This window comes from Streptomyces sp. ISL-98 (genome assembly GCF_018614055.1).
In the GTDB taxonomy this organism is placed as follows: Bacteria; Actinomycetota; Actinomycetes; order Streptomycetales; family Streptomycetaceae; genus Streptomyces; species Streptomyces spiramyceticus.
Genome location: NZ_JAGGPB010000006.1, coordinates 113,654 through 203,274, shown reverse-complemented (window position 1 = coordinate 203,274; position 89,621 = coordinate 113,654). Strand labels below are relative to the sequence as shown.

At 70.3% G+C, this 89,621-nt stretch carries 86 protein-coding genes, 3 pseudogenes and 1 riboswitch (1 of these 90 cut by a window edge); of the genes and pseudogenes, 51 read left to right on the top strand and 38 right to left on the bottom strand.

Annotated features, from left to right (window positions below):
- Positions 1-110: 110 nt before the first annotated feature.
- From J7I98_RS07870 to J7I98_RS07825, 10 genes are all read left to right on the top strand, one after another.
- Complete coding sequence (locus J7I98_RS07870) at positions 111-719, top strand: CDP-alcohol phosphatidyltransferase family protein (RefSeq protein WP_214919866.1); 609 nt, start codon at positions 111-113, stop codon at positions 717-719.
- A 115-nt stretch (positions 720-834) separates the two neighbouring features.
- Positions 835-3,330, top strand: a complete 2,496-nt coding sequence (locus J7I98_RS07865; protein WP_214919865.1) for a mannose-1-phosphate guanyltransferase — start codon at positions 835-837, stop codon at positions 3,328-3,330.
- Positions 3,331-3,427: 97 nt separating this feature from the next.
- Positions 3,428-4,348 carry a DUF881 domain-containing protein gene (locus J7I98_RS07860; RefSeq protein ID WP_214919864.1) on the top strand — a complete coding sequence of 307 codons (921 nt, stop codon included), beginning with the start codon at positions 3,428-3,430 and terminating at the stop codon, positions 4,346-4,348.
- Positions 4,345-4,677 carry a small basic family protein gene (locus tag J7I98_RS07855; protein ID WP_023543062.1) on the top strand — a complete coding sequence of 111 codons (333 nt, stop codon included), beginning with the start codon at positions 4,345-4,347 and terminating at the stop codon, positions 4,675-4,677. The genes J7I98_RS07860 and J7I98_RS07855 overlap by 4 nt, the downstream gene beginning before the upstream one ends.
- Before the next feature lie 47 nt (positions 4,678-4,724).
- On the top strand, positions 4,725-5,480 hold the full coding sequence (locus J7I98_RS07850) for a DUF881 domain-containing protein (protein ID WP_251020307.1): 756 nt from the start codon (positions 4,725-4,727) through the stop codon (positions 5,478-5,480).
- Between the two features lie 85 nt (positions 5,481-5,565).
- Positions 5,566-6,459 (top strand): FHA domain-containing protein, encoded by an 894-nt coding sequence (locus J7I98_RS07845; RefSeq protein ID WP_214919884.1) that lies wholly within the window; start codon positions 5,566-5,568, stop codon positions 6,457-6,459.
- Positions 6,460-6,476: 17 nt separating this feature from the next.
- On the top strand, positions 6,477-7,199 hold the full coding sequence (locus tag J7I98_RS07840; RefSeq protein WP_214919862.1) for a MerR family transcriptional regulator: 723 nt from the start codon (positions 6,477-6,479) through the stop codon (positions 7,197-7,199).
- Positions 7,200-7,252: 53 nt separating this feature from the next.
- The gene (locus tag J7I98_RS07835; RefSeq protein WP_006123076.1) at positions 7,253-7,726 is read left to right on the top strand and encodes a bifunctional nuclease family protein; all 474 of its coding nucleotides are present in this window, start codon (positions 7,253-7,255) and stop codon (positions 7,724-7,726) included.
- A gap of 167 nt (positions 7,727-7,893) precedes the next feature.
- Positions 7,894-8,514 (top strand): MerR family transcriptional regulator, encoded by a 621-nt coding sequence (locus J7I98_RS07830; RefSeq protein ID WP_214919861.1) that lies wholly within the window; start codon positions 7,894-7,896, stop codon positions 8,512-8,514.
- A 60-nt stretch (positions 8,515-8,574) separates the two neighbouring features.
- The gene (locus tag J7I98_RS07825; protein WP_214919860.1) at positions 8,575-10,074 is read left to right on the top strand and encodes a DNA polymerase IV; all 1,500 of its coding nucleotides are present in this window, start codon (positions 8,575-8,577) and stop codon (positions 10,072-10,074) included.
- Here the strand turns inward: J7I98_RS07825 and J7I98_RS07820 are convergent.
- Positions 9,984-10,367, bottom strand: a complete 384-nt coding sequence (locus tag J7I98_RS07820; RefSeq protein ID WP_214919859.1) for a PRC-barrel domain-containing protein — start codon at positions 10,365-10,367, stop codon at positions 9,984-9,986. The two genes, J7I98_RS07825 and J7I98_RS07820, sit on opposite strands and share 91 nt — an antisense overlap.
- 116 nt (positions 10,368-10,483) lie before the next feature.
- A riboswitch (glycine riboswitch) is annotated at positions 10,484-10,581 on the top strand.
- A 217-nt stretch (positions 10,582-10,798) separates the two neighbouring features.
- On the opposite strand from J7I98_RS07820, the gene gcvP reads away from it, so the two are divergent.
- Complete coding sequence (gcvP, locus tag J7I98_RS07815; protein WP_214919858.1) at positions 10,799-13,684, top strand: aminomethyl-transferring glycine dehydrogenase; 2,886 nt, start codon at positions 10,799-10,801, stop codon at positions 13,682-13,684.
- 94 nt (positions 13,685-13,778) lie between these two features.
- Here the strand turns inward: gcvP and J7I98_RS07810 are convergent, their stop codons facing one another.
- Positions 13,779-13,976 (bottom strand): DUF5999 family protein, encoded by a 198-nt coding sequence (locus J7I98_RS07810; protein ID WP_285437999.1) that lies wholly within the window; start codon positions 13,974-13,976, stop codon positions 13,779-13,781.
- Positions 13,977-14,307: 331 nt separating this feature from the next.
- The gene (locus J7I98_RS07805) at positions 14,308-14,931 is read right to left on the bottom strand and encodes a hypothetical protein (protein ID WP_214919856.1); all 624 of its coding nucleotides are present in this window, start codon (positions 14,929-14,931) and stop codon (positions 14,308-14,310) included.
- 483 nt (positions 14,932-15,414) lie between these two features.
- Here J7I98_RS07805 and J7I98_RS07800 point away from each other — a divergent pair, with 483 nt between their 5' ends.
- Positions 15,415-16,923: a glutamate-cysteine ligase family protein gene (locus tag J7I98_RS07800; protein ID WP_214919855.1), complete on the top strand. Its 1,509-nt coding sequence runs from the start codon at positions 15,415-15,417 to the stop codon at positions 16,921-16,923.
- A 51-nt stretch (positions 16,924-16,974) separates the two neighbouring features.
- On the opposite strand, the gene J7I98_RS07795 is transcribed toward J7I98_RS07800, so the two are convergent.
- A complete protein-coding gene (locus tag J7I98_RS07795; protein WP_214919854.1) occupies positions 16,975-18,747 on the bottom strand; it encodes a substrate-binding and VWA domain-containing protein in 1,773 nt (590 codons plus the stop codon).
- 162 nt (positions 18,748-18,909) lie between these two features.
- On the opposite strand from J7I98_RS07795, the gene J7I98_RS07790 reads away from it, so the two are divergent.
- Entirely contained in the window at positions 18,910-19,710 is an 801-nt protein-coding gene (locus J7I98_RS07790) for a CPBP family intramembrane glutamic endopeptidase (protein WP_214919853.1), read from the top strand.
- Positions 19,711-19,772: 62 nt separating this feature from the next.
- Here the strand turns inward: J7I98_RS07790 and J7I98_RS07785 are convergent, their stop codons facing one another.
- The gene (locus J7I98_RS07785) at positions 19,773-20,594 is read right to left on the bottom strand and encodes a PhzF family phenazine biosynthesis protein (RefSeq protein ID WP_214919852.1); all 822 of its coding nucleotides are present in this window, start codon (positions 20,592-20,594) and stop codon (positions 19,773-19,775) included.
- A 150-nt stretch (positions 20,595-20,744) separates the two neighbouring features.
- On the opposite strand from J7I98_RS07785, the gene J7I98_RS07780 reads away from it, so the two are divergent.
- Positions 20,745-21,332 carry a PadR family transcriptional regulator gene (locus J7I98_RS07780; protein WP_214919851.1) on the top strand — a complete coding sequence of 196 codons (588 nt, stop codon included), beginning with the start codon at positions 20,745-20,747 and terminating at the stop codon, positions 21,330-21,332.
- A gap of 61 nt (positions 21,333-21,393) precedes the next feature.
- Here the strand turns inward: J7I98_RS07780 and J7I98_RS07775 are convergent, their stop codons facing one another.
- Positions 21,394-21,822 (bottom strand): SRPBCC family protein, encoded by a 429-nt coding sequence (locus J7I98_RS07775; RefSeq protein WP_214919850.1) that lies wholly within the window; start codon positions 21,820-21,822, stop codon positions 21,394-21,396.
- 323 nt (positions 21,823-22,145) lie between these two features.
- On the opposite strand from J7I98_RS07775, the gene J7I98_RS07770 reads away from it, so the two are divergent.
- The 3 genes from J7I98_RS07770 (at position 22,146) to J7I98_RS07760 (ending at position 24,955) form a co-directional block, all read left to right on the top strand.
- Positions 22,146-22,736 carry a Clp protease N-terminal domain-containing protein gene (locus tag J7I98_RS07770; RefSeq protein WP_214919849.1) on the top strand — a complete coding sequence of 197 codons (591 nt, stop codon included), beginning with the start codon at positions 22,146-22,148 and terminating at the stop codon, positions 22,734-22,736.
- A 40-nt stretch (positions 22,737-22,776) separates the two neighbouring features.
- Entirely contained in the window at positions 22,777-23,811 is a 1,035-nt protein-coding gene (locus J7I98_RS07765; RefSeq protein ID WP_214919848.1) for a DMT family transporter, read from the top strand.
- A gap of 160 nt (positions 23,812-23,971) precedes the next feature.
- Positions 23,972-24,955, top strand: coding sequence for an EamA family transporter (locus tag J7I98_RS07760; protein ID WP_308377700.1), 984 nt, complete (start codon positions 23,972-23,974; stop codon positions 24,953-24,955).
- 70 nt (positions 24,956-25,025) lie between these two features.
- Here the strand turns inward: J7I98_RS07760 and J7I98_RS07755 are convergent, their stop codons facing one another.
- Together J7I98_RS07755 and J7I98_RS07750 are read right to left on the bottom strand one after the other, a co-directional pair.
- Positions 25,026-25,664 (bottom strand): FMN-binding negative transcriptional regulator, encoded by a 639-nt coding sequence (locus J7I98_RS07755; RefSeq protein WP_214919847.1) that lies wholly within the window; start codon positions 25,662-25,664, stop codon positions 25,026-25,028.
- 9 nt (positions 25,665-25,673) lie between these two features.
- Positions 25,674-26,354, bottom strand: coding sequence for a pyridoxamine 5'-phosphate oxidase family protein (locus J7I98_RS07750; RefSeq protein WP_214919846.1), 681 nt, complete (start codon positions 26,352-26,354; stop codon positions 25,674-25,676).
- A gap of 35 nt (positions 26,355-26,389) precedes the next feature.
- On the opposite strand from J7I98_RS07750, the gene J7I98_RS07745 reads away from it, so the two are divergent.
- Positions 26,390-27,724, top strand: coding sequence for an aminotransferase class I/II-fold pyridoxal phosphate-dependent enzyme (locus tag J7I98_RS07745; protein ID WP_214919845.1), 1,335 nt, complete (start codon positions 26,390-26,392; stop codon positions 27,722-27,724).
- Here J7I98_RS07745 and J7I98_RS07740 read toward each other — a convergent pair.
- On the bottom strand, positions 27,715-28,725 hold the full coding sequence (locus J7I98_RS07740) for a DMT family transporter (protein ID WP_214919844.1): 1,011 nt from the start codon (positions 28,723-28,725) through the stop codon (positions 27,715-27,717). The genes J7I98_RS07745 and J7I98_RS07740 overlap by 10 nt on opposite strands.
- A 74-nt stretch (positions 28,726-28,799) precedes the next feature.
- On the opposite strand from J7I98_RS07740, the gene J7I98_RS07735 reads away from it, so the two are divergent.
- A complete protein-coding gene (locus J7I98_RS07735; RefSeq protein ID WP_214919843.1) occupies positions 28,800-29,705 on the top strand; it encodes a LysR family transcriptional regulator in 906 nt (301 codons plus the stop codon).
- A 127-nt stretch (positions 29,706-29,832) separates the two neighbouring features.
- Here J7I98_RS07735 and J7I98_RS07730 read toward each other — a convergent pair whose 3' ends face one another.
- Complete coding sequence (locus tag J7I98_RS07730; RefSeq protein ID WP_214919842.1) at positions 29,833-30,306, bottom strand: pyridoxamine 5'-phosphate oxidase family protein; 474 nt, start codon at positions 30,304-30,306, stop codon at positions 29,833-29,835.
- A gap of 134 nt (positions 30,307-30,440) precedes the next feature.
- On the opposite strand from J7I98_RS07730, the gene J7I98_RS07725 reads away from it, so the two are divergent.
- Positions 30,441-31,094 (top strand): cysteine hydrolase, encoded by a 654-nt coding sequence (locus J7I98_RS07725; protein WP_214919841.1) that lies wholly within the window; start codon positions 30,441-30,443, stop codon positions 31,092-31,094.
- Here J7I98_RS07725 and J7I98_RS07720 read toward each other — a convergent pair.
- Both J7I98_RS07720 and J7I98_RS07715 read right to left on the bottom strand, forming a co-directional pair.
- A complete protein-coding gene (locus J7I98_RS07720; RefSeq protein ID WP_214919840.1) occupies positions 31,081-31,557 on the bottom strand; it encodes a Rieske (2Fe-2S) protein in 477 nt (158 codons plus the stop codon). The two genes, J7I98_RS07725 and J7I98_RS07720, sit on opposite strands and share 14 nt — an antisense overlap.
- 61 nt (positions 31,558-31,618) lie before the next feature.
- The gene (locus J7I98_RS07715; protein ID WP_214919839.1) at positions 31,619-33,733 is read right to left on the bottom strand and encodes a prolyl oligopeptidase family serine peptidase; all 2,115 of its coding nucleotides are present in this window, start codon (positions 33,731-33,733) and stop codon (positions 31,619-31,621) included.
- Positions 33,734-33,798: 65 nt separating this feature from the next.
- Here J7I98_RS07715 and J7I98_RS07710 point away from each other — a divergent pair, with 65 nt between their 5' ends.
- The 7 genes from J7I98_RS07710 (at position 33,799) to J7I98_RS07680 (ending at position 40,014) form a co-directional block, all read left to right on the top strand.
- Complete coding sequence (locus J7I98_RS07710; RefSeq protein WP_214919838.1) at positions 33,799-34,680, top strand: HipA family kinase; 882 nt, start codon at positions 33,799-33,801, stop codon at positions 34,678-34,680.
- On the top strand, positions 34,677-35,063 hold the full coding sequence (locus tag J7I98_RS07705) for a DUF3037 domain-containing protein (protein ID WP_214919837.1): 387 nt from the start codon (positions 34,677-34,679) through the stop codon (positions 35,061-35,063). The genes J7I98_RS07710 and J7I98_RS07705 overlap by 4 nt, the downstream gene beginning before the upstream one ends.
- Before the next feature lie 159 nt (positions 35,064-35,222).
- Positions 35,223-35,984 (top strand): 3-oxoacyl-ACP reductase FabG, encoded by a 762-nt coding sequence (gene fabG, locus J7I98_RS07700; RefSeq protein ID WP_214919836.1) that lies wholly within the window; start codon positions 35,223-35,225, stop codon positions 35,982-35,984.
- A gap of 15 nt (positions 35,985-35,999) precedes the next feature.
- Positions 36,000-36,779, top strand: a complete 780-nt coding sequence (locus J7I98_RS07695) for an SDR family oxidoreductase (protein ID WP_214919835.1) — start codon at positions 36,000-36,002, stop codon at positions 36,777-36,779.
- 119 nt (positions 36,780-36,898) lie between these two features.
- Entirely contained in the window at positions 36,899-38,479 is a 1,581-nt protein-coding gene (locus J7I98_RS07690) for an ABC transporter substrate-binding protein (RefSeq protein ID WP_214919834.1), read from the top strand.
- 68 nt (positions 38,480-38,547) lie between these two features.
- On the top strand, positions 38,548-39,231 hold the full coding sequence (gene ung, locus J7I98_RS07685; protein WP_214919833.1) for a uracil-DNA glycosylase: 684 nt from the start codon (positions 38,548-38,550) through the stop codon (positions 39,229-39,231).
- Between the two features lie 309 nt (positions 39,232-39,540).
- Positions 39,541-40,014 carry a hypothetical protein gene (locus tag J7I98_RS07680; protein WP_214919832.1) on the top strand — a complete coding sequence of 158 codons (474 nt, stop codon included), beginning with the start codon at positions 39,541-39,543 and terminating at the stop codon, positions 40,012-40,014.
- Positions 40,015-40,048: 34 nt separating this feature from the next.
- Here the strand turns inward: J7I98_RS07680 and J7I98_RS07675 are convergent, their stop codons facing one another.
- The 3 genes from J7I98_RS07675 to J7I98_RS07665 form a co-directional block, all read right to left on the bottom strand.
- Positions 40,049-40,528, bottom strand: a complete 480-nt coding sequence (locus J7I98_RS07675; protein WP_214919831.1) for a hypothetical protein — start codon at positions 40,526-40,528, stop codon at positions 40,049-40,051.
- Positions 40,529-40,763: 235 nt separating this feature from the next.
- On the bottom strand, positions 40,764-41,276 hold the full coding sequence (locus J7I98_RS07670; protein WP_214919830.1) for a DinB family protein: 513 nt from the start codon (positions 41,274-41,276) through the stop codon (positions 40,764-40,766).
- Positions 41,277-41,316: 40 nt separating this feature from the next.
- On the bottom strand, positions 41,317-41,928 hold the full coding sequence (locus J7I98_RS07665; RefSeq protein ID WP_214919829.1) for a TetR/AcrR family transcriptional regulator: 612 nt from the start codon (positions 41,926-41,928) through the stop codon (positions 41,317-41,319).
- Positions 41,929-42,006: 78 nt separating this feature from the next.
- On the opposite strand from J7I98_RS07665, the gene J7I98_RS07660 reads away from it, so the two are divergent.
- Entirely contained in the window at positions 42,007-43,242 is a 1,236-nt protein-coding gene (locus tag J7I98_RS07660) for an FAD-dependent monooxygenase (RefSeq protein ID WP_214919828.1), read from the top strand.
- Positions 43,243-43,265: 23 nt separating this feature from the next.
- Positions 43,266-44,171, top strand: a complete 906-nt coding sequence (locus J7I98_RS07655; protein WP_214919827.1) for a Gfo/Idh/MocA family protein — start codon at positions 43,266-43,268, stop codon at positions 44,169-44,171.
- On the opposite strand, the gene lnt is transcribed toward J7I98_RS07655, so the two are convergent.
- From lnt to J7I98_RS07640, 3 genes are all read right to left on the bottom strand, one after another.
- Positions 44,095-45,693 carry an apolipoprotein N-acyltransferase gene (gene lnt, locus J7I98_RS07650; protein ID WP_214919826.1) on the bottom strand — a complete coding sequence of 533 codons (1,599 nt, stop codon included), beginning with the start codon at positions 45,691-45,693 and terminating at the stop codon, positions 44,095-44,097. The two genes, J7I98_RS07655 and lnt, sit on opposite strands and share 77 nt — an antisense overlap.
- Positions 45,694-45,771: 78 nt before the next feature.
- Positions 45,772-46,248, bottom strand: coding sequence for a nuclear transport factor 2 family protein (locus J7I98_RS07645; protein WP_214919825.1), 477 nt, complete (start codon positions 46,246-46,248; stop codon positions 45,772-45,774).
- A gap of 169 nt (positions 46,249-46,417) precedes the next feature.
- On the bottom strand, positions 46,418-46,591 hold the full coding sequence (locus J7I98_RS07640) for a hypothetical protein (protein WP_214919824.1): 174 nt from the start codon (positions 46,589-46,591) through the stop codon (positions 46,418-46,420).
- Between the two features lie 133 nt (positions 46,592-46,724).
- Between J7I98_RS07640 and J7I98_RS07635 the strand changes: the two genes are divergently transcribed.
- A complete protein-coding gene (locus J7I98_RS07635; protein WP_214919823.1) occupies positions 46,725-47,585 on the top strand; it encodes a pentapeptide repeat-containing protein in 861 nt (286 codons plus the stop codon).
- A gap of 39 nt (positions 47,586-47,624) precedes the next feature.
- Here J7I98_RS07635 and J7I98_RS07630 read toward each other — a convergent pair whose 3' ends face one another.
- Positions 47,625-48,500 carry an undecaprenyl-diphosphate phosphatase gene (locus J7I98_RS07630; RefSeq protein WP_214919822.1) on the bottom strand — a complete coding sequence of 292 codons (876 nt, stop codon included), beginning with the start codon at positions 48,498-48,500 and terminating at the stop codon, positions 47,625-47,627.
- Positions 48,501-48,621: 121 nt separating this feature from the next.
- On the bottom strand, positions 48,622-49,077 hold the full coding sequence (locus J7I98_RS07625; protein WP_214919821.1) for a helix-turn-helix domain-containing protein: 456 nt from the start codon (positions 49,075-49,077) through the stop codon (positions 48,622-48,624).
- A 99-nt stretch (positions 49,078-49,176) separates the two neighbouring features.
- Here J7I98_RS07625 and J7I98_RS07620 point away from each other — a divergent pair, with 99 nt between their 5' ends.
- A complete protein-coding gene (locus J7I98_RS07620) occupies positions 49,177-50,346 on the top strand; it encodes a thiolase family protein (protein WP_214919820.1) in 1,170 nt (389 codons plus the stop codon).
- Between the two features lie 55 nt (positions 50,347-50,401).
- Here J7I98_RS07620 and J7I98_RS07615 read toward each other — a convergent pair whose 3' ends face one another.
- Positions 50,402-51,142, bottom strand: a complete 741-nt coding sequence (locus J7I98_RS07615) for a TVP38/TMEM64 family protein (protein ID WP_214919819.1) — start codon at positions 51,140-51,142, stop codon at positions 50,402-50,404.
- Between the two features lie 49 nt (positions 51,143-51,191).
- Between J7I98_RS07615 and J7I98_RS07610 the strand changes: the two genes are divergently transcribed.
- From J7I98_RS07610 to J7I98_RS07590, 5 genes are all read left to right on the top strand, one after another.
- The gene (locus J7I98_RS07610) at positions 51,192-51,890 is read left to right on the top strand and encodes a DNA alkylation repair protein (protein WP_214919818.1); all 699 of its coding nucleotides are present in this window, start codon (positions 51,192-51,194) and stop codon (positions 51,888-51,890) included.
- A gap of 76 nt (positions 51,891-51,966) precedes the next feature.
- A complete protein-coding gene (locus tag J7I98_RS07605; protein WP_214919817.1) occupies positions 51,967-52,134 on the top strand; it encodes a hypothetical protein in 168 nt (55 codons plus the stop codon).
- A 92-nt stretch (positions 52,135-52,226) separates the two neighbouring features.
- On the top strand, positions 52,227-53,414 hold the full coding sequence (gene tuf, locus J7I98_RS07600; protein ID WP_214919816.1) for an elongation factor Tu: 1,188 nt from the start codon (positions 52,227-52,229) through the stop codon (positions 53,412-53,414).
- 379 nt (positions 53,415-53,793) lie between these two features.
- Positions 53,794-54,654, top strand: a complete 861-nt coding sequence (locus J7I98_RS07595) for a patatin-like phospholipase family protein (protein ID WP_214919815.1) — start codon at positions 53,794-53,796, stop codon at positions 54,652-54,654.
- A 22-nt stretch (positions 54,655-54,676) separates the two neighbouring features.
- Positions 54,677-55,525 carry a spermidine synthase gene (locus J7I98_RS07590; protein ID WP_214919814.1) on the top strand — a complete coding sequence of 283 codons (849 nt, stop codon included), beginning with the start codon at positions 54,677-54,679 and terminating at the stop codon, positions 55,523-55,525.
- Here J7I98_RS07590 and J7I98_RS07585 read toward each other — a convergent pair.
- A complete protein-coding gene (locus tag J7I98_RS07585; RefSeq protein WP_308377699.1) occupies positions 55,487-56,812 on the bottom strand; it encodes an MFS transporter in 1,326 nt (441 codons plus the stop codon). The two genes, J7I98_RS07590 and J7I98_RS07585, sit on opposite strands and share 39 nt — an antisense overlap.
- A 116-nt stretch (positions 56,813-56,928) precedes the next feature.
- The gene (locus J7I98_RS07580) at positions 56,929-57,951 is read right to left on the bottom strand and encodes a hypothetical protein (protein WP_214919812.1); all 1,023 of its coding nucleotides are present in this window, start codon (positions 57,949-57,951) and stop codon (positions 56,929-56,931) included.
- A 109-nt stretch (positions 57,952-58,060) separates the two neighbouring features.
- Here J7I98_RS07580 and J7I98_RS07575 point away from each other — a divergent pair, with 109 nt between their 5' ends.
- From J7I98_RS07575 to J7I98_RS07565, 3 genes are all read left to right on the top strand, one after another.
- Complete coding sequence (locus tag J7I98_RS07575; protein ID WP_214919882.1) at positions 58,061-58,498, top strand: DUF4442 domain-containing protein; 438 nt, start codon at positions 58,061-58,063, stop codon at positions 58,496-58,498.
- A 182-nt stretch (positions 58,499-58,680) separates the two neighbouring features.
- Positions 58,681-60,294: a carboxylesterase/lipase family protein gene (locus J7I98_RS07570; RefSeq protein ID WP_251020276.1), complete on the top strand. Its 1,614-nt coding sequence runs from the start codon at positions 58,681-58,683 to the stop codon at positions 60,292-60,294.
- Between the two features lie 80 nt (positions 60,295-60,374).
- Complete coding sequence (locus tag J7I98_RS07565; protein WP_214919811.1) at positions 60,375-61,091, top strand: DedA family protein; 717 nt, start codon at positions 60,375-60,377, stop codon at positions 61,089-61,091.
- A gap of 28 nt (positions 61,092-61,119) precedes the next feature.
- Here the strand turns inward: J7I98_RS07565 and J7I98_RS07560 are convergent, their stop codons facing one another.
- A complete protein-coding gene (locus J7I98_RS07560; protein ID WP_214919810.1) occupies positions 61,120-61,650 on the bottom strand; it encodes a gamma carbonic anhydrase family protein in 531 nt (176 codons plus the stop codon).
- 110 nt (positions 61,651-61,760) lie between these two features.
- On the opposite strand from J7I98_RS07560, the gene J7I98_RS07555 reads away from it, so the two are divergent.
- Positions 61,761-62,522 (top strand): acyltransferase, encoded by a 762-nt coding sequence (locus J7I98_RS07555; protein WP_214919809.1) that lies wholly within the window; start codon positions 61,761-61,763, stop codon positions 62,520-62,522.
- 10 nt (positions 62,523-62,532) lie between these two features.
- Here the strand turns inward: J7I98_RS07555 and J7I98_RS07550 are convergent, their stop codons facing one another.
- Positions 62,533-63,399, bottom strand: a complete 867-nt coding sequence (locus J7I98_RS07550) for a DMT family transporter (protein ID WP_214919808.1) — start codon at positions 63,397-63,399, stop codon at positions 62,533-62,535.
- A gap of 94 nt (positions 63,400-63,493) precedes the next feature.
- On the opposite strand from J7I98_RS07550, the gene J7I98_RS07545 reads away from it, so the two are divergent.
- Together J7I98_RS07545 and J7I98_RS07540 are read left to right on the top strand one after the other, a co-directional pair.
- Positions 63,494-64,066, top strand: a complete 573-nt coding sequence (locus J7I98_RS07545; protein WP_214919807.1) for a helix-turn-helix domain-containing protein — start codon at positions 63,494-63,496, stop codon at positions 64,064-64,066.
- Between the two features lie 43 nt (positions 64,067-64,109).
- Complete coding sequence (locus J7I98_RS07540; protein WP_214919806.1) at positions 64,110-64,664, top strand: YbaK/EbsC family protein; 555 nt, start codon at positions 64,110-64,112, stop codon at positions 64,662-64,664.
- Between the two features lie 39 nt (positions 64,665-64,703).
- Here J7I98_RS07540 and J7I98_RS07535 read toward each other — a convergent pair whose 3' ends face one another.
- The 4 genes and pseudogenes from J7I98_RS07535 to J7I98_RS07520 form a co-directional block, all read right to left on the bottom strand.
- The gene (locus J7I98_RS07535) at positions 64,704-65,111 is read right to left on the bottom strand and encodes a CoA-binding protein (protein WP_214919805.1); all 408 of its coding nucleotides are present in this window, start codon (positions 65,109-65,111) and stop codon (positions 64,704-64,706) included.
- Positions 65,112-65,320: 209 nt separating this feature from the next.
- Positions 65,321-65,708 (bottom strand): annotated as a pseudogene (rbsD, locus tag J7I98_RS07530) (D-ribose pyranase).
- Positions 65,705-66,610, bottom strand: coding sequence for a ribokinase (locus J7I98_RS07525; RefSeq protein WP_214919804.1), 906 nt, complete (start codon positions 66,608-66,610; stop codon positions 65,705-65,707). The pseudogene rbsD and the gene J7I98_RS07525 overlap by 4 nt, the downstream one beginning before the upstream one ends.
- 42 nt (positions 66,611-66,652) lie before the next feature.
- Positions 66,653-66,945, bottom strand: a pseudogene (locus J7I98_RS07520) (substrate-binding domain-containing protein); the annotation flags it as partial.
- Positions 66,946-67,133: 188 nt separating this feature from the next.
- Between J7I98_RS07520 and J7I98_RS07515 the strand changes: the two are divergent.
- Together J7I98_RS07515 and J7I98_RS07510 are read left to right on the top strand one after the other, a co-directional pair.
- Entirely contained in the window at positions 67,134-67,685 is a 552-nt protein-coding gene (locus J7I98_RS07515) for a DoxX family protein (RefSeq protein WP_214919803.1), read from the top strand.
- Between the two features lie 111 nt (positions 67,686-67,796).
- A complete protein-coding gene (locus tag J7I98_RS07510) occupies positions 67,797-68,423 on the top strand; it encodes a YigZ family protein (protein WP_214919802.1) in 627 nt (208 codons plus the stop codon).
- Between the two features lie 40 nt (positions 68,424-68,463).
- Here J7I98_RS07510 and J7I98_RS07505 read toward each other — a convergent pair whose 3' ends face one another.
- Genes J7I98_RS07505 through J7I98_RS07495 form a run of 3 tightly spaced genes read right to left on the bottom strand, consistent with a single transcriptional unit; the run spans position 68,464 to position 72,173 of the window.
- Positions 68,464-69,510 (bottom strand): ABC transporter ATP-binding protein, encoded by a 1,047-nt coding sequence (locus J7I98_RS07505; RefSeq protein WP_214919801.1) that lies wholly within the window; start codon positions 69,508-69,510, stop codon positions 68,464-68,466.
- The gene (locus J7I98_RS07500; RefSeq protein WP_214919800.1) at positions 69,507-71,147 is read right to left on the bottom strand and encodes an iron ABC transporter permease; all 1,641 of its coding nucleotides are present in this window, start codon (positions 71,145-71,147) and stop codon (positions 69,507-69,509) included. Before J7I98_RS07500 ends, J7I98_RS07505 begins: the two co-directional genes overlap by 4 nt.
- A gap of 6 nt (positions 71,148-71,153) precedes the next feature.
- A complete protein-coding gene (locus J7I98_RS07495) occupies positions 71,154-72,173 on the bottom strand; it encodes an iron ABC transporter substrate-binding protein (protein WP_214919799.1) in 1,020 nt (339 codons plus the stop codon).
- Between the two features lie 270 nt (positions 72,174-72,443).
- Here J7I98_RS07495 and J7I98_RS07490 point away from each other — a divergent pair, with 270 nt between their 5' ends.
- The 3 genes from J7I98_RS07490 (at position 72,444) to J7I98_RS07480 (ending at position 79,614) form a co-directional block, all read left to right on the top strand.
- Entirely contained in the window at positions 72,444-75,020 is a 2,577-nt protein-coding gene (locus J7I98_RS07490) for an AMP-binding protein (protein WP_214919798.1), read from the top strand.
- Positions 75,021-75,145: 125 nt separating this feature from the next.
- Positions 75,146-76,312, top strand: a complete 1,167-nt coding sequence (locus J7I98_RS07485; protein WP_214919797.1) for an exonuclease SbcCD subunit D — start codon at positions 75,146-75,148, stop codon at positions 76,310-76,312.
- A complete protein-coding gene (locus J7I98_RS07480; RefSeq protein WP_214919796.1) occupies positions 76,309-79,614 on the top strand; it encodes an AAA family ATPase in 3,306 nt (1,101 codons plus the stop codon). Before J7I98_RS07485 ends, J7I98_RS07480 begins: the two co-directional genes overlap by 4 nt.
- On the opposite strand, the gene J7I98_RS07475 is transcribed toward J7I98_RS07480, so the two are convergent.
- Positions 79,604-80,050: an Lrp/AsnC family transcriptional regulator gene (locus tag J7I98_RS07475; RefSeq protein ID WP_214919795.1), complete on the bottom strand. Its 447-nt coding sequence runs from the start codon at positions 80,048-80,050 to the stop codon at positions 79,604-79,606. The genes J7I98_RS07480 and J7I98_RS07475 overlap by 11 nt on opposite strands.
- A gap of 93 nt (positions 80,051-80,143) precedes the next feature.
- Between J7I98_RS07475 and J7I98_RS07470 the strand changes: the two genes are divergently transcribed.
- Positions 80,144-80,665: a rhodanese-like domain-containing protein gene (locus tag J7I98_RS07470; protein ID WP_214919794.1), complete on the top strand. Its 522-nt coding sequence runs from the start codon at positions 80,144-80,146 to the stop codon at positions 80,663-80,665.
- 96 nt (positions 80,666-80,761) lie between these two features.
- Here J7I98_RS07470 and J7I98_RS07465 read toward each other — a convergent pair whose 3' ends face one another.
- Both J7I98_RS07465 and J7I98_RS07460 read right to left on the bottom strand, forming a co-directional pair.
- A complete protein-coding gene (locus tag J7I98_RS07465) occupies positions 80,762-82,447 on the bottom strand; it encodes a DUF885 domain-containing protein (RefSeq protein WP_214919793.1) in 1,686 nt (561 codons plus the stop codon).
- Between the two features lie 84 nt (positions 82,448-82,531).
- Positions 82,532-83,005 (bottom strand): Lrp/AsnC family transcriptional regulator, encoded by a 474-nt coding sequence (locus J7I98_RS07460; protein WP_214919792.1) that lies wholly within the window; start codon positions 83,003-83,005, stop codon positions 82,532-82,534.
- Between the two features lie 59 nt (positions 83,006-83,064).
- Between J7I98_RS07460 and J7I98_RS07455 the strand changes: the two genes are divergently transcribed.
- A complete protein-coding gene (locus J7I98_RS07455) occupies positions 83,065-84,288 on the top strand; it encodes a PLP-dependent aspartate aminotransferase family protein (RefSeq protein WP_214919791.1) in 1,224 nt (407 codons plus the stop codon).
- Here the strand turns inward: J7I98_RS07455 and J7I98_RS07450 are convergent.
- Entirely contained in the window at positions 84,194-85,633 is a 1,440-nt protein-coding gene (locus J7I98_RS07450; RefSeq protein ID WP_251020274.1) for a GNAT family N-acetyltransferase, read from the bottom strand. The genes J7I98_RS07455 and J7I98_RS07450 overlap by 95 nt on opposite strands.
- 124 nt (positions 85,634-85,757) lie before the next feature.
- Entirely contained in the window at positions 85,758-87,353 is a 1,596-nt protein-coding gene (locus J7I98_RS07445; protein WP_214919790.1) for an alkaline phosphatase, read from the bottom strand.
- A gap of 46 nt (positions 87,354-87,399) precedes the next feature.
- On the opposite strand from J7I98_RS07445, the pseudogene J7I98_RS07440 reads away from it, so the two are divergent.
- A pseudogene (locus J7I98_RS07440) lies at positions 87,400-88,449 on the top strand (DMT family transporter); the annotation flags it as partial.
- Positions 88,450-88,530: 81 nt separating this feature from the next.
- On the opposite strand, the gene J7I98_RS07435 reads toward J7I98_RS07440, so the two are convergent.
- On the bottom strand, positions 88,531-89,361 hold the full coding sequence (locus J7I98_RS07435) for an alpha/beta fold hydrolase (protein WP_214919789.1): 831 nt from the start codon (positions 89,359-89,361) through the stop codon (positions 88,531-88,533).
- A 163-nt stretch (positions 89,362-89,524) separates the two neighbouring features.
- Here J7I98_RS07435 and sigJ point away from each other — a divergent pair, with 163 nt between their 5' ends.
- On the top strand, positions 89,525-89,621 hold the beginning of the coding sequence (gene sigJ, locus J7I98_RS07430) for an RNA polymerase sigma-70 factor (protein WP_214919788.1). The gene runs 785 nt beyond the window's last position; only the first 97 of its 882 coding nucleotides appear in the window; the start codon lies at positions 89,525-89,527; its stop codon lies off the right edge, out of view.

Sequence of the window (89,621 nt, the reverse complement as noted above, 5' to 3'; positions counted from 1 at the left end):
GGGGCTTTTCTGCGTTCCAGGGAGGTAGCGGAACCCCTGTGCTCCTGCCGGCCGTCGCTGAGGGTAGGGTCAGGGAGCATCATTGGCACGTTCCCACAGGAGGCCCCCGGGTGGAGGTCCAGGAGACTCGCGTTCAGACGGACCGGGTCCTCACCATCCCGAACATCCTCAGCATGGCTCGCCTCCTCGGCGTACCCCTGTTTCTGTGGTTGATTCTGCTGCCCGAGTTCGGTGGGCCCAAGGCCGACGGCTGGGCACTACTGGTGTTGATGCTCAGCGGCATCAGCGACTATCTCGATGGAAAGCTCGCCCGGCGCTGGAACCAGATCAGCCGTCTTGGGCGCCTGCTCGACCCTGCCGCGGACAGGCTCTACATCCTTTCCACGCTGGTCGGGCTCACCTGGCGGGAGATCCTGCCTCTCTGGTTGACCGCTGCACTTTTGGCGCGCGAACTGATGCTTCTGGTGATGGTGGGCATCCTTCGGAAGCATGGCTATCCGCCGCCGCAGGTGAACTTCCTGGGGAAGGCAGCCACCTTCAACTTGATGTATGCCTTCCCGCTACTGCTTCTCAGTGACGGCAGCGGGTGGCTGGCGTCGCTGGCTGCTATTTTCGGATGGGCGTTCGCCGGATGGGGTACAACTCTCTACTGGTGGGCAGGAATCCTCTACGTGGTTCAGGTCCGTCGGCTGGTGAAGGCGGACGCCGCGGCCGATTGAGTCTGCCGATGCGGCGCAATGCAGCGCCTGGTTGTCCGCGCATGATGCCTGCGGGCCAGTCCCGGACAGGCGAAGTCGGCTAGACCGTCGTCTCTTCAAGGAGGACGTTTCCGACATGAAGGCCGTCGTGATGGCCGGTGGCGAAGGTACGCGACTTCGCCCTATGACCTCGAGCATGCCCAAGCCGCTCCTGCCGGTGGCCAATCGGCCGATCATGGAGCACGTGCTGAGGCTGCTCAAGCGGCATGGGCTCAATGAGACCGTCGTAACCGTGCAGTTTCTGGCTTCGCTCGTCAAGAACTACTTCGGTGACGGCGAAGAGCTCGGAATGGAGCTCACCTATGCCAATGAGGAGAAGCCACTCGGCACTGCAGGCAGCGTGAAGAATGCCGAGGAAGCATTGAAGGACGATGCTTTCCTCGTCATCTCGGGCGATGCCCTCACCGACTTCGACCTCACTGACCTGATCAGGTTCCACAAGGAGAAGGGCGCACTGGTCACAGTGTGTCTGACTCGCGTGCCGAATCCACTGGAATTCGGAATCACGATCGTGGACGAACAGGGGAAGGTCGAGCGGTTCCTGGAGAAGCCGACCTGGGGGCAGGTCTTCTCTGACACCGTGAATACGGGCATCTATGTCATGGAGCCCGAGGTCTTCGATTACGTGGAAGCGGACGTCTCCGTCGACTGGTCCGGTGATGTCTTCCCTCAGCTCATGAAGGAAGGCAAGCCGATCTACGGCTACATCGCCGAGGGATATTGGGAAGACGTCGGTACGCACGAGAGCTACGTCAAGGCACAGGCCGATGTCCTCGAGGGCAAGGTCAATGTGGATCTCGACGGGTTCGAGATCTCTCCGGGTGTGTGGGTCGCGGAAGGCGCCGAGGTGCACCCGGACGCGGTGCTGCGCGGGCCTCTCTACATCGGGGACTACGCCAAGGTCGAAGCCGGCGTGGAGATCCGTGAGCACACGGTCGTGGGGTCCAATGTCGTCGTCAAAAGCGGGGCCTTCCTCCACAGAGCCGTCGTGCACGACAACGTGTATATCGGCCAGCACAGCAACCTTCGCGGATGCGTGATCGGCAAGAACACCGACATCATGCGGGCGGCGCGTATCGAGGACGGTGCCGTCATCGGCGACGAGTGCCTCGTGGGCGAAGAATCGATTGTCCAGGGCAATGTGCGGGTGTACCCGTTCAAGACCATCGAGGCCGGCGCCTTCGTCAACACCTCGGTGATCTGGGAGTCGCGGGGGCAGGCGCATCTCTTCGGTGCCCGCGGGGTCTCCGGCATCCTGAACGTCGAGATCACTCCGGAGCTGGCGGTACGGCTTGCGGGCGCGTATGCCACCACCCTCAAGAAGGGCGCCACAGTCACCACCGCGCGCGACCACTCGCGTGGTGCGCGAGCACTGAAGCGGGCGGTGATTTCCGCGCTCCAGACGAGTGCCATCGACGTACGCGACCTGGAGAACGTGCCGCTGCCTGTCGCACGTCAGCAGACGGCGCGGGGCAGTGCCGGCGGCATCATGATCCGTACGACCCCGGGCGTGCCCGACTCCGTCGACATCATGTTCTTCGACGAGCGTGGCGCGGACCTGTCGCAGGCGGGACAGCGCAAGCTCGACCGGGTGTTCGCTCGGCAGGAGTACCGGCGGGCCTTCCCGGGCGAGATCGGGGACCTGCACTTCCCGGCCAGTGTCTTCGATTCGTACACCGGGTCGCTGCTGCGGAACCTCGATGTCACGGGCATCGCCGAGTCGGGGCTCAAGGTCGTCGTCGACGCGTCGAACGGAAGCGCCGGTCTGGTGCTGCCCAGCCTGCTCGGGCGGCTCGGAGTCGACGCGCTGACCATCAACCCGGGTCTCGACGAGTCCAGGCCGACCGAGACAAGCGACACGCGTCGCTCGGGCCTTGTCCGGCTGGGCGAAATCGTCGCATCGGCGCGGGCTGCCTTCGGCGTGCGGTTCGACCCTGTAGGCGAGCGGTTGTCGCTCGTCGACGAGCGCGGGCGGATCATCGAGGACGACCGGGCGCTTCTGGTGATGCTCGACCTTGTCGCGGCCGAACGGCGGAGCGGCCGGGTGGCACTGCCCGTGACCACCACCAGAATCGCCGAACAGGTCGCGGCGTATCACGGAACGCAGGTGGAGTGGACCACCACGTCGCCGGACGATCTGACGCGAGTGGGCCGCGAGGAGTCCACGATCTTCGGTGGTGACGGACTCGGCGGGTTCATCGTGCCCGAGTTCAGCAGCGTCTTCGACGGCGCGGCCGCCTTTGTGCGGCTGATCGGGCTGGTGGCCAGAACACAGCTCACGCTGAGCCAGATCGACGCACGTATACCGCGAGCCCATGTGCTGCGACGTGACCTGGCCACGCCTTGGGCCGTGAAGGGTCTCGTCATGCGACGTGTGGTCGAGGCCGCGGGGGATCGGTTCGTGGACACGACCGACGGTGTACGCGTGGTCGAGGCGGACGGTCGATGGGTGATGGTCCTGCCCGATCCCGCGGAAGCCGTCACTCATTTGTGGGCAGAGGGGCCCGATGACGAATCGGCCCAGGCATTGCTCGACGAGTGGTCGGCCGTCGTGGACAGCGCAGGTCACTGAGGTGTCGCCGGTGTGTCCGAGGTGCGTCGATCACGCCCTCGGGCACACCGGTGGGGCCATTCGGTGGTAGCAGCCCCGACGTGCGACGATGTGCGGCATGTCGCAGCAGCCCCCCGTTCGGAGCACCTCTCCTCCAGCTCGGCGCCCCGACGCGTCCATGTCGCTGCTGACGAATGTCATGGACCACAGCCTCGACGACGGATACGCCGAGGCAACGGCCCGTAGACAGGCGGACGGCAGCGCCGGCATGCCGCGCAGCTTGCGGGCGAAGCTCGGGCTGGCCGCAGGGCTTGTGCTGGCTGCCCTGGTGGTGACCCTTGGTGCGGCGCAGGCGCGGATAGCGGCTCCCGTTGTGGCCAAGGAGCGTGAGGAGCTCATCGACCGGATCGAGGCGGAGACCTCGGCGGCCGACAAGCTCGAACAGGACGTGGAGACCCTCAGGCAGGACGTGGGGGAGCGTCAGCGCAAGGCACTGGAAAAGCACGGCGGTGACCAGGGCGGACTGGTGGCCCTGCTGTCCGGTGCGACCCCGGTCCGGGGCGAGGGTGTGAAGCTCGTCGTCGACGACGCCGAGAACACCGACCCGGGCGGCGGCGGGCCGAGGGAGAACACCACTTTCTCCGATACGGGCCGACTGCGGGACCGCGACATGCAGCAGATCGTCAATGGCCTGTGGTCCTCGGGTGCCACGGCCGTCGCCATCAACGGGCAGCGGCTGACGTCGCTGTCGGCGATCCGTCACGCGGGCGAAGCAATACTGGTCGACAACAAGCCGCTGGTGCCGCCGTACACATTGCTGGCTGTGGGGCGCGAGCCTCATCTGCGGATTGCGTTCCGGGACAGTGCAGACGGGCAGTACCTCCAGGTGCTGGAGGACGACTACGGCATCAGGTGGAGCATTTCCCATCAGGACGACGTGCGGCTTCCCGCGGCGTCGAGCCTGATCGTACATACAGCAGAGCCGCTGGCCACGGACGCCGGGAAGAGCGTGGCCAACACAGGGAAGGGCAGATCGTGATCGCCGTACTGGGCCTCGTCGTGGGAGTCGTGGTCGGACTGTTGGTCCGACCCGAGGTACCGGCGGTGGTCGAGCCCTATCTGCCGATTGCCGTCGTCGCCGCGCTCGATGCGGTCTTCGGCGGTCTGCGGGCCATGCTGGATGGCATCTTCGTCGACAAGGTATTCGTCGTTTCGTTCCTGTCGAATGTCGTCGTGGCTGCTCTGATCGTGTTCCTGGGCGACAAGTTGGGCGTCGGCGCGCAGTTGTCCACGGGTGTCGTGGTGGTGTTCGGCATCCGGATCTTCTCCAACGCGGCGGCGATTCGCCGTCACGTGTTCCGGGCGTGAGGCCGATGAGTACGGATGAGAACCCCGAGCCGCAGCGGGACGAAGAGATGACCTCGAAGAGCGGGCAGTCGGCAGAACTGCCGCCGCCGACGGGACGTCAGCGGCTGATCGCCGGGCTCTGGCCGCCGCGTGTCACGCGGGCCCAGCTGATCGTGGCGTTGCTGCTGTTCGTTCTCGGGCTCGGGCTTGCCATCCAGGTCAGGTCGAACAGCGACGACAGCGCGCTGCGGGGAGCGCGCCAGGAAGACCTGGTGCGAATCCTCGACGAGTTGGACGACCGTACGCAGCGCCTCGAAGACGAGAAGCAGCGCCTCGACGATCAGAAGACAGAGCTGGAGAACAGCTCGGACCAGGCCGAAGAGGCCCGCAAGCAGACCCTGGAAAAGGAACGGCAACTCGGCGTACTGGCCGGTACCGTGGCGGCACAGGGGCCCGGCATCAACCTGACGATCACGGACCCGCACTCCACCGTCGAGGCCGGCATGCTGCTGGACACGATCCAGGAACTGCGGGCGGCGGGCGCGGAAGCGATCCAGATCAATGACGTCAGGGTGGTGGCGAACACGTACTTCCTGGACGAGGACGGCGGCATCGAGGTGGACGGCCGGAAGGTTTCCGCGCCGTACCGCTTCAAGGTGATCGGCAAGCCGCAGGATCTGGAACCCGCGCTCAACATCCCTGGCGGCATTGTGCAGACCTTGGAGAAGGAGCAGGCCACGGCCACAGTGACCCGGTCCGAGAAGATCGTTGTGGACGCCTTGCGACCGGCGAAGCAGCCTGACTACGCTCAGTCGTCACCGTAGTGAGGCGGGGGCGCATGGTGGCAGCGGGACTAGGGCATGAGGTTGCGGGGGGTCGGCGCACCGAAGGCGTGGTGCGTGGTGGAAACTGTCTGGTGGATACGGACGTTGTAGAGATGTCCGGTTCGGCAGGTGTGTTCATTCAGGGTTCGTCCTGCCCCACGGGCGGGTCTGTTTCAGTCAAGGGGAATCGCCCGTGAAGTTGTTTTCGAAGTTGTTCGGCAAGAGTGCACGCGAGGACGGTGCGAACAGCACCGCCCGGCATCGTGCCCCGCGTGGTGGAGAAGCCGAGGAGCAGGGCGCGGAGCGTCCGCTTTTCCGGGACGAGGTCGCTGGTCCCGGCGGCGACATTTCGGGTGGCCAGGGCGCGTCGTCTGTTGACCCTGCGGGTCCCGGCCGCATAGGTTTCGGGGAATCAGATCCGCGGCAGGAGGATCCGTCCATGTCGGCCTTGCCGGTTTGTACGAGGTGCGGGCACCGCAATGCCGAAGCCAGTCGTTTCTGCTCCAACTGCGGCGCTCCGCTGAGGGCGGGCGCGTCCGGCGAGCGTCCTTCGGAGACGACGTCGACCATCTCCATCTCCGGACTCGAGGCGTACGAGGCGGAGGCAACGGGACAGACCGCGGCCCCGTCGCTGTCGCCCGAGGCCCAGGCGGCCGTTGATGCTCTTCCGCTCGGTGCGGCGCTTCTGGTGGTGCGACGCGGCCCGAATTCGGGCAGCCGCTTCCTGCTGGACGGCGAGCTGACCACGGCCGGCAGGCACCCGCAGAGTGACATCTTCCTCGACGACGTGACGGTCTCGCGACGGCACGTGGAGTTCCGCCGTGGTGCAGACGGCGGGTTCACCGTCGCTGATGTCGGCAGTCTCAATGGCACCTACGTCAACCGTGAGCGGATCGACTCTGTCGCGCTGTCGAACGGCGACGAGGTGCAGATCGGTAAGTACCGGCTGGTCTTCTACGCGAGCCAGCGGGGCATCTGACCCTTACGGGAAGGTCCATGCTGCGAACACCGATGGGCGGTGCCGGACACGGCACCGCCACCGCGGACGATCGGCTGGTGAGTATCGGCACCGTGCTGAGCCTGCTGCGTGACGAGTTTCCCGAGGTCACCATCTCCAAGATCCGTTTTCTGGAGACCGAGGGGCTGGTCGAGCCGCAGCGGACGCCGTCCGGCTACCGCAAATTCAGTCCCGAGGACGTCGAGCGGCTGGCCCAGGTGCTGCGTATGCAGCGGGACCACTATCTTCCGCTCAAGGTCATCCGGGAGCATCTCGATGCGCTGGAGCGAGGCGAGCAGGTCCAGCTGCCTGTTTCCGACGGCACGCCGGAAACAGAGACCGATCGTCCTACCGCCGCCAGGATCGGCCGGTCGGAGCTGCTCGCGGCCTCCGAGGTCGGCGAGGAGGAGCTCGACGAGTGGGAGTCGTACGGGCTCATCTCGTCCCTGCCGGGTGGCGGTTACGACGCCGAGGTCGTCACGGTTGCGAAGTTGGTGGCGGACCTGGGGCGGTTCGGTCTGGAGCCGCGGCATTTGCGTGCGGTGAAAGCCGCGGCGGACCGCGAGGCCGGACTGGTCGAACAGATTGTCGCGCCGCTGCGCCGTCACCGGAATCCGCAGACCAGGGCACATGCCGAGGCGACAGCCAAGGAGCTCGCCGAGCTGTCCGTACGGCTTCATGCGGCGCTCGTCCAGAGTGCGCTCGGTGTGCGGCTGCACTGAGCGTGGAGGAGCCCGACTACCCAAACCTGCCGGGCACGTCCTAGGGTTGCTGTGTGAACGAGCTCGACGTCGTAGGTGTCCGGGTGGAAATGCCCTCCAACCAGCCGATCGTGCTCCTGCGTGAAGTAGGAGGCGATCGGTACCTCCCCATCTGGATTGGGCCGGGAGAGGCGACCGCGATCGCCTTTGCCCAGCAGGGGATGGCCCCTGCCAGGCCGCTGACGCACGACCTTTTCAAGGACGTGCTCGAGGCGGTTGGCCAGGAGCTCACCGAAGTACGCATCACCGACCTGCGGGAAGGGGTGTTCTACGCCGAGCTGGTCTTTGCCAGTGGTGTCGAAGTGAGCGCGAGGCCTTCGGATGCCATAGCGCTGGCCCTGCGCACCGGAACGCCGATCTACGGCAGTGACGGGGTGCTGGACGATGCCGGGATCGCCATCCCGGACGAGCAGGAGGACGAGGTGGAGAAGTTCCGCGAGTTCCTCGATCAGATCTCTCCCGAGGACTTCGGGACCAACAGCCAGTGAGCTTCACGCCACGGACCGTCGGCACATTCGAGTAGCCTTTCCCCGGAGAGGGGCACGGGAAACCACTCTCAGGGTGATTATCACTCGGCGTGCCGAGTGTGGCGATCGTTGACGCACCCCGGGTGACTGCCTACCGTCGACAAGGCAGGTCAAGGACGGAGGTCGGCGTGAGAAGCAGCGGCGACGGTACGGTGGCGGGCGGGCCGTATCCGCTTCACGGCGGTTCAGTCGACCCCAGGGTGGGGCGGCAGGGCGCGGCCTCGGCCAGGGGTGAAACGGCCGCGGCCGAAAGCACTGAGAGCATCGGTTACCGGGGGCCCACTGCCTGTGCGGCGGCCGGGATCACCTACCGGCAGCTCGACTACTGGGCGCGCACCGGGCTGGTCGAGCCGAGCGTCCGGGCCGCGTACGGTTCGGGCACGCAGCGTCTCTACAGCTTCAGGGACGTCGTCGTCCTCAAGATCGTCAAGCGCTTCCTGGACACCGGTGTCGCGCTGCAGAACATCCGCACCGCCGTCCAGCATCTACGGGCCCGCGGCTTCCAGGATCTTGACCGGATGACGCTCATGAGCGACGGGGCGACCGTCTACGAGTGCTCCTCGCCGGACGAGGTCGTCGAACTCCTGCAGGGCGGACAGGGCATTTTCGGGATCGCCGTGGGCGTGGTGTGGCGGGATGTGGAGAGCGCTCTGTCCCAGCTGCACGGCGAGCGCGTCGACACGGGCGAGACCCTGATCAGGCACAATCCCACCGACGAACTCGCACGACGCCGTAACAAGGCCGTCTGAGACGCTCCCTTCCGTGCTGCCGCCGGTCGATTGTCAGTGCCGTGCGGCAGCATCGATGGTGTGAGAGCCGCGCCGACCATCCTGCATCTGGACATGGATGCCTTCTACGCCGCCGCAGAGCAGGCGGCGAAGCCCAGCCTGCGCGGAAAGCCGGTGGTGGTCGGCGGGATCGGGACGCGCGGCGTCGTGGCCACCGCCTCGTACGAGGCCAGGCGCTTCGGGGTGCATTCGGCGATGCCGGTGGCGCAGGCCCGACGGCTGTGTCCGAACGCCGCCTATCTCATGCCGCGTTTCTCGCTCTACAGATCCGTCAGTGAACAGGTCATGGAGCTGCTCGGCCGGCTTTCCCCGCTGGTCGAACCGCTGAGCCTGGACGAGGCCTTCGTGGATCTGGAGGCGGGTGGGGTGGCCGACGACTCGGTGTCGGCCCGGAAGGCCGGGGAGCGGCTGCGGGCGGACATCAGAGCGGTCACGGGGCTCACCGGGTCCGTGGGGCTCGCGGGCTCCAAAATGCTTGCCAAGATCGCGTCGGAGCAGGCCAAGCCCGACGGTCTTGTGCTCATCGAGCCGGGAACCGAGCGGGAGCTGCTGGGACCGCTGCCGGTCCGGACGCTGCCCGGGGTCGGTCCGGCGACCGGGGAGCACCTGCGGCGGGCCGGGATGACGACCGTCGCCCATCTGGCGGAGGCGGGCGAGGACGAGCTTGTAAGGCTGCTGGGGAAGTCGCACGGGGCGTCGCTGTACCAGATGGCTGTCGGGCACGACGACCGGCCCGTGGTCGCCGAGCGGGACGCGAAATCGGTGTCGGTCGAGGACACCTTCGAGGTGGACCTGCACGACCGGGTGAGGATCAGGATCGAAGTGGGCCGACTGGCCGACCGGTGTGTCCAGCGGTTGCGGGCGTCCGGGCATTCCGGCAGGACAGTCGTGCTGAAGGTGCGGCGGTACGACTTCTCGACGCTGACGCGCTCGGAGACCCTGCGCGGGCCGACCGACGATCCGAGCGTGGTCCGCGAGGCGGCGGGGCGGCTGCTGGAGGCGGTGGACACGACGGGCGGGGTGCGGCTCCTCGGGGTGGGCGTCACGGGGCTCGCGGACTACACCCAGGAGGATCTCTTCGCCCAGGCAGCGGGTGAGCAGGCGAAAGCGGAGGCCGGGGCTGGGGACGTGGCTGTGGGTCAGGCTGGGGATACCGAGCCGCTCGGGGGCGGTGACGGGGTGGCGTACGTGTCCGAGCCGCCGCCGGAGCGCCGGTGGCTGGCCGGACAGGATGTGCGGCACGCCGAGTACGGCGCGGGGTGGGTGCAGGGCAGCGGCGTGGGGCGGGTGACGGTGCGGTTCGAGGAGCCGACGTCGGCGCCGGGGCGGGTGCGGACCTTCAAGGTCGACGATCCGGACCTCGTTCCGTCGGATCCGCTCCCGCTGGTGCCCGTCGCAGAGGACCAGGAGGACCAGGAGGACCAGGAGGATCAGGAGGTGTCGTCGCCGGCGATCTTGCCGAAGTCCTTGTCAGGGGCCTCAGGGGTGTCGGGAGCGGGGAATGAGATATCGAGCCCGTAGTGGTGGTAGAGCTGCAGCTCTTGTGCCGGGGAGAGGTGGCGGCCGACGCCGAAGTCGGGGGCGTCCTTGATCAGCGAGCGCTCGTAGGGGACGCGGAGTGAGTCGTTCACGACCTCGCTGGGCTCCAGGGGGACGAAGGCGTCCCGGCTGAACAGGCCGGTGCGTACAGCTGCCCATTCGGGGACCCCGGTGGCGTCGTCGAGGTACACCTCGTCCACTGTTCCGATCTTGTTGCCGTTGCGGTCGAACGCCTTCCGGCCGATCAGGCTGCGTGGATCGATGTCGGTCTGCACGGTCCCTCCAACTGATCGCAGCTGCTCCCCGTACACACTACGAAAGTGCACATCGGGGGCCCCGGCCACTCGAGGGATGGGTGACGGGCCTCGCTGGTACGCTGGCCAATGGCTGCTGACCCCGTGCGGGAGAGTCCTTCGGTGAACGTATCGGAGGCGCCGAAGGAGCAAATCCTCCCCGGAATCTCTCAGGCCCCCGTACCGCACGGTTGAGGTCACTCTGGAAAGCAGGGTGGGAGCCGGTCCGGCTTGTGTTCGTAGAGAGCACAGTCCGGTACGGAACCCTCCCTCACCGACGGTGAAAGCCGGAGCGTGCCTTCAATGGCCCTCCGGTGAAGCTCTCAGGTTGAGATGACAGAGGGGGAGGCCGTCCGGGCACCCGTGTCGTGGTGCCCCTCGCAGGTCGTGTCAGACCAGGAGGCCTTCCGCAGATGACCGCAAACCGCATTCCGCTCTCGCAGCTTGAGCGTGGCATCCCCTTCGAGCAGCGCCACATAGGGCCCGACGCCGAGGCGCAGGCCAAGATGCTTGCCCAGGTCGGTTACGGCTCGCTCGACGAGCTGACCGCGGCCGCGGTGCCGGACGTCATCAAGAGCGCCGGGGCGCTCGGGCTGCCGGACGCGCGCACCGAGGCCGAGGTGCTGGCCGAGCTGCGCACGCTCGCGGACCAGAACCAGGTACTGGCCCCGATGATCGGGCTCGGCTACTACGGCACCTTCACGCCGCCGGTGATCCTGCGCAACGTCATGGAGAACCCGGCCTGGTATACGGCGTACACCCCCTACCAGCCGGAGATCTCGCAGGGCCGCCTGGAGGCGCTGCTCAACTTCCAGACGATGGTGGCCGACCTGACCGGCCTGCCGACCTCGGGCGCCTCGCTGCTCGACGAGGGCACCGCCGCCGCCGAGGCCATGGCGCTCGCGCGTCGCGTCGGCAAGGTCAAGAACGGTGTCTTCCTGATCGACTCCGACACGCTGCCGCAGACCGTCGCCGTCATCCAGACGCGCGCGGAGCCGACCGGTGTCGAGGTCGTCGTCGCCGACCTCTCCGACGGGATTCCTGCCGAGGTCGCCGAGCGCGGCGTCTTCGGTGTGCTGCTCCAGTACCCCGGCGCCTCCGGCGTCGTACGGGACATCAAGCCCGTCATCGAGCAGGCGCACGAGCTCGGGGCGATTGTCACCGTCGCCGCCGATCTGCTGGCCCTGACGCTGCTGACCTCGCCCGGCGCGCTCGGTGCCGACATCGCCGTCGGCACCACCCAGCGCTTCGGTGTGCCGATGGGCTTCGGCGGTCCGCACGCGGGCTTCATGGCCGTACGCGAGAAGTTCGCGCGCAGCCTGCCGGGGCGGCTCGTCGGTGTCTCCGTCGACGCCGACGGAAACAAGGCCTACCGGCTGGCGCTGCAGACCCGTGAGCAGCACATCCGCCGGGAGAAGGCCACCAGCAACATCTGCACCGCGCAGGTGCTGCTCGCGGTCATGGCCGGGATGTACGCCGTCTACCACGGCCCCGACGGCGTGCGCGGCATCGCGCGCCGCACGCATCGGTACGCGACGCTGCTCGCCGAGGGCCTGCGCGCCGGCGGTGTCGAGGTCGTGCACGGCTCGTACTTCGACACCCTGACCGTGCGCGTTCCCGGCAAGGCGGCCGATGTCGTCGCCGCGGCCCGGCAGGGCGGGGTCAACCTGCACCTCGTCGACGCCGACTCGGTCTCCGTCGCCTGCGACGAGACGACGGCCCGCGCCCAGATCGCCGCTGTCTGGGCCGCCTTCGGTGTCGAGGCCGACCTGGAGGCGCTGGACGCCGCCACGGCCGAGGCGCTGCCCGAGGGGCTGCTCCGTACGGACGACTACCTGACGCACCCCGTCTTCCACCAGCACCGTTCCGAGACCGCGATGCTGCGCTACGTGCGCAAGCTGGCCGACCGTGACTACGCGCTCGACCGCGGCATGATCCCGCTCGGCTCCTGCACCATGAAGCTGAACGCGACCACCGAGATGGAGCCGGTCACCTGGCCGGAGTTCGGGGCGATCCACCCCTTCGCGCCGGTCGAGCAGGCGCAGGGCTACCTGACGCTCATCCGTGAGCTGGAGGAGCGGCTGGCCGAGGTCACCGGCTACGACGCGGTGTCGATCCAGCCCAACGCCGGTTCGCAGGGCGAGCTGGCCGGCCTCTTGGCCGTACGGGCGTACCACCGGGCCAACGGTGACGACCAGCGCACGGTGTGCCTGATCCCGTCGTCCGCGCACGGCACCAACGCCGCGAGCGCCGTCATGGCCGGCATGAAGGTCGTCGTCGTCAAGACCCGCGAGGACGGCGAGGTCGACGTCGAGGACCTGCACGCCAAGATCGAGCAGTACCGCGACGAGCTGTCGGTGCTGATGATCACCTACCCGTCCACGCACGGGGTGTTCGAGGAGCACGTCGCCGATATCTGCGCGACGGTGCACGAGGCCGGCGGCCAGGTGTACGTCGACGGTGCCAACCTCAACGCGCTGGTGGGGCTGGCCAAGCCCGGCAAGTTCGGCGGCGACGTGTCGCACCTGAACCTGCACAAGACCTTCTGCATCCCGCACGGTGGCGGCGGCCCCGGTGTTGGTCCCGTCGGTGTGCGGGCCCACCTCGCGCCGTACCTGCCGAACCACCCGCTCCAGCCTTCGGCCGGCCCTGAGACGGGCGTGGGCCCGATCTCGGCCGCTCCGTGGGGCTCGGCGGGCATTCTGCCGATCTCGTGGGCGTACGTCCGTCTGATGGGCGCCGAGGGCCTCAAGCGGGCCACGCAGGTCGCCGTGCTCGCGGCGAACTACATCGCCAAGCGCCTGGAGCCGCACTACCCCGTGCTCTACACCGGTCCCAACGGGCTGGTCGCGCACGAGTGCATCGTCGATCTGCGGCCGCTGTCGAAGTCGACGGGCGTGAGTGTCGACGACATCGCCAAGCGCCTCATCGACTACGGCTTCCACGCGCCGACCATGTCGTTCCCGGTGGCCGGGACGCTGATGATCGAGCCGACCGAGAGCGAAGACCTGGGCGAGATCGACCGCTTCTGCGACACGATGATCGCCATACGCGGCGAGATCGAGAAGGTCGCGTCGGGCGAGTGGCCCGCGGACGACAACCCGCTGCGCAACGCGCCGCACACCGCTGCCGCGCTGGGCGGGGAGTGGGAGCACGCGTACAGCCGCCAGGAGGCGGTCTTCCCGGCCGGAGTGTCGGCCGCGGACAAGTACTGGCCGCCGGTGCGCCGGATCGACGGTGCGTTCGGTGACCGCAACCTCGTCTGCTCGTGCCCGCCGATGGATGAGTACGACAACTGACGGGCGTACGTACACAGGCGCGGACATGCGTCGGGGCCGGTTCGGAGACTTCCTCCGGGCCGGCCCCTCGTCGTATCCGGTTGTATCGGCTGTGCTACGCGGCCTTGACCACGTTGAGCGGCCGGTGCGGCGCGATGATCTGGCCGTCCGGCAGAAGCTCTCCGGTGTCCTCGAAGACGAGGACTCCGTTGCACAGCAGGCTCCAGCCCTGTTCCGGGTGGTGCGCCACGAGGATCGCGGCTTCCCGATCGGCTGACTCGGCGGTCGGGCAGGCTGGCTGGTGCTGGCACATGGAAGGGTTCTTTCGCTGCGGTGTAGTGAGTGTCCTGCGGCTCGATGCGGTGTTCATGGCCGCCCCCCGTATCAATCGGTCCGGTCCCAGTGTTGCCCCACGGGCGTCAATCCGCAGGGATTTCGCGGCAGCTCTCCTTACTGATTAATGACGCATCACTCGTGCGGACGGTTCACGTCAACTGGGGTGTCTCTTCGGGTGGTTCGGGGTGGCCGGTACGGGCTAGTCCGGATGGGGGGTGGCGCCGGGCGCCACTGTGCCCCGTGAGCCGGAGCGGGCACGGGGCACAGTGGGTGAAGAGCGCACCGTGGGGCGCTGTTGGGCCGAGTTGTCAGGCGGGCTGCCCGAGGAGCGGGGTGGCGGGGACGGCAGGAGCGGGGGCAGGCGTGAGCCGGTGCGTCAGTACGGGCAGCAGGTCGGCGGCGCGGTGTGGGCGATGGGATGCGATGCCGGGGGGTGCGGGGGCCAGCGGCACCAGCAGGTCCGTCGGAAGGGGCATGCCGTCGGCGGCGTCGGCCTCGGGGTTCGGTTCCTCGTGCAGCCACAGCGTGAGCATGTACAGCTCCGGTACGGACAGCAGGCGCGGCTGGTACCGGGTCGTCATGGGCATTGTCTCCGCCTGATGCAGTGCGCGCTCGCTGGAGGCGATGTAAGGGCCTTCGCAGAAGTGCGCGAAGGCCCAGCCGTCGGGTGTGAGCATGGTGTCCGCCGCGGCCACTGTGCGGTCGCCGTTGCGGATCAGGAATCGCCAGCCGGTCAGCCGGGTGCGTGGCGGGCGGCCGGACGGGATGATCCGGTCCAGTACGTGCACAGGGAGCGGGAGTTCGGGGCTGAGCGGTCCCTGGGCCGCGCGGAGGGCCGGGGGACGGGCCTCGCGGACGGCGGTGGGGGAACCGAGTGCCGCGAGGACGCTGCGCAGGGCGGGCGCGGGAGCCGGGGGGACATGCAGCGGCATGGTGGGTCGCCTCTCACTTGGGAGACACGTTGGAGCGTGGGCAGTGCGGACGGCGCTGTCTGCGTGCGGGGCCAGAGGGGGGCCTTGGGGCGATGGCCGGGCGCCAACTCTCTGCCTCGTTCACGGAGTTTATACGATACGTGTTCACACGGTGTTTCTGCTAGCCGACGTGCGCATTGCGGGCAAGGCGGTATTCGGCTCTTATCCTGCGGAGAATCTCCCAATTCTCAGGGAGCGCAGGCCCGTGGCCTCGAAAGTCCGGGCGGCAGCGGTAGGCCGAAACTCATCGGCATTTTTCACGAGCAGCCACCGGTGGAAACTGCTTTTTGCTTCATGCCGAGTGAATGTGCCGCCGGGACACCGCATCGAGCGTACCCGGTACTTGGTGAGTGCGGGGCGTTATTGATCAGCCCGTCTGGGCATCATCGACCGTGACATGAGAGCCCGATGCTGTGGGCCGCCCACTCGAGGAGGGACGCTTCGATGGGGGAGAAGGTCGTGGCAGGCGGCTTCGATCTGTCGGATCGGCAGAGGTACCGAAGGAAACTCCAGCAGTGTCTGGAGGGTCTGGGGCGGCTGCTGGAGGAGAAGCGATTCGACCGTCCCAAGAACCTCATGGGGCTGGAGATCGAGCTCAATCTCGCCGGGCCCGACGGTACGCCGAAGATGATGAACGCGGAGGTCCTGGAGCGGATCGCCAGCCGTGATTTCCAGACCGAACTCGGCATGTTCAATCTGGAAGTAAATATTGTTCCGCACCGGCTGGGAGGCCGTGTTCTCGACCAGCTCGCGGAGGAACTGCGTACCGGCCTCGCATATGCCCACAGAAAAGCGAACGAGGTCGACGCGGGCATCGTGATGATCGGAATTCTTCCTACGCTCGGCCGCAACGACCTGGTCTCGGCGAACCTCTCCGACGTCGACCGCTACCAGCTGCTCAACGATCAGATCGTCGCGGCGCGCGGCGAGGACTTCATGCTCGACATCGGCGGGGTCGAGCGGCTCACCTGCTCTTTCGCCTCCATCGCGCCCGAAGCAGCCTGTACCTCCGTGCAGTTGCACCTCCAGGTCACACCGGCCCGGTTCGCGGACGTATGGAATGCGGCGCAGGCGGTTGCTGCCGCGCAGATCGCTGTGGGCGCCAACTCGCCGTTCCTCTTCGGCCGCGAACTGTGGCGCGAGTCGAGGCCGCCGCTGTTCCAGCAGGCCACCGACACCCGGCCGCCCGAGCTGCAGGCCCAGGGCGTGCGGCCCAGGACGTGGTTCGGCGAACGGTGGGTCGGTTCGGCGTACGAACTCTTCGAGGAAAACCTCCGCTACTTCCCCGCCCTCCTGCCGATATGCGACGAGGAAGACCCACTGCTCGTGCTCGACGACGGCGGGGTACCGCGTCTGCAGGAACTCGTTCTGCACAACGGTACGGTCTACCGCTGGAATCGGCCCGTTTACGGGCTGGCCGACGGCGTACCGCATCTGCGCGTCGAGAACAGGGTGCTGCCGGCGGGGCCCACGGTGACGGATGTGGTCGCCAACGCCGCCTTTTATTACGGCCTGGTCCGGGCCCTCGCCGAGGACGCCCGTCCCGTGTGGACGCGGCTGCCCTTCGAGGTCGCGGCCGCGAACTTCGACGCCGCCTGCCGCCACGGCATCGATGCCGAGCTCGTCTGGCCGAAGCCGGGCCGGGGGAGCGGGACGACGCGGGTGCCGGCCGTGAAGCTCGTACGGGACGAACTGCTGCCGCTGGCGGCGGCGGGGCTCGACGCCTGGGGCATCGAGCCCACGGACCGCGATCTCTACCTCGGGGTCATCGAGCAGCGGTGCAGGCGACGCGTCAACGGGGCGTCCTGGCAGGTGGACACGTACCACAGGGCCCTTGATGCCGGTCTGGAGCGCGAGGCGGCGCTGGCGGCCACCACCCGCCGCTACTGCGAGCTGATGCACGAGGGTGAGCCGGTGCACACCTGGCCGGTGGGGTTCCCGACTCCGGGGTGAGGAAGCCGGGGTGATGGCGGCGGGTCGGGGTGATCGCGGCGGATGCGGCGCTCAGCCGCCCTGACCCGCCTCCATGATCGCCTTGAGGATTACGGCGTGGATCTCGGCCGGGTCGCTGACCTGGTAACCGCCGCCGCCCGTCACGGTGGCGATCTGTTCGATCTCCTCCCTGTCGGCGTCGGGGCCCACCGCGATGGCGATCAGCGGGACCGGCCGCTGCGGGTCCGCGATCCGCTTCAGTTCGGCGATCAGGGCGCTGCGCGAGATGCTGACCGCGTCCTGGTTCGAGCCGTCGGTGAGGATGACTACGGCGTTGAACTTGCCGCTCGCGTAATTCGCCTTGGCGTCCTTGTAGGCGGCCAGAGTGGTGTCGTAGAGGCCCGTCGCACCGCCGGGCACAGGGGCCAGCGCGGAGAAGGCAGCCGAGATCTTGTCGCGGTGGGTGCCGCCGCCGGACGCGGGGTCGCCGAGCCGGGTGGTCGGAACCTTCTTGCGGTAGTCGCGATCACCGTCGAGGTCCGTGGCGAAGTCCCACAGACCGATTTCGTCCTCGGGCGTGAACTGCGAGAGGGCCTGAAGCAGCGACGCCTTGGTGACGTCCATGCGCGACTGGCTGCCGCGACCCGGCACGGCCGTGGCCATCGAACCCGAGGCGTCGACCACCGTCGTCAGCCGGGCGCTCTGCACGGTGATGGTCCACATGCCGAGCGTCTCCTCGATGTCCTTCTGGGACGGCGGCTCGGTCGTGGCCAGGGCGTAGGGCTGGGGCGCGCGGCCGCCCGCCACCCGTACGACGCCTTCGGACACGGGCTTGTCGGGCATACGGAAGCCCCGGTCGACCAGGAACTTGCGGCTCTCCGGCTCGCCCAGCAGGGTCATGAAACGCAGAGCCGCCCGGCTCTGGTCGGTCGACAGCTCGGGCTCGTTGACCAGCGCGTACGGGTAGTCGAGCTGCGGCGCCCCGTCCTTCGGGTAGAAGAGTTCGAGGCCGGGGCTGCCGCCGGCGGTGTTGTGCGCGAAGGCCGCCTGCTCCGAGAGGAGTACGGCCTGGTTGCGGCGGGGGTTGCCCTTCTCTGTACCGGAGTCGTCTTTGGCCAGTGTCTTGAGTACCTGGGCGTCGGTGTCCGATATGCGCTGCGAGAGCAGTTTGGCGGTGGCCGCGACCTTCGTATCGTCATCCGGGGACTTCTTGTGCTCCGACCTGCCGATGCTGGTGAGCGCGAGGAGACCGGTGGCGCTGCGGGCGGGGTCCGCCGCTCCGAGGCGCAGAGTGTCCTTCTCGGTCGCAGCCGCCGACATCTCGGCCCAGGTGTACGTCTTCCTGGGCCAGCCCAGCGACTTGGCGGCCGACGGAACCATGGCCAGGGCGACCGGCGACGAGGCGACATTGCCGACCGACGTGAGGGGTGATCCGTCGCCGGAGCTCTCGGCGCGCTGGATCCACAGATCGGAATCGGGGATCCACACCTGGTAGTCGGGCTCGGCCGTACCGCCGGTGACTGCGTCGGCGACCTTGTACGCGTCGCGGGCGACGACGGCCACGTCGAGGCACCGCCCGTCGGAGGTGACCTCCTCGTCGCGGGCGTACTGGGCGGCCGCGCGTACGGCGGGGGCGACATCGGGGGATGCGACCACCTTCAGGCGTACGGCCGAGTCCGCGCAGGAGCCGGAGAAGGACAGGAGGCCGCCCTGCACCGCCACTGCGGTCCCCGCGGCCACGCTCAGGACGAGCATGGTGGCGATGGCGAGCGTGCGACGGTGTACGGGTGGGCGGGACCTGGTTCCGTCCGTCGCGGCGTCGTCGGGCAAGCTGTGACGTCCCATGGAAGTGGTGCCCCTCCTCGAATCTCGAACAAAGAAAAGGGGACCGCGCCATCGGAATGGCGTTCGTCCCCCGGCCTGTCGCGCGCGATCTTCGTACCTGCATTCGAGACCCTAGCGGGGCCGTGTCGGGGATGAGGCGGGAATGCTCAACTGGAGGCTGGTGTGCAGGTGGAGGCGGGGCTGGTGGCCGATTCTCATCCCGGACAGGGACTGACACGAGGGATTTTCCGGGCCGAAGTCCTGATCGTGCTCGCCCTCTCGCTGGGTGCGAGCGGGCTTTCGTCCCTGATCAGGTTCGTCGGAGCGGTGACGAGGCCGGGCGATCTCAAGGACCAGGCCGCGCGGCTCAATGCGTCGTACGCTCCCGGGCGGCCATGGCTTGATCTCGCCTGGCAGCTCTTCGGGATCACCTCGGCGCTGGTGCCTGTCGCGCTGGTCGCCTACCTGCTGATGCGGGAGGGAGCGGGGCTTCGCGCGATCGGATTCGACCGGACACGGCCGTGGCCGGACCTGGGGCGGGGGACGCTGGTCGCCGCGGGCATCGGCAGCGCCGGGCTCGCCTTCTATCTGGTCGCCGTCGCGGTGGGGTTCAACCTCACGGTGGTGCCGGAGTCGCTGCCCGCGGTGTGGTGGAAGTTCCCCGTACTGATCCTCTCGGCGATGCAGAACTCCGTACTGGAGGAAGTGATCGTCGTCGGGTATCTGCTGCGCAGACTCGGGCAGTTGGGGTGGTCGCCGACGGCCGCCCTGATGGCAAGTTCGGTGCTGCGCGGCTCGTACCACCTGTATCAGGGGATCGGCGGCTTCATCGGCAATGTGGTGATGGGCATGGTCTTCGTGCTGCTGTACCGGCGCTGGGGGCGGGTCGGGCCGCTCATCGTGGCCCATACGCTGCTCGATGTCGGGGCGTTTGTCGGGTACGCGCTGCTGGCCGGGCATGTCGGCTGGCTGCCGACGCCTTGAGGATGCGCGGATGGGGGCGTACGGAGGTTTCGTACGCCCCCTTCGTGCTGTCATTCGTGCTGTCAGGGGGCGGCGAGCAGCTCGCCGTCGATGACGGTGACGGCCCGGCCGGTCAGCAGGGTGCGTTCGCCGCGCAGTGATGTACGGACCAGGCCGGAGCGGGCCGAGGCCTGGAGGCCCGTCAGTTCCTCGCGGCCGAGCCGGGCCGACCAGAACGGGGCCAGGGCCGTGTGCGCGCTGCCGGTCACCGCGTCCTCGTCGATGCCGACTCGGGGGAAGAAGCCGCGCGACACGAAGTCGTAGCCGAGGGAGGGAACTTCGGCGGCGGCCGTGGCGATGATGCCGCGCTTGGAGTGGGCCACGAGAGCGGCGAAGTCGGGTGTGAGCGCGCGTACCGTCCGCTCGTCGGCCAGTTCGACGACCAGGTCGCCGATGTGCGGTCCTGTGTCGTGGGCGGAGAGGATCTGTGCGCCGAGGGCTTCGGAGATGCCGTCGGGGACCGGCACGGGGGTGAGCGGCGCGGTCGGGAAGTCCATGGTGATGGTGCCGTCGTCGTGCGCGGTGGTGATGAGGATGCCGCAGCGCGCCGCGAAGCGCACGGTGCCGGTCGCGGCGCCCGTGGTGTTCAGGACGTGTGCGGTGGCCAGGGTGGCGTGGCCGCACATGTCGACCTCGGTGGCCGGGGTGAACCAGCGCAGGGCCCAGTCGGCTTCGCCGCCGGGCGGGAGCGGGTGCGCGTAGGCGGTCTCCGGGTGGTTCACCTCGATGGCCACCTGCTGGAGCCAGCTGTCGTCGGGGAAGGAGTCGGCGTCCAGCAGCAGGACTCCGGCCGCGTTGCCGGCGAAGGGGCGGTCGGTGAAGGCGTCGACGATTCGAATCCGCATGACCCTGAACGTAGAGGCGGAGCAAAGCCGCAGGCCAAGGCCAATTGTGGGTGGCTGGCCTCATTTGACTCCTGACGACTCTTGTCGGGCGAGCTATTCCGATATATCGTTGACGCATCGCGACAGATCAACGATGGAAGGAGCGTAGTGATGCGTTCACATGGACATGGGGACTGCGGGCCCGGCCATCGCGGTCGGGGTGACTCGGAGGGGCGGCGTGCCGCCTTCGGCCCGTTCGGACCGCCGTTCGGCGGGCCCTGGGGTGGCGGCGGGCGCGGCCGGGGCGGGCCCCGCGGCAGGGCGAGGCGCGGCGACGTACGCGCGTCGATCCTGGCGTTGCTGACGGGCCGGCCCATGCACGGTTACGAGATGATTCAGGAGATCGGCGAGCGCAGCGGCGGGGCCTGGCGGCCCAGTCCCGGTTCGGTCTACCCGACGCTCCAGCTGCTGGAGGACGAAGGCCTGATCGTCAGTGAGAGCGAGGGCGGCAAGAAGCTGTTCACGCTCACCGACGCCGGGCGCACCGAGGCCGAAGCGGGGCCGCAGGCTCCGTGGGAGGAGGCGGGGCGCGGCGTCGACTGGGAGTCGATGAATGAGATCCGGCAGGCCGGTTTCGGTCTGATGGAAGCGTTCGGCCAGGTCTGGAAGACCGGCTCCGCCGAGCAGCGGCAGAAGGCGCTCGCGGTCATCAACGAGTCCCGCAAGAAGCTCTATCTCATCCTTGCCGACGAACACTGAACCGGCAGATTGCGCGACGGCGCCCCGCGGACATCGTCCGCGGGGCGCCGTCGTCGTGCGGTCAGGTGACCAGGCCGTCGAGTTTGCGCAGCGACTCGGTCAGGGCAGCACCCGCGGAGTCCTTGAGCTTGCCCGCCATCAGCGATACGGCGGCGCCGGTGAACTCGCCGTCGATACGGACCCGGGTCGCGTCGCCGTCGGGAGTCAGCGAGTAGCGCATGGCGAGGTTGACGCCCATCGGGCCTTTGCCCTTGGTGGCGAGCAGCCGGGCCGGCTCCAGTTCCTCGACCGTCCAGGTCACCTCGGCGGGGAAGCCCATGAGCTTCATGTTCTCCTCGTACGTCGCCGAGACCTCGAGCACCGCGGGGCCGCCCTTGGGGAAGCTGGTGTGGGTGGCGTTCCACTGGCCGTACGCCGCGAAGTCCGTCAGCTGCGCCCAGATCTTCTCGGCCGGTGCCCCGATGCGTGCTTCCGCGCTGGCTTCGGCCATGCGACCACCCCTTCTCGTCGGCTCGTGTCGCGGAACGTAGCGGTAAGGGGCGGAACATTCAATACTGATGAACCGTCAGATCTGGCGATGGGCCTCCCCTCCCGGCTCCCGAGGGGCGCGTGGTGTTGTCCGGAGGGGAGGAGGGGGAGGGAGCCGTGGTTGCGCGTGGGGCGCAGGGCAAGGCGGCGCGCGCCCCTGGGGGAGAAAATCCGGATCTCATCCGCAAGGAGGAGGGCCCGGGCGGGGTTGCCCAACTCCGGTGGGATGTGCGAATGCTTCCCCGCGGGGATGCTTCAGCCGCCGGTGCCTGATGGGGTGGGAGTGTGCAAAGCCGTACCCCGCGGGCTCCCCAGCAGCCTGCCGCGAACCGACCGGACAGCCGTGCAGACAGCCGTGCAGACAGCTGTGCAGACGTCCGAGCTGAAATCGAAGCGAGGCTCACCGCGGAGCTCGCCTCGGTGGTCGCGGGCGCGCGCCGACGGGCGTTGCGGGACGGCGACCGGCAGATCGACACCGCACATCTGCTGCACTCGGTGATCGAGACCGACCCCGACGTCAGGGCCGCGTTCGACGGCCCCCCGCAGGTCGCCAGGGTGCTCGGCTATCTCGTCCAGCGCAGCATCGGCTACGGGCTGCGCTGGCAGGGGACGGTGGAGGACTCCGGCGCGGTGCCGGTGATGTGCGAGGCGGCGGGGGCGGCGGGTGTCGCCGGATGGTCGCCTGCCGCCGTCAGTGCCATGGAAGGCGCCCTGGAGCGCGCCGCGTCGCGCGGCGATCAGCGTGCCTGCGGGCTCGATCTCCTTGCCGTACTCGCCGCGGACCGGGACTGCCGGGCGGTCGAGGTGCTCCAGCGGGCAGGCGTGGACACGGAGTCGCTGGCCGGGCGCCTGCAGGGCGAATCTCGACAGGTGTGACAGGGGTGTCGCTCCTGACGGCAACTGGCATGATGTGCCGATGCACGCGTCTCAGGGAAAGAGCGCCGGCCTGGGACTTGCCCTGGCGTCGGCGTTCGCATTCGGTGGTTCAGGTGTAGCGGCCAAGCCGCTGATCGAAGCGGGGCTCGACCCGCTGCACGTGGTGTGGCTCCGGGTGACCGGTGCCGCCCTCGTCATGCTGCCCGTGGCCTGGCGCCACCGTACGCTGCTGCGCCGTAAACCAGCTCTGCTCGCCGGGTTCGGCCTCCTCGCGGTCGCCGGCGTGCAGGCGTTCTACTTCGCTTCCATATCCCGGATCCCCGTCGGCGTCGCCCTGCTTGTCGAATACCTCGCCCCCGCGCTGGTGCTGGGGTGGGTGCGTTTCGTGCAGCGCAGGCCGGTGACGCGCGCCGCCGCCGTCGGCGTTGTCCTGGCGGTCGGCGGCCTCGCGTGTGTCGTCGAAGTCTGGGCCGGGCTGAGCTTCGACGCCCTCGGCCTGCTGCTCGCACTCGGCGCGGCCTGCTGCCAGGTCGGCTACTTCGTCCTGTCCGACCAGGGCAGCTCCGGCGAGGACGCGGCTGATCCGCTCGGCGTCATCGCGTACGGACTGCTCATCGGCGCCGCGGTGCTCACCGTCGTCGCGCGGCCGTGGGGCATGGACTGGTCGCTGCTCGCCGGAAGCGCGGACATGGGCGGGACCGAGGTGCCGGCCGCGCTGCTGCTGGGCTGGATCGTGCTGATCGCCACCGTCGTCGCGTACGTCACCGGGGTGGTGTCCGTACGGAGGCTGTCGCCGCAGGTGGCGGGGGTGGTCGCGTGTCTGGAGGCGGTCATCGCGACCGTGCTGGCGTGGGTACTGCTGCGCGAGCATCTTTCGGCGCCGCAGATTCTCGGTGGGGCGGTCGTGCTCATCGGCGCCTTTATCGCTCAGTCGTCCGCGCCCAAGGCGCCGAAGACGCAGAAGGGGCCCGAGGGACCCAAGGGTCCGAATCGGCCTGTTGCCGGTGAGTCCGCCGGTGCGGCTGCTCTCCCGGACGCGGACGGAAAGTTGGCCGCCGGGCGGACCGCGCCGTAGGGTCACGACCATGCCTATGACTGTGCTTCCGCCTCCTGCCGCGTAACGCGGGCGGCTTGCCGAAGACGAAGACCGGGCTCGGGCAGTCCCCGAGCGGTTCGTCGCTGCCCGCGTGCGGAGCCGAGCGACCACCAGTCCCGTCTTCACGCGGAGAAGTCACGTGTCGGATCATTCTTTTGTGCCCACCGGCCTGCCCACCGGGCGCGGCCTGCTCTGTCTGATCTTTGCCGGAGTTGCCTGGGGCACCGCTGGGGCGGCTGCCTCCATGGTGTTCCTCATCAGCGATCTCGGTCCTCTGTCGCTGTCCTTCTGGCGTTGCGCCGGTGGGCTTCTGTTGCTGCTGCCCGCGTGTGTGGTGGGGTGGCATCGACGGCGTACGGCGGCCGCCGTGTCCGCCGAGCCCGAGCCGCGCAGGCGGCGGGTTGTGCGCATCCTCGTCACCGGCATCGGGCTCACCGTCTTCCAGAGCGCCTACTTCGCGGCTGTCCAGGCGACAGGCCTCGCGGTCGGCACCGTCGTCACCCTGGGGGCCGGGCCTGTCCTGATCGCGCTCGGTGCGTGGCTGACCATGGGGGAGCGGCTGGGGCGCGGCGGCATCGTGACCGTGACCGGCGCGCTCGTCGGTCTCGGCGTGCTGGTGCTGGGGAACGACAGCGGAACTGTACGCCCTGCGGGCATCGCCCTCGCGCTGCTTTCGGCGGCGGGTTATGCGGCCATCACTCTGCTGACGCGGCGGTTGGGGCGTGACGGTGGCGGAGGCGACCCGATCTCGACGACCGCGTGGGCCTTCGGTGTGGGGTCGGTCGGGTTGCTGCCGCTCGCGGTCGCCGAAGGGCTGCTGCCGCACAGCGCGGAACTCGCGCGGGTGGTGTGGCTGCTGGTGTACGTGGCGGCGGTGCCGACGGCTCTCGCGTACGCCCTGTACTTCGCGGGAGCAGCCGTCGTACGGTCGGCGACCGTCTCGGTGATCATGCTGCTGGAGCCGGTGAGTGCGGCGGTCATCGCGGTTGCCCTGCTGGGGGAGCGGCTGACGGTGGCCACTGTGGTGGGGACGTTGCTGCTGCTCGCGGCCGTGGCGGGACTTGCGGTTGCCGAGGCGCGGATCGCGGCGGTCGGCCGTAGGGCGGCGGCGGTTCCCGCGTAGGTGGTTCCGATGGGAGGGGGTGGGGGGCTTTCCACCCCGCCCCCTCCCAGAAACGGGAAAAAGTACGTGTCTAGGTGCGGCGGCGCAGGTGGTGGGTGTGGGCCGCCGCGTCGTGCGGGGCCCCGCGCCCCGCCAGGCCCGCTGCCGTTCGGTCCTGGACATCCTCCGGTTTGTGGCTGCCGTACTTGAACTTGGCCCGGATTTCCGTCACTTCGAGGCGCAGGCCGCGAATGCCCGACAGCATGCGGCCGTACGGTGCCTCGCCGACGGCGGCGGCGGCCGAACCGCCCTCAGGCTGGAAGTGGCCGACCTGGCGGTTCAGCAGGTCAGCCTTCTCCGCCGGGTCGTCCACGACGTATGCCCTGCAGCGCAGTTGAACGGCGGCATAGAAGCTGGTGGGCACGCCGTGCTCGGGAGGGGTGTCCGTCGGTGCCTGCCAAGGGCCGGGTATGTACGCGTAGTCGTCCACGACGCTCAGCAGGACGTGCGGATCCGCCTCGACGGCCTTCCACAGCAGGTTCGGGCGGGCCAGGTGCGTGAGGATCTCGCCGTACCGTCCGCGTTCGGCGTCGTACACGAAATGTGTGGGCTGGACGTACGGCGCCTCGCCCGGCAGACCGTTGACCGCCAGCTGGCCGAAGTCGTGGGTGGCGAGCCACTGCTGCCACTCGCTGTCGCTCTGCGGCGCGTCCCACGGGTGGATCAGCACGGGAGCTCCTCAGAGGGTGGTGAGGTAGTCGGGGAGGACGACGGCCGGGTCCAGGTCGTCTGCCGGAATCGGGGCTCCGTATCCGCGGACGAGCGGGACCACGCCCGTCCAGTGGGGCAGCGAGGCGTCCTCGGGCTCGTCGTTGGGGCCGCCCGTGCGGACCTTGGCGGAGACCTCCTCCAGGTCGAGGCGGATCACAGCGGTCGCGGCGAGCTCCTTGGCGTTGGCCGGGCGCGAGTCGTAGGAGCGGCCGGGGACGACATGGTCGACGAGGGCGTCGAGCGCCCTGCGCCGCTCCTCCTCGTCGATGACCTGGTGAGCGATGCCGTGGACCACCACGGACCGGTAGTTGATGGAGTGGTGGAAGGCCGAGCGGGCCAGGACCAGGCCGTCGACGTGGGTGACCGTGAGGCAGACGGCGAGGCCGGGGTCGCTCTGGCCCGTCATGCGCAGCGGGCGGGACCCCGTGGAGCCGTGCACGTAGAGGCGCTCGCCGATGCGCCCGTAGAGGGTGGGGAGAACGACGGGGGCGCCGTCGCGGACGAAGCCGAGGTGGCAGACGTAGCCCTCGTCGAGGATCGCGTGCACCAGATCGCGGTCGTACGAGGCCCGTTCCCGGGAACGGGTCGGGACGGTGCGCTCGGAAGGCGCGTACGAGGTGGTGGGGTCCGGCGTGGCGGTGTCCTGCATTGCGTTCTCCATTGTATTAGTGCATAGTGTGCTTTGTGCTAGGAGAGTATCGGATCAGTGGGCGCCGCGCATCGGAGATTGCCGCGAGCGTGGAGCGTGCGGTGGGATCCGGGGAGCTGGAGCCCGGTCAACTACTGCCACCCATGCGGGAGTTGGCGGGTGACCTCGGCGTAAATCCCAATACGGTCGCGGCCGCGTACCGCACCCTGCGCGAGCGCGGGGTGATCGAGACGTCGGGCCGCCGCGGCAGCCGGGTGCGGCCCCGCCCGGCCAGTACGGCGCGCGACTCCATCCGGGTCGACGTGCCGCCCGGCGTGCGCGACCTGAGCGAGGGGAACCCCGATCCCGCGCTGCTGCCGCCGCTGCACGACGCCTTCGCGGCGGCGGCCCGGCACAACGCGGAGCGCCCCGTGCTGTACGGACAGGACCCCGTCGACCCGGAGTTCGCGCGGCTCGCGCGCGCCGCGTTCGACGCCGACGGCGTGCCGGGCGGCCCTGTCGCCGTCACCTCGGGATCGCTGGACGCGATCGAGCGCGTACTGGCGGCGCACCTGAAACCGGGTGACGCGGTCGCAGTCGAGGATCCGGGGTGGGGCGCCCTGCTCGACCTCATCCCGGCGCTGGGGCTGCGGGCCGTACCGGTCGCGCTCGACGACGACGGGCCGCTGCCCGGTGAGGTCGAGCGGGCACTGCGGGGAGGGGCGCGCGCGATGGTGGTCACGGACCGGGCGCAGAACCCGACCGGTGCGGCGGTGAGCGGCGCGCGCGCCGAGGAGCTGCGCGCGGTCCTCGCGGCGCATCCCGGGGTGCTGCTCATCGAGGACGACCACGGGCACTGCATCGTCGATCTGCCGGTGCATCCGCTCGCGGGCGTGACGGACCACTGGGTGTTCGTACGCTCTGTCGCGAAGGCGTACGGCCCGGATCTGCGCCTCGCCATGATGACGGGCGACCCGGTCACGGTGGACCGGGTCATGGGCCGTCAGCGTCTCGGGCCCGGGTGGGTCAGCCGCCTGTTGCAACGCGCCGTCGTGGACCTGTGGGTGACGGGCGCGGTGGATGTCCGGGCCGTCTCGCGTGCGTACGGCGAGCGGCGGGACGCGCTGGTGCGGGCGCTGGCGGAGCGGGGGGTCGAGGCGCACGGGCGCAGTGGCCTCAACGTGTGGGTGCCCGTCGCGGACGAGACGGGGGTGGTGGCGAGGCTGCTGCACGCAGGGTGGGCCGTCGCGCCAGGAGCGCGGTTCCGGATGTCCGCGTCCCCCGGCGTACGCCTCACCATCTCGGCCATGGCCGCGGACGACATCGGGCCCGTCGCCGATGCCGTCGCTTCGGCGGCCGGTCCCGCGCCGTCGGGCAGGCGCTACGACTGAGGCTGCCGGTTGCCGGCGCTCCGGCTTCGGCTGCGGCTCCGGCCGCGGCTCTGAGTGAGTGCGGCTCCGGCCAGGACGATGAGTGCGCCGACCGGGGTGTTCCAGCTCAGGTGCTCGCCCAGCAACGTGACGCCCGCGGCCGTCGCGATGACGGGGACGAAGTACGTGACCATCTGGGCGGTGGTCGGGCCGATCTCGGCGACCAGGTTGTACTGGATGAGCATGGCGAGCCCCGTCCCGAGCGCGCCGAGAGCCACCACCGCGAGCAGCGGAACGACCGGGAACGAGCTGGGCAGGGTGGTGAACATCGGTGTCACCACGGCCAGTTGGGCGGTGCCGAGAAGAAGCTGCGCGCCGGTCATGGAGAGGGCGGAGTGGCCGCTGCCCCCGAGCGTACGCCGCAGATAGATCCAGCCGACCGGGTAGCTGAGGGAGGCCAGCAGCGCCATCGCCGTACCGCCGAAGTCAAGGCCCGAGAAGCCCTGCCAGGCGCCGAGCACGGTCAGTACGCCGATGAAGCCGATGCCGAGTCCGGCGACGCGGCGGCGGGTCGGCCGGTCCTCGGAGAACGCGACCAACGACAGCACCATGCCCCACAGCGGCGAGGTGGCGTTGCAGATGCCGGCGAGCGTCGAGGGGATCGTCAGCTCGGAGTAGGCGAAGAGCGAGAACGGCAGGGCGTTGAGGAAGAACGCGGCGACGGCGAGATGGCCCCAGGTGCGGGCGCCGCGGGGCAGCCCCACCCGCTTCACGGCCATCGCGACGGCGAGTACGACCGTACCGAACAGGAGCCGTCCCAGGGTCACTTGGAAGGGTGCGTACGCCTGCGTGCCGACCTTGATGAACAGAAAGCTGAAGCCCCAGATGAGCGAGAGCGCCGCGAACCGGATGCGCCAGTCGAGAGCGGGACGGCGGCTGGCGGGCGTGGGCGGGACGTCAGGCGTGGGCGGGACGTCAGGGGTGGTGGCCGGCGCGGCGCTGGGTCTGGTGACGGGGCTCATGGTGCTCACCTTGACCCAGTCAACCTCTTAGTACAAGCGAGATTTTGTTCGGCCTATCGCTTAGCATTGCTTACATGTTGAATTTGGAGCGCCTTCGTACGCTCGACGCCCTCGCGCGGCACGGCTCGGTCAGCGGCGCCGCCGAGGGCCTGCATGTGACGACCTCCGCCGTCTCCCAGCAGATGGCCAAGCTGGAGCGCGAGGTCGGTCAGCCGCTGCTCGCCAAGAGCGGCCGCGGCGTCCGCCTCACCGACGCCGGACGGCTGCTCGCCGATCACGCGGCCCGCATCCTCTCCCAGGTCGAACTCGCCCAGGCCGACATCGAGGCGCAGAGCGGCCGGGTCGTCGGCGATCTGGCCGTCGCCGCGTTCCCCACGGCCGCCCGCGGCCTGCTGCCCTCGGCCCTCGCCACGCTCCGTACCGACCACCCGCAACTGAGGGTGAAGCTGAGGGAGATGGAGCCCGCAGAGTCTGTACGGGGCATCGTGCGGGGCGACTTCGACGTGGCCGTCGTACTCGACTGGTACAACAGGCCGCTCTCCATGCCCGAAGGGCTCGCGAAGCGCGAGCTGTTGCACGACCCCGCCGACGTCGCCATGCACGTCGACCACCCCCTGGCCGGCCGGACCGCGGTGGACCTGGAGGAGTTCGCCGACGACGACTGGGTCACCTGGGCGGAGGGCGAGTTCTGCCACGAGTGGCTGATGTTCACCCTGCGCGGCAAGGGCGTCGAGCCTCGCATCGCGCATGTCGCCGAGGAGCACGCCACCCAGCTCGCGCTGATCGCCGAGGGCCTCGGGGTGTGCGTGGCGCCCCGGCTCGGGCGCGGGCCGGTGCCGGACCGGGTCCGCGTCGTACCGGTGCGGCACGCCATGCGGCGGCATGTGTACGCCGTCTGGCGTGCGGACGCCGACCGGCGGCCCTCGATCCGCGCGGCGGTCGACGCGCTGTGCGCGGCGGGCACGGCGGTCGTCAGCTAGGGGCGTCCTCGGTCAGTGGCGCCCGTCAGTCAGTGGAGGTCCTTAGTCAGCGGCGGTCCTCAGCCAGGGGCAGTCCTCAGCCAGGGGCAGTCCTCAGCCGGGAGCGGTCCTCGGGCATCGGCGGTCGTCAGCCGCCGGCCGAGCCGAGCTTGCGGAAGTCCCACGAAGTCACCGCGTCCGGCGTGAGCCGCAGCCAGGCGTGCCGCCCGTCGTGCGGCATCTCCGTCATACCGAAGTACTTGCGCGGGAACAGCCGCTCCGCCTCTTCGAGTTCGGGGCACGGCTCGCCCGTACGCGGAGCCTCGCCCACGAACTCGGCCGTGCCCGACAGTTCCACGCCGCGCAGTTCGCTGTACTCCACGCCGTCGTCGACGACCACGGCCAGCCGGGCGTCCTTCCGCAGCTGCGCCCAGCGACGGCTGCGCGTGATCGAGTACAGCCACATCGAGTCACCGTCCCAGACGAACCACAGCGCGCCGACATGCGGGCTGCCGTCCGCCGAGACCGTCGCCACCCGGCAGGTGCGCTGCTCGCTGAGGTACGCGTCCCGCTCGGCGTCCGTCATCATGATCCGGCGGCCCCTGCGCTGTGTGGCGGTCATCCGAGATCGTCCCCTCATCGTTTCTGACTGGGTGTCAGAAATCATGGGGTCTCTTCCTTCATCGCGCAATGGCGATTAGCCTCGCGCGCCCGGTCGCCCGTTCGCCCGGTCCGGATCAGACCCGAGGGGGAGCCTTGCCGTCGTACGAACAGCTCGCGGAGCAGCTCGATCCCGCGACCACGGTGCTGCTCACCGTGGAATGCCAGCAGGGTGTCGTCGGGCGGGACAGTGCACTGCCCGAACTGGCCGAAGTGGCACGGTCGTCGGGCGCTCTCCACCATGTCGCGCGCTTGGTGGACGGTGCCCACGAGGCCGGCGTACAGGTGCTGCACGCGGTGGCGGAACGGCGGCCCGACGGGCGCGGCGCCAGTCACAACGCACGGCTCTTCCGCGCCGCCGCACGCCTGCCCGTACAGCAGCTGACCGGGACGACGGCCGTCCGTATCGCCGAGCCGATCGAGGTCGCGGACGAGGATCTTGTCGTACGCCGCCTGCACGGGCTCTCGCCCCTCGCCGGTACGGACGTCGACGCCCTGCTGCGCAATCTCGGCTGCCGGAGCCTGCTCGTCACCGGAGTCTCGGCCAATGTCGCGATTCCCAACGCCGTCTTCGACGCGGTCAACCTCGGCTACACAGCGGTCGTGCTCTCGGACGCCATCGCGGGGGTGCCCGCCGAGTACACCCCCGCGATGATCCGCAACACACTCGCCTTCGTCGCCACCATCACCACGACCGACGAGGTGCTGGCCTGCTGGAAGCGCCGGCCGAGGCGGGTCAGGCCAGCGTGATGGAGCCGCCGTCGACCTTGATGGCGGCCGGGGGAAGCGGCTGCGTGGCCGGACCGGCCTTCACGCTGCCGTCCGTCGCGTCGAACTTGCTGCCGTGACAGGGGCAGTTGATGGTGCCGTCGGCGATGTCCTTGACCGCGCAGCCCTGATGGGTGCACTTCGACGAGAACGCCTTGAACTGCCCCGCCGTGGGCTGCGTGATCACCACGCCCCGGTCGGCGAACACCTTGCCGCCGCCCTCCGGAATGTCGCTGGTCTTGGCAAGCGCGGCCCCCGCGTCACCGCCACCTGCGCCGCTCCCGCCCGCGTCACCACCGCTGCCCGCCGGCTTCTCGACGGCGGTGTCGGCAGAGCTGTCCGAACCACCGCACGCCGTCAGCGCCGCCGCGACTCCGGCGGCGCCCACCGCGGCGACGACCGTGCGGCGGCCGAGCACCCGCCCTGTCTCCTGAGATCCCGTCATGCCGGCATTCCCCTTCCGCTTCTGGCTACGTGATGTTGTACGGGCGGCCGCGTCATGGTGTTCACGCGCCGAGCGACTTCTTCAGGAAGTCGAGCTCGAGCAGCAGCAGGCTGTCCGCCACGCCCTCCTGCGTGACCAGATGGCTCGCGCCCGGCAGTGGCAGGACGGTGTGCGGCCGCCCCGCCGCGAGCAGCGCCGCGGAGAAGCGCAGCATGTGGGCCGGCGCGACATTGTCGTCCGCCATGCCGTGGACCAGCATCAGCGGCCGGGTCAGCTTCCCGGCGTGCCCGACCAGCGAGCAGCGCTCGTAGTTCTCCGGCATGACGTCGGGATGGCCGAGGTAGCGCTCCTTCCAGTGCGTGTCGTACAGCCGCATATCGGTGGGCGCCGCACCCGCGACGGCGGCATGGAACACCTCGGGCCTGTGCAGTACCGCGCCCGCCGCCAGATAACCCCCGAAGGACCAGCCGCGGATCCCCACGCGCTCCAGATCGAGAGCATCGCAGTGCCCGGCCGCCGCGTGCAGCGCGTCGATCTGGTCTTCGAGTACGGGCGTCAGCTGGTCACCGTGGATGCTCTTCTCCCACGCGATGCCGCGTCCGGGTGTGCCGCGACCGTCCGTCATCAGCACGGCGAAGCCCTGCTCGGCCCACCACTGGGCGACGGCCGTCCACCACATGCGGGCCTTGACGACCAGTTGCACCCCCGGTCCGGCGTACGGACTGAGCAGGACCGGCAGCTTTCCCGCCCCGGGCTCGTACCACGACGGCAGAAACAGCCGGCTGCGCAATGCGCGCTCGCCGAGCGAGAGATGGATCGGCCGGGGCGTGATCAGCGGCTCCTCGGCGAGTACGGCGATGTGCCCGGCCGGTCTGCCGTCGCGGAGCACGGTCACTGTGTGGCCGTCCGGCGTCCTGCTGTCCAGTACGACCGTGCTGCCACCCGCCGCCGCCGTGTGGATGCCCGGCTCCGTGGTCAGCCGGACGAATCCGGAGGCTGGTTCGTACGACCAGACATGGACCTCCGTCGGCTCCTCGTTGGCGGTGAAGAGCACCCGCTCACCGATGGTGCACAGCACTTCGCGGACATTCAGCCCGGGCGGAGTGACCGCTTTGTCCCGGACCATCCTCAGCCCCCGTGCGCGCCCCTCTTGCGGCACGAAAGGAATGACAGGGGCGCCGGATGCGGTGCGCGTCGGGGCGCCCGGGACGAACTCCAGCCATGCCGGGTCGCGTTGCGTGTGCAGCGGCGATGTCGCGCCGGTCGCCGGGTCGATGTCCAGCAGGCACGCCGTGCGCTGGTCCCTCGTCTGCACGTTGACGACCGGGCCGATGGCGTCCCACCCGGCCGAGACGACGTACTCGAACGCCGTGTCCGTCCACCGGCCCTCGAAGTGGTACTCCGGGTCGGCTGCGTCAGGGATCCGTACCGCGACCGCGTCGCCGTCCAGCCGCACGATGTGCAGGGACGTCTCCGCGTTGGCTGTTCCGGCCGCCGGATAGGGCACCGAGCGTGGGACCTGCGCGGGGTTCGCCGGATCGCTGAGGTACCAGCGCTGCACCATCGAGGTGTCCACGCGCGCGACGAGCAGCGCATCGCTGTCCGGCGACCACCAGTGGCCGCGCGTCCTGTCGAGCGACTCGGCCGCCACATGGTCCGGGAGGCCGTACGTCACCTCGCCGCCCTCCGGCTCGGCCAGCAGCCGGTCGTCGCCCCGCCCGTCGGTGCTCACGACGCGCAGGGCGCCCCCGGTGACGTACGCGACGAGCCTCCCGTCGGGCGAGGGGCGCGGATCGACCGCGGGGCCCGCCGTCGGGATGCGGCGCGGGGTGCCGCCGTCCGTCCGTACGACCCAGAGCTCGCCGCCCAGTGCGTACGCCACGACACGCACCGGTAAGTCGGTCGCGTACGCCACCACGCCCGTGGATGTTTCGCGGGCCCGCTCCCGGCGGATCCGCTCCGCCTCGGGATCGTTGCCGTCGCCGCCGTGGGGGCCGGCGATTATCCGCTCGCTCCCGTCCTCGTACAGCCACAGTCTGCTCACCGGGTCGCTGCCACTGTCCGACCGTACGAACAGCACGCGTTCGCCGTCGGGGGAGACGGTGAACCGGCGGGGCACTCCCAGCGAGAAGCGGCGGGTACGGGCGAACTGGCGCGGGAACTCCTCAACATCCATGCGCGACACCCTCGCAGGCGAATAACTGATCGAGAAGGCCACCCGACCGGCAGTAATGTGGGGAAATGCTCTCCGAAGTCACAGCGACCCGCTACGTCACGCCCTTGCGTGAGGGCGGCTCGCTCCCGGGGATCGTCGAGGCCGACGATCTCGGTACGTACGTCATGAAATTCACCGGCGCTGGACAGGGCCGCAAGACCCTGGTCGCCGAAGTCATCTGCGGCGAGCTGGCCCGCAGGCTGGGACTGCGCGTTCCCGAGCTGGTGACCATCCAGCTCGACCCGGTGATCGGCCTCGCCGAGCCGGACCAGGAGGTCCAGGAACTGCTCAAGGCAAGCGGCGGGCTCAACCTGGGGATGGACTACCTCCCCGGATCGATCGGCTTCGACCCGCTCGCGTACGAGGTGGAACCGGTCGAGGCCGGCCGGGTCGTCTGGTTCGACGCGCTGATCAACAACGTCGACCGCTCCTGGCGCAACCCCAACATGCTGGTCTGGCACGGCGACCTGTGGCTCATCGACCACGGTGCGACCATGATCTGGCACCACAACTGGCCCACCGCGCAGAGCGCCTCCGCCAAGCCGTTCAACGCCTCCGACCACGCACTCGCCCCCTTCGGCCCCGACATCGCCGCCGCTGCCGCCGGGCTGGCGCCCCTCGTCACCGAGGAGCTGCTCACGGAGATCGCCGCGCAGGTCCCGGCCGAGTGGCTGGTCGACGAGCCCGGCTTCGAGACGACCGGCGCCCTGCGCCGCGCGTATGTCGAAGCGCTGCTGCCGCGCGCCGCGACGATCCACGAACGGATCACCCTCAGCGAGCCGTCGAGGGACAAGCCGTCGCAGGCACCGGGCTGGCTGACGGACCACCTGACCCCGTGGCCGCACCCGACGAAGCGCGACAAGCAGGGCGAGCAGGACAAGCAAGGCATGAGGGACGGCAGCAAGTGAGCACGCAGCGGGATGTCTTCGAGTACGCGCTGGTGCGCGTCGTGCCGCGCGTGGAGCGCGGCGAAATGTTCAACGCGGGCGTGCTGGTCTACTGCCGCGCCAAGTCCTTCGTCGCCGCCAGGACCCACCTGGACGAGGCGAAGCTCAAGGTTCTGGACCCCCGAGCGGATGTGGCGGGTGTACGGGCCGCCCTGCGCGCCGTGGAAGGCGTCTGCGGCGGCGGGGACGCGGCCGGACAGGCGGCGGGCGACGACGCGGGCCGGCGTTTTCGCTGGCTGATCGCGCCGCGCAGCACCGTCGTACAGCCGGGGCCGGTGCACACCGGGCTCACGACGGATCCGGAGGCGGAGGTCGAGCGCCTGCTGGACCTGCTGGTGCGCTGAAATGCGCCGCTGAAACCCGGAGCGGATCCTTGGGCCGTTGACACCGCGTGCCATGCCTTCTAGCGTCACGTCTGCTGAAGACTAAGCGGTTGCTCAGTGATCGAGAACTCACTCTCGGTCGACTTGGCCGATCCGCATCCAAGGGCGAGGAGATCCAGCATGTCCACCACCGAGCAGCGCGTCGCGATCGTGACGGGGGCGGCGCGCGGCATTGGCGCCGCCACCGCGGTACGTCTCGCGGCCGAGGGCCGCGCCGTCGCCGTACTCGACCTCGACGAGGCGGCCTGCAAGGACACGGTCGAGAAGATCACCGCGGCCGGCGGCACCGCCGTCGCCGTAGGCTGCGACGTCTCCGACAGTGCGCAGGTCGAGGCCGCCGTCGCGCGCGTCGCCACGGAGCTCGGTGCGCCGACGATCCTGGTGAACAACGCGGGCGTGCTCCGCGACAACCTGCTCTTCAAGATGAGCGAGTCCGACTGGGACACCGTGATGAACGTGCACCTCAAGGGCGCGTTCCTGATGTCCAAGGCCTGCCAGAAGCACATGGTGGACGCCAAGTTCGGCCGTATCGTCAGCCTCTCCAGCAGCTCGGCGCTCGGCAACCGTGGTCAGGCCAACTACGCCGCCGTCAAGGCCGGCCTCCAGGGCTTCACCAAGACCCTGGCCAAGGAGCTCGGCAAGTTCGGCATCACCGCCAATGCCGTCGCGCCCGGCTTCATCGTCACCGAGATGACCGCCCAGACCGCCGCCCGCATGGGCATGGGCTTCGAGGACTTCCAGGCGGCAGCAGCCACCCAGATCCCGGTCCAGCGCGTCGGCACGCCGGACGACATCGCCAACGCCATCGCCTTCTTCACGGGCGAGGACGCCGGCTTTGTCTCCGGCCAGGTCCTGTACGTGGCCGGCGGCCCGCTCAACTGACGCGAGGGACTGAGCATGGCTACTGAGGCAAATGAGGCAACCGAAGTGCAGGACAGTGGAAAAGTCGCGCTGATCACCGGCGGGAGCCGCGGAATCGGTTACGGCGTCGCCCAGGCGCTCGTCGCCCGCGGCGACCGGGTGTGCATCACCGGGCGCGGCGAGGAGGCCCTCAAGGAGGCCGTCGAGGCGCTCGGCTCCGACCGGGTCATCGCCGTCGCGGGCAAGGCCCACGACGAGGCGCACCAGGCGATCGCCGTGGAGCGCACCATGGAGGCGTTCGGCCGCGTCGACTTCCTGATCAACAACGCCGGTACGAATCCGGTCTTCGGACCGATGGCGGACCTGGACCTGGGCGTGGCCCGCAAGGTCTTCGAGACGAATGTGATCTCGGCGCTCGGATTCGCGCAGCAGACCTGGAAGGCGTGGCAGAAGGAGAACGGCGGGGCGATCGTCAATATCGCCTCGGTCGCCGGGCTCGCCGCCTCGCCCTTCGTCGGCGCGTACGGCATGAGCAAGGCGGCGATGGTGAATCTGACCCTCCAGCTCGCGCACGAATTCGCGCCGCTCGTGCGGGTCAATGCCATCGCGCCGGCCGTGGTGAGGACCAAATTCGCCGCGGCGCTCTATGAGGGCCGGGAGGAGGAGGTCACGGCGGCGTATCCTCTGGGACGGCTCGGTGTTCCCGAGGACATCGGGGGAGCGGCGGCCTTCCTTACTTCGGACCAATCGGACTGGATCACGGGACAGACCCTCGTCGTGGACGGCGGTATCTTCTTGAACGCCGGCGTTGGCTGAGTCGCTTTACTCCGCATTTCAACGGTATTCACACCAAGTGCCCTGTCGGGTCTGAGCGTTGACCCGACAGGGCACTGCGGTATGGTCTGCCGACCCATGGCTGATCGAGGAGCGTGCACGTGTTCAACCGGACCAGATGTCTGCAGTCCGCTGCAGCCCTTGCGTCCATATCCCTGCTGAGCGGATGCGGGTTGTTTTCCAGTGATGAATCGGACACCGAGCAGAAGCTCGCTGTCGGTACGACGAGCACGCCCAGCACGCTCGACCCGGCCGGGGCCTGGGACGGCTCCTGGGAGCTCTACAGGAACATCTTCCAGACCCTGGTGAGCTACCCCACGGGAAGCACCATTCCCGAGCCGGACGCGGCGGAGAAGTGCGCTTTCGAGGACAGCTCGAACCAGGTCTACACCTGCACGCTCCGCGAGGGCCTCGTCTTCTCCGACGGCGCCAAGCTGGACGCGGCGGCCGTCAAGTACTCGATCGACCGCATCATCAAGATCGATGTGGACGGAGGCCCGAGCGGCCTTCTGACCAGCCTGGACAAGGTGGAGACCGACGGTGACCGCACGGTCACCTTCCGCCTGAACAAGCCGGACGCCACCTTCCCGTTCGTCCTCGCCACGCCCGCGATGTCGCTGGTGAACCCCGCGGACTACCCGAAGGACGAGCTCCGCAAGGGCGACGAGATCACCGGCTCCGGGCCGTACACCCTCGAATCGTACAAGCCGGACAACGAGGCCGAGCTCGTGAAGAACCCGAAGTACGACGGGTTCGCCGACGTCAAGAACGACGCCGTCACCATCCGGTACTTCCAGGACTCCAACGTCATGGTCGCCGCGCTGAAGAGCAAGGAGATCGACGCGACGTTCCGCGGTCTGACCGCGGAGCAGGTCATCGACCTGGAGGGGCAGCCGAAGGAGAAGGGGCTCCAGGTCGTCGAGGCCGTCGGCGCGGAGATCCGCTACCTGGTGTTCAACCCCAAGGACCCGGCCGCGCGCAACCCCGCGGTACGCCGCGCGATCGCGCAGGTCGTCGACCGGGGCGCGCTGGTCGACAAGGTCTACAAGGGCACTGCCGAGCCCCTCTACTCGATGGTCCCGAGCGGCGTCGCGGGTCATGCCACCAGCTTCTTCGACAGCTACGGCGAGCCGAGCGTGCCGAAGGCGAAGGCGATCCTGGCCGAGGCGGGCATCACCGAGCCCGTGCCGCTGACCTTCTGGTACACCTCCGACCGGTACGGATCTTCCACGGCGAAGGAGTTCGCCGAGCTGAAGCGGCAGCTGAACTCGTCCGGTCTGTTCAAGATCACCCTCAAGAACCGCCCCTGGAAAGAGTTCAAGGACGGCTACCTGAAGGGCGAGTACCCGGTCTTCGGCCGTGGCTGGGCCCCCGACTTCCCCGACCCCGACAACTTCATCGCGCCGTTCGTCGGCAAGGAGAACGCCGTCGGCACGCCGTACGACACACCGGAGATCACCTCCAGCCTGCTGCCGCAGTCGCGCCGTGAGAGCGACCGCATCGCCGTGGCCAAGCAGTTCAAGCGCGCCCAGGACATATTCCTCAAGGACGTCCGCCTGCTGCCGCTGTGGCAGGGCAAGCTGTACGTCGCGGCCTCGTCCGACATCGCGGGCGGCGAACGGGCCCTGGACCCGCAGACGATCATGCAGGTGTGGCAGCTGCACCGGAAGACCAGCTGGTAGGTCCGGCTGTCAGTGGCCGCAGGTAGGTTCAGTGGCGAAGAACTGATTACCTACCGGAGGTTGTTGACGTGACCGACACCGACATGCTGCCCGAGTCCTGGCGCGGCGTCCTCGGGGACGAGCTGCAGAAGCCCTATTTCCAGCAGCTCACCGAATTCGTCGAGAAGGAGCGGGCGAACGGTCCGGTCTACCCTCCGCGCGAGGAGGTCTTCGCCGCGCTCGACGCGACGCCGTACGACAAGGTGAAGGTCCTGGTTCTTGGCCAGGACCCTTACCACGGCGAGGGCCAGGGGCACGGGCTGTGCTTCTCGGTGCGGCCCGGCGTAAAGGTGCCGCCGTCCCTGCGGAACATCTACAAGGAGATGAACGCGGAGCTGGGCACCCCGATCCCGGACAACGGCTATCTGATGCCGTGGGCCGAGCAGGGTGTCCTGCTGCTCAACGCCGTACTGACGGTGCGGGCCGGCGAGCCCAACTCCCACAAGGGCAAGGGGTGGGAGAAGTTCACGGACGCGGTGATCCGCGCCGTGGCCTCGCGGCCCGACCCGGCGGTTTTCGTGCTGTGGGGCAACTACGCGCAGAAGAAGCTGCCGTTGATCGACGAAGAGCGGCACACGGTGGTGAAGGGCGCGCACCCGTCGCCCCTGTCGGCGAAGAAGTTCTTCGGGTCCCGTCCGTTCACGCAGATCAACGAGGCGGTGGCGGCGCAGGGCCACGCTCCGATCGACTGGACCGTGCCCAACCTGGGCTGACCGTCGTGATCAGCTGGCGTCGTACGTCAAGGTGTACGGGACGGCCGGCTCGCCGTGACGCGCAGTGAAGCCGCCCGTCCCGATCGGCCCGGCCGGCTCGCCGGTGCGGTGACGTACGCGATCGTGTACACGCACGACGAGGCCGGGTCGCTGCACTTCGCCGGAATGCCCCGCTGCCGCGGCCGAACCGGGGCCGGCGGCCGACCTGCGCTACCAGGGCTCTGCCTGAGCCGGATTGTCAGTGGTGGGGTCTAGCGTCGAGATCGTCAGCATTTTGAATGGGCTTGCGGACGGCAGGAGAGCGCGGCGATGGAGCAGCAGGAGACGTCGGAGGACGCCACCATGACGCGGATCGGGCAGGCGGTCATGCTTCTCCACGCCGGTGACCGCGAGGAGGCGCGCAACCGCTTCGGTGTGCTGTGGGACGAGATCGGCGAGGACGGCGATCCCTTCCATCGCTGCACACTCGCGCACTACATGGCGGACACCCAGGACGACGCCGGTGATGAACTCGCCTGGGATCTCAGGGCGCTGGCCGCCGCGGACGGGCTGACCGACGAGAGGGTTGCGCGGCACGATTCGTCGGTGGCGGTGCGTGGTTTCTACCCCTCGTTGCATCTCAACCTGGCCGCCGACTACCTGAAGCTGCACCGGCCCGACGCCGCGCGCACCCATCTGGTGCGGGCGCGGGCGGCGTCCGACGCGCTGGGGGACGACGGTTACGGGGACGGTGTCCGTGCGGCCATCGAACGTCTGGAGAGAAGGCTCGCGGAAGCGGGGTGATGCGCGTCATGTGCGTGATGCGCGTGATGCGCGGTCAACGTCCGTACGTCTCACGGCAGATGCGGGCCTCGGGGCTGCCGGGCTGCCACCCGCCATAGCCCTCTCCGAGTGCGCACACGTCCGTATGCGGGGCGGCGGGAGCGGGAGGGAGTGCGTCCATGCCCGGCAGGGCGCGGGGCTTCTGTGCGGCGGCCTTCGGGGGCGCGGGCCGAGCGGGCGAGGCCTGCCGCGGCGGTGCGGGGGGAGCGGTACGCCGTGCCGCCGGGGTCTCGCGCGGCGACGTCCGCGGCGTGGCGCTCGGCGACGGCTTTGGCGGGAGTGCGGCGTCCAGGGCCTCCAGGGCGGGGGCCTGCACGATCGGTGGCTTCAGGATCTGCGGCTGTACGTCCCGGGAGAGACGCGGGGGTTCCGTCGCTGGTAAGGGGGCGGGCTGCGGTTCCACCGCCACGCATCCGGAGACGGCCGAGACGGCCACGCCCGCCAGGATCATCGCTGTGGTTCGAGTTCGGTTCACCCGCGCAACTCTGGTGGGCGCGGGACCGTTCCGGGGAGGCGGTGCTGGAGATTGGCCCACATGGGTGACGCGGGGGCGGGGCGCTGGATTTTTGCCCACCCAGCCCGCCCCTTCCCGGCTGACATTTTGCGGCTGCCGCCGCCGGGGGCTCCGCCCCAGACCCCGCTCCTCAAAAGCCGGAGGGGCTAAGAGATCAGCCCGACCGGGGGTCTGGGGGCCTGCCCGCAGGGCACACCTAGTAACCAGTCGTGCCGTCGATGCGCTCGCGCAACAGATCCGCGTGGCCGTTGTGGCGGGCGTACTCCTCGATCATGTGGACGTAAATCCAGCGGAGGTTGATGTCCCCGCGGCGGTGCTTCCCCTCGCCGAGGTCGTCGAGCGAGCGCGGCGCGGCCAGCTCCCGCGCCCGGGCGATCGCGTCGCGCCAGCTCGCCTCCGCCTCCGCCCACGTGTCCTGGTCGGTGACATGGAAGTCGCCGTCCCTGTCCTCGTCGGTGTAGTAGAGCGGCGGAACCTGCTCGTTGGCGAGCACATTGCGGAACCAGGCCTGCTCGACCTCCGCCATGTGCCGTACGAGACCGAGCAGGGAAAGTTCCGACGGCGGTAGCGCCGTCTCCCGCAACTGCTCGTCGGTGAGGCCGGCACACTTCTGGGCGAGTGTCTCGCGGTGGAACTCCAGCCAGCCTTCCAGCATGTCGCGCTCGCCGGCTGTGGTGGACGCTTCGGTGCGCTCAGGTGTAGTAGTCATGGCGGCCATCGTCACTCACCGGGCAGCTCACCGCCAGGACTTATTCGCCCGGCCGGCTGCCCAGCATCCCGCGCAGCAACTCGGCGAATCCCGTGCGCAATTCTTCCCGGCTGGGCACCGACGAGTGGTACGCGCCCGCCGCGCAGGAGAACATCAGGCCTTCGCACCAGGCCACAAGCGACAGAGCGTGCCGCTCCGGTTCCGCCGAACCGGCCGCCGCCATCAGTGCGTTGAGCGGTTCCCGGAAGCGGTGCCTGCCCGCCGCGTCGTAGAACTCCCGGAGCTCGGGCCGGCGCGTTGCCTCCAGGCCCAGCTCGTAACGGGCCACGAGCAGCGCGCGGTGCTGGGTCAGATGGCGGTGCAGGACGAGGGAGAGAGCGTCGATGAGGCCGTCCAGACCGGCCGACGGCGCCGACATCTCCTCCAGGGCGAGCACCTGCGCCTCACGTTCCGCCAGCCGCCGCACCGTCGCTTCGAGCAGGGCCTGCCGGGTGCGCGCGTAGTTGGACGTCGAGCCCTGGGGGAGTCCGGCGAGTTCATCCACTGCCCGGTGGGTGAGCCCGCGCATGCCGCGCTCGACGAGCAGGGTCAGCGCGGTGTCGGTGATCAGCTCAGCGCGGGAGCGGCCCGTGGCGGTGCGTGCGGCGGTCATGGGAACAACCTACCGCGAGGACTACAGGTGTAGTACGGTTGGCGAAGTTACTACACCTGTAGTTGCCGAGGAGGCGTCATGCGCACCACTCCCAAGCCCCACGCCGTCGTCGTCGGAGGCGGCATCGGCGGCCTCACCGCCGCCGTGGCCCTGCACCAGCGCGGCTGGCACGTCACCGTCCTGGAGCGCGCCGCGGCCCTGGAAGCCGTCGGCGCCGGCATCGGCCTCGCCCCCAACGCGCACCGGGCCCTCGACGTCATCGGCCTCGGCGACGAGATCCGCGCACTCGCCGCCTGGCAGGGCGACGGCGGCATGCGCACGCCGGGCGGGCGCTGGCTCTCCCGGATGAGCAGTTCCGCCGCCACCGAACGCTTCGGCGGCCCCCTCGTCCTCGTCCACCGCGCCATCCTCGTCGACCGCCTCGTCTCCCGCCTGCCCGACGACGCCGTACGCACCGGGACAGCGGCGTCGCTGGCCGACCCGGGCGTGCCGGGCGCGGCGGACGGGCGCGGCGGGCGCAAAGCCGTGGTCAGCACGCCCGACGGGGACATCGAAGCCGACCTCGTCATCGGCGGCGACGGCATCAACTCCGCGATGCGCCGCGCCCTGTTCCCCGGCCACCCCGGCCCCGCGTACGCCGGAATCACCACCTGGCGCGTCGTCGTGCCCGCCCCGGACCGGCCCTTCGCCCCGCACGAGACCTGGGGACGCGGCGCCCTGTGGGGCACCCAGCCGCTCAAGGACGGCCGCGTCTACGCGTACGCCGCTGCCGTAACGCCCGCCGGAGGCCACGCGCCCGACTGCGAGAAGGCCGAACTGCTGCGCAGGTTCGGCGGCTGGCACGATCCGGTACCCGGGATCATCGCCGCCGCCGACCCCGGCCAGGTCCTGCGCCACGACGTACACCACCTGATCACGCCCCTGCCGGCCTTCCACCGGGGCAGGACAGCACTGCTCGGCGACGCCGCGCACGCCATGGCCCCGACCATGGGGCAGGGCGGCAACCAGGCCATCGAGGACGGCATCGTCCTCGCGCACCACCTCCCGGACGCCGGTGCCCTCGGGGCCGGCCTCGCGGCGTACAGCGCGGACCGGCTGCCGCGTACCAGCGGCATCGTCCGGAAGTCGGCGCAGATCGCCAAGCTGGTGTCCCTCAGCAGCGCCCCCGCCGTCGCCGCGCGCGACACCCTGATGACCCTCGCCCGCTTCGGCCCCGGCCTCGCCCTGCGCACCTTCGACGGCATCGCCGACTGGCAGCCGCCGCAGCGCACGTATGCTGCCGAAGTACGGGACTTTCAGGTCCGGAACCAGTGAATACAGCGTTAGGGAGGCCCTCTGTGAAGGTCGGCGTCATCGGGCTCGGAGACATCGCGCAGAAGGCATATCTGCCCGTACTGACGACTGTGCCGGGGCTCGAACTCCACCTGCAGACCCGCACTCCCACCACCCTGGAGAGGGTCTCCGAGACCTACCGCATCCCACCGGCCCAGCGCCACACCGGCATCGACGCGCTGCTCGCCCAGGGCCTGGACGCCGCGTTCGTGCACGCGCCCACCGCCGTGCACCCCGAGATCGTGACCCGGCTCCTGGAAGCGGACGTACCGACGTACGTCGACAAGCCCCTCGCGTACGAACTCGCCGACTCCGAGCGGCTGGTGCGCCTCGCCGACGAGCGCGGCGTCAGCCTGGCCGTCGGCTTCAACCGCCGCCTCGCGCCCGGTTACGCGCAATGCATCGAGCACCCGCGCGACCTGATCTTCATGCAGAAGAACCGCGTCGGTCTCCCCGAGGAGCCGCGCAGCCTCGTCCTCGACGACTTCATCCATGTCGTCGACACCCTGCGCTTCCTGGTGCCCGGCACGGTCGACCACATCGACGTACGGGCCAGGATCGTCGACGGACTGATGCACCACGTCGTCCTCCAGCTCTCCGGCGCCGGATTCACCGCCATCGGCACCATGAACAGGATGAACGGATCCACCGAGGAGATCCTCGAAGTCTCCGGGCAGGACACCAAGCGCCAGGTCGTCAACCTCGCCGAGGTCGTGGACCACAAGGGGCAGCCGACCGTCCGCCGCCGCGGTGACTGGGTGCCGGTGGCCCGCCAGCGCGGCATCGAGCAGGCCGTCGTGTCCTTCCTCGACGCCGTACGGGCCGGAAAGCTGCTCAGCGCCCAGGACGCGTTGCTGACTCACGAGCTGTGCGAGCGGGTGGTTCGGGCGGCTCAGGAGCAGGCCGCCTGAGGGCCCGCACGCCCTCGGCCGCGCACAGCAGCGCCAGTACGGCCAGTGCGCCGTGGACGGCCCAGTCGCCGGTGCGTACGAACGCCGTGGTGCCCTGGGCCAGCGGGATGTCGTACACCGCGGACGCGCTGTCGTCCGTACCCAGCGTCGAGCCGATCCTTTCGCCGTCCCGGCCGTACACCGCGGTGACACCGGTCAGGGTCGCGTGCACGACGGGGCGGCCGTTCTCCGCCGCCCGCACTGCCGCGAGCGAGGCGTGCTGCTCGGGCGCCCAGCTCTCCTGGAACGTCGACGTCGCCGACTGCGTGACCAGGACCTGGGCGCCGCTCCGGGTCAGCTTCCTGCTCATGTCGGGGAACGCCGACTCGAAGCACACCAGCGGACCCACCCGCAGACCGCCCCCGCCGCTGCCCGGCAGCATCATCACCACCGGGCTCTCGCCGCGCCTGCGGTCCTCGGTCGCGGCCTTGCCCACCGACGTGGCCCAGCCGAGCACATCGCGCGCCGGGATGTACTCGCCGAAGGGGACCAGGCGCATCTTGTCGTAGCGGTTGCCGGTCGGGCCCTGCGGGCCGACGAGCACGGAGCTCTTGAAGATGCCGGGCCGGTCGGAGCGCCGCGCGTCCACATTGACCAGCACAGGGGCGCCGACGGTCCGGGACAGGGCGGCGATCCTGTCCGCCAGATCGGGGCGGGCCGCCAGGTCCTGGCCGACGCTGCTCTCGCCCCAGACCACGAGATCGACGTCCTGCCCGGCGAGGTCGCGGGTGAGTGCCTCGCTGCGCGCGAAGCGGCCCTCGCGGCCGCTGAGCGTACCCATGGCGCCGACGACGCCGGGCTGAACAACCGCGACCCGCACCCGGCCGGTCTCCTCGGTGCGCGGCGCCCACGCCCAGGCCGCCCCCGCCGCCACCGCGCAGCCCACCACCCCGGCCACCGCCGGTTTACGGGCGGAGGGCACCGCCACCAGCACGGTGATGCCGGTGTTCACCGCGACCACCAGGAGGCTCACCAGCCAGACACCGCCGACCGAAGCCAGCCGCAGCGCCGGGTCGACCTGCCACTGGCTCGACCCGAGCAGCCCCCACGGCCCGCCCAGTCCCTCCCAGGACCTGACCAGTTCGGCCGTCAGCCAACCGGAGGGGACGACGACCAGGGCGGCCGCGGCCCGGGCGGGAGACGGCGTACCTCCGAGCATCTTTCTGACCAGCCAGCCCCAGGGCAGCCACAGCACAGCCAGCAGGCCGGCCAGGACCACGATGAACACATGCAGGCTCGGCACCAGCCAGTGATGCACGGCGATCATGAAGCCGATGCCGCCCAGCCAGCCGTCCAGCGCCGCGCGCCTGCCCGTCGGCGCCGTGCGGATCAGCAGCATCCACGGCACCAGGGCGACGTACGCGAACCACCAGAGCGACGGCTCGGGAAAGGCCAGCGCGGGCAGGGCGCCGAGCACCACCGCGACCGCGCCGCGCCGCCAGCGCGACGAAGGCCAGTCCCACCGGTCGGCCGGGATCCGCATGCTGCGCCTCCTAGTCCTGTCCCCAGTGTGGATGAGCGCGGCGATCGCGGACAGTGGACGGCGGGGCGCCGAGGCGGATCAGTAGCTCGTACGCCGCCACTTCTCGTGGACGACCACGGAGCGCAGCAGCCAGCCGTTTTCGGTGCGCCGCAGACCGAAGGTGTACCGCCCGCCGGACAGGAAATTGGGGGCCGTGGACGGTTGGGAGTCGCCGCCGTCGGACGCGGCTTCGAAACGCATCGGGTTCACATAGTCGGCCTGGAGCTCCGCCCGGTCGCCCGTGTCCCCGTGCAGGTCCTCCAGCCGCAGGCGCCGGTTGACGATGAGGTGCTGACGTACGGGAAAGAGCCGCATCGTCTCGGCCAGCCAGTCGGAGACTTCGGCGGCGGGGCCCTCGATGCCGCCCGCCGTGCGGTAGTCGGCGCGGCCGTCCGGGGTGAACAGGGCGCGGTAGTCGGACCAGTTGGCGTCGTCCACGGCGACCGCGTACCCGGTGATCACCGCGTCCACGGCCAGTCGGTCCAGCACGGTCGCGAGCTCCACACGCTGTGTCATCGGCTCAGTCTGTGGCAGCGCGGGCTCCGCGCCAAGAGCCCGTACGGCGTTACTCGGCGCTCGATGATCTGTACGGGTTACGTCCGAGGACCTGCACGGAACGGCGGTCGCCCCACTTGAGCGCGCGCCCTGCCCGTGCACACCGCGTGAGCAGCGGCGCCCAGGGGCGCTAGGCGGCTTCGGCCACCTCGCCGCGCACTGCCGCGGCCCACTGCAGGAGCAGCGATTCGTACTCGTCCGCAGGCCATGCCCCGTCCGCGCGCGACTCGACCAGCGCGCGGATCGCCTCGTTCGCCTCGGTGAGGGGGCGCACGGAACCAGACGGCGGGGGAGAGCGGTACATGCGATAAGAGTACGCGCAGGCACTGACAGTAAGCACCAGGGCGTCAGCGGTTTTCGCTGCGGGCCCACCGGATACGGTGGGGGAGCCGGGCGCCGAGCGGCGGAGCCCGCCGTATGCCAGGAGACTACGCACCTTGTCCGAGCAGCGCGAACTTGCCGAGTCCCGTCCCGGAAGCGGTGTCGCCGCCCTCCGGTCCGACTGCGGGAATTGCTTCGGACTGTGTTGTGTCGCACTGGCCTTCTCGGCCTCCGCGGACTTCGCGATCGACAAGGACGCCGGGCAGCCGTGCCCCAATCTGGACACGGACTTCCGTTGCGGCATTCACGAGCGCCTGAGGCCGCAGGGCTTCCAGGGCTGCACCGTGTACGACTGCTTCGGCGCGGGCCAGAAGATCTCCCAGGTGACCTTCGCGGGACAGGACTGGAGGCAGGCCCCGCAGAGCGCACAGCAGATGTTCGCCCTACTCCCCGTCGTGCGCCAGCTCCACGAACTGCTCTGGTACCTGACCGAGGCCCTGACTCTGCAACCGGCCCGCGAGATACACGCCGACCTCCGCGTCGCCCTCGACACGATCGAACGCCTCTCGCAGGGCAGCCCCGACGCGCTGCTGGAGCTGGACGTGGCGGCGCACCGGCAGGACGTGAACGTTCTGCTGCTGCGTACGAGCGAACTGGTCCGGGCCGGAGTCCGGCACCAGAAGGGCCGCAAAGGCACCAAGAAGAAGGACCGCAGGGGCGCCGACCTCATCGGGGCCGACCTCAGGGGCGCCGATCTGCACGGCGCGAACCTGAGAGGCGCCTACCTCATCGGGGCCGACCTCAGGGGCGCCGACCTGAGGGTGGCCGACCTGATCGGGGCCGACCTGCGGGACGCGGACCTCGGCGGCGCCGACCTCACGGGGAGTTTCTTCCTGACGCAGTCCCAGGTCAACGCGGCGAAGGGTGACGCCAGGACCAGGCTTTCGCCGTCACTGACTCGCCCCTCGCACTGGTGATCGGCCTGGTGATCGGCCGGGCCGTACGGCCTGCCCTGATCAGCCTGCCGACTCGCCCGCGTGCGGGCTCAGTACGCCCATGCCGACCAGGATGAACAGCAGGATGCCGAGCACGATCCGGTAGATCACGAACGGCATGAAGCTCTTGGTCGTAATGAACTTCATGAACCATGCGATGACCGCGTATCCGACGACGAAAGCGATGATCGTCGCGAAGATCGTCGGGCCCCACGACACATGGCCGCCCTCGCTCGCGTCCTTGAGCTCGAACGCACCGGACGCCAGCACGGCGGGAATGGCCAGCAGGAAGGAGTAACGGGCCGCTGCCTCGCGGGTGTAGCCCATCAGGAGGCCACCGCTGATCGTGGCGCCGGAGCGGGAGACGCCCGGGATCAGGGCCATCGCCTGGCAGACACCGAAGATCAGACCGTCTCGTACGCCGAGTTCCCTGAGCGTCTTGCGCTCCTTGACCGCACGGTGCTTGCCGCCCTCTTCGTCGCGGGCCGCGAGGCGGTCGGCGATGCCGAGGACGATGCCCATGACGATCAGCGTGGTGGCGATCAGGCGCAGATCACGGAACGGGCCCTCGATCTCGTCCTTGAAGGTGACACCGAGCACGCCGATGGGGATCGAGCCGACGATGACGAGCCAGCCCATCTGGGCGTCGTGGTCGCCGCGCATCGAGCGGTCGAAGAGGGACCGGCACCACGCGGAGATGATCCGGGCGATGTCCTTGCGGAAGTAGATGAGGACGGCTGCCTCGGTGCCGATCTGGGTGATCGCGGTGAAGGCCGCGCCCGGGTCGTGCCAGCCGGCGAACGCCGCCGTGAGCCGCAGATGGGCGCTGGACGAGATCGGCAGAAACTCGGTGAGCCCCTGGACGAGTCCGAGGATGAATGATTCGAACCAACTCATGGGGCTAATGCCGTCCCAGATGTATTTGTGCAGCAGCGTGCAGGTGCAGTCAGGTCAGTTGGTGCGCAGCGTATCGTCCGCGCCGAACGCCGCTGCGGGAAGCCCCCGTATCCGTACCGGATCAGGTGGAGACCGGGCCCGCCGGTGTCCAGCCGGGCGCGCGGACGTGTGGGGTCAGGGCGTCGTGTTCGACCTTGTCGCCGCAGGTCGCGCATGTGACGACGGGGGTCAGCCGGGCGCCGCAGGAGTGTTCGAGATCCACCGGCGGCTTGTCGGCGAGGTGGCGGTCGCCCCAGGCCATGAGTGTGAGCAGTACGGGTTCCAGTTCGAGGCCCGCCTCTGTGGGGCGGTACTCGAAGCGCTGGGGGCGCTCGTTGTAAGGGACCTTCTCCAGCACTCCGGCCTCGACGAGGCGGCGCAGGCGCGTGGTGAGGATGTCGCGCGGGGCGCCGATGTTGCGTGCGATGCGGTCGAAGCGCCGTACGCCCAGGAGCACCTCGCGGAGTACGAGCAGGGAGTACTTCTCGCCCACGAGGGCGAGGGTGTCGGCGATCGAGCACGGGCGCGGGTCCTTCATGCGGCCACCCTAAGGGTGAGGGTTTGTTTTTCCAACTCGCGGAGTTATGGTGAATCCAGTTTTCCAACTAACCCTCATTGGCTGGGCAAGGAGACACCCATGCGTGACGCCGTCATCGTCGAAGCGGTACGTACTCCCATCGGCAAGGGCAAGGCCAACGGCGCCCTCAGCCACGTACACCCCGTCGAGCTGCTCGCCCACACGCTGCGGGCTCTCGTCGACCGCAGCGGCATCGACCCCGCCCTCGTCGACGACGTCGTCGGCGGCACCGTGGACCAGGTCGGCGAGCAGGCCATGAACACCACCCGGTACGCCTGGCTGTCGGCCGGATTCCCCGAGGCCGTGCCCGCCACCACCGTGGACCGGCAGTGCGGGTCCTCCCAGCAGGCCGTGCACTTCGCCGCGCAGGGCGTCATCTCCGGTGCGTACGACATGGTCGTCGCCTGCGGCGTCGAGTCGATGAGCCGCGTACCCATGTGGTCGAACGTGCCCGCGGGCGCCGACCCCTTCGGCCCCGGTGTCGCCGCCCGCTATCCGGAGGGGCTCGTCCCGCAGGGCATCAGCGCCGAGCTCATCGCCGCGAAGTGGTCCATCGGCCGGGAGCAGATGGACGATTTCGCCACCACCTCGCACCGGCGGGCCGCGCGGGCGCAGGCCGACGGTCTCTTCGGCGCCGAGATCGCGCCCCTCGCCGGGGTGGCGGCCGACGAGTCCGTACGGCCCGCCACCACACCGGAGATACTCGCCGGCCTGAAGCCGTCCTTCGTCGACCCCGTCTTCGCCGAGCGGTTCCCGCAGATCGACTGGTCGGTCACCGCGGGGAACAGCAGCCCGGTCAACGACGGCGCATCCGCCGTACTGATCACGTCCAGTGAGACGGCGGCGCGGCTCGGCCTGCGTCCCCTGGCCCGGCTGCACAGCTTCGCCGTCACCGGCTCGGACCCGCTGCTGATGCTCACCGGCGTGCTGCCCGCCACCGAGAAGGTGCTGCGGCGGGCCGGTCTCGGTCTGGACGACATCGATCTTTTCGAGGTCAACGAGGCGTTCGCCAGCGTCGTCCTCGCCTGGCTCCAGGAGACGGGCGCCAACCCGGAGAAGGTGAATGTGCACGGCGGCGCGATCGCGCTGGGGCACCCGCTGGGGGCCAGCGGCACGCGGCTGATGACCACGCTCGTCCACGCGATGCGCGAACGCGGAGCGCGCTACGGCTTGCAGACCATGTGCGAGGCGGGCGGACTCGCGAACGCCACTGTGCTGGAAGCCCTCTGACTGCTGGATCGTCGATCGACTGGATCGACTGGACCGACTGGATCGATCCGCCGGATCAACGGCCGCGCAGGCGGTGGCGCTTTCGCCAGGCGACCACCGCCCCGCCCAGCGCGGGCAGCGCGATGCACGCCATCGAGATCAGGAAGGCGGGGGACGTCGGGGACGAAGCGCTGCTGCCCGCGACGACGTACGCCGCCGTGTTCGGGATCGAACCGAGCCCCGTCGCCAGCAGGAACGGCAACCACCCCATGCGCGAGACCGCCGCACAGTAATTGGCCGCCGCGAACGGCACACCGGGGAACAGCCGGATCGCCAGCATCGTGCGGAATCCGTGCCGGCTCAGCTGGCCGTCCGCCGCCAGCAGCGCCCGCCCGCGCAGCAGCGGCCGCAGCGCGTCCTGGCCGAGCACCCGGCCGAGTCCGAACGCGATTCCGGCACCAAGTACCGTTCCCGCGACGGCCGATGCGAGCCCCGCCTGGGAACCGAACAGGGCGCCCGCCGCCAGATTGAGAAGCGGCCGCGGCACGAACGCGGCGGTGCACAGCCCGTACGCGACCCCGAACAGCACGACGGCCGCGCCGCCGCTCACCTGCGGCGGCCAGCCCGCGCCGATCAGCCGCTGCGGTTCGAGGACCAGCATCGTCGTCGCGGCCGAGACCAGCACCACCACGAGCAGCGAGAGCCGCGACCACGGGGAGAGCAGCACCCGGGTACAGCGGAGAGTGAAACCGACGGGCTGGACGGCGGGCGGGGGGAGTGCGGGCGGGGCCGCGGGCTCGGCGGTGGGCTGGAGCATCCGGGGAGAGTAACCGAGAAAGGTATGTGATCGCCGTAATGTGCACCGCATGACCTTGGGAGTCCCGCCCAGCGAACTCGCCGACACCGTGCTGGAGCGGCTCACCACCGTGTACCCGGCCGCCGCCGACGCGACGCGCGCCGCGCAGGCCGCGGCGTACATGAAGGGCATCGCACCGTTCCTCGGCATCCCCACGCCCGAGCGCCGGGTCCTCTCCCGTACGGTCCTCAGCGGCCTTCCGCGCCCCGACGAGGCGGACTGCACGGCGATCGCGCTGAGGGCGTGGGACCTGCGCGAGCGCGAGTACCACTACTTCGCCGCCGACTATCTGCGCCGCCACGTCGTGCGCTGCTCGTCCGGCTTTCTGCCCGTCGTACGGCATCTGGTCGTCACCAGTCCCTGGTGGGACACCGTCGACACGCTCGCCGTGCATGTCGTCGGCCCGCTGGTCGCCGCCGATCCCGAGCTGAAGGCCGTCATGGACGCGTGGATCGAGGACGCGAACCTCTGGGTCGCGCGCACGGCGCTGCTCCACCAGCTCCGCTACAAGCAAGCGACCGACACGGAGCGGCTGTTCGACTACTGCCTGCGCCAGTCGCGCCACCCCGACTTCTTCATCCGCAAGGCCATCGGCTGGTGCCTGCGCGAGTACGCCAAGACCGATCCGGCGGCGGTACGCGACTTCGTCGAGGGATCAAGGGACCGGCTGGCGCCGCTGTCGGTGCGCGAGGCACTCAAGAACCTCTGACCTCCCTGCTGAACTCCCGTATCAGGGGCGCGAAAACCATTCGACGCGGCCCCGCCCGTCAGCCATGATCAGCGCTATGTCCAGGTACGCCTTCCTCGCAGCGCGGTCCGCAGTCGCGGACGCGCCGAAGGCTGCCGCGTTCCGGACATTCCCCGCAGCGGCCGCAGTCGCAACCGCGCTCGCAACCGCACTCGCACCGGCACTCGCCGCTGCCGCAGCGCCCTTCGGCGGCGCCCGAAGCTGACCCTTCCCGGATCGTCCGGCGGACCCCACAGGGGGAGGGTCGGCAAGGCCCAGGGGTCCCCATCACGCTTCGAGCTTCCGAGGAAGATCACCATGCCCAAGACGGCATACGTGCGCACCAAGCCGCACCTGAACATCGGCACCATGGGCCACGTCGACCACGGCAAGACCACCCTGACCGCCGCCATCACCAAGGTCCTGAGCGAGCGCGGGGCGGGCACTTTCGTGCCGTTCGACCGCATCGACCGCGCCCCCGAGGAGGCACAGCGCGGCATCACCATCAACATCGCGCACGTCGAGTACGAGACCGACACCAGGCACTACGCCCACGTCGACATGCCCGGCCACGCCGACTACGTCAAGAACATGGTCACCGGAGCCGCGCAGCTCGACGGGGCGATCCTCGTCGTGTCCGCGCTCGACGGGGTCATGCCGCAGACCGCCGAACACGTCCTGCTCGCCCGCCAGGTCGGCGTCGACCACATCGTCGTCGCCCTCAACAAGGCCGACGCGGGCGACGAGGAGCTGACCGACCTGGTCGAGCTGGAGGTACGCGAACTGCTCTCCGCGCACGGTTACGGCGGCGACGCCGTGCCCGTCGTACGGGTCTCCGGGCTGAAGGCCCTGGAGGGCGACCCGCGCTGGGCGGCCGCGATCGAGGCACTGCTGGACGCGGTGGACACGTACGTACCGATTCCGGAGCGGTACACGGACGCGCCGTTCCTCATGCCCGTCGAGAACGTGCTGACCATCACCGGGCGCGGCACGGTCGTCACCGGCGCCGTCGAGCGCGGCACGATCCGGGTCGGCGACCGGGTGGAGGTGCTGGGCGCGACTGCGACATCGAAAGCGGGCGAGACGGTCGTCACCGGCCTGGAAACCTTCGGGAAGCCGATGGAGTCCGCCGAGGCCGGGGACAACGTCGCACTGCTGCTGCGCGGCATGCCGCGCGACGCGGTGCGCCGGGGCCACGTGGTGGCCGCCCCCGGCAGCGTCACGCCCAGCCGGCGTTTCACCGCGCAGGTGTACGTCCTGTCGGCGCGGGAGGGCGGCCGCATGACACCGGTCGCGACGGGCTACCGGCCGCAGTTCTACATCCGCACCGCGGACGTCGTAGGAGACATCGACCTCGGCGAGACACCGGTCGCACGCCCCGGCGACACGGTCACCGTGACCGTAGAGCTGGGCCGCGCGGTACCCCTGGAGCCCGGCCTGGGCTTCGCCATCCGGGAGGGCGGCCGCACGGTCGGCGCCGGAACGGTGACGGGCCTGGTCGCCTGACGCGCTGACTGTGCTGGTCGCCCCGACAGCGGTGACGGTGCCGATCGCCCTACAGCGGTGGCCGGGCTGACCGCCCGACAGCGGTGGCCCGGCTGATCGCCCGACCCGACCCGACGCGTCGCGCGAGCGCACCTGACGCTCGCCGACGCGTTGGCCGGGTCGGGCTCCGACGGGAGGCCGGACGGGGCCGACCTCCTGACGCGTCGCATGAGGCAGGGGCGGATTGGGCAGGGCGCGGTGCTTGGGCCGGGGCCTGGTGCGTGCCGTGCTTCGGGCGCGGCCCGGGGTGGCGGTGCCTTGGTGTGTGTTGGGGGTAGCGCTTGGCTGTCCTGAGCAACCCAGGGGAAGCGGGGGTTCGGGGGTGCGGCACACTCTTCGCATGACGGATACGGCACTGGTACTGGGCGGCGGCGGGCTTACCGGAGCCGGGTGGGAAGCGGGCGTACTCCATGGGCTTGCCGAGGGTGGCACGGATCTGAGCGACGCGGACCTTGTCGTGGGCTCCTCCGCGGGGTCGATTATTGGCGCGCAGCTCACCTCCGGACTGCTGACCCTCGCCGAGTTGTACGAGCGCCAGCTCCGCGACCCCGCCGGCGAGGTTCCCGCGCGCATCGGCAGCGCCACGTTCCTCCGCTACGCGCGGGCGGTGCTCTCCTCCCGTACCCCCGAGGCGTACGGACAGAAGCTGGGGCGCATGGCGCTCGACGCGGACACCATGGACGGTGACGGTGACGGGGGCGAGGCCGCGCGGCGCAAGGTGATCGCGGGGCGTCTCGTCTCGCACGACTGGCCGCACAGAGCCCTGGTCGTCACCGCCGTCGACGCCCTCACCGGCGAACTCCGCCCCTTCGACCGGGACAGCGGTGTCCCGGTCGTGGACGCGGTGGGCGCCAGTTGTGCCGTGCCGGGGGTCTGGCCGGCCGTCACCATAGAGGGCCGCAAGTGGATCGACGGCGCCCTGCACTCCTCGGCCAACGCCCACCTCGCGGCCGGATACCGGCGCGTCGTCATCATCGCCCCGATCGCCTGGGGTACCAAGACCATCGCCTCACCGCGCACCCAGGCGGCAGCGCTCGCCGCCGCAGGGGCGCGCGTCGAGGTGATCACGCCGGACGCCGCCGCCAGGAAGGCGTTCGGCCGCAACACGCTCGACCCCACCCGCCGCGCACCCGCCGCCCGCGCGGGCTACGCCCAGGCGGTCGCGCACGCCCGGGCCGTCGCCGCGGTCTGGTCCGGGTGACCCGGCGGCGCACAATGGTGGGGTGGACGAGCCGATACCCGTGATCCGGGACGTGGACTGGGGCACCGCCAAGCTGATGCCCGACGTGGACCGGCCGAGGGCGTGGCTGCTCACGGTCGACGGTGCGCCCCAGTCGTACGTCGATCTGGACGAGCCCACCTACCTGGAGTTCGAGTACGCCCGGCGGCTCGCCCACGTCGTCGATTGCGCGGCCGACGAGGGCGAACCCATCGACGTGGTGCACCTCGGCGGCGGCGGACTCTCGCTGCCCCGCTACACGGCCGCGACCAGGCCGGGCTCGCACCAGGACGTCATCGAGGCCGACCGGGGCCTGCTGGCACTGGTCACCGAGCATCTGCCGCTCGCGGACGAAGCCGGGATACGGGTGCACGGCGCCGACGCCCGCCAGTGGCTCGAAAGCACCCCGCGCGACTCTGCCGACGTACTGATCGCCGACGTCTTCGGCGGCTCCCGGGTGCCCGCGCACCTCACGTCCGTCGAGTACGTACGCGAAGCAGAACGCGTCCTGCGTCCCGACGGGATCTACGCCGCCAACCTTGCCGACGGTGCGCCGTTCGCCTTCCTCCGCTCCCAACTGGCCAACTTCTCGGCCGTCTTCGAAGAGATCGCGCTGATCGCCGAGCCCGGCGTACTGCGCGGCCGCCGCTTCGGCAACACGGTGCTGCTTGCCTCGCACGAGCCCCTCCCCACGGCCGCCCTGGCCCGCCGCACGGCCGCGGACGTCTTCCCCGCGCGCGTGGAGCACGGGCCTTCGCTGGTGCGCTTCATCGCCGCCGCCGCCGACGTCGTACGGGACGAGGACGCGGTGGAGTCACCCGAGCCGCCCGGCGGCGCCTTCAGCATCGGCTGACGAGGCTGACGAAGCTGACGAGGCCGGCGCGACCGCCTTCGCCATCTCGTGCGTACGCCGCGTCAGATTCCGTACGTCGGGCACGAACAGCACCGCGCCCGTGACGACGACCACCAACGCCGCGCAGCCCCACAGCGCCTCGTGCCGCCCGAACAGGCTCTCGGCGGGACCCGCGACCGCGGTGGCCAGCGGCAGCATCGCCACCGAACCGAACCAGTCGTACGCCGACACCCGCGAGAACTTCTCCTCCGGGATCTCCTGGTGCAGCGCGGTCATCCACGACACACCGAACACCTCGATCGCGATGCCGCTGAAGAACATCACCGCCGCGAGCGCGGCCACCGGCAGCGGTACGGCGAGCCCCGCCGAAGGCAGCGCGAGCGGGAAGACGCACAGCGTTCCGGCGAGCAGCAGGCGCCTGGGCTTCCACCGCATCATCAGCAGCGCGCCGCCCAGCGTGCCGACACCGAACGCGGCCAGTGCCAGGCCCCAGGGCGCCGCGCCGCCCAGTTCGTCGCGGGCGACCAACGGTCCGTACACCGCCTCGGCAGCTCCGACGACGGCGACGACCACCGAGAACTGCGCCACGATGCTCCACAGCCACGGCCGCCCGATGAACTCCTGCCAGCCTTCGCGCAGATCGGACAGCATCCCGCCGCCGGGCTCGCGCGGCGCGATGTGGCTCACGTCGAGGAAGGCGCGCAGCGCGCCGGCTACCGCGAAAGCCGCGGCGTCGACGGCGAGAACCCAGCCGGGGCCGACCGCGGCGATCAGCGCACCGCCGAGCGCTGCGCCGCCGATGCCCGCGCCGTGCATGGCCATCCGGAAGAGGGCGAAGGCTCGGTTGGCCTGCTCGCCGCTGACGCTGGAGAGCAGCATGCCCTCGGCCGCCGGGTTGAAGAATGCCTGGCCGGTGCCGCACAGGGCGGTGAGCAGCATCATCTGCCACAGCTGGGGGTCGCCCGCCAGGACCAGGACGGCGAAAGCCCCCTGGGACACGCAGTTGAGGGCGTTGGCGGCGACCATCACCCGGTGCCTCGGCACCCGGTCGGCCACCGCGCCGCCTATGAGGAGGAACAGGACGAGCGGCAGAGTGCGGGCCGCGGCCACCAGACCCACGTCACCGCCGTCGCCGCCCGCCTGGAGAACCGCGAACGCCGCCGCGATCAACGCACCATGGGTACCCAGGTTCGTCACGATCGCGGCGGCGGTCAGCAGTGTGTAGTTGCGACCGGCCCACTCGGGGCGGCGGCTGATGCGGCGAGGGGCGGCGGCAGGAGATGTCACTTCCGGACTATCGCTGTCGTTGCCCCGCGTTGCCAAACCGATTGAGCGACAGATTTGCTCGGGATCCGGCCGGCCCACGGCTGGTCAGCCTTCAGCCGGCCAGCCGGTCGGCCGTGTCAGTCGGACAGGCGGACGGTGCCGAGGATCTGGCGGATCGTCGTCTCCGGCAGTTCGCCCTTGACGCCCTTGGCCGTGTGCAGGCTCCAGACGGCGAAGTCGCCGTCGGCATTCTTGAACGCGAAGGCGATCGCCTTGCCGTCACTGTCGCACTTGTTCTTCTTGGTGACGCCCGTGACGGTCGCGGTGGACACGTTGCCCTTGAGCCCGGACGTGGAGGTGAACGGCACGGCCTTGGAGATCTTGAACTTGCCTGTCTCGTTCTGGTCGTACGCGGCGTAGACCCAGTTGCCGGCCACATTCTCGGCCTCGGTGCCCCCGTTACTGGCGCCGTTCGCGCCCCGGGTCCCGGCTGCGCCGAGCCGGTACTCGTCCTTGCGGCCGTCGACGACGGCGGTGCACCACTTGCTCTTGAAATACGCCGGCGACGACATCCCGATGAGAAGCTCGCTCGGTTTCTTGGAATTCTCGTAGCTGATGGTCAGGCCGGGCTTCTGCACCTCCCACTCCGGCGGTACGTCGAAGCGGCTCCCGTGTTTCGGGTTGGTCACGACCTTCCAGCCGGGAATCGTCGGCTTGGCCTCCTCGGTCGAGCCGCCGCGCGGATTTTCGGCGGGCGAGGTGGGAGCTGAGGGCTTCTCCGAGGTGGCGGTGGCGGAGGGCGAGGACTTCGCCTTCTTGTCCGCCTCGGTGGAGCCTCCCTCGTCGTCCTTGCCCATGACCACCACGCCGGTGATCACGGCGGCCGCGACGACGGCGGTGGCCGCGACGATCGCGATGATCGTGGTCTTGTTCCGGTTGCCGTCCGGCGGCCTGGGCGCGCCCGGCGGCATCGGAACGGCGTACTGCGGCACGGTCGGCTGCTGATATGGATTCGGCTGCTGATATCCCGGCTGCTGGTACCCGGGCTGCTGATATCCGGACGGCTGGCCCGGCTGCTGGTATCCCGGCTGTTGATACGGGTTCTGATTAGGGTCCTGCGGGTTCTGCTCGCCCCCGGGCGGCTGCTGTCCTTGCCACATGGCGAGTAACCATAGAGGCGCGGCAGCACGGGTGCCACGTCCGCCCCCCGAGGGGATGGCCAAGCCTGCCTACTCGTGGGTAACATCGAGCCTCATGAGCGCAGATCAGATGTCCGTCGGCGAGATGCTCGTCGCCACGGTTCCCATGGCCCGTACCCTCAACCTCGAGTTCCTGGAGACCACCCCGGAGCGCGCCGTCGTGCGCCTCCCGGACCAGGCCGACTACCACAATCACGTGGGCGGACCGCACGCCGGCGCGATGTTCACCCTCGCCGAGTCGGCGAGCGGCGCGATCGTCATCGCCGCCTTCGGGGACCAGCTGTCGCGAGCCGTGCCGCTCGCCGTCAGTGCGGAGATCGGCTACAAGAAGCTCGCCATGGGTGTGGTGACGGCTACCGCGACGCTCGGCCGTCCGGTGGCGGACGTCGTCGCGGAACTCGACGCCGGACAGCGTCCCGAGTTCCCGGTCGTCATCTCGATCACGCGCGAGGACGGCGCGGTGACGGGCGAGATGACCGTCGTCTGGACGCTCCGGCCCAACAGCTGACGTCCGCAGTTGCTTTGAAGGCAGCCGGGCTGCCCCCTGTTCGGAGGGGCGGCCCGGCTGTTTCTTGTTCAACTTATTGACTCTTCGAAGGGCTGGTCCTAGCTTCGTCGGGCACTTCATTGGCACGTGTAATCAGCTCATGCAGCCAGCCATCTCCTCAGCAACGGCAAGGGAGACACACGATGAGCAAACGCCGGATGCGCCACGCCGCGCTGTTATTCACCGCCTGGGCGACCTGCGGCGCGGCAGTCCTGGCGCCCGTTCCCGCGCAGGCGGCGGACAACACGCACAACACTCTCGTACGGACGGACACGGGCTGGGTGCGCGGGAAGGCCACCGGCGACGGCCGTCAGTTCCTCGGCATTCCGTACGCCGAGCCGCCGGTCGGCGATCTGCGCTGGAAGGCGCCCCGCCAGGCCTCGGCCTGGCAGGGAGTCAGGGACGCCACCGCGTTCGGGAACCGCTGCGTACAGACGGCCGGTTGGGACCCCGGGTACGAGCAGCCCAGCCACACCGAGGGCTGCCTCGACCTGAATGTCTACACCCCCGACCGGCAGCGGAGGGGGCTGCCGGTCATGGTGTGGCTGCACGGCGGCGGACTCGTGGCGGGCGCCGGCGAGGACATCGTCCCCGACTTCTTCGCCAACGCGACCGATACCGTCGTCGTCACCGTCAACTACCGCCTCGGCGCGATGGGGTTCCTCGCGACAGCCGGTCTCGACGACGAGGCGAAGGACGGCGTGTCCGGGAACTACGGCATGCTCGACCAGCAGGCCGCGCTGCGCTGGGTACGGGCCAATGCGGGCCGGTTCGGCGGCGACCCGGCGCGCGTCACGATCGCGGGCGAGTCGGCGGGCGGCCGCTCCGTCTGCACCCAGCTCGCCTCGCCGCCCGCCCGCGGCCTCTTCGGCGCAGCGATCATCCAGAGCGGCGCGTACGGAGACTGCGCCGCCAGGACGCGCGAGCAGGCGACGCGGCAGGGGGCGGACTTCGCGGCCCGTCTCGGCTGCACGGACACCCGTACGGCCGCCGACTGCCTGCGGCGCAAGCCCGCGAGGGAGGTCCTCGAGGCACAGGCCGGATTCGACTGGGCGCCCGTGGCCGGGGGCTCCTTCCTGCCGGTCCAGCCCGCCACGGCGTACGCGACGGGCCGCTCCGCGCGCGTGCCCGTACTGAACGGCGCCAACAGCGACGAAGGGAGGATGTTCGCCTTCGGCCAGTTCGACGGACGCGGCGAGCCACTGACGGCCGCCCAGTACCCCGCCGCGCTCACCAGGGCGTACGGGCCCGAACTGGGCGCCAAGGTCCTGGCCCGCTATCCGCTGCGCGACCACGCGTCCCCGACCCTCGCGTACGGCGCGGCGATGGGCGACCGGCTCTTCGCCTGCCCCGCCCTGCGCATGGACGGGGCTCTCGCCCGGCGCGGGCCGGTGTACGCGTACGAATTCGCCGACCGTACGTCGCCGCCCTTCCCCTCGCTGCGCGACCTGGACACCGACTTCGACTTCGGGGCCACGCACGTCAATGAGGTCCAGTACCTCTTCCGGCACTTCGGCCTCGACAGCCCGCTGGACGCGGAGCAGCGGGTGCTCGCGCGGCAGATGACGCAGTACTGGGGCTCCTTCATCCACGACGGCGTGCCGCGCGCGGCGGGCGGCCCGGACATGCCGGACCAGCGGCGCGAGGCGGGGCACGTGCTCTCCCTGAAAACCGCGTCGGCGGGCGGCAACACCATCAGTACGACGCTGGGGCGCGAGCACCAGTGTGACCTCTGGGACGCCGCCGCCACGGCGTGACCAGGTAGGCTGCCCGCCGTGTGCCACGGGGGCGCACGGCGGGCAGGGCAGCCGCATCTTCTCGACGACAGGAACCGGCGTTGCACATCACGGAGTGGCTCGAGACCATCCCGGCCGTCAGCATTTACCTCCTGGTGGGGGTCGTCATCGGGCTGGAGAGTCTGGGTATTCCGCTGCCGGGCGAGATCGTCCTCGTCAGCTCGGCGCTCCTCGCCTCCCAGCACGGCGACATCGACCCGTACGTCCTGGGCGCATGCGCGTCGGCGGGCGCCATCATCGGTGACTCGATCGGCTACGCGATCGGGCGCAAGGGCGGCAGGCCGCTGCTGGCGAAGCTCGGCCGCAAGTTCCCCAAGCACTTCAGCGAAGCCAATATCGCGATGGCGGAGCGGTCCTTCGAGAAGTGGGGCATGTGGGCGGTCTTCTTCGGCCGCTTCGTGGCGCTGCTGCGGATCTTCGCGGGTCCGCTCGCGGGCGTACTGCGCATGCCGTACTGGAAGTTCCTCATCGCCAATGTCTTCGGCGGCATCCTGTGGGCGGGCGGCACCACCGCTGTCATCTACTCGGTGGGCATCGTCGCCGAGGCGTGGCTCAAGCGCTTCTCGTGGCTGGGTCTGGTGCTCGCGGTGCTGATCGGCCTCACGTCGATGCTGGTCCTCAAGAACCGTGCGAAGAAGGCTGCGGAGCAGTCGGAGGCGCGGGCGGCGGAAGCCCGGGCGGGCGCCGGCGCTGAGGCAGAGGCCGGGGACCAGACGGCGGCCGCCGTCTCGGAGAAGATCCCGGCGACAGCCGACTGACGGACGGCCCCAGGGTGTGTCCGGCGCCCTACTCCGCGTGTGCCTCGCGGTGGCCCTTGGCCAGCTCCAGGTACATCGCGGCGTTCAGCTTGATGCCCTCGCGCTCCTCGTCGGTCAGCTCCCGCTTCACCTTGGCGGGTACGCCGGCGACCAGTGAGCCCGGGGGCACTCGCATGCCCTGGGGTACGAGCGCCTGTGCCGCGATCAGCGAACCGGCGCCGATGTGCGCCCCGTTGAGGACCGTGGCGCCCATGCCGACCAGCACGTCGTCCTCGACGGTGCAGCCGTGCAGTACGGCATTGTGGCCCACGGAGACGCGGTCGCCGACGGTGACGGGGAAGCCGGGGTCGACGTGGACCGTGCAGTTGTCCTGGATATTGCTGTCGGCGCCGAGGACGATCGGCCCGCAGTCGGCGCGCAGCACGGTGTGGTACCAGACGCTGGCGCCGGCGCTCAGCGTGACATCCCCGATCACGACGGAGGTCGGCGCGGCGAATGCCGCCGGGTCGATCTTCGGGTCCTTGCCGCCCACGCCGGTGATCAACGCCTGCTCTGCCATCACGTGCTCCTCAGTGCCTCGGACTGTCGCGCAAGGGGAACCGTAAGCGACGGGTGGGGTGAACATCACAGCAGGCTGCCCTGATCACCTCGGGCGGGGCCGACTACCGTATGCGAGTGCCGAAGAACAGAAACACGTTCTCATTGCCGACTGTGCTGACCGCCTGGCGGCGCCGCCTGGTGACCCGCGCCGTGCAGGGCGGGTGGCGCTGGGTCCAGCAGGCCGGGGCGGTGAGCGCCGAGCGCCCGGGCCGCCTGCGCTTCGGATCGATCGGCGCCGGGACGAAGCTCGCCTTCCCGCAGGGGACCGTCTTCGGCGAGCCGTGGATCCACCTCGGCGACCACTGCATCATCGGCGAACAAGTCACTCTGACCGCCGGGATGATGCCCGGCCTCGACCTCGGACCGGACCCCATTCTGCGGCTCGGCAACGGTGTGGTCCTCGGCCGCGGCAGCCATGTCATCGCCGACACGACGGTGACCATCGCGGACGACTGCTACTTCGGCCCGTACGTCTACGTGACGTCCACGAACCACAGTTACGACGATCCCGGCATCCCCGTCGGCAAGCAGTGGCCGCGCATGGAGCCGGTGGAGATCGGCCCGGGATGCTGGATCGGCACGGGCGCCGTGATTCTCCCGGGCGCCCGTCTCGGCCGTAACGTCGTCGTCGCGGCAGGCGCGGTCGTACGGGGCGAAGTGCCCGACCACGCGGTGGTGGCTGGGGCGCCCGCCCGGGTCGTACGGAGCTGGGACGCGGTGGAGGGCTGGCAGCCGCCGCTGCGGACGCCCGCGCCCGTACCGATTCCGGAGGGTGTCACTCCGGAGCAGCTGCGGTACCTGGCCGAGCTGGAGACCGAAGCCGCGGAGTGAGCGGCCGCCGTCAGCCCGCCGCGAGCAGCGCCGTACCGACCAGGGCGAGGCCCGCGCCCGCCGCCTGTACGCCGCGCAGCCGCTCCTTGAGGATGATCAGGGCCGCCAAGGCCGTGATCACCGGGTAGAGGTTGGCCAGTACGGCCGCTACGGTCACCGGGCCGTTCTGGGCGGCGATGGAGTACGTGCCGTTCGCCGCGACGTCGGCGAGGCCGACGAACGCCAGGGCGGGCAGCGCAGCCCAGATCACGCGCATCCCGCCGTCCTCCGGCAGGGCCTTCGCGCCGCGCTTCACCGATACGTACAGCGCCCCGCCCCCGACGATCACATTGGTGACGCGCTGGACGAAGAGCGCGAGGAAGAGCCCCGTGAGGGTCGTGGAGGCTTCCGAGATCAGGGCCAGCACCGCACCGAAGCCGACCGCGGCGATCAGCGTGAGGACGATCGCCTGCCGCTGCACCGGCGCCCCGCGCAGCTGAGGGCCACTGGCCATCACCACTCCGGCCACGGCGACCGCGATCCCGGCGAACTGAAGCAGCCCCGGGCGCTCGCCGAGGACCAGGCCGACCGTGACCGGCACGGCGACACCCAGCGAACCGAGCGGGGAGACCACGCCCATCGGGCCGAGGGCCAGGGCCTTGTAGAAGCTGAGCATCGCGACGGGCCCGACCGCGCCGGCCGCCACCGCGAACCACAGCTCCGGCCCCGCCTCGCTCCAGCCGCCGGTCGCGACGACGATCGCGCCGAGCACCACGACCGCGATCGCCTGCGACACGACGACGACGGTGAGGGCGGGCGTACGTCGTGTGAGCAACCCGCCGCCGAAGTCGGCCAGCCCCCAGAGCAGGCTGGTGGCCAGGGCGAAGAGTGCGGTCATGACGGTGCCTCGCAGTACAGTGTGGTGAACGGTTTGGTACACCAGACCGTAGTGCACTGCATTGCACTCTACCATTCAAAATATTGGACGGAATGTGTCGGACCTCGACCAGCTCACGCAGTCGCTCGCCCGCAACCTCAAGCGCTGGCGGGGCGAGCGGGGATTCACGCTGGACGCTCTGGCCGCCCGCGCGGGCGTCAGCCGCGGCATGATCATCCAGATCGAGCAGGCGCGTACGAACCCGAGCGTCGGCACCACGGTGAAGCTCGCCGACGCGCTGGGCGTCAGCATCACCACGCTCCTCGACTACGAGCAGGGCAAGCAGGTCAGGCTCGTACCGCCGGAGCAGGCGGTCCGCATGTGGTCCACCGAGGCCGGCAGCTACACCACGCTGCTGGTCGGCACGGAGACGGGCGGCCCGCTCGAACTGTGGGCCTGGCGGCTGATGCCGGGCGACGTGAGCTCCTCCGACGCGCACCCGGACGGCACGACCGAGCTGCTCCATGTCACCGCGGGCGAGCTCACCCTCGTGGTCGACGGCGAGCCGCACTCCGTGCCGGCGGGGAGCTCGGCGACATTCGAGGCGAACGTCCCGCACGCGTACCGCAACGACGGGTCGGAGACGGTCGAGATGACGATGGCGGTGTCCATCCCGCCAGTGCGCTGAGACGGCCAAACCGGCCTGCGGGGGCGACTGTTAACGTGCGAGCATGCGCGCTCCACTCGGAAACTTCGACGATGCCAGGCCCGCCCCCGACTGCCTCGACCTGCTGACCGCGCCTGTCGCGGACGCCGTGCGCGGATGGAGCCACGACGTACCCGCCGAGCAGCTGATCTACGTCGACACCGACCCCGAGATCGCCGACACAGCGGCCTTCGTCGAGCATTACGGCCCCGAGCTCCTCGACGCGTCGGCGAACTGTGTGGTCGTCGCGGGCAAGAGGGGAGGCGAGAGCTCCCTGGCCGCCTGCCTGGTCCTTTCCCGTACGCGCGTCGACGTCAACGGCGCGGTCCGCAAGCAACTCGGCGCGCGCAAGGCGTCGTTCGCGCCGATGGACACGGCTGTCGGCGAGACAGGCATGGAGTACGGCGGCATCACGCCGATCGGTCTGCCGGCCGGCTGGCCGCTGCTGGTGGACTCCGCCGTCGTCGACGTCGAATGGGTACTGGTCGGCAGCGGCCGCCGCCGGGGCAAGCTCATCGTGCCGGGCAAGGTGTTCGGGGGGCTGCCGGGTGCGGTGGTGATCGACGGGCTGGGCGTCTGACGCGTTTCTCACGTGCATCTGACGTGCATTTGACGTCCGTCAGTGCAGCCGGGGGATCTCGATTGCGGGGCAGCGGTCCATGACCATGTCGAGGCCGGCCGCGCGGGTGCGGTCGTACGCCTTGTCGTCGATCACGCCCAGCTGGAACCAGATGGCCTTGGCGCCGATCGCGGCGGCCTCGTCGGCGACGGGGCCCGCGAGGCGGCTGTTCACGAAGACGTCCACGACGTCGACGTCGAACGGGATGGCGTCGAGCGACGGATAGCCCTGCTCGCCGTGCACCGTCTCGGCGCTGGGATGCACGGGGACGATCCGCTTGCCGTAACGCTGCAGTACGTCTGCTACGCCGTACGCTGCGCGGCTCTGGTTGGAGGAGAGGCCGACGACGGCCCACGTGTCGCCGAGCTCGGTGAGGATCTTGCGGATGGTGGCGGGGTCGCCATGCATGTACGGCCTCCAGCGTGTCGTTGGGTTTTACAACGCATGGCCTGCGCGGCGGATTCCCGTGGGGGAGAGGGCGCGGGTGGGGCACTGTGCGGTGCGGGTTGCCTGCGGCGCTTCCCCTCCCTTCCCCTCCCCGCCCCTTCCCGGCTGTGACACTTTGCGGCTGCCGCCGCGTGGAGGCTCCGCCCCAGACCGAGGAGGAGTCCCCCGCCCTAGAAAAAGACCCCGCACCGCAGCAGTACATTGGCGTTCGGCTGCGCCTCCCCCGTCCGCACCGCCAACCGCGCCCCACCGCACCGCACCTTGAGCTCCTCGCGCGACACCAGTTCAAGATCCGCGAAGCGGCCGCCCAGCAGCCATGCCACCGCCGGGTTCGCCTCCCGCGCCTCGCGTGCAACCGTCAGGCCCTCCACGACCAGCTCCGCCAGCAGCCCGTCGAAGACCTCGGCGAACGACGGGACACCGGCCCGGAAGGCCAGATCGACGACCCGGGCCCGCCGGAATCGGCATGCCCGCATCGCAGACCAGGACCCCGTCCCCGTGGCCCAACTCCGCCAGCGCACCGGACAGATGGCGGTTCAGGATGCCGGCCTTCTTCACGGGGCGGAGACCTCCTCCGCCGTGGGGAAGGACTCCTGCGCACCCGCCCTGGTGACGGCGGCTGCTCCCACCCGCACGGCGAACGCGGCCGCCGCCGCGAGGTCCTCGCCCAGGCCGAGCCGCCAGGCCAAGGCGGCGGTGAACGCGTCACCGGCCCCGGTCGTGTCCACGGCTTCGACCTTCGGGCTCGGTACCCGCACGAGCGCGTCCGTACGGCCGTCGGCGACCAGCGCGCCCGCCGCACCCAGCGTCACCACCACCGATCGCGGACCGAGGGCGAGCAGTCCCCGCGCCCAGTCCTCCGGAGCCTCCCCGGCCGAATCCCCGAGGATGAACCGCGCCTCGTGCTCGTTCAGGACCAACGGATCGCAGGCCGCGAGCACTCCCGACGGCAGCGGCGCCGGCGGCGAGGGGTTCAGTACGAAGCGGGTGCCGGCCGGCAGCGTGCGTACCACCTCCGCGACCGTGTCCAGGGGGACCTCCAGCTGCGCCGAGACGACCCGGGCCAGCGCGAGCAGGCTCCCGGCCGCACGGATGTCGTCGGGGGTCAGCCGGGCATTGGCGCCGGGGGAGACCACGATGCTGTTGTCGCCCGACGGGTCCACGGTGATCAGCGCGACCCCGGTCGGCGCCCCGCCGACGAGTACGCCGCCCGTGTCCACCCCGGCCGCGCGCTGCGCCTCCAGGAGCAGCTGCCCGTGGGCGTCGTCGCCGACCCGGGCGAGCAGGGCCGTACTGGCGCCAAGACGCGCGGCGGCGGCCGCCTGGTTGGCTCCTTTGCCGCCGGGGTGGACGGTCAGGTCGGAGCCGAGCACGGTCTCGCCGGGCGCGGGGCGTCGCTCGACGCCGATCACGAGGTCGGCATTGGCCGACCCGACGACCAGCAGGTCGTAGCTGTGCATCCCTGTTTCCTACTTTCGGTACGCAGAAGAAGTCAGGTGAAGTCAGGAGAAGCCGGAGACATTCTTCTTGGTCACGACCTTGACCGGCACCTTCACCATGCTCTCGACCTTCTTGCCCTGCGCGGCCTTCACCGCGTTCCGGACGGCTGTCCTGCCGAGCTCCTTGGGCTGCTGGGCCACGGAAGCGTAGAGCGTGCCCGTCTCAACCCCCTTGAGGCCGTCGGAGTTCCGTCGAAGCCGACCACGGCCACGGACTTGCCCGCCTTGCCGCCGAGCGCCTTGGCCGCGCGGTCGAAGCCGGCGGGCTGCGTGGCGACGACCTTGATCCCCGGGTACGGGTTGGCCTGCTGGGACGCATCGTTCTGCGCATAGGTGACGGTGAGATCGATGCCTGCGGCCTCGGCCTCCGTCTGTGCGCCCATCGAGGCGCAGTTGTTCAAGGTTGTACGGCTGTGTATCGTCTGGTGACTTGAAGTTTCAAGTAATGCTGAACAAGCATCCGACACAGGAGAGAGCCCACCAGATGACTCCCCCCACCAGTACCCTCGGCGCCCCCGTAACCGCCGGAACCGACCGCCCCACCCCCTCACTTCACGGCTATGACGCCGGTCTGCTCGTACTCCGTATCGCGCTCGGCCTGACCATGGCCGCACACGGTTCGCAGAAGCTCTTCGGCTGGTTCGGCGGCGGCGGTATCGAAGGCACAGGGATGTTCTTCACCGCGAGCGGCTACCCGGCGGGCGAGGTGATGGCCGCCGTCGCAGGCCTCACCGAGACTCTCGGCGGCCTCGGGCTCGTCATTGGCCTGCTCACCCCGCTGGCGGGCGCGGCCATCGTCGGCACCATGGTCAACGCCCTCGCCATGCACTGGAGCGGCGGTTTCTTCGCCCCCAAGGGCGTCGAGTACGTACTGCTCCTCACGGCCGCATCGGCCGCCCTCGCGCTCACCGGCCCCGGCCGGTACGCCGTCGACCGCTTCCTGCCCGGCCTGCGCACCCACCGTCTCGCGTACGGAGTCGCCGCCGTGGCGCTCGGCCTGGTGCTCGCGGCCGCCGCCCTGCTGCTCAAGAAGTAGCCGGCCCCCTTGGGGGTGTCCGGTCGATCTCCGCGGCGTCCCACGGAGATCGACCGGACACCCACTAGGCGCCCGACGCGTCCCCTCCGGCCGCCGCATAGGGTGGGCCGAATGCAGGAGCAGTACCGGACCGTCGCCCACGCGGGCGTGCACGAAGCCGAGATCAACAGGTCGCGGTTCCTCTGCGCGCTCGCGCCCGCCGCCACCGAACGTGAGGCGCAGGACTTCATCGCGCGCATCCGCAAGGAACACCCGACGGCCTCGCACAACTGCTTCGCGTACGTCATCGGCGCGGACGCCTCCGTACAGAAGGCGAGTGACGACGGCGAGCCGGGCGGCACGGCCGGTGTACCGATGCTCCAGATGCTGATGCGCCGCGAGGTGCGGTACACCGTCGCCGTCGTCACCCGCTACTACGGCGGTGTGAAGCTCGGCGCGGGCGGTCTGATCAGGGCGTACGGCGGCGTGGTCGGCGAAGCCCTGGACGAGATCGGCACGATCACGAGGCAGCGCTTCCGGCTCGCCACGGTCACCGTCGACCACCAGCGGGCCGGAAAGCTGGAGAACGACCTGCGGGCGACCGGGCGGGCGGTGCGCGATGTGCGGTACGCCGAGGCGGTCACGATCGAGGTCGGTCTGCCGGAGGCGGACGTCGAACCCTTCCGGGCCTGGCTCGCCGACGCGACGGCGGGCACGGCGGGGTTCGAGGTGGGCGGAGAGGCGTACGGCGACGCCTGAGGCGCTCCGGAACGCTGGGCCGCCACTCAGGAATGCCGGCTCAGGAATGCAGGGTCGCCTCGCCCGTCACGCGGATGCCGGTTCGCTGGCCGGGCCGTACGCCGGTGAATCCGGCGACCCGGATTTCCACCGGCGTCGCAAGACCGTCGACGTCGACAGTGACCATGGCGTCGTGACCGTAGAAGCTCACCTCGGTCACCGTGCCCTGAACTGCCGTTGCCGCATCGGTGAGTTGCAGCTGCTCGGGCCGCAGTAGAACGGTTCCGTCACCGGCGTCCCGGGCCGCAGGGCCGAGGGGTAGCCGGCCCAGCGCTGTGGTGGCCGTGCCGTCGTCGGCGCTGCCGGGCAGAAGTACGACGTCGCCGACGAAGCGGGCCACCCACGGGTCGGCGGGGTGCCGGTAGACCTCCTGGGGAGTGTCGCACTGGGCGACTTTGCCGTCCCGTACGACTGCGACGAGGTCGGCCGTCGAGAGGGCCTCCTGCTGGTCGTGGGTGACCAGCAGGGCGGTGGCGCCGGTGGCGCGCAGGGCGGCGCGGACATCCGCCCGTACCCCGGCGCGCAGGGCGCTGTCGAGGGCGTTGAACGGCTCGTCGAGCAGGACCACCGCGGGTTCCGGTGCCAGGGCCCGGGCGAGTGCGATGCGCTGCTGCTGGCCGCCGGACAGCTCGTGCGGCATGCGGTCTCCGTAGCCGCCGAGGCCGACCAGTTCCAGCATCTCCTCGGTACGCCTGCGGCGTGCGGCGCGGTCGAGCCCCGACAGGCCGAAGGCGGTATTGCGGGCCACGCTCAAGTGCGGGAAGAGCGCGCCCTCTTGCGGGACGATCCCGACGCGGCGGCTCTCCGGCGGCAGATGCGTACCGGGCGCGGCGAGGGTGCGTCCGCCGACCGTGACGGTGCCCGCGTCGGCGCGCAGGAAGCCCGCGATGATGCGCAGCAGCGTGGTCTTTCCGCAGCCGGACGGTCCCAGCACGGCCGCGAACGCACCGCTGGGGACGGTGAGATCGAGCCCGTCGAGTACGGGTGCCTCGTCCGGGCGGCCTCGGCCGTACGCCTTGGACACTCCGGCGATCTGCAGATCGGTCATGTGCGGTGCCTCCCGAGGAGGTAGGAGGGGACGGCGGCCAGCAGGATCAGGGTCGCGGCATAGGGGGCGGCGGCCGCGAACGATCCGGTGCCGGTCTCGGTCCACAGACGGGTGGCCAGGGTGTCCATGCCGGTGGGGCGCAGCAGGAGAGTGGCGGGCAGTTCCTTCATGCACACCACGAAGGTCAGAGCGGCCCCCGCCGCGACGCCAGGCGCGGCGAGTGGCACGGTGACGTCACGCAGGACCCGCAGCGGGGTGCGGCCCAGGGAGCGGGCGACGTCCTCCAGTACGGGCGGGGCCTGGAGGACCGCGGCGCGGGTGGCCGCCACCGCGACGGGCAGGAAGAGCACGGCGTACGCGCAGACCAGCAACGGCAGTTCCTGGTACAGCGGGTTGGCGTAGCGGACCGCGAAGAAGACCAGCGCGAGGGCGACGGTGATGCCCGGCAGGGCGTGGCCCGCGTAGGCGGACTGCTCCAGCAGATGCGCGAGCCGGCCCCGGTGGCGGGCGGCGATCACGCCGACGGGCAGGGCGAGCGCAGTGGTGAGCGCGGCGCCCGCGGCGGCGACTGCGAGCGTCGTACCGGCGATGTCGAGGAGCCGCGCGGGGTCCCACGTAGCGGAGTTGCCGACGGCCAGCCAGTACCCGAGGGTGGCCAGCGGAGTGACAACGGCGACCGCCGTGACCGCCGCGCACCAGGCCAGCGCCGGTGCCCGCCACAGCCCCAGCGGCGCCGTGGCGGCGGGGCGCGCAGTGCCGGTGCCGGTCCTGGCGTGCCCGGCGCGGCCGCGCGTACGTGCCTCTGCGGCGACCAGGGCCACGGTCATCACCACCAGGACGATGCTCAGTGCGGCGGCCGGGGTGCGGTCGAAACTGGCCCGGTAGGACGTGTAGATGCCCCGGGTGAAGGTGTCGTAGCGCATCAGGGACACCGCGCCGAAGTCGGAGAACACGTACAGCGCGACGAGCACCGCACCCCCGGCGGCCGCGGGGCGGACCTGCGGGAGTGTGACGCGCAGGAACGTCCGCAGCGGCCCGAGGCCGAGCGAGCGGGCCACTTCCTCCTGCGCCGGGTCGGTGCCGCGCAGTGCGGCGGTCACCGGCAGGTAGACGTACGGGAAGCTCACCAGGGTCAGCGCGAGTGCGGCGCCTGTGAAGCCCGCGAGTTCGGGGAACGCGGACAGCCAGGCGAAGGCCGCGACATAGCTGGGCACGGCCAGCGGCAGGGTCACCAGGACCGACCAGGCCCTGGCGCCGGGAAGGGCGGTCCGTACCGTCAGCCAGGCCAGCGAAACTCCCAGCACCAGACAGGCCGTTACGACGACGGCGGCGAGTCCCAGGCTGCGGCCCAGCAGCAGCGCGGTGCGCTCGTTGGCGACGACCTCCCAGGCGAATCCGGGGCCGCGCTCCAGCGAGCGGACCGCGAGGTAGCCGAGCGGCAGCAGCGCGAATGCCGCGGCGACGGCGGCCGGGACCACGAGGGCGCCCGGCGGCCTGGTGGTCCCGGCGCCCTTCGCGGCACGCGGCAGACCGGCCGACGCGGGAGGGCCGGCCGGGCCGGGAGGGTCGGCCGGCCCCGGAGGACCGGCCGGCCCGGTGGCGGGACCCGTTCGTACGACGGGTTCCTTCGCAGGCATGACGGCTCAGACCATCCCGACGTCCTGCAGCATCTTCAGGGTCTCCTGAAGCGATTCCAGCTTGCCGAGGTCGATCTTGGGGGCGTCGAGGGACTCCATCGGCGGCAGGTCCTTGACCTTGCTGGTGACACCGGCGGCCAGCGGGTACTCCTTGGTGTCGTCGGCGAAGTAGGTCTGTGCCTTCTTCGAGAGCAGGAAGTCGACGGCCTTCTGCGCCACAGGGGCCTGGTCGCTGCCCTTGAGGATGCCGACTCCCGCCGCGTTGACGAGCGCACCGGGGTCGCCGCCCGGCAAGAAGTGGATCTTCGCGCCGACTTCGTCCTCGCCCTTCTCGGCGACCTGCTCGTACCAGTAGTAGTGGTTGACCAGGCCGAGGGAGACCTCGCCCTTGCCGACGCCCTCCAGCACCTTGAGGTTGTTCTCGTAGACCTTCGGGTCGTTGGCCTTGAGCCCCTTCAGCCAGCTGCGGGTGGCCTCGTCGCCCTCGAGGACGCGCATACCGGTGACGAACGCCTGGAAGGAGGCGTTGGTCGGGACGTAACCGACCTTGCCCTTCCACTCCGGCTTGGTCAGCTCGTGCACGCTGTCCGGCACCTTGGTGACCTTGCCTGGGTTGTACGCGAGGACGCGCACGCGGCCGGAGGTTCCCACCCAGTCGCCCTCGCTGCCGCGAAACGCCTTGTCGACCTTGTCCAGCGACGACTCGGGCAGCTTCTTCAGGCGGCCCTGCGTGGAGAGGGCCCCGAGGGCTCCGGCGTCCTGCGAGAAGAACAGCCCGGCGTTGGTCTTGTCGCCCTCTTCCAGGATCTGGGCGGCCAGTTCGGCGCTGTCGCCGTAGCGGACGGCGATGTCGGTGCCGACAGCCTTCTCCAGCTCGTCCAGCAGCGGTTCGACCAGGTTCTCGTTGCGGCCGGAGTAGATGACGAGCCCGGCGTCCTCCTCGTCGTTGCCGCAGCTCGCGAGAGCGGGCAGGAGCAGGGCTGCCGAGACGAGCGCGGTCAGACGTCGGGACAAGGGGCGTCGCATGTGGATGCCTTCCTGCATGGCTCACTTCCGCCGCCGCGCGTCGCGTCGTCAGGGAGCGAGCGGCGTAGCGGTGCCGCGGAGGAACCTTTGAACGCCCTATGAATAAGGTAAAGCTAACCTAAACGTCAAGAGTGACGCACACAACATTTCGGCAGCGTGGACCGGGCGGCGGAGCCGACCCTACTGGTGACGATTCTGTGGATCTTCAATGGGTCGGCTGTGACGCCCCTGTGACTATCCATCAAGGTAAGGCTTTCCTAAGATGCAGTCGTGATACCCGCTCCCGGCCTGCTCAAAGGCGCCAAGACCGTCCCCTTCGCCGCAGGCCTCGCGGCTCACGGCGACCGCACCGCGGTCATCACCGCCGACGGCCCGGTGACCTACCGCGAACTCGCCGCACGGGTGGAGCAGACCGCGCACCGCCTCGGCCGGGAACGGCGCCTCATCCTGCTCGTCGGCGCCAACACGACCGACGCCCTCGTGGTCCACCTCGCCGCGCTGGCCGCCGGACACCCCGTCCTCCTGGTGCCCGGGGACCACGCCGAAGCCGTGCGTTCGCTGATCGACGAGTACGACCCGGACGTCGTGGCACGCCCGGACGGCGGCGCGTGGGTGCTCGACGAACGACGCACGGTCTCCGCGCACTCCCTGCACCCGGACCTCGCACTGCTGCTGAGCACCTCCGGCTCGACGGGCTCACCCAAACTCGTCCGGCTCTCGCACGAAAACCTGCAGGCCAACGCCGAATCCATAGCCGAATACCTCGGCATCAGGGACACCGACCGCGCGGCGACGACCCTGCCCCTGCACTACTGCTACGGACTCTCCGTCGTCCACAGCCACCTCCTGCGCGGCGCCGGCGTGATCCTCACCGACCTGTCGGTCGCCGACTCCTGCTTCTGGGAGCTGTTCAGGACCGGCCACGGTTCGGCCATCGCCGGAGTCCCGTACACCTTCGACCTGCTCGACCGGGTCGGCTTCGCCACCATGGAGCTCCCCCATCTGCGCTACGTCACCCAGGCGGGCGGCAGGCTGGCGCCCGACCGGGTCGCCCGGTACGCGGCCCTCGGCCGGGCCGCCGGCTGGGACCTGTTCGTCATGTACGGCCAGACCGAGGCGACCGCCCGCATGGCCTACCTGCCACCGGATCTCGCGGCAACCCGACCCGAGGCCGCCGGTATCGCCATCCCCGGCGGTTCCTTCCGGCTCCAGCCGCACCCGGACTGGCCCGGAGAGGACACCGGGGAGCTGGTGTACGCGGGACCCAACGTCATGCTGGGCTATGCCGAGAGCCCGGAAGACCTCCGGCTGGGCCGCACCGTCGACGAGCTGCACACCGGGGACATCGCCCGCCGGACCCCCGACGGGCTGTACGAAGTGATCGGGCGGCGCAGCCGGTTCGCCAAGATCCTCGGCCTGCGGATCGACCCGCAGCAGGTGGAGGCGATGCTCGGCAGGCGCGGCATCACCTCCTGCTGCACCGGTGACGACGACGCCCTGATGGTGGCCGTCGCGGGCGATCCGGACACCACCGACGCCGCTCTCGTACGGCGCATGGTCACCGGCGAGTGCGGCCTGCCGCCCCGCGCCGTGCACGTCCGTGTCCTCCCCGAACTGCCCAGGCTCACCACCGGAAAGCCCGACTACCGGGCCGTACGCGAACTGACCCGGCCCGACCCCGAAACCCCGGCTGCCGCGGCAACGTCCGCACAGGCCGACCTGTGCCGGCTGTACGCGCAGATCCTCGACCGGGACCACGTCACCGCGGACAGCAGCTTCGTAGCCCTGGGCGGCGACTCCCTGTCGTACGTCGAGATGTCACTGCGCCTCGAAGAGGCACTCGGCCGGCTGCCCGACGACTGGCACACTCTCCCGATCCGCGAACTCGGGAAGCCGCCGGGGCAGCAGGCCGAGGACCGGCCGAACACCCGGCGCCGCCGCACCCGCACCCTGGAGACCGGGGTCGCCCTGCGCGCCGTCGCCATCGTGCTGATCGTCGGCTCGCACATCCACCTCTTCACGGTCAAGGGCGGCGCCCACGTACTGCTGGGAGTCGCCGGTTACAACTTCGCGCGCTTCCACCTCACTTCGGCCGACCGCCGCGAACGCCTGCGAAACCTCGGCCGGAGCATCGCCCGGATCGCCGTGCCGAGCATGGCCTGGCTCGCCCTGATCACGCTCGTCACCGACGACTACGGGCTCACCACGGTCCTGCTGCTCACCAGCCTCATCGGACCGAACGACGGCTTCTGGTTCATCGAGGCCCTCGTCTACATGCTGGTCGTTGTGGCCGCCGTGCTCGCCGTACCCCGCGTGGACCGCACCGAGCGACGCTTCCCCTTCGCCTTCCCGGCCGTCCTGACAGCTCTCGGGCTCATCGGGCGCTACGACGTCTTCGGCCTCGACGCCCGGGGGCACGTCCCGCTTGTGGCCGGCATCTTCTGGTTGTTCGCGATGGGCTGGGCCGCCGCGAAGGCGACCACCGTGCGGCAGCGGCTGCTGGTGACCGCTGTGGCCCTGGTCACCGTTCCGGGGTTCTTCGGGCAGCCCGCCCGCGAGGCGGTCATCATGGCCGGTTTCGCGCTGCTGGTGTGGGTGCCGAAGCTGCCGAGTCTTGCCTCCGTCAACCGCGTGGCGGGCGTACTCGCGGCCAGCTCGCTCTACATCTATGTGACGCACTGGCAGGTCTTCCCCCGCCTGGAGGACCAGTTCGCGGTGCTGGCGCTGGCGGCCTCACTCGCCGTGGGCATCGCATACGCCGCACTGGCGACCCGCGTGATGCGGTGGCGGCCGTCCCTGCGCGGACGGCGGACGGTCACCTGGCGTCGGACGAGGGTGGAAAACTGAGGTCAGTGGTGGATGCGGGCGCTAGCGTGACTGGGTGCCGCTAACCGGGTCCCAGGGCGGGCCCGGCCGTGGCCGTGCTGATTCTGAGGGCGCTGGAAGGGAAACATGCAGGTCGGAGTCGTCTCTTGAGAATTCTGCACACCTCCGACTGGCACCTCGGGCGGTCTTTCCACCGGGTGAACCTTCTCGAAGCCCAGGCCGCGTTCCTCGACCACCTGGTGGCGACGGTGCGCGAGCACGACGTGGACGCCGTGCTGGTGGCAGGTGACGTGTACGACCGGGCGGTGCCGCCGCTCGCCGCCGTCGAGCTCTTCGACCTGGCCCTGCACCGCCTCGCGGCCGAGGGCGTACCGACCGTCATGATCTCCGGAAATCACGACTCGGCCCGCAGGCTCGGCGTCGGCGCCGGACTCATCGACCGGGCCGGAATCCACCTCCGTACCGACCCGGCCGCCTGCGCCACGCCCGTCGTGCTCTCCGACGCACACGGCGAAGTCGCCTTCTACGGACTGCCGTATCTCGAACCGGCCCTGGTCCGCGAGGAGTTCAAGGCCGCGAAGGCAGGACACGAGGCCGTCATCGGGGCGGCCATGCAGCGCGTACGCGCCGACCTCGCCGCACGCCCCGAAGGCACCCGGTCCGTCGTCCTCGCACACGCCTTCGTCGCGGGCGGCAAACCGAGCGACAGCGAGCGCGACATCACGATCGGCGGCGTGGCCGCCGTCCCCGCCGGAGTCTTCGACGGCGTCGACTACGTGGCCCTCGGGCACCTGCACGGCTCCCAGGCCATCACCGAGCGCGTGCGCTACTCGGGCTCCCCGCTCGCGTACTCCTTCTCGGAGGCCGATCACCGCAAGACCATGTGGCTGGTCGACCTCGGGCCCGGCGGGGAGATCGCGGCTGAGCGCATCGACTGCCCGGTGCCCAGGACGGTCGCCCGGATCCGGGGCCGCCTGGAGGACCTCCTCGCCGACCCGGCACTGGAGCGCCACGAGGACGCGTGGACCGAGGCGACGCTGACCGATCCCGTACGCCCGGCCGAACCCATGGCACGCCTCTGCGCACGCTTCCCGCACACCATCAGCCTCGTCTTCGACCCCGAGCGAACCGCCGAGGACCCCCTCGCCTCGTACGCGCAGCGGCTCAGGGGCCGCGACGACCAGCAGATCGCGGAGGACTTCGTGGCGCATGTGCGCGGCGGCAGCGGTCCCGACGACCTCGAACGCACCGTGCTCTCGGGCGCGTTCGACGACGTACGCGTGGACGACGTCGTGCGCGAGGTCGCCCGATGAGACTGCACGCCCTGCAGATCACGGCCTTCGGGCCCTTCGGTGCCACCCAGGACGTCGACTTCGACGCGCTCAGCGCCGCCGGGCTCTTCCTGCTGCACGGACCAACCGGCGCCGGGAAGACCTCCGTACTCGACGCCGTCTGTTACGCGCTGTACGGCGCGGTGCCGGGCGCCCGCCAGAGTCCCGGCGCCTCGCTGCGCAGCGACCACGCCCCGCAGGACCTGCCGACCGAGGTCCGCCTCGAACTGACCGTCGGCGGGCGGCGGCTGGAGATCACCCGGCGGCCCGCACAGCCGCGCCCGAAGAAGAAGGGCACCGGCTTCACCACGGAGAAGGCACAGAGCCGGCTCCGCGAGTACGACCCCGACACGGGGTGGAAGGCGCTGAGCCGCTCCCACCAGGAGATCGGCGAGGAGATCACCCAGCTCGTCGGCATGAGCCGGGAGCAGTTCTGCCAGGTGGTGCTCCTTCCCCAGGGAGACTTCGCCCGCTTCCTGCGCGCCGACGCCGAAGCGCGCGGCAAGCTCCTCGGCCGCCTCTTCGACACCCGCCGCTTCGCCGCAGTCGAGGACCGTCTGGCCGAGCTGCGCCGCTCCGCCGAGCAGCAGGTGCGCAGCGGCGACGAGCGCCTCCTCGCCGTCGCGCAGCGGATGGCGCAGGCGGCGGGCGACAGCGCCGACGCCCGCGACTGGCCGCTGCCCGGCGCACAGCCGGGCGAGCCGGGACTTGCCGAAGCCGTACGGGAGTGGGCCGCGGTCGCGCGCAGCGGTGCGCGCGAGCGCCTCGACATCGCGGAGCTGGCCGTGACCGCCGCCGGAAGCAGGCAGGCCGCCGCCCGCCGCACGCTGGAGGACGAGCGCGAACTGGCCGCCCTTCAGCAGCGGTACGCCGATGCGCGCCAACGCGCCGACGTGCTCGAAGCCCGGCGCCCCGAGTACGAGCGGCTGCGCCAGCGGCAGGACCGCGCCCGCCGCGCCGACCGTGTCGCCCCCGCGCTGTTGCTGCGCGACGACGCCGAGCGGGAGCACCGCGCGGCGAGCACGGCCCGGGAGCGCTCGCGTGCCGTACTGCCGCCGGATCTCGCCGACGCCGGGGCCGAGCAGATCGCCGCGCTGGAGCGCAAGATCCGCCAGGACCTCGGCGGGCTCGAAGCCGCCCGCAGGGCCGAGCAGCGGAGCGAGGAGATCGGCTGGGAGCGCACCGTGCTGGAGCGGCAGGCCCGCGCCGACGACGAACTGCTCCGGGACGCCGCCGACTGGCTCGCCGGCTGGGACGCGACCCGCCGCCGCTGCCAGGAGCGCATCGAAGCCGCCCAGGAGGCGGTGACGCGCACGGAGCATTTGGCGGGCCGGCTCGAACCGGCCCGCCGCAGACTGGACGCCGCCCGCCGCCGCGACGCACTCGCCGAGCAGGTCACCGCCGCCGAGGACCGGCTGCGCACGTCCCGCGAGCGGGCCGCCGACGCACACGAGACGTGGCTCGACCTCAAGGAGCGCAGGCTGCGGGGGATCGCGGCCGAGCTGGCGGCCGGACTGAGCGAGGGGAAGCCGTGCGCGGTCTGCGGCTCCGCCGAACACCCGGAGCCGGCACGGCCCGCGGACGACCAGGTGGACCGCGCGGCGGAAGACGCGGCGTACACAGCGCACACGACCGCGGAGAGGGCGCGCGGCGAGGCGGAGCGCGCGCTGGCGACGGTGCGAGAGGCCTACGCGTCGGCGCGAGCCGAGGTGGGCGGGGGCGTCGGCGCTACGACGGCACCTTGGGAAGCAGCGGACTGGACCGCTGAGCCGGGCGGCACTGGCGGGGCGGGCAGCGCGAGCTCTGGCCCGGCGTCGGTGGGCACAGGGGTTTTGGCCGGGGAAGCGGTTGGCGCCGCTGGGGTCGACGGCCTGGGTGAGGGTGACGCGAGCTCTGGGCCGGAGCGGGCGGGTATCCGCGGTGTGAGTGGGGGTGCTGGTGGGGGCGCCGAGGCGGACGGCGGTTCCGGCGCCTTGGCCGGGGGCGTCTCCGCCGACCGGTCTTGCGACGTCGCCGTCAGTGAACTGGCCGCCCTCGTCGACGACTTGCGGCGCGAACACGCCGAGGCGCATGCCGTGGCCGGGGGCATGCACGACGCCCGCGAGGCGTTGCGCCGTGCCGAGCGTGAGCACGCCGGGCGCGTCGATGCCCAGCAGCAGGCGGATCGGCGCGTCGCCGCCAGGACCTCGCAGCGCGAAGCCCTCGACCGGGAACAGGCGTCGCTGGAAGCGGAGTTGGCCCGGGCCCGTGGTGACGCCGGGAGCGTCGCCGAGCATGCCGCGCTGCTGGAGCGCAGGGTGCGGTTCCTGGGCGAGGCCGCCGAAGCCGTACGGGCGCTCGAAACCACCGCGCGGCGCCTCAAGGAGGCCGACGACCGGCTCGCCGACGCCGCGTTCAAGGCCGGGTTCGACACGCCGAGCGCCGCGGCCGAGGCGTTGCTCGGCGACGCGGAGCAACGCGACCTCCAGCACGAACTCGACGCTTGGCAGCGTGAACAGGCCGCCGTCGCAGACCGGTTGGCCGAGCCGGACACCGCTGCCGCTGCCGCACGGCCCGACGCCGCGCCGCAGCAGGCCCAGGCCGCCTTCGACGCCGCGGAGCGCGGACTGCTCGATGCCGCTTCCGCCCTCGACGCCGCCCGCGAGCGCTGCGCCGCGCTCGACGGGCTGTCGCAGCAGGCCGCCGAGGAAATGCGACGCCTCGGCCCGCTGCGCGAGCAGTACGAGCGGGTTGCGCGCCTCGCCTCGCTCACCGCAGGCACCTCCGCCGACAACGAACGCAAAATGCGCCTGGAGTCGTACGTCCTGGCGGCCCGCCTCGAACAGGTCGCGGCCGCGGCCACCGCACGCCTCCAGCGCATGTCGTCGGGCCGCTACACCCTCGTCCACTCCGACGCCAGGTCCGGCGGACGCGGCCGCTCAGGGCTCGGTCTGCACGTCGTGGACGCCTGGACGGGCAGCGAACGCGACACGGCGACACTCTCCGGCGGCGAGACGTTCTTCGCCTCCCTGGCGCTCGCGCTGGGCCTCGCCGACGTCGTCACCGACGAGGCCGGCGGCGTACAGCTCGACACGCTCTTCATCGACGAGGGCTTCGGCAGCCTCGACGACCAGACCCTGGACGAGGTCCTCGACGTACTGGACTCGCTGCGCGAGCGGGACCGCAGTGTGGGCATCGTGAGCCATGTCGCCGACCTGCGCCGCCGCGTCACCACACAACTGGAGGTGGTGAAGGACCGGCACGGCTCCGTGGTGCGGCACCACATGACGGGAATCAGCGGCTGAGCGCCCGGCGCGGCAGCGGGGAGGAGTAGACGACGCTCGTGGTGACCGAGCCCAGCGAGCCGATCCGGCCCGAGATCTCTTCGAGGTGCTTCATCGAGCGGGCCGCGACCTTCAGTACGAAGCAGTCGTCGCCGGTGACGTGATGCGCCTCGAGCACCTCGGGCGTCACGTCCAGCAGGTCGTGGAAGGGCTTGTAGTTGCCGTGCGGATAGCGCAGCCGTACGAACGCCAGGATGGGCATGCCGAGCCGGTCCTGCTCGACGACGGCCGTGTAGCCCGAGATCACCCCGGCCTCTTCGAGCCGCCGTACCCGCTCCGTCACGGCGCTCGCGGACATGGAGACGGTGCGTGCCAGCTCGGTGAAACTGGCCCGGCCTTCGCTTTGCAGGGCTTCCAGAATGCGCCAGTCGGTGGCGTCCGGTGAATATCCGGTCATGCGGAGAGACAACAGGGAAACCAGCGGCAGATCAAGAGAAGAGCCGGGGAATCTCACTTCAGGAAGTTGATCACCGGTCGTAGATTTTGAGCCATGACAACGACACCGCTCAGCGCTCCCCAGGCCACCACGTCCGCCGCCACCGCTGCCGCCACGAACGCCGTTCTTCGCGTCCCGCCGGCTTCGCCCGCCGCCGCAGCCGCCTATTTCGGCGCCAGCCTGGCCTTCCACGCCGACGTGTCCGACGTCGCCTCCGTCCTCACCTCCGGCGACGAACCCGGCTTCGTCGTGATCGACTCCCGCTCGACCGAGTCGTGGGACCAGGGGCACATCCCCGGTGCCCTGCACCTGCCGACGGCGCTGATCCCCGCCCAGGCGGAGCGGCTTCTGGACAAGTCCGTCCCGGTCGTCACGTACTGCTGGGGCCCCGGCTGCAACGGCGGCACCCGCGCGGCCCTCGCCCTGGCCGAACTCGGCTACCAGGTCAAGGAGATGCTCGGCGGCATCGAGTACTGGATCCGCGAGGGTTTCGAGGTCGAGACGTGGGAGGGGCGGGAGCGGCGCGACGCCGATCCGCTGACGGCGCCCGTCGGCTCCGACAACTGCGGCTGCTGACCGCCGAGCGGTGCCGCATGGTTCCGTGCGACGGCGGCCGGGGCATAGAGCTGATCCGAACCCCGGCCGCCGATCCCTCACCCGTACAAACAGAGGTCAGAGCTTCGACAGCTCTTCCACCAGGTCGTCGAGGCCCAGCGACCCCTGCGAAAGCGCCGCCATGTGCCACGCCTTGGCGTCGAAGGCCTCGCCGTGTGCCTTGCGCGCGTTCTCGCGGCCCAGCAGCCAGGCCCGCTCGCCCAGCTTGTAGCCGATCGCCTGGCCCGGCATGGACAGATAGCGGGTCAGCTCGCTCTCCACGAAGTCCGCGGGGCGCCCGCTGTGCATGCCGAAGAACTCGTGCGCCAGCTCCGGCGTCCAGCGCTCGCCCGGGTGGAACGGCGAGTCCGCCGGGATCTCCAGCTCCAGGTGCATGCCGATGTCGACAATCACCCGCGTCGACCGCATCATCTGCGCGTCCAGGTAGCCGAGCCTGCGCTCCGGGTCGCCGAGGAAGCCCAGCTCGTCCATCAGCCGCTCCGCGTACAGCGCCCAGCCCTCGGCGTTGGCGCTGACCATGCCGACGGTCGCCTGGTAGCGGGACAGCTGGTCCGCCACGTGGACCCACTGCGCGAGCTGGAGGTGGTGGCCCGGGACACCCTCGTGGTACCAGGTCGACGTCAGGTCGTACACCGGGAAGCGCGTCTCGCCCATCGTCGGCAGCCAGGTGATGCCCGGGCGCGAGAAGTCCTCGGACGGTGTGGTGTAGTACGGGGCCGCCGCGCTGCCGGGGGGCGCGATGCGGGACTCCACCTTCCGTACGCGGTCGGCGAGTTCGAAGTGGGTACCGTCCAGTGCCGCGATCGCCTCGTCCATCAGGCTCTGCAGCCAGGCCCTGGTCTCCTCGACGCCCTCGATGTGCGTGCCGTGCTCGTCGAGCCAGGCCAGCGCCTCCCACGGGGTGGCCGCGCCGGGCAGGATTTTCTCGGCCTCGGCCTTCATCTCGCCGAGGAGCCGGTGGTATTCCGACCAGCCGTACGCGTACGCCTCGTCGAGGTCGAGGTCGGTGCCGTTGAAGTAGCGCGACCAGCGGGCGTACCGCTCACGGCCCACCGTGTCGGGCGCCCCCTTCACCGCCGGGGCGTACACATCGCGCATCCAGTCGCGCAGCGCGACGACCGCGTGGGTGGCGCCGAGCGCCGCCGCGTCCAGTTCGGCGCGCAGCGCGTCGGGGCCGGCCGCCGCGAAGTCCTCGAACCAGCCGCGCTCGGTGCCCGCCCACTCGGTCAGCTGGCCGGTGAACGTCTCCGTGGCGCGCGGCCCGCCGAGCAGCCCGCGTTCCATGCCGAGCGCGAGCGACGCCCGGTAGCCCTCAAGCGCCGACGGCACCGCGCGCAGCCGCTCGGCCACCGCGACCCAGTCCTCCTCGGTCTCGGTCGGCGTCACCGTGAAGACCCCGCGGATGCTGTGCGCGGGGGAGTGGAGGTTGCTGACGGTGCACAGACTCTCGCCCGCCTCGTGGACAGCGAGTTCGGCGGTCAGCCGCTCGCGCAGCAACCGGCCGCAGCGGCGCTCGGCGTCACTGTCCGCGCCGGTCAGCCGCTCCGCCTCGTCGAGCCCGGCGAGCGTGGTGCGAGCCAGCTCGGCGAGTGCCTCCTGCCCTGCGGGGGAGAAGTCCGGCAGCCTGCTGGAACTCTCCTTGACTCCCAGGTACGTGCCGAGGATCGGGTCGAGGGCGATGAGTGCGTCGACGTACGCGTCGGCGACCTGTCGGGGGAGCGCGCTGCTCGAAGTATCAGACATGCGGACATCCTCGTACGAGGATGAGCCCCGCGTCACTACCGTCCAGGGCGAGCGGCCTGATGCCGATGGTCTTGGGGCAGGGAGCTAAACCGGTGGCAGCAGAGGTCCGCAGTCCCAGGCCTGGAAGATCAACCGGGTCTCGACGCGGGCGACTTCCCGCTGCGAGGTGAACTCGTCGAGAACCAGGCGCTGCAAGTCCGCCGTGTCCTTTACCGCCACGTGGACCAGGTAGTCGTCGGGACCCGTGAGATGGAAGAGCGCACGCGACTCGGGCAGGGCGGTGATCCGTTCGACGAACGGGCCGATCAGCTCGCGGCGGTGCGGCCGTACCTGGACCGAAAGCAGCGCTTCAAGGCCACGGCCGAGTTTGGCCGGATCCAGACGCAGCTGATGCCCGAGAATCACGCCGCAGCGGCGCAGTCGCGCCACCCTGTCCAGGCAGGTCGACGGCGCGACTCCGACCTCTGCGGCCAGGTCACGGTAGGTGGTCCGGGCGTCGTTCTGCAGGAGGCGCAGTATGTGCAGATCGACCGGGTCGAGTGCGACAGTTTCGGCCATTGGCCGAACGTAACACGGACACTTTCCGCTACCCGTCGGTAGTTGTTCAGAGTGCGGCCATGAAGACCGACGCCTCGACCACACCCCGGGCCCTGGCCACAGAAGCCGTGCACGCCGGCCGTGAAGACCTCGCGGCCCTGGGCGTGCACGCCCCGCCGCTCGACCTGTCGACGACCTATCCGTCGTACGACAGTCGGGCGGAGGCTGCCAGAATCGACGAATTCGCCACCACCGGCGCGCAGCCGGACGGCCCGCCGATCTACGCACGGCTCGACAACCCGACCACCGCCCGCTTCGAGAGCGCCCTGGCCCGGCTCGAAGGCGCCGGGAGCGCCGTCGCCTTCGCCAGCGGCATGGCGGCCCTCACCGCCGTCCTTCTCGTACGTTCCTCCATGGGCCTGCGCCATGTGGTCGCCGTACGTCCGCTGTACGGATGCAGTGACCACCTGCTGAACGCCGGGCTGCTCGGTACCGAGGTGACCTGGGTCGATCCGGCGGGCATCGCCGACGCGATACGCCCCGACACCGGCCTGGTGATGGTCGAGACCCCGGCCAACCCGACGCTGGCGGAGGTCGACATCCGGGCGGTCGCGCAGGCCTGCGGGTCGGTGCCGCTGCTCGTCGACAACACGTTCGCGACGCCCGTGCTCCAGCGTCCCGTGGAGCACGGCGCGCGGATCGTGCTGCACAGCGCGACGAAGTACCTGGGCGGGCACGGCGACGTCATGGGCGGGGTGGTGGCCTGCGACGAGGAGTTCGCACGGCTGCTGCGGCAGGTGCGGTTCGCGACCGGCGGCGTACTGCATCCGCTGGCCGGATATCTGCTGCTGCGCGGGCTTTCCACCCTGCCGGTACGGGTGCGGGCGGCCTCGGCGACCGCGGCCGAGCTGGCCCGTCGGCTGGCCGCCGATCCGCGCGTGGCGAAGGTCCACTACCCGAAGGTGGGCGGCGCGATGGTGGCCTTCGATGTGCACGGAGACCCGCACGCGGTGATCGCGGGCGTACGGCTGATCACACCGGCCGTGAGTCTCGGCAGCGTGGACTCGCTGATCCAGCACCCGGCCTCCATCAGCCACCGCATTGTGGCCGAGGGAGACCGGCGGACCGCGGGCGTCAGCGACCGGCTGCTGCGGATGTCGGTCGGGCTCGAGGACACCGAGGACCTGTGGCGGGACCTGTGCGGGGCACTCAGCGCCGCTGGGCCTGCTGAGGTTGCTGGGTCGGCTGGGTCTGCTCGTACGGAAGGCGGGATCGTACGGTCGCTGCACTCAGCCGGGCTGTGACCACCAGCGTCCCCTCCTCGATCTGGTAGTCGAGCGGCAGGCCGAGGCCGCGCATGGCCGCGACCATAGCGGTGTTGGACGACTGGGTGACGGCGTAGACGCTCTCGCACCGAGCCTCCGCGGCCATGCCCACCAGACGGCCGAGGAGTTCGGAGCCGATGCCGCGGCGCTGCCAGGCATCCTCGACGAGCAGCGCGACCTCGGTCTCGTCACCGTCCCAGAGCAGATGCCCGAGGGCGACGAGGCGGCCGGACGCGGTCTGGACGGCGAGGGTGCGGCCGTAGCGCGGGCTGAGCAGGTGGCTCAGGTAGCGGTCGGCGTCGCCGACCGGGCCGTGGTACCGCAGGTTCAGGGTGCGGTCGCTGCAGCGGTCGTGCATCGCGCGGGCGGCTTCGAGGTCGTCGGGGCCTGCCCTGCGGACGGTGATCTCATTGCCCTCCGGGAGGGTCAGGATGTCCTCGCTGCGTGGCATACGGGGGCCGAGCCGGGCATCGAGCTCCACCAGGGCGCGGGCCCGGGCGAACTCGGTCGGGGTGAAGGGGAGATAGGGGCGCTCGATCGTGATGGCGCCGCCCGACGGGTCACGCAGCTTCATCACCGTGCTGTCGAGCACCCCTTCGACGGGTGCGGTCTCGCCGGTGGGGCGCCCGGTGAGGGTGGTGGCGGGCAGCGAGTGGATGGTGCAGCGGCCGAGCAACTGGCGCAGGGCCAGCGGCAGTTCAGCCGCATCCAGAGCGGTACGGGTGGCGAGACCGAGCACCCGGGTGGGCGCGTCCACCAGGTCGTGGGCGTCGGCGCGCTCCAGCCAGGTGTCGCTGCCGCCGGCGGCAGCGATCTCCAGGCTGAGCTGCGTGGCCTGGAGCATGGCGGGAGCGCGCAGCAGGAGCTCGTCGACGGTGCCCTCGGCGAGCGGATGCGTCTGGAGGGTGAGGATGTCCACCCGGTGCCTGGCCAGGGCAGTGCACAGCAGCGCCAGGCTGCCGGGCTCGTCCTTGACGGTGGTGCGCATCCGCCACAGCGCTGTGTCCGGGCCCGGCTCCGAGTTACCGGCCTCGCTCTTGTCGGACTTCCCGTCGCCGGGCGCGGCGGCCGGCGGGGAATGGCTGTGCCGTCGTGCCCACCACGTGTGGAATCCGGCCGTGGCTGTGAGGACCACGGCCGATGCGACGAGCAGGAACGGCCCGTCGGGCCCGTGCGCGACCATGTTCGCGATCGCGTCGGCGACGGCCACCGCGGTGAACAGGGCGGCCAGCTCGACGAGGTCCCGCCGCCAGTGGTGGGTACGGCGGGTCCTCTTCGCGGACGGCACGTCAGTTACGGGAGATGAGTCAGTCATTTTCGTCATGGCACCACTGTGGCCGACCGGTGTTGCGTGATCGCGAACGCTTTGTGACTGATGGGTTAAGTGTGCTTCTGGGAGTTTAGTGACCGTTTTCAACCATCTCTACGGTCTGCTCTGCGGTCCGTCTCTACTGGCCGACGAGGCCCGGCCGCAGCGTCTTGCTGAACAGCACCGCGCCGCCCTCGGCCCGCAACCGCACCGTCAGCTCACCGCTCCCGCCGTCGATCGCGACCTCGCCGAAGTGCTGAGGGGCCTCCATCGGCGACACGTTCGCCCGCGTCGGTGCCTTGAGGAAGACCTGGTCGGGACCGAAAGTGGCGTCGAGCCCGGTCGCCGGGAAGCCGCCCGCGGCCAGTGGGCCGGACACGAACTCCCAGAAGGGCGCGAAGTCCTTGAAGGCCGCGCGGGACGGGTCGTAGTGCTGGGCCGAGGTGTAGTGCACGTCGGCCGTGAGCCACAGGGTGCCGGTGATGCGGGCGTGCTTGATGTGCCTCAGCAGCTCCGCGATCTGGAGTTCCCGGCCCAGCGGCGCCCCGGGATCGCCCTGCGCGATCGCCTCGAAGTTGGCCGCCCCGTCCGGGACGACAATGCCCAGCGGCATGTCCGCCGCGATGACCTTCCAAACCGCGCGCGAGCGCGACAGCTCCCGCTTCAGCCACGCCAGTTGTTCGGCGCCGAGGATGCCGGTCGTGTCGTCCGGCCGGCGGCCGGGGGAGTTGGCATTGCGGTACGTCCGCATGTCGAGCACGAACACGTCGAGGAGCGGGCCCTGCCTGACGACCCGGTAGACGCGGCCGTCGCGGTCGCCGTCCTTGCCGCGCGCGGACAGCGTGGAGACTGGGAAGTACTCGCCGAACGCACGCATGGACCGGGCAGCCAGTACGTCCACGTTCTTCTCGGTGTAGCGGACGTCGTCGAGGATCTGGCCCGGGTACCAGTTGTTGCGTACCTCGTGGTCGTCCCACTGCACGATCGACGGCACCTGTGCGTTGAAGCGCCGCAGGTTCTCGTCCAGCAGGTTGTACCTGAAGTTCCCCCGGAACTCCGCCTGCGTCTCGGCGACCTTCGCCTTCTCCTCCGTGGTGATGTTCCGCCAGACCCGCCCGTCCGGCAGTGTCACTGTCGGCTTGATCACCCCGTCCGCGTATACGGTGTCGCCGCTGCACAGGAAGAAGTCCGGGTCGAGACGGCGCATTTCGTCGTACGCGCGGAAGCCGCCGATGTCCGGGTTGATCCCCCAGCCCTGCCCGGCTATGTCGCCGGACCACAGGAAACGGACGCCGTCGCGACGCTTCGCCGAGGCCGTACGGAACGTCCCGTAGGCCGGCTCCCCGGTGCGACGCGGATCGTCGGGATCGGCCAGGACCACGCGGTAGTACACCTGTTCGCCCGAGGGGAGACCCCGCAGCGGTGTCGTCCCGGTGAAGTCCGTACCCGCCCCGAGCAGGGGACCGTGCCATCTGCGGGAGTGGCGGAACGATTCGGTAGCCGACGTCTCCACGATCATCCGGGCCGGGCGGTCGGACCGTACCCACACCAGCCCGGAGGAGGCGGTGACATCGCCCGTCTGTACGCCCCATCCGGCGCGCGGCCGCCCGGAGAGTGCCAGGGCGGGCGCCGCCGCCGCGCCGACTGCGGGCAACGCCAGCGCGGCCGATGCGGCGAGCGAGCCGCGCAGAAGGGAGCGTCGGTCGGGGGACAGGCTCTGCGGTCGGTACGGCATCGATGCGCCTCCAGGGGCGATTCGGTCGGGTCCGGTGTGCGACGCCATGCCTAGTGCCCGGCCACGGCGACCACGCGAACCCCAAGTGAACAACCGGCCCCAGAGAAGGGGAACCGGTTCGACGACCCGGTTCGACGACCCACAGATGTCGCGCAGGCAAGCGGCGGCCAATCGGAGCCGTACGCCGCCGAATTGGTCTCCGACAGCGCCATGGAAGTGGACCTTAAAGGAGGCCGGTTCACTGCCTAGCGTGGGTTCCATGAACGCCACATCCGTAAGAGGGTCGCTGTTCGCCGCCTTCGCCTGTGTCCTGGTCGGCGGTTCCTTCACCGCCAACAGTGTCCTCGGCGACTATCCGTACGCGGGGGGCCAGGCAATCCGCTACGGCCTTGCCTGCCTGCTCCTCCTGCCACTCCTTGGCCGCGGCGGCACCGCACCGCTGCGGAAACTGACCCGCCGCCAGTGGGGCAGGATCGCCCTGCTCGCCGCCGTAGGAATGGTCGGCTTCAACCTGGCCGTCCTCGCCGCGGAACGCACCGCCGAGCCGGCCGTCCCCGGCGTCTTCGTCGGCTGCGCCCCGGTGGTCGTCGCCGTGCTCGTGCCCCTCCTGGACCGCCGACGCCCCACCCGGCTCGTCGTGTACGGCGCCCTGCTGGTTGCCGCCGGAGCCTTCACGGTGCAGGGGTGGGGGCGTACCGACGCGGCCGGGATCGGCTGGTCCGTCGCGGCGCTTGCCGGGGAGGTCGGGTTCGCCGTCATCGCCGTGCCCGTGCTGCGGCCCCTCGGCCCCAAGCTGCTGTCTGCCGCGGGCTGCGGTGTCGCCGCCGTCGAATCCACTCTGATCGGCGTGCTGCACGACGGCGCCGACTGGCTGCGGATGCCCAGTCCCGGTGAGGGCGTTGCGCTGGTGTGGCAGGCCGTGGTCGTCACCGTCGTCGGCTTCGTTTGCTGGTACATGGGCGTGCAGCGGATCGGTGCCGAGCGGGCCACGCTCTTCTCCGGGCTGATTCCCGTCGCGGCCGCGATGACCGCACCGCTGGTCGGGACCGGGGCGTACGGTGCGGCGCAGATCGCGGGCAGCGCGCTGGTGTGTGCCGGTGTGGGGCTCGGATCGGGCGCGTTCGGCAAACGCCCCGGGCCGGTCGTATCGGCTGCCGCACCCGCCGCACCCGCCGTGTCAGCTGCTGGTGTCGAGGATGACGCGGGCCACCAGCGCGGGGTCGTCGTTCATCGGGACGTGGCCGCAGCGGGGGAGCCTGACCAGCCGGGCGCCGGGTATGGCGCGCTTGGCCCGGACGCCCTGCCGGCGAAGCAGCAGCCGGTCCTTGCTGCCCCACGCGACGGTGACGGGTATGCCGGGCACGTCGTCGGTGAACAGGACTGAACCCCCTGTCGCCAGGGTCTGGCTGAACCCGGTCGCGTCGCGCAGTGCCAGGGTCTCCGCGACGACGGCCTCCGGTGAACGTCGCCCGGGCCGCGCGTAGATGGTGCTGGTGAGCGCCGCACGCCCGGCGGCCGTACCCGCCAGGCGTTCGATGAGCGGCAGCGGCAGGGCCTGCGCCCCGAAGCGCATTCCGCGCAGCGCCCCGAAGGCGTACCGGCGCTCGCTCTGCGACCAGAAACCTGCGGGGGAGAGGGCCGTCACCGACCGTACGAGCTTGTGGCGGCCCAACTCCAGGGCGAGCAGGCCGCCGAGAGAGTTCCCCGCGACGTGCGGGCGCTCGATGCCGAGCGCCTCGCACAGTGCGCCGAGTGTGGGGACCACCGTCGACAGGTCGTAGGACAGCCCGTCGGGAAGCGCGGGCGACTCGCCGAAACCGGGCAGGTCCACCGCGATCACATCGCGCTCGGCGGCCAGTGCGGAGAACACCGGCTCCCAGGCCTGCCAGTGATGGCCGATGCCGTGCAGCAGAAGGAGCGGCTCGCCGGCGCCAGCCCGTTCGTATGCGACGGAAAGGGTGTGACTGCCGGTGGCGGACTCGGTCGTGAAGGAGACCTTTGCGGCCATGCTGCTGCTCCCTGGGGTCGGGGTCGGCGTTTAGACACCGCGTCAACAACAATTACCGCTCAGTAGCTTGGAGTTCAAGGGGCCGACCCGTACCGGCCACTGTGCTCTGTCCCGCACCGGTACAGCCTGGACAGCGTGGAAGTGGTCGGCTGGGATGGGGGACGTGACTGCCGACACCGTGACCGACGTCTTCGAAGAGCACCGGCCCGTCCTGACCGGAGTGGCCTACCGGATGCTCGGCCGGGTGGCCGACGCCGAGG

Excerpts from the sequence above, each read along its gene's own strand:
- J7I98_RS07850 (WP_251020307.1), top strand. The coding sequence starts at position 4,725 with ATGACCTCGAAGAGCGGGCAGTCGGCAGAACTGCCGCCGCCGACGGGA.
- J7I98_RS07785 (WP_214919852.1), bottom strand. The coding sequence starts at position 20,594 with ATGCGGATTCGAATCGTCGACGCCTTCACCGACCGCCCCTTCGCCGGC.
- J7I98_RS07810 (WP_285437999.1), bottom strand. The coding sequence starts at position 13,976 with ATGTGCCAGCACCAGCCAGCCTGCCCGACCGCCGAGTCAGCCGATCGG.
- J7I98_RS07605 (WP_214919817.1), top strand. The coding sequence starts at position 51,967 with ATGTCCAGGTACGCCTTCCTCGCAGCGCGGTCCGCAGTCGCGGACGCG.
- J7I98_RS07645 (WP_214919825.1), bottom strand. The coding sequence starts at position 46,248 with ATGACACAGCGTGTGGAGCTCGCGACCGTGCTGGACCGACTGGCCGTG.
- J7I98_RS07475 (WP_214919795.1), bottom strand. The coding sequence starts at position 80,050 with ATGACCGGATATTCACCGGACGCCACCGACTGGCGCATTCTGGAAGCC.
- J7I98_RS07450 (WP_251020274.1), bottom strand. The coding sequence starts at position 85,633 with ATGACGAAAATGACTGACTCATCTCCCGTAACTGACGTGCCGTCCGCG.
- gcvP (WP_214919858.1), top strand. The coding sequence starts at position 10,799 with ATGACCGCAAACCGCATTCCGCTCTCGCAGCTTGAGCGTGGCATCCCC.
- J7I98_RS07595 (WP_214919815.1), top strand. The coding sequence starts at position 53,794 with ATGACGGATACGGCACTGGTACTGGGCGGCGGCGGGCTTACCGGAGCC.
- J7I98_RS07465 (WP_214919793.1), bottom strand. The coding sequence starts at position 82,447 with ATGTCTGATACTTCGAGCAGCGCGCTCCCCCGACAGGTCGCCGACGCG.
- J7I98_RS07580 (WP_214919812.1), bottom strand. The coding sequence starts at position 57,951 with ATGTGGCAAGGACAGCAGCCGCCCGGGGGCGAGCAGAACCCGCAGGAC.
- J7I98_RS07735 (WP_214919843.1), top strand. The coding sequence starts at position 28,800 with ATGTTGAATTTGGAGCGCCTTCGTACGCTCGACGCCCTCGCGCGGCAC.
- J7I98_RS07550 (WP_214919808.1), bottom strand. The coding sequence starts at position 63,399 with ATGACCGCACTCTTCGCCCTGGCCACCAGCCTGCTCTGGGGGCTGGCC.
- J7I98_RS07555 (WP_214919809.1), top strand. The coding sequence starts at position 61,761 with ATGCGAGTGCCGAAGAACAGAAACACGTTCTCATTGCCGACTGTGCTG.
- J7I98_RS07500 (WP_214919800.1), bottom strand. The coding sequence starts at position 71,147 with ATGCCTGCGAAGGAACCCGTCGTACGAACGGGTCCCGCCACCGGGCCG.
- J7I98_RS07860 (WP_214919864.1), top strand. The coding sequence starts at position 3,428 with ATGTCGCAGCAGCCCCCCGTTCGGAGCACCTCTCCTCCAGCTCGGCGC.
- J7I98_RS07775 (WP_214919850.1), bottom strand. The coding sequence starts at position 21,822 with ATGGCCGAAGCCAGCGCGGAAGCACGCATCGGGGCACCGGCCGAGAAG.
- J7I98_RS07540 (WP_214919806.1), top strand. The coding sequence starts at position 64,110 with ATGCGCGCTCCACTCGGAAACTTCGACGATGCCAGGCCCGCCCCCGAC.
- J7I98_RS07575 (WP_214919882.1), top strand. The coding sequence starts at position 58,061 with ATGTCCGTCGGCGAGATGCTCGTCGCCACGGTTCCCATGGCCCGTACC.
- J7I98_RS07480 (WP_214919796.1), top strand. The coding sequence starts at position 76,309 with ATGAGACTGCACGCCCTGCAGATCACGGCCTTCGGGCCCTTCGGTGCC.
- J7I98_RS07470 (WP_214919794.1), top strand. The coding sequence starts at position 80,144 with ATGACAACGACACCGCTCAGCGCTCCCCAGGCCACCACGTCCGCCGCC.
- J7I98_RS07615 (WP_214919819.1), bottom strand. The coding sequence starts at position 51,142 with ATGCTCCAGCCCACCGCCGAGCCCGCGGCCCCGCCCGCACTCCCCCCG.
- J7I98_RS07730 (WP_214919842.1), bottom strand. The coding sequence starts at position 30,306 with ATGACCGCCACACAGCGCAGGGGCCGCCGGATCATGATGACGGACGCC.
- J7I98_RS07710 (WP_214919838.1), top strand. The coding sequence starts at position 33,799 with ATGCTCTCCGAAGTCACAGCGACCCGCTACGTCACGCCCTTGCGTGAG.
- J7I98_RS07840 (WP_214919862.1), top strand. The coding sequence starts at position 6,477 with ATGCTGCGAACACCGATGGGCGGTGCCGGACACGGCACCGCCACCGCG.
- J7I98_RS07740 (WP_214919844.1), bottom strand. The coding sequence starts at position 28,725 with ATGAGCCCCGTCACCAGACCCAGCGCCGCGCCGGCCACCACCCCTGAC.
- lnt (WP_214919826.1), bottom strand. The coding sequence starts at position 45,693 with ATGCGGATCCCGGCCGACCGGTGGGACTGGCCTTCGTCGCGCTGGCGG.
- J7I98_RS07640 (WP_214919824.1), bottom strand. The coding sequence starts at position 46,591 with ATGTACCGCTCTCCCCCGCCGTCTGGTTCCGTGCGCCCCCTCACCGAG.
- J7I98_RS07665 (WP_214919829.1), bottom strand. The coding sequence starts at position 41,928 with ATGACCGCCGCACGCACCGCCACGGGCCGCTCCCGCGCTGAGCTGATC.
- J7I98_RS07750 (WP_214919846.1), bottom strand. The coding sequence starts at position 26,354 with ATGCAGGACACCGCCACGCCGGACCCCACCACCTCGTACGCGCCTTCC.
- J7I98_RS07805 (WP_214919856.1), bottom strand. The coding sequence starts at position 14,931 with ATGCCGCTGCATGTCCCCCCGGCTCCCGCGCCCGCCCTGCGCAGCGTC.
- J7I98_RS07610 (WP_214919818.1), top strand. The coding sequence starts at position 51,192 with ATGACCTTGGGAGTCCCGCCCAGCGAACTCGCCGACACCGTGCTGGAG.
- J7I98_RS07800 (WP_214919855.1), top strand. The coding sequence starts at position 15,415 with ATGGGGGAGAAGGTCGTGGCAGGCGGCTTCGATCTGTCGGATCGGCAG.
- J7I98_RS07455 (WP_214919791.1), top strand. The coding sequence starts at position 83,065 with ATGAAGACCGACGCCTCGACCACACCCCGGGCCCTGGCCACAGAAGCC.
- J7I98_RS07780 (WP_214919851.1), top strand. The coding sequence starts at position 20,745 with ATGCGTTCACATGGACATGGGGACTGCGGGCCCGGCCATCGCGGTCGG.
- fabG (WP_214919836.1), top strand. The coding sequence starts at position 35,223 with ATGTCCACCACCGAGCAGCGCGTCGCGATCGTGACGGGGGCGGCGCGC.
- J7I98_RS07625 (WP_214919821.1), bottom strand. The coding sequence starts at position 49,077 with ATGAAGGACCCGCGCCCGTGCTCGATCGCCGACACCCTCGCCCTCGTG.
- J7I98_RS07570 (WP_251020276.1), top strand. The coding sequence starts at position 58,681 with ATGAGCAAACGCCGGATGCGCCACGCCGCGCTGTTATTCACCGCCTGG.
- J7I98_RS07695 (WP_214919835.1), top strand. The coding sequence starts at position 36,000 with ATGGCTACTGAGGCAAATGAGGCAACCGAAGTGCAGGACAGTGGAAAA.
- J7I98_RS07715 (WP_214919839.1), bottom strand. The coding sequence starts at position 33,733 with ATGGATGTTGAGGAGTTCCCGCGCCAGTTCGCCCGTACCCGCCGCTTC.
- J7I98_RS07445 (WP_214919790.1), bottom strand. The coding sequence starts at position 87,353 with ATGCCGTACCGACCGCAGAGCCTGTCCCCCGACCGACGCTCCCTTCTG.
- J7I98_RS07505 (WP_214919801.1), bottom strand. The coding sequence starts at position 69,510 with ATGACCGATCTGCAGATCGCCGGAGTGTCCAAGGCGTACGGCCGAGGC.
- J7I98_RS07765 (WP_214919848.1), top strand. The coding sequence starts at position 22,777 with ATGCACGCGTCTCAGGGAAAGAGCGCCGGCCTGGGACTTGCCCTGGCG.
- tuf (WP_214919816.1), top strand. The coding sequence starts at position 52,227 with ATGCCCAAGACGGCATACGTGCGCACCAAGCCGCACCTGAACATCGGC.
- J7I98_RS07510 (WP_214919802.1), top strand. The coding sequence starts at position 67,797 with ATGCAGGAGCAGTACCGGACCGTCGCCCACGCGGGCGTGCACGAAGCC.
- J7I98_RS07660 (WP_214919828.1), top strand. The coding sequence starts at position 42,007 with ATGCGCACCACTCCCAAGCCCCACGCCGTCGTCGTCGGAGGCGGCATC.
- J7I98_RS07720 (WP_214919840.1), bottom strand. The coding sequence starts at position 31,557 with ATGACGGGATCTCAGGAGACAGGGCGGGTGCTCGGCCGCCGCACGGTC.
- J7I98_RS07525 (WP_214919804.1), bottom strand. The coding sequence starts at position 66,610 with ATGCACAGCTACGACCTGCTGGTCGTCGGGTCGGCCAATGCCGACCTC.
- J7I98_RS07865 (WP_214919865.1), top strand. The coding sequence starts at position 835 with ATGAAGGCCGTCGTGATGGCCGGTGGCGAAGGTACGCGACTTCGCCCT.
- J7I98_RS07435 (WP_214919789.1), bottom strand. The coding sequence starts at position 89,361 with ATGGCCGCAAAGGTCTCCTTCACGACCGAGTCCGCCACCGGCAGTCAC.
- J7I98_RS07560 (WP_214919810.1), bottom strand. The coding sequence starts at position 61,650 with ATGGCAGAGCAGGCGTTGATCACCGGCGTGGGCGGCAAGGACCCGAAG.
- J7I98_RS07495 (WP_214919799.1), bottom strand. The coding sequence starts at position 72,173 with ATGCGACGCCCCTTGTCCCGACGTCTGACCGCGCTCGTCTCGGCAGCC.
- J7I98_RS07460 (WP_214919792.1), bottom strand. The coding sequence starts at position 83,005 with ATGGCCGAAACTGTCGCACTCGACCCGGTCGATCTGCACATACTGCGC.
- J7I98_RS07680 (WP_214919832.1), top strand. The coding sequence starts at position 39,541 with ATGGAGCAGCAGGAGACGTCGGAGGACGCCACCATGACGCGGATCGGG.
- J7I98_RS07515 (WP_214919803.1), top strand. The coding sequence starts at position 67,134 with ATGACTCCCCCCACCAGTACCCTCGGCGCCCCCGTAACCGCCGGAACC.
- J7I98_RS07795 (WP_214919854.1), bottom strand. The coding sequence starts at position 18,747 with ATGGGACGTCACAGCTTGCCCGACGACGCCGCGACGGACGGAACCAGG.
- J7I98_RS07620 (WP_214919820.1), top strand. The coding sequence starts at position 49,177 with ATGCGTGACGCCGTCATCGTCGAAGCGGTACGTACTCCCATCGGCAAG.
- J7I98_RS07670 (WP_214919830.1), bottom strand. The coding sequence starts at position 41,276 with ATGACTACTACACCTGAGCGCACCGAAGCGTCCACCACAGCCGGCGAG.
- J7I98_RS07535 (WP_214919805.1), bottom strand. The coding sequence starts at position 65,111 with ATGCATGGCGACCCCGCCACCATCCGCAAGATCCTCACCGAGCTCGGC.
- J7I98_RS07630 (WP_214919822.1), bottom strand. The coding sequence starts at position 48,500 with ATGAGTTGGTTCGAATCATTCATCCTCGGACTCGTCCAGGGGCTCACC.